This window comes from Micromonospora sp. NPDC005979, from assembly GCF_040614415.1.
Taxonomy (GTDB): Bacteria; Actinomycetota; Actinomycetes; order Mycobacteriales; family Micromonosporaceae; genus Micromonospora.
Genome location: NZ_JBEXUR010000025.1, coordinates 1 through 88,089 on the forward strand (window position 1 = coordinate 1; position 88,089 = coordinate 88,089).

The window sequence follows — 88,089 nt, forward strand, 5'->3', positions numbered from 1 at the left end:
CGGTAACGGGTTCAGTTGACCGGTACTAATAGGCCGAGGACTTGACTACTAAGCTGCTACGCGTCCACTGTGCAACTCTGAACAAACACCCACCCATTGTGGTGATGGTTGATATGTTCATAGAGTTACGGCGGTCATGGCGGAGGGGAAACGCCCGGTCACATTCCGAACCCGGAAGCTAAGCCCTCCAGCGCCGATGGTACTGCACTCGTGAGGGTGTGGGAGAGTAGGACACCGCCGGACAATCTTCCAGAAATGGCCACCCCCGATCGGGGGTGGCCATTTCTGCATTCCCCACCAAAACCCCGGCGCGCGCTCGGTGCCTCCGGCCTCGGCCCTTGTCCCGCCAAGCGCCGGTGATCATGAAGTTATTGCCTCGACACGCCGATGACAGTGGCAACAACTTCATGATCAACGCACCGAGGGCGGGGCGAGGGGGAGTCTGGCGGGGAGCTGGAGGGGTCAGGTTCGGGATTGCATTTCGTTGCGGAGATCGCCCAGGAGGGCGCCCGCGTCGGTCACCGACCTGCCGGGGAACATCGCCATCACGACGCTGCCGTGGTCGGCCCAACCGCAGACCGCGAAGTCGCCGCCCTCACCGCTCGTGCTGCCGCACTTCATGACGCCACCCAGCTTGCCCGCGGGCACCTCGCGCAGCCCTGTCACCGCCCCGGTCTCGTCGGACATCAGGCCGAAGAGGCTGTCCAGGTCGCGCTCGGGTTGCCAGAGCAGCGTCGTGCCGCCGAAGATCAGGACCGCGCGCTTGTCGTCGGCGGGGTCGCGGTAGACGGTGCCGAAGCTCCGGTCCAGGTCGATGTCGGCGGCCAGGCCGCTGCGCAGGTAGTCCGCCGTGCTCTTGGCGCGTTCGCTGTCGTCCCGCGTCAACCCCGCCGCCCGCTCGGGAGAGGTCAGCCGGGTGTCCTTCTGCTGCGCCACACGCCACCCACCGACCCCCAGCACACCCGCGCCCGCGAGACCGACGACCAGGGCGACCGTCCAGCCGATCTTGCGGCGGCGGGACCAGCCACCGGACCGCTCGTCGGGATCGCCGCCGGTGTCCCGAGTGCTCAGCTGGATCGGCTCCTCGGTCAGTTCGACCGGCTCGCGGCCGTGGTCGAGCGACCGGTCGGTGAGATGTGCGTCGGACATAGCCGACACCGTACGCGAACGAGAGGTGGCGCACGTCAGGTCCGCGGAAGCCCTTCGTAGACTTGTCGGGTGACCGAGAGACTGGATGCCCGACGCCCCGACGCCCCGACGCTTGCCGGCCAGTACCAGCCCGGCGAGGTAGAGCAGCGGCGGTACGAGCAGTGGGTAGCCGCTGGGCACTTCCGGGCCTCTGCCGACAGTGACAAGCCCCCCTTCACCATCGTCATCCCGCCGCCGAACGTCACCGGCTCGCTACACATGGGCCACGCGTTCGAGCACACGCTCATGGACGCCCTGACGCGGCGCAAGCGGATGCAGGGCTTCGAGGCGCTGTGGCTGCCCGGCATGGACCACGCCGGCATCGCCACCCAGAACCTGGTCGAGCGCCAGCTCGCCGCCGAGGGGCTGTCGCGGCACGACCTCGGCCGGGAGAAGTTCGTCGAGCGGGTCTGGCAGTGGAAGGCCGAGTCCGGTGGCAAGATCCTCGGCCAGATGCGCCGCCTCGGCGACTCCGTCGACTGGGAGCGGGAGCGCTTCACCATGGACGCCGGCCTGAGCCGCGCGGTCCAGACGATCTTCAAGAAGCTCTTCGACGACGGCCTCATCTACCGGGCCAACCGGATCATCAACTGGTGTCCGCGCTGCCTGACCGCACTGTCGGACATCGAGGTCGAGCACACCGACGACGACGGTGAGCTGATCTCGATCCGCTACAGCGACGAGGTCGTGGTGGCCACCACGCGGGCCGAGACGATGCTCGGCGACACCGCCGTGGCGGTGCACCCCGACGACGAGCGCTACCAGCACCTGATCGGCACCGAGGTCGAGCTGCCGCTCACCGGCCGACGGATCCCGATCGTCGCCGACGCGCACGTCGACCCGTCCTTCGGCACCGGCATGGTCAAGGTGACCCCCGCACACGACCCGAACGACTTCGAGATCGGCCAGCGGCACGACCTGCCCTCGCTGACCGTCATGGACGAGCGCGGCGTGATCACCGTGCCCGGCCCGTTCGAGGGGCTGGACCGGTTCGAGGCGCGGCCGGCGATCGTGGCCGCGCTGCGCGAGCAGGGCCGGATCGTCGCCGAGAAGCGCCCGTACGTGCACGCCGTCGGTCACTGTTCGCGTTGCAAGACGACCGTCGAGCCGCGGCTGTCGCTGCAGTGGTTCGTCAACACCGCCCCGCTGGCGCAGGCCGCCGGAGACGCGGTGCGCGACGGTCGGGTCCGTATCGAGCCGGCCGAGCTGGCGAAGCGCTACTTCGCCTGGGTCGACAACATGCACGACTGGTGTATCTCCCGCCAACTCTGGTGGGGGCACCGCATCCCGGTCTGGTACGGCCCGGCCGGCGAGATCGTGTGCGTCGGCCCGGACGAGACGCCGCCGACCGGCGAGGGTTGGCACCAGGACGAGGACGTCCTGGACACCTGGTTCTCCAGCGGCCTGTGGCCGTTCTCGACCCTGGGCTGGCCGGAAGAGACCCCGGACCTGGCGAAGTTCTATCCGACCAGCGTGCTGGTCACCGGGTACGACATCCTGTTCTTCTGGGTCGCCCGGATGATGATGTTCGGCCTCTACGCGATGGACGGCCGGCCTCCCTTCGACGTGGTCGCGTTGCACGGGATGGTGCGTGACCAGTTCGGCAAGAAGATGTCGAAGTCGTTCGGCAACGTGGTCGACCCGCTGGACTGGATCGACAGGTACGGCGCCGACGCCACCCGGTTCACGCTGGCCCGGGGCGCGAACCCCGGCCAGGACGTGCCGGTCAGCGAGGAGTGGTGCCAGGGCTCGCGGAACTTCTGCAACAAGCTCTGGAACGCCACCCGGTTCGCGTTGATGAACGGCGCGCACACGACCGGCGACCTGCCGCCCGTCGAGCAGCTCTCCACCGTCGACCGGTGGGTCCTGTCCCGGCTGGCGCACGTCACCGCCGAGGTCGACGAGCAGTTCGAGGCGTACGAGTTCGCCAAGGTCTGTGACCTGCTCTACCACTTCGCCTGGGACGACGTCTGCGACTGGTACGTCGAGCTGAGCAAGCCGGTGCTCGCCGAGGGCGGTGAGCGGGCCGACGTGACCCGCCGGGTTCTCGGCCACGTCCTGGACCAGCTGCTGCGGCTGCTGCACCCGGTCATCCCGTTCGTCACCGAGGAGTTGTGGCTCGCGTTGACCGGCGGCGAGACGGTGCAGGCCGCCGCCTGGCCGGTGGCCGACCGGTCGCTTGTCGACGACGCCGCCGAGGTCGAGCTGGCCGCCGTGCAGCGGGTCGTCACCGAGATCCGCCGGTTCCGTTCCGACCAGGGGCTACGCCCGACGCAGCGGGTCGCGGCCCGCCTGGACGGGCTGGCCGGGGCCGGCATCGCGGCCCACGAGCCGCTGATCCGGTCGCTGGTCCGCCTCGACCCGGCCGGTGACGACTTCCAGGCCAGCGCGACGTTGGCCATGCCCGGCGCGGTGGGTGTCGCGTTGGACACCCGGGGGTCGATCGACGTGGCCGCCGAGCGGGCCCGGCTGACCAAGGACCGCGCGGCCGCCCAGAAGGAGGTCGCGCAGGCCCGGGCGAAGCTCGACAACCCGGCCTTCATCGGCAAGGCCCCCGAGCCGGTCGTCGCGAAGATCCGCGACCGGCTCGCCACCGCCGAGGCCGACCTGGTCCGGATCGACGCCGCTCTGGAGACGCTTACCTCGTGACCGACCGCACCGATTTCGCCGCCGCCGAAGCCGAGCTGAACGCCCGCGGTTTCACCCGCATGGTGTTCGAGCTGGACCGCATCGAGTCGCTGCTCGACCTGCTCGGGAGTCCGCAGCGGGCGTACCCGTCGATCCACCTCACCGGCACCAACGGCAAGACGTCCACCGCACGGATGATCGACTCGCTGCTGCGGGCGTTCGGGCTGCACACCGGCAGGTACACGAGTCCGCACCTGGAGACCGTCCGGGAGCGGATCAGCCTGGACGGCGAACCGGTGAGCGAGGAGCGCTTCGCCGCGGTGTACGGGGAGATCAAGCCGCTTGCGGAGCTGGTCGACGCGCGCTCGGACGAGCCGCTGACGTACTTCGACATGACGACCGCGTTGGCGTTCGCGACGTTCGCCGACGCGCCCGTCGACATCGCCGTGGTCGAGGTGGGTCTCGGTGGCGCCGAGGATGCCACGAACGTCATCCAGGCCGGCGTCTGCGTGATCACTCCGATCGGCCTGGACCACACCGAGTGGCTCGGCGACACGCTCCAGGACATCGCGCTGGCCAAGGCCGGCATCATCCACCCGGGCGCCACCGTGATCTCGGCGGCGCAGGAGGAGGAGGCCGCGCGTCCCCTCCTCGAACGCTGCTCGGAGGTGGGCGCCACCATCGCCCGCGAGGGCGCCGAGTTCGGCGTGCTGAGCCGGGCGGTCGCCGTCGGTGGGCAGGTGCTCAAGCTGCAGGGCCTCGGCGGCGTCTACGACGACGTGTTCATCCCCCTGCACGGCGCGCACCAGGCACAGAACGCCGCGGTGGCGCTCGCCGCCGTGGAGGCGTTCCTCGGTGCCGGGGCCCGCCGGCAGTTGGACGTCGAAGCCGTCCGGGAGGGGTTCGCCACGGCCAGCTCTCCGGGTCGGCTGGAGCGGGTCCGCAGCGCCCCGACCGTCCTGCTGGACGGTGCGCACAACCCGCACGGCATGGCCGCGACCGTGACCGCGCTCCAGGAGGAGTTCGCGTTCAGCAAGCTGGTGGCGCTCGTGGGTGTTCTCGCCGACAAGGACGCGAGCAGCCTGCTGGAGCTGCTGGAACCGGTGGCCGACGTCGTGGTGGTCACCCGCAACAGCTCGCCACGGGCGATGCCGACGAAGGAGCTGGCCGCGCTCGCCGTCGAGATCTTCGGCGAGGAACGCGTCGAGGTGGCCGAGGAGGTGCCGGACGCGATCGAACTGGCGGTCGCGCTGGCCGAGGAGGACGTACCCGGTGAGCTCAGCGGCGTCGGTGTCCTGGTGACGGGTTCGGTGGTCACGGTCGCCGACGCCCGCCGGCTGCTGAAGCGATGACCGGCCCCGAGCGCGATCCCCGCGCCACCGACGCGACCGACCTGGACCGCGACCCGCGCGCTACCGACGAGGCGACCGGTCCGGACCGCGATCGGAGCGCTCTGGACCAGGACACGGCCGCATCGACGGCGGGGGAGCCGGAAGCCGGGCAGGTACGGCGCTCCGGCCTGCGGAACCCGCAGGCGGCCGTACGGGGTCTCGGCGCGGGAACGCTCGGCCTGGAGGCGCTGGTGCTGCTGCTGGCCATCCAACCGATCCGGGTGGTCGGCGGTGACCTGGGCGGCGCGGCGATCGCCGTGGTGGTGGCCCTGGCGGTGGCCGCCATCCTGCTGGCCGGCATGATGCGGCGTCCCTGGGCCTGGCACGCCGGCACCGTGTTGCAGGGCCTGCTGATGCTGGCCGGGCTGCTGCACTGGTCGCTGCTCGTGCTGGGCATCATCTTCGCGCTGGTCTGGGCGTACGCGCTGCACGTCCGCCGGGTCATCCTCGGCTGACGCCCGAGGGTCCGGTCAGGCGTCGGCGCGTTCGCGCCACTGGGTCAGGGCGATGCCGTGGCCGTCCGGGTCCCGGAAGGCCGCCGCCCACACCTCCAGCCTGCTGCCCCGGTTGACCACGCGTGGGGCGTACGTGAAGCGGACACCGGATCCGCGCAGCCGTCCGTACGCCGCCTCGATGTCGTCCACCTCGAGGTTGACGTGCACGAGCCGGCGACTGATGGGCGCCGCCCCGGTCACCTCGCGCAGCACCAGCCGGGTCGAGCCGAAGGCGAGCACCGCGTTGCCGGTGCCCTGGTCGACCTCGGTGAAGCCGAGCATGTCCCGGTAGAAACCGAGCGACCGGGCCAGATCGGTGACCAGCAGGGTCAGGCCGACGCCGCTGATGGGACCGGCCGGATCAGCCGCCGACGCTCCGTCGTACCCGAAGATCGCCTCGTCCAGGGCCTCGGCGGTGACGGTCTCGCGGACCGCTCCCGCCGGGGTCGGGTCGTCAAGCGGCAGGTCCAGCGGGTCCAGCGGGTCGGTAGCGAGTGGGCCGGTCCGCTGCGCCGGCGGGGCGTCGGCCGGCCGGTCCGCGCTCGGCGCGGACCGGGCCTGCGCTCCCGCGTCCACGCGGTCGTCGTCGGACTCGGCGGCACGGACGTCGTCCGGGTCGGCCGGGTCGACGTCGGGCTGGTCGAAGTGCTCCTCGGCCGGAGGCCGGGGTGCGGGAGTGGCCCGGCGGGGCAGTCCCGCACCGGGCTGCTGCTCGACGACGACGCCTTCGAGGACCACCGGGCCGCCCGGGGTCTGGCTCACCACCACCGGCTCGCGCTCGTCGGATACGACGGACCGGTCGTCGCGCAGGGGGTCGGGACCGCGCTGGTCGCGGAACGGGTCGGGACCGCCGCGCTGGTCGCGGAACGGATCGGGGCCGCGCGGGTCGCCGAACGGGTCAGGGCCGAACGGGTCGCCGCCGCGCGCGTCCCGGAAGTCGTCGTCGGGCGCGCGGTCCGCCCACGGCGGGGCGTCCTGCTCGATCAGCACCTCGTCCACGGGGTCGATGTCGCCGAACTCGGGCGGCAGGTCCGCGACGGCCGCAGCGGTCTCGGCGTGGGTCGGCACCTCGTCCCAGAGAACCTTGACGTGCCGCTGGTCGTCGAGCGCGACCCGGATGGGCAGGGTCTGGCCCAACGACGGCCACTTGGAGACCGGCACCCGCGGCTCGATGATCTTCTTGGATCGGGGCGGCAGGCCGGGCGCGTCGATGACCAGTTGCAGCTCGCACCGGCCGAACGCGTACTGGGTGGGTGGTTCGGAGGCGCTGTGCACGTGCGCCACGCCGACCACCCAGGTGCGTCCGCCGCCCTTCACGGTGGCCAGCGCGATCGCCAGCACCAGCAGGGCGACGCCGAGCGCGACGATGGCCCAGCTCGTCATGCCCAGCCCGAAGAGGACGACGAAGGTGGCCACGGTGCCGAGCACCGTGCCGATCAGCTTGCGTACCGGCGCGATGGGCCGGTTCCCGCCATTCGCCACAGTGGACCTCCCGGGGGTCAGGGCCAGGCTAGGCCGGATCGGCCACCGGAGGAAAGACCGGCCGCCGCGCCGGCGCCGGGACCGGGTCGCTAGGCTGACCGTACCGAGCCCAAGCGTTCTGCGCGTACAGGAGGAACCCAGCGTGTCCAACGACAGCCCGGAAGAGCGCAGCCTCGTGCTGATCAAGCCCGACGCGGTCCGCCGCGGCCTGGTCGGCGAGGTCCTCTCCCGCTTCGAGCGCAAAGGGCTGCGGATCGACGCGATGGTGCACCGGACCATGGACGCCGCGCTCGCGGACGCGCACTACGCCGAGCACGTCGACAAGGCGTTCTACCCGCCGCTGAAGGACTTCATGACCGGCGGGCCGCTGGTCGCCCTGGTCCTCTCCGGCGACCAGGTCATCGACGTGGTCCGTGGGCTGGTCGGCGCGACCGACGGCCGCAAGGCCGCCGCCGGCACCATCCGGGGTGACCTGTCGCTCTCCAACCGGGAGAACCTGGTGCACGCCTCGGACTCGCCGGACAGCGCCAAGCGCGAGATCGCGCTCTGGTTCCCCGAGCTGGGCTGACGGCCTCGCGGTTCAGTCGGCCGGGGGCAGCTTCTCCGGGTTGCCCACCACGAAGACCTCGGTGATCCGGCCGGCTGCCGCGGCGACGGTCAGCGTGTACCGGCCGCCGTCGGCGCGGGTGAGCAGGATGCCCGGTTCGCCGTTCAACTCCAGCCGACGCGCCGTCCACCCACGGCGTGGGCCCCAGATCCCGGCGTAGAAGCGGGCGACCCGGTCCGCGCCCTGCACCGGGTTGCGCGCGGAGCGGACGTGACCGCCGCCGTCGTTCCACGCCGTGACGTCCGCGGCCATCAGGTGCGTGAGCGTCGTCAGGTCCCCGTTCCGGGCGGCGGCGAGGAACGCCTCCAGCAACCGCTCACGCTCGGACCGGCTGGTCGTGAAGCGGCGGTCGTCCTGACGTACGCGCTTGGTCGCCCGGTGGTACAGCTGACGGCAGTCCTGCGGGGTCCGGTCCAGGATCTCCGCGATCTCGGCGTACGGCAGGTCGAACGCGCTGCGCAGGACGTACACGGCGCGCTCCGGCGGCGTCAGCCGTTCCAGCACGTGCAGCAGCGCGGTGGACAGCGAGTCCCGCAGCTCCGCTCGGTCCAGCGGGCCGAACGGCGAGGGTTCGGTCGGCACGGGCTCGGGCAGCCACGGTCCGACGTACGTCTCGCGGGCCGCCTGCCGGGCCCGCAGCCGGTCCAGCGCGAGCCGGGTCACCACCCGGGACAGGTAGCGGCGGGGCTCGGCCACCGTCGAGCGTTCGACGCCCAACCAGCGCAGGTACGTCTCCTGGAGCACGTCCTCGGCGTCGTGTCGACTGCCGAGCAGGCGGTAGGCGAGCCCGAGCAGCATCGGCCGGTGCGCCTGGAGCGCACCGGCCGCCTCTGCCGCCTCGGTCGTCACACCTGCGCCGGGGGCTCCGTGTGCGTCGTCACGGCGATGCGATTCCACACGTTGATTGTGGCGATCGCGAGGACCAGATCGGCCAACTCCTTCTCCGACCAGATTTTCGCGGCGGCGTCCCACACCTCGTCCGACACCCCGTGCTCGCCGAGCCGGGTCACCGCGTCGGTGAGCGCCAGCGCGGTCTGCTCCCGCTCGTCGAAGAACGACAGCGCCTCCCGCCAGGCGGCCACCGCGAACAGCCGCCGGCTCGACTCGCCGGAGGCGAGGGCGTCGCGGCTGTGCATGTCCACGCAGTAAGCGCAGCCGTTCAGTATCGACGCCCGCAGCTTGACCAGCTCCAGCACGGTGTGGTCGACGTTCGCCTGGACGTACTTCTCCAGACCTGACACGGCCTGGTATCCCTGCGGCGCGACCTCGAAAAGCTTCATCCGTTGCACGGCAACCTCCTTGATCGGTTCGACACCGCTACGACGGTCCGACCGGTCGCGCTGTGACAACCGGGGCTATGAGCCCGGTCACGTCGAGGGGGTCAGCCGCGGGTCGCGGGGACGGTGTCCGGGAGCACCTCGCGGGGGCGGGGGATCCGGACGACCTCGTCGTCGGCGTCGCCGGACGGGCGGTCCCGGTCGCCGGGTGCGGGTCGCGAAACCCGTGCCGCCAGGTCACGACCCACCTTGATCATCGGTAGCTCCACCCAGCGGTAGAGCACGTCCGCGAGGACCAACGCCACCACCACGGCGGCCACGAAGATGGTGGTGTTGTGCTGCCCCACCGCGGGCAGCAGCCCGACCGCCGCCCGCGCCGCGATGGCCTGGACCAGGTACATCGAGTACGACCGTTCGCCCACGAACACCAGCGGCCGCAGCCCCAGCACACGGGCCAGGACGCTGCGCGACAGCAGCGCCGGCAGCAGCAGCGCGGCCGCCGCCGCGTAGCAGCCGATCAGCGCCTCCTGGCCGAAGCGGGCCGGCCAGTACCGCACCGCCACCTGCACCGCGGCGAAGGCCACGATCACCACGCTGGCGGTGACCGGGTGGGTCAGCGGCCGGAACAGGGCGAAGCCACGCGGGTGGTGCATGAGCACGGCCGTCAGGCAGCCGAGCAGGATCGCCACGTAGTGGATGGGCCAGCTCAGCCAGCCGATCTCCGGGGGGATCAGCGCGACGAGGAGCACGAGGAGCCCGAGGGTCACGGCGAGCCGGCGACGGAAGGCGACGGTCACCAGCACGAAGGCGATCGCCGGCCAGAGCAGGTAGAACTTCTGCTCGATCCCGATCGTCCAGGAGTGCAGGTACGGGGCGTTGGCCGGCAGGAAGTCGTTGAGCAGCAGCAGGTAGTAGCGCAGCGAGCGTTCGACCGCGTCGGCGGTGCCGTTGAGCCGGGCCAGGCCCCAGGTCAGGAACAGCACGAGCAGGTACACCGGCATGATCCGGAAGAACCGCCGCAGGTAGAAGGCGCGCAGCGAGACCCGACCGTAGCGGTGTTCCTCCCGCAACAGCAGCGTCGTGATCAGAAAGCCGGAGAGCACGAAGAACAGATGTACCCCGATCCAGCCGGTCAACCAGGCCCAGGACGGGCCGCCGAAGTGGAAGGCGAAGACCATCACGGCCGCGACGGCCCGCAGGCCGTCCAGAGCGGGGAATCGACGCATGGCCTGGAACTCGTCGTGGTTGAGCGGACGCACCGGCGAAGTCTGCGCGAGCCCGTGACCGGGGTCAAGCCGCGCTGGTCGCCCGCTCGCGCCCTTCGGACAGCAGGCGTTCCGGCGCCCGTCACCGGGATCGCTGGCCGCGGTCATCTGCGCCCGGTACACCCACGGGGTCAACCCATGACCGGGAGGAAGCATGACCGAGCTTGATCGACGTACCCTGCTGCGGGCCGGCCTCGTGGCCGGAGCCGGAGTCGCCGGCGGCGCGCTGCTGGGCGGCGCCGGCGCGAACGCCGCTCCGGCCTGGCGTCCGGCGGGACGCCCCGTGCTCACCCACGGGGTGCAGAGCGGCGACGTGACCGCGGACTCGGCGCTGGTCTGGACGCGGGCCGACCGCCCGGGCCGGATGCTCGTCGAACTGAGCCGCCGCCCCGACTTCCGGGGCGCGCGGCAGCTCCGTGGCCCGGTGCTGGGCCCGAACGCGGACTTCACCGGCAAGGTCCGGCTGCGGGGCCTGCCGGACGCCGAGCGGCTGCACTACCGGGTCCGGGTGGAGAGCCTGGACCGGCACGGGGTGGTCAGCGAGCCGCTGACCGGCTCGTTCACCACCGCGCCGGGCCGGCACCGCCGCCGGGACGTGCGGTTCGTCTGGACCGGGGACATCGTCGGGCAGGGCTGGGGGATCGATCCCAACTTCGGCGGGCTGTCGATCTTCCGGGCGATGCGCGCGACCCGTCCGGACTTCTACCTGTGCAGCGGCGACACCGTGTACGCGGACGGCCCGCTCGTGGAGTCGGTGACGCTGCCCGACGGGCGGATCTGGCGCAACCTCGTCACCCCGGAGAAGAGCAAGGTCGCCGAGACGCTGACCGAGTACCGGGGACAGTTCGCCTACAACCTGCTCGACGAGCACCTGCGCGAGTTCGCGGCGGCGGTGCCGCAGATCAACCAGTGGGACGACCACGAGGTGCTCAACAACTGGTATCCGGGGGAGATCCTGGACGACCCGCGCTACACCGAGCAGCGGGTCGACGTGCTCGCCGCGCGGGCCAGCCAGGCGTTCCACGAGTGGTTGCCGGTGCCGGACAACGGGCCGCTGTACCGGCGGATCTCGTACGGGCCGCTGCTGGACGTCTTCGTGCTGGACATGCGGACGCACAAGGACCCCAACGACGGCAACACGTACGCCGACCCGAAGCGCGGTCTGCTCGGCCGCGAGCAGCGGGAGTGGCTGATCCGGGAGCTGAAGCGCTCCACGGCGACCTGGAAGGTGATCGCCAACGACCTGCCGATCGGCGTCGTGGTGCCGGACGGTCCGGGGGCGCAGGAGGGCGTGGCGCAGGGCGACCCGGGCGCTCCGCTCGGGCGTGAGCTGGAGTTCGCCGAGGTGCTGCGGGCGACCCACCGGGCCGGGGTGACCGGCATGGTCTTCCTCACCGCCGACGTGCACTACTCCGCCGCGCACCACTACGACCCGTCCCGCGCGGCGGTCGGTGACTTCACGCCGTTCTGGGAGTTCGTCTCCGGCCCGGCGCACGCCGGCGCGTTCGGCCCGAACGCCCTCGACGGCACGTTCGGACCGCAGGCGGTCTTCGTGCACGCCCCGCCGCGCGCGAACACCTCCCCGGCGGAGGGTTTCCAGCACTTCGGCGAGGTCCAGATCGACGGCGAATCCGGGGCCCTGACGGTGCACCTACGCGACCGCGACGGCGCGTCCCTCTGGACCACCACCCTCCCAACCCCCTGACCCTTGACCCCAGTCCCTGGTTGATCATGAGGTTATTGCCGCGACACGCCGGGTGACGGGCAATAACTTCATGATCACCAGGGCTGGGGGTGGGGTGGGGTTAGAGGGTTTCCAGGGAGGCCCGGCGGCGGGATTCGGCTTCGAAGACCTTGAGCAGGGCGGCGGCCAGGACCGCGTACGCGACGGCGATGGCCAGCTCGGCGGCGAGTTGGGGTGCGACGGCGGAGAAGCCCTCGCCGGCGACCAATCGGCGGGCCCCCTCGGCCGCGTGGGTGATCGGCAGCAGCTCACCGGTGACCCGCATCCAGGACGGCAACCCGGCGGCGGGCACGTTCACCCCGGTGAGCAGGAGCAGCAGGGCCACCGACACGTTGGAGACCAGCCAGACGTCGCGGAACCGCAGCCCGATCGCACCCAGCGTCAGGCCGAAGAACCCGCAGGCCAACGCCGCCACCGCCAGGGTGAGCAGCAACCCCGGCAGGGCGTCGGCCGGTACCCGCAGGCCCAGCAGCAGCGACGCCGCGGTCACCGTGGTCACCGCGATCAGCAGCCCGTTGCCGGCGTACGGCAGGACCCGACCGAGGAACACCGCAGTGCGGCTGCGGGGGGAGAGCAGCACGTGCCCGAGGGTGCCGAAGCGCCGCTCGTTGGAGACGGCCATGGTGCCGCCGAACACGCAGGCCAGTGAGGCCGCCAGCACGGCGTTGCCGGTGATGTAGAAGCCGTCGTCGGCGACGCCGAGCTGCCGTCCCAGGTAGGCGAAGAAGAGCAGTTGGAACAGCGGGCCGACGAGCAGCGTGCCGACGAACATCGCCGGGGTGGTCCAGTTGAACAGGGCCCGGTAGGCGATCACGCCACCGGTGCCGATCAGGCGCAGCAGTGCGGTCATCTTCGCCTCCTCAGGCCAGGGCGAGGGTGGCCGCCGCGCGGGCCCGCCGCTCGACGTGGGTCATCATCAGCGCACCGAGGGCCAGGCAGGCCAGGCTGATCGCCAGGCAGATGCCGAGCGAGGGCCAGACCGGTCCGTTGCCGGTGGCCGCCTCACGGACCGCCCGCGCTCCCCACGTGGTCGGCAGCACGGCGCCGATCGGGCCGGTCCAGCCCGGCAGGGCGGTGATCGGGATGAGCATCCCGGAGACCAGCCAGATCGGGTACTCCAGGGTGTTGGTGAGCGCGTTGGCGTTGCGCAGCAACACGAACGTCGAGGCGAGCAGCAGACCGAACATGCCGAGTCCGATGATGCAGCCGGGCACCGCCACCGCGAACGCCAGCGGGTCGGCGAAGGTCAGCGGGATGCCGTACAGCAGGCGACCCCAGGCCAGGGTGGCGAGCATGGCGTACGTACCGGTGAGCGCGGTCGCGAGGGTGATCGGCAGCACCACCAGGGCCGGCGGTCGGGGCGCCAACATGATCATTTCCAGGGTGCCCTGCCACCGCTGGTTCTGGATGGCCCCACCCGAGCCGAACAACACCGACGACCAGATGCCCATCAGCCCCGCACCGACCGCGGCCTCCAGCAGCCGACCCGGCTCACCACCGGCCCGGAACAGGTAGACGGCCAGCGTCGCCTGCACCACCGGAATGATCAACGCGGTGGCGATCTCGAACGGCGAGCGGCTGAGCTGCTTGGCGTGCAGCAGCGCGCCCACGGCGATCATCCGCAGCGTCCTCACACCCGCACCGCCTCGGCCGGACGGTCCTGCGCGTCGACTCGGTTCACGATCGCCACGTACGCGTCCTCAAGGGTGGGCCGTCGGGCCGTCACCCGACCCAGTCGCACCCCGTCCAGTGCCCGCAGCACGTCCGCCTGCACGTCCACCCCCGCGTCGGACTGCACGGTCAGCACCTGCGCCGCGCCCGTGACGACCACGCTCGCCTCGCGCACCCCGGTCAGGGCGTGGATGCGCGCGAGCTGCGCGTCACTCACCCCGTACGCCTCGACCTCCAGCACCTGCCGGCCGTCGGCGTGGTGCCGTAACTCCGCCGGGGTGCCGAGGGCCTGGATCGCCCCGTTCGCGATCACGGCGATGCGGCCGCACAGCTCGTCGGCCTCGGCCATGTAGTGGGTGGTGAGCAGCACTGTGGTGCCGGTGGCGGCGAGGTCGGCGACTGTCTGCCGCAGTTCCCGGGCGGCCACCGGGTCCACCCCGATCGACGGCTCGTCGAGGAAGAGGACACGCGGCCGGTGCAGCAGGCCCCGGGCGATGTGCAGCCGCTGCCGCATGCCCCGCGAGTAGCCCTCCACCCGGTCGTTCTCCCGGCCGGTCAGCCGGACCAGCTCGAACAGCTCGGCGATCCGCCGCTTCTGCTCGCGCCCCGGCACGCCGTACAGCTCGGCGAAGTAGCGCAGGTTGTCCCGCGCGGAGAGCCTGTCGTACAGGCCGCGGTCGCCGCCGAAGACGTACCCGATCCGTCGGCGTACCTCCCGGGTCTGCCGGACCACGTCGAACCCGCAGATCCGGGCCTCACCGGCGGTCGGGATGAGCAGCGTGTTCAGCAGCTTGATGGTCGTGGTCTTCCCAGCGCCGTTCGGCCCGAGCAGGCCGAACAGCTCCCCGTTGCCGACCGTCAGGTCGACGCCGCGGACCGCCTGGACCTCCCGGCGCTGGGGTCGTAACCACCCGGTGCGGCTGCGGTACGTGCGCCGCAACCCGACCGCCTCGATCGCGTGTTCGCTCATGTCGGGAGGTTAGGAGTGGCCGGGGTGGGTGGGAAACGAATTCGGACCGGGCCGAATCCTCAGGCCGAGGCGGTCGTCGGTTCGTCGCCGACGAGCTGCACCAGGGCCACGCCGGCCGGCTCCAGGCCGTACAGCACCCGACGGCCGACCCGGCGGCGGTGCACCACCCCGGCGGCGAGCAGCGCCGAGAGCTGCTCCGAGACGGTGCTCGGGGCCAGCCCCAGGGTCGCGGCGAGACCGGCTGTGGTCGCCGGCCGGGTCAACGCCCGCAGCACCTGTGCCCGACCCCGACCGACCAGCACCGCCAGCCGGTCGGTGGTCGGTGCGGCACCCGGCGCCGGTACCGGCCCGCCCTCGGCGAGCAGCACCGCCCCGCGCGCCTGGTAGGAGACGGCGACGATCTCGGGATGATCGGTGGAGCAGGTGAGCGCACCCCGCGAAAAGATCAACGGAACCAGCAGCAGGCGCTGGTTCACGGCCTCGAAGCGCTGCTCCAACGGCTTTACGAGCGTCAGCACCGGCTTGTCCCAACGCACCCGTTCGTGCAGGTCGGCCAGCAGCGCGTCCGGGCCGTCGGCGGCGAGCGCCCGCGCCCGGTGCAGCACCTCCTCGTCCAGCGCCGCCCGCATCGCCGGCCACCAGGGCGCGATCGCCGCGTTCCAGTACGCCTCGATGCCGTCGGCGAGCCGGTCCAGGGCGGCCTGCCGGTCCGTCACGAACGGGCTCAGCCACCCGGGCAGGTCGTCGAGGCGGTGGTAGCGGGGGATCTGCTCGGCGATCACCTCCGCCGGCGTCGCGCGCAGTTCGGCGAGCTGCTCGGCCAGCGTCGGCGCGGCGGACGAGGGGACGGGCGTGAGGAAGTCCGGCGCACGTGAACCGATGGTCAGCACCCGGACCGGCGCCGTCGCCGGCACCTCGGCGAGCACCCGCCGCGCGTGCCGCGCCCACCCCGTGTACGGCCAGGGCGCCTCGCCCGGATTGCGGTGCAGCACGTACAGGCTGGTCAGCACCTCCCAGAGAGGGCTGGTCGCGATCCGGGTGCGGGCCAGCGTCGGCTCGTCCAACTCGATCCGGATCACCCGGCCAGCCTAGGGTGCCCGCGCGCGCCATTACTCGGCGGCGCGGCGGTGGGCCTGTCGAGTATCGTTGTGCACCGTAAGGCGATGACCCGGCTATCACCGGTGAGCCTCCGGAAGAACAGCCGGGTGACCGGCCCAGTAGAACCGGACGGGTCCGGCCCGTCACAGCCGGCCAATGAGCGGGCGGTCGATCCTGACCGCCAAGCGGGGTGGTACCGCGGGCCACCCGGGAGCGCCGTTTCAGGCGTACCCCGGAAGGTTCGTCCTCGCAGACCCACGTTGAGTGAGCTGCGCGAGGAGAGCGACACCCCATGGCCTATCCGTTGCACGACCCGACCGCCGCAGGTGTCCCGGCGAGCCCGGACCTGCCCGCGGTCGAGCGCCGGGTGCTGGAGCACTGGACGGCCGACAAGACCTTCGAGGCGTCCGTCGAGGCCCGACCGGCCGGCAACGACGGCAAGAACGAGTACGTCTTCTACGACGGCCCGCCGTTCGCCAACGGCCTGCCGCACTACGGCCACCTCTTCACCGGGTACGTCAAGGACGTGGTGCCGCGCTACCAGACCATGCGCGGCCGGCACGTCGAGCGGCGCTTCGGCTGGGACTGCCACGGCCTGCCCGCCGAGGTGGTGGCGGAGAAGCAGCTCGGCATCACCAGCAAGGCCGAGATCATCGACTTGGGCGTGGCCCGGTTCAACGAGGCCTGCCGCACGTCGGTGCTGGAGTTCACCCAGGACTGGGAGCGGTACATCAACCGGCAGGCCCGCTGGGTCGACTTCACCAACGACTACAAGACCCTCGACCTGGACTACATGGAAAGCGTCATGTGGGCCTTCAAGACCCTGCACGACAAGGGTCTGATCTACGAGGGTTTCCGGGTGCTGGCGTACTGCTGGCGCTGTGAGACGCCGCTGTCGAACACCGAGACCCGGATGGACGACGTCTACCGGGACCGGCACGACCCGACGCTGACCGTGTGGTTCGGGCTGACCGCCGACGAGTCCGCCCCGGAGTTGCTGCGCGGGCCGGTCAAGCTGGGCGTCTGGACCACCACGCCGTGGACCCTGCCGTCGAACCTGGCGCTCGCCGTCGGCCCGGACATCGAGTACGCGGTGCTCGACCGGGACGGGGAGCGGTTCGTCGTCGGCGCCGCCCGGCTGGCCGCGTACGCCAAGGAGCTGGACGGCTACGAGCAGGTCGGCACGGTGTACGGCCGGGACCTGGTCGGACGCCGTTACACGCCGCTGTTCGACTTCCTCGTCGAGCGGGCGGGCGACAACGCGTACCAGGTGCTCGGCGCGGAGTTCGTCACCACCGAGGACGGCACCGGGATCGTGCACCTCGCCCCGGCGTTCGGTGAGGACGACCAGAACGTCTGCAACGCCGCCGGCATCCCCACCATCGTCACCGTGGACGACCACACGCGGTTCACCGCGCTGGTTCCGCCGTACCAGGGTGAGCAGGTCTTCGACGTCAACAAGCCGGTGATCCGGGAGCTGAAGGAGCGGGGGGTGGTGCTGCGGCAGGACACCTACACCCACTCGTACCCGCACTGCTGGCGCTGCGACACCCCGCTGGTCTACAAGGCGGTGTCGTCGTGGTTCGTGGCGGTGACCCAGTTCCGGGACCGGATGGTCGAGCTGAACCAGGAGATCAACTGGACGCCCGGCCACATCAAGGACGGCTCGTTCGGCAAGTGGCTGGCCAACGCCCGGGACTGGTCGATCAGCCGGAACCGGTTCTGGGGCTCGCCCATCCCGGTGTGGAAGTCCGACGACCCGAACTACCCGCGCCTGGACGTCTACGGATCGCTCGCCGACATCGAGCGGGACTTCGGCGTACGCCTGAGCGACCTGCACCGGCCGGCGGTGGACGACCTGGTCCGCCCCAACCCGGACGACCCGACCGGTCAGTCGATGATGCGCCGGGTGCCCGAGGTGCTGGACTGCTGGTTCGAGTCCGGGTCGATGCCGTTCGCCCAGGTGCACTACCCGTTCGAGAACGCGGACTGGTTCGAGCACCACTACCCGGGTGACTTCATCGTCGAGTACATCGGGCAGACCCGCGGCTGGTTCTACACCATGCACGTGCTGGCCACCGCGCTGTTCGACCGGCCGGCGTTCCGCAACTGCCTGAGCCACGGCATCCTGCTCGGCTCGGACGGGCGCAAGATGTCCAAGAGCCTGCGCAACTACCCGGACGTCTACCACGTATTCGACTCGTACGGGTCGGACGCGATGCGCTGGATGCTGATGTCGTCGCCGGTGCTGCGCGGCGGTGACATGGCGGTCACCGAGACGCTGATCCGCGACGCGGTACGCCAGGTGCTGCTGCCGCTGTGGAACGTCTGGTACTTCTTCTCGCTGTACGCCAACGCGGACGGGTACCAGGCGCGGCGGCGCACCGACTCGACGCACCTGCTCGACCGGTACATCCTGGCGAAGACCAACGAGCTGGTCTCGGCGGTCTCCGCGCAGATGGACGCGTACGACATCTCGGGCGCGTGCGCCACCGTGCGGTCCTACCTGGACGCGCTGACCAACTGGTACGTGCGCCGGTCCCGGGACCGGTTCTGGTCCGGTGACGCCAACGCCTTCGACACGCTGTCGACGGTGCTGGAGACGCTCTGCCGGGTGGTGGCGCCGCTCGCGCCGCTGACCGCGGAGGAGATCTGGCGTGGCCTGACGGGCGAGCGGTCGGTGCACCTGACCGACTGGCCGTCCGCCGAGGAGTTCCCGGCCGACCACGACCTCGTCGCGGCGATGGACAACGTGCGGGCGGTCGCCTCGGCGGCGCTGTCGTTGCGCAAGGCCAAGGGGCTGCGGGTACGGCTGCCGCTGTCGACGTTGACCGTGGCGTCCCCGGCGGCGGAGCAACTGCGTCCGTTCGCCGACCTGATCGCCGACGAGGTCAACGTGAAGGCGGTGGAGTTCAGCGCCGAGCTGGCCGCGTACTGCGAGCAGGTGTTGACCGTGGTGCCGCGGGCGCTCGGCCCGCGCGTCGGCAAGCAGGTCCAGCAGGTGATCAAGGCGGTCAAGGCGGGCGACTGGGAGCTTGTCGAGGGCGCTCCGGTGGCGGCCGGCATCACCCTGGCCGAGGGCGAGTACGAGCTGCGTCTCGTGGCCGCCGACGCCGAGCACTCCGCGCCGCTGCCCGGTGGCGAGGGCGTGGTGGTGCTCGACACCGAGGTCACCCCGGAGCTGGCCGCCGAGGGCCTGGCCCGCGACGTGGTGCGGGTGGTGCAGCAGGCCCGCCGCGACGCCGACCTGGACGTCTCGGACCGCATCGTGGTGTCGGTGGCGGCGTCCGACGAGGTGCGGGCCGCCGTGGCCGGGTACCTGGAGTTCGTGTCGGGTGAGGTGCTGGCCGACTCGGTCGACTTCGCCGAGGGCCTCGACGGTTTCGCCGGTGAGGTGGGCGAGGGTGAGCGGGTGACGGTCACCGTCCGTCGGTCGTAGAACACGCACGCGGACGCCTCCCACCTCCGTCGGCGGGGTGTGGGGGCGTCCGCTACCGTGACACCGCCTGTTCGCACCTCATCTGCCGGAGGACCAGTGCCCCTGCTCTACACCATCGGCAAGCTCACCGTGGCGCCCGCGCTGCGGTTGGCGTTCCGCCCGACCGTGGAGGGTCTGGAACACGTGCCGGAGACCGGCGGCGCGATCTTCGCCGGCAACCACCTCTCGGTGGCGGACGAGCTGTTCCTCGGCACGGTGGTGCCCCGGCATCTGGCGTTCTGGGCCAAGTCCGAGTACTTCACCGGCACCGGCGCGAAGGGTGCGTTCTCGAAGTTCGTCCTCACCGGTCTGGGCGCCATCCCGGTCGAACGGGCCGGTGGGCGTGCCGCGCTGTCCGCGTTCGACGCGGCGATTCCGGCGTTGCGGGGCGGTGATCTGGTGGTGGTCTACCCGGAGGGCACCCGCTCCCCGGACGGCAAGCTCTACCGGGGCCGGACCGGGGCGGCCCGGCTCGCGATCGCCGCCGGTGTGCCGATCATTCCGGTGGGCACGATCGGCACGGACAAGGCGCAGCCGATCGGGGCCCGCGTACCCCGCCCCGGCACTGCCAAGATCACCGTGAAGTTCGGAAAGCCGCTGGACTTCACCGGCCGCCCGGACGATCGCACCTCGCTGCGGCAGATGACCGACGAGGTGATGAGCGAGATCCAGAAGCTCACGGGCCAGGAGTACATCCCCCGTTACGCCCCGAAGCGCGCCGAAACCGACTCGGCCAGCGAGGTCTGACCTCTGCCCCGCCCCACGTCGTCCGCGTGACCTCACCCAGCGTCACGGATGCGGCTCAGCCCTGCTTGGGCTGGACGATCTGCGTGCGCAGGGTGTCCAGCAACGTCGCGCTGTCCGAGACGGAGAGCCGGGTGAACACCCCGGTGGCGATGCTGCCGTGGTCGACCGAGGTGCACACCACCACCTCACCCTCGGCTGGCCGACCGATCGCGCAGCGCTCGTACCGACCCCGTACGCCGGTTCGCACCGTCTCGGGGGCCTCCAGCGCGTAGCGCTCACCGAGCCGCGTGATCTCCTCGTCCGCGTCCGCCTCCGGGGTCAGCCGGAAGCCGGTGCCGCCGAAGACCGTCACCTGCTTGCCGTCCGCCGTCCGGTAGACGCCCGCGAAGGTGTCCTCGGCCAACAGGTGCTCCTGGCGTACCTCCTTCTCCAACTGCTTGGCCGTCTCGGAGCTGCTGTCGTCCTGCCGCAGGCTCAGGTCGGCGACCTGCTCGGGCAGCGCGGCGCTGGCCGGGTACTGGGCCGAGATCGGCAGGCCGTAGTAGGCGGGGCAACCACAGCAGCAGGCCAGGCTGAGCAGCAGCAGCCACGGCCAGCGACGCCGGCGGCGGCGTGGTCGAGGAGGCGCATACCCCTGGGGGTTCTGCCCGCCCGGCGGCGGCGTGGCCGGACCCCGCCCCCGGCGCTGTTTCGGCACCCGGGCGGGCGGCGCCGGCCGGACCGGCGCGGCGGGCCGGGCGGCGGTGGGTGGAGGCGGCGGGGCAGGTCGGGCGTGCGGTGGCGGGTAGGCGACCGGCGGCAGATAGGCCGGCGGTGGCGGGTGGGCGGCGGGTTGGTGGTGGGGCGGTGGTGAGACGGGGTGCGTCCCGACCGGCGGTGGTGAGACGGGATGCGCGCCGACCGGTGGCCCGGGCCACTGCCGGGTGGCCGGCGGGACCGGGTAGCCGAGCGTCGGCGGCAGCGGAGGCAGTTCGGCGGACGGCAGGTCCCAGCCGCCGGTGTCCACCCCGGCCCACGGGTCGACCGGGGTGCGGTGCTCCAGCGGCTGCTCCGGCAACGGCGGTGGCGGGGTCGGCTCGGCCGACTCCCCCCAGGCGCGCCGACGCGGCAGCGGAGGCGGAACCGGCGCGGACCCGCTCCACCGGGGCGCGGGCGGCGCGGCGGGGGAGTCGGGGCCGTCACCCACGCGCTCGCGGGCGGTGGGCTCGGGCCCGGCAGCCGGCCTGGTCTCGGCCGCGGGCTCCGGGGCAGTCGGGTACGGCTCGGGCTTGTCGGCCGGGTCGGGCTCGGCTGCCGGCTCCTTCGCCGTCGGGTCCGGCTTCGCCGCGGGCTCGGGTGTCGCCGCCTCCGCCGGGGCGGCGGCGGTCGGTTCGACCGGGGGCTCCGGGCCGTCGGGGAAACCAGGCTGATCCGGGGGTACGGGTGGGGAGGTCGACTCGTCGGCGACCGCCGGCGCGTCGTCCGGCTTCGGGCCAGGGGTGCGCCCGTCGGCCGGCCGTGCTCCCGGCTGGGGCTCCGGCATCGCGGCAATCTCCTCTCGCGCCGGTCCGAGGTTAGTACCGTGCCGCCACCACCGCCGCCCGGGCACCGGGGCGCGGGCCCGGGGCGGCCAGTCGGCCGGCATCGTGGCGTGCGCGCGGTCACCGTCGGGCGGGCGCGTACCCTTGGGCATCATGAGTGCCCCGTCCACGACGCCGCGCGCGGCCACGACCAATTCGGGCGACAACTCCAGCTCGGAGCCGTCGATCTGGCCCCGGCTCGAGCCGTTGCTCCCGCAGATCTCCAAGCCGATCCAGTACGTCGGCGGTGAACTGGGCGCGGTCGTCAAGGACTGGGACGCGGCGACGGTGCGCTGGGCGCTGATGTATCCCGACGCGTACGAGGTGGGCCTGCCCAACCAGGGTGTGCAGATCCTCTACGAGGTGCTCAACGAGCTGCCCGACACCCTCGCCGAGCGGACGTACGCGGTCTGGCCCGACCTGGAGAGCCTGATGCGCACGCACGGCGTGCCGCAGTTCACCGTCGACGCGCACCGGCCGGTGCGCAAGTTCGACGTGTTCGGCATCTCCTTCTCCACCGAGCTGGGCTACACCAACATGCTCACGGCGATCGACCTGGCCGGCATTCCGCTGCTGGCCGCCGACCGTACCGACGCCGACCCGGTGATCGTGGCCGGTGGGCACGCCGCGTTCAACCCGGAGCCGATCGCCGACTTCATCGACGCTGCGGTGCTCGGCGACGGCGAGGAGGCCGTCCTGGAGATCACCGCGATCGTCCGGGAGTGGAAGGCCGAGGGCTCCCCGGGTGGCCGCGACGAGCTGCTGCTGCGGCTGGCCCGCACCGAGAGCGTCTACGTGCCGCGCTTCTACGACGTCGACTACCTGCCGGACGGGCGGATCCAGCGGGTCGTGCCGAACCGGGCGGACGTGCCGTTCCGGGTGCACAAGCGCACGACGATGGACCTGGACGCGTGGCCGTACCCGAAGAAGCCCCTCGTGCCGCTCGCCGAGACGGTGCACGAGCGGTACGCCGTGGAGATCTTCCGGGGCTGCACCCGGGGCTGCCGCTTCTGCCAGGCCGGCATGATCACCCGCCCGGTGCGGGAGCGGTCGATCACCACCGTGGGGCAGATGGTGCGTGAGGGCCTGGAGTTCTCCGGTTTCAACGAGGTGGGCCTGCTGTCGCTCTCCTCGGCCGACCACTCCGAGATCGGCGACATGTGCTCGGGCCTGGCCCAGCAGTACGAGGGCACGAACGTCTCGCTGTCGCTGCCGTCGACCCGGGTGGACGCCTTCAACATCGACCTGGCGCAGGAGCTGTCCCGCAACGGGCGGCGTACCGGTCTGACCTTCGCCCCGGAGGGCGGGTCGGAGCGGATCCGCAAGGTCATCAACAAGATGGTGTCGAAGGAAGACCTGATCCGCACGGTCGTCACCGCGTACAGCAACGGTTGGCGGCAGGTGAAGCTCTACTTCATGTGCGGCCTGCCCACCGAGACCGACGAGGACGTCCTCGAGATCGCGGAGATGGCCCACGAGGTGATCCGGGCTGGTCGGGCCGCCACCGGCTCCAAGGACATCCGCTGCACGGTCTCCATCGGCGGGTTCGTGCCGAAGCCGCACACCCCGTTCCAGTGGGCCGCGATGGAGCGTCCGGAGGTCATCGACCACCGACTCAAGATTCTCAAGCAGGCCATCAACGCGGACCGCTCGCTGGGCCGGGCCATCGGCTACCGCTACCACGACGGCGAGCCCTCGCTCATCGAAGGGCTGCTCTCCCGGGGTGACCGCCGCGTCGGCGCGGTGATCCGCCGGGTCTGGGAGAACGGCGGCCGGTTCGACGGGTGGAGCGAGCACTTCTCGTACCAGCGTTGGGTGGACGCGGCGGCCGAGACGCTGCCCGCGTTCGGGGTGGACCTCGACTGGTACACCACCCGCCAGCGCGACGAGCTGGAGGTCCTGCCCTGGGACCACCTGGACTCGGGCCTGGACAAGGACTGGCTCTGGCAGGACTGGCAGGATTCGGTCAGTGGGTTCGAGCAGGACGACTGCCGGTGGACCCCGTGCTTCGACTGCGGTGTCTGCCCCTCCATGGACACCGAGATCCAGATCGGCCCGACGGGCAAGAAACTCCTCCCCCTGACGCCGATCACCCCCCTGAAGACCCCCGCCCCCTGACCGACCCCAACGGGTCGCTCGCGTCGATCATGAAGTTGTTGCCCGCGCCACGGCGTGTCGTCGACAATAACTTCATGATCAACGAGGTGCTGAGTTTCGAGGAGCGAGACGATCAGTAAGAGAAACCAGCCGGAGGGTGGGCAGGCGCCGGTCGTCCAGCGCGCCCGCATCCGGTACGCCAAGCGTGGGCCGCTGCGGTTCACCTCGCACCGGGACTTCGCCCGGGCCTTCGAGCGCGCGCTGCGCCGGGCCGCCGTACCGATCGCGTTCTCCCAGGGCTTCACCCCGCACCCGAAGATCTCCTACGCCAGTGCCGCCCCGACCGGGGTGGCCAGCGAGGCGGAGTACCTGGAGATCGGCCTTCAGGCCCCGGTCGACCCGGAGGCGCTGCGCGCCGCGCTCGACGCCGCGCTCTCGCCCGGGCTGGACGTGCTGGAGGTGGTGATCGCCGAGGGTGGCAGCCTGGCCGACCGGATCGAGGCGTCGCACTGGCACATCGAGCTGCCCGAGGTCGACACGGAGACGCTGCGCGCCGCCGTGGACGCGTTCACCGCCGCCGAGGAGGTTCTGGTCGAGCGGATGACCAAGCAGGGGCGACGCACCTTCGACGCCCGCGCGGCAGTCATATCGATCGATGCCATCCCTCCGACGCAGACGCCTTCCGGGGTGCCGGCCGTACCGTGTGCGATACTCGAACTGGTCGTACGGCAGGTCACTCCGTCCGTACGACCCGATGACGTCCTTTCCGGCCTCCGCGTGGTGGCCGACCTGGAGCCGCCGGTCTCGCCGAGGGTGACCCGGCTGGCTCAGGGCACGCTGACCGCGCAGGGTGCGATCGTGGATCCGTTGGATGCGGACCGCGGCGGGGCAGCCATCGTTGGGCACTGACCGACGGTCAGCGCTCTTGCAGGCAGACTTCGGCGGTCGCGCACCACGCGCGCCCGGCGGAAACACTTTTGCGGCGACCCTGCGTGGCAGCGCTCACCCGCGCCCGGGGCAGCCAGAACTGGAGAACGTCCATGCTCGAGAACGAGCCCGAGGGCGGCGAACGGACCGGTTCACAGCCGGCCGGGGAGACCGCTGAGCAGAGCAGCACCGACAGCACCGCCGGCACCGAGCAGGCCACCGGCGCGGACCAGGCCGGGGCGGAGAGCGCCGAGCCCGCCGCGAAGCCGCGACGGGCGCGGGCCACCCGGCGTCGGGCCGCCCCGCTCAACCAGCCGGAACAGGCCGAGGCGCCCGTCGAGGCGTCCACCGGTGGGGTCGGCGCCGTCGAGTCGCCGCAGGCGGAGGTCTTCGCCCCGATCTCCGGTGACCTGGACGTCCCGCCGAAGACCCCCCGCCGCCGTCGCAAGGCCGCTCCGGTCGAGACGACCGCCGAGGAGCCGCTGGTCGCGGCCAGCGCGGAGCTGTCGTCCCCCGAGGTGGTTCCCCCGGTCAAGGTGACCCGCACCCGGCGCAAGAAGGCCACGCCTGCGGTCACCGAGCCGGAGCCCGCCGCCGTCGAGTCGGAGCCGGCCGCCGAGGAGCCGGCCGCCGTCACCGAGCCCGAGCCCGTCCCGGCCGACGAGACGCCGGCCGAGTCCGACCTGCGGGAGGCCGAAGCCGAGCTGGACGAGGCGCAGACCCCGCCGAGCGCGGCCGAGCAGGCGTTCGGGGATGTCGCGCCCGGTGTCGCCGTGGCGAACGTGACCGACGAGCCGATCGAGCCGGCCGAGGTCATCGAGGCCGAGCCGCCGAAGACCCGCCGTCGTCGCGCCGCGCTCTCCGCGCCCACCGTGCTGTTCATGGCACCCCAGCCGGACGCCGTGCCGGTGACCCGCCCGGCCGAGCCCGAGCCGGTCGCCGAGGAGCCGGCCGTCGAGGCCGAGCCCTCCCGTCGTCGGCGGCGTGGCCGCCGCGACGCGGAGCCAGTCGAGCCGGTGGAGCCGATCGAGGCCGTCGAGGCCGAGGAGGAGCCGACCGAGGAGGCCGACGAGGCCACCGAGGCGGACGAGGACGACGAGGACAGCGCCGCCGCGCGCCGTCGCCGTCGCCGTGGTCGCCGTGGTCGGGGCCGGGGCAAGGGTGGCGCCGACGACGCCGAGGACGAGGATTCCGACGAGGCGGCGCAGGCCGACGAGGAGACCGCCGAGGCCGAGTCCGAGGGCGAGGGCGACGAGGACGAGGAGTCCGAGGGCGGGGACGGGATGACCCGTCGTCGCCGTCGGCGTCGTCGCCGGGGCGCGGGTGACACCGAGGGGGCCGCCGACGACGGTGTGCCGACCGTGGTCAAGATCCGCGAACCGCGTCGTACGGTCGACGAGGTCCAGGGCGTGTCCGGCTCGACCCGGCTGGAGGCCAAGCGCCAGCGTCGCCGGGACGGCCGGGAGCAGCGCCGTACGCGGCCGCCGATCCTCAGCGAGTCGGAGTTCCTGGCCCGCCGGGAGGCGGTGGACCGGGTGATGGCGGTCCGGCAGCGCGGCGACCGTACCCAGATCGCCGTCCTGGAGGACGGGGTGCTGGTCGAGCACTACGTCACCCGCAACTCCTCCGGCACCATGGCCGGCAACGTCTACCTGGGCAAGGTCCAGAACGTGCTGCCCAGCATGGAGGCGGCGTTCGTCGACGTCGGCCGGGGCCGCAACGCGGTGCTCTACGCGGGCGAGGTCAACTGGGACACCTCCGGGCTGGAGGGGCGGGCCCGCTCGATCGAGCAGGCGCTGCGCTCCGGCGACTCGGTGCTGGTCCAGGTCACCAAGGACCCGATCGGGCACAAGGGCGCGCGGCTGACCAGCCACATCGCGCTCTCCGGTCGACACCTGGTCTACGTGCCCAACGGCAACGCGTCCGGGATCAGCCGCAAGCTGCCGGACACCGAGCGCAAGCGGCTGCGGGACGTGCTCAAGAAGCTGGTTCCGGACGGCGCCGGCGTGATCGTCCGGACGGCCGCCGAGGGCGCCAGCGAGGACGAGCTGGCCCGCGACGTCAAGCGGTTGCAGGCGCAGTGGGAGGACATCCAGGCCAAGGCCGCCGAGGGTGGCGCCCCGGTGCTGCTCTACGAGGAGCCCGACCTGGTCATCCGGGTGGTCCGGGACCTGTTCAACGAGGACTTCCGCGAGCTGGTCATCGAGGGCGAGCAGTCGTACGGCATGGTCGAGTCGTACCTGTCGCACGTCTCCCCGGACCTGGTCGACCGGGTCCGCCGGCACGTCGGCACGAACGACGTGTTCGCCGAGTACCGGATCGACGAGCAGATCATCAAGGGTCTGGACCGCAAGGTGTTCCTGCCGTCCGGTGGTTCGCTGGTGATCGACAAGACCGAGGCCATGACGGTCGTCGACGTGAACACCGGCAAGTACACCGGCTCCGGCGGCAACCTGGAGGAGACGGTCACCCGCAACAACCTGGAGGCGGCGGAGGAGATCGTCCGCCAGCTCCGGCTGCGGGACATCGGCGGCATCGTGGTGATCGACTTCATCGACATGGTGCTCGAGTCGAACCGGGAGCTGGTGCTGCGCCGGCTCACCGAGTGCCTGGGCCGAGACCGCACCAAGCACCAGGTCACCGAGATCACCTCGCTCGGTCTGGTGCAGATGACCCGCAAGCGGATCGGCGCGGGCCTGCTGGAGGCGTTCAGCGAGACCTGCGACTGCTGCAAGGGCCGGGGCGTCATCATCCACACCGAGCCGGTGCCGGAGAAGCCGCGCAGCGGCGGGGCCGCGGAGAAGGTCAAGGCCGTCGCGTCGTCGGCGCCGGCCGCCCCGTCCGCCCCGGCCGCGGAGAACGGCACGCCGTCCTCCCGCCGCCGGGCGCGCAAGAGCGCCCCGGCCGAGCGCGCCGTGGTCGAGGTCGTCGACACCGACAACCGCGCCGAACCGGACGCCGACTACCAGGACACCATGGGGTACGACCTGTCCCGGTACGAGACGGAGACGGAGGCCGCTCCGGCGGTGTCCGACAGTCAGCGGGGTGAGTCGGCCCGGCTGGCCGCGGCGGACGACCCGGACGCTCTCGCCGACGCCGACGGCGACGAGGAGGCCGCCGAGGGTGGCACCGGACGTCGTCGTTCCCGCCGGGGTGGCGCCCGCCGACGGACCCGCCCCTGACGGCTGACCGGCCCGCCGTCCCTGACGGCTGACCGGCCCGGTGTTTGACGAGGTCCCTTTCCCGGCAATGTGACTCCGGGAGGGACCTCGCCGCTCGGGTCACCGCGACGCGGGAACGCTCGGCCCCGGTCAGGAGAAGAAGATGCGCCGCCTGCTCGCTCGTACCCTGCTGGTAGCCGTACTCCTGGCTTCGGCGGCCTGCTCCGACGGCCGCCCGGGTGGTGCGGACCCGACCGGGGGTCCCGCGCCGACGGGTCCGGCCGCTACGCCGCTGGGCGGTGGCGCGGCGGGCGGTGACGCCCGGGTCTGTGCCGAGGCGCGGCGGGCCGGGACCACCGCCGTCCGGGAATATGTCGAGGGGCTGGGCCAGATGGTCGCTGCGGTGGGCGCGGGTGACACCGTGACGGCCGACGTGGCTCGGAGCCGGGCGCAGGCGGCCCTGGCCGACTGGCGGGCGGCGCTGCGGGAGCAGGGCGCTCAGGCCACCGACGCGCAGCTCAGGACGTTGCTCAGTGACCTCGGCACGGAGGTCGCCGCCCTCGGGGGCGACGTCGAGTCGATCGACGAGACCGAACTGGATCGGCTCCAGCAGCGCCTCGATCAGCTCTGCGGCCGGTGACCAGGGCGGGCCGGTTTGGGGTCCGCGCCCGCCATGCCGTACTCTTGCCTACGGCCCACCTTTGGTGTGCCGAGTTCCCGCGTGCCCGCGCCGCCGTGCACTGCTACCCGGCGAGCCGCCGCGGGGACGACCAGTCAGCAGCCTCAACGACAGGGAGTCCGCCTCCGATGTACGCGATCGTCAAGACCGGCGGCAAGCAGTACAAGGTCGCCGAGGGCGACGTGATCGAGGTCGAGAAGCTCACCGGTGCCCCCGGTGACGCGGTGAAGCTCACCGCGGTGCTCCTCGTCGACGGTGACGACCTGGTGACCGACGCGGCGAAGCTTGCCGAGGTCGCGGTGTCCGGCGAGATCGCCGCGCACACCAAGGGCCCGAAGATCCGGATCCACAAGTTCAAGAACAAGACCGGCTACCACAAGCGCCAGGGTCACCGCCAGCCGTTGACCCAGGTCAAGGTGACCGGCATCTCCAGCGGGAAGTAGGTCGTCCTCCAATGGCTCACAAAAAGGGTGCGTCCAGCTCGCGTAACGGTCGCGATTCCGCGGCCCAGCGACTCGGCGTGAAGCGCTTCGGTGGTCAGGTCGTCAGCGCCGGTGAGATCCTCATCCGGCAGCGTGGCACCAAGTTCCACCCCGGTGACCTGGTCGGCCGTGGCGGCGACGACACGCTGTTCGCCTTGGCCGCCGGCTCGGTTCTGTTCGGCACCAAGCGCGGTCGCAAGACCGTCAGCATTGTTCCGCAGCAGTAGTTCTCTTCGCTGAGCGGGCCGCGGACCTCCGGGTCCCGGCCCGCTTGGTTTTTTCGAAGTGCGGGGACGACCCTCGCTGGAAGGATTGACGCCGTGGCGACGTTCGTTGACCGGGTCGTCCTGCATCTGCAGGCCGGCGATGGTGGGCACGGTTGTGTCTCGATCCACCGCGAGAAGTTCAAGCCCTTCGGTGGGCCGGACGGCGGCAACGGCGGCCACGGCGGCAGCGTGTCGCTGGTGGTCGACCCGCAGGTGACCACGCTGCTCGACTTCCACTTCCACCCGCACGTCAAGGCCGACAACGGCAAGGGCGGCGCCGGGTCGAACCGGGACGGGGCCAACGGCCACAACCTGGTGCTCAAGGTGCCCAACGGCACGGTCGTGCAGACCACCGACGGCACCGTGCTGGCCGACATGGTCGGCGCCGGCACCACCTTCGAGGTGGCCCGGGGCGGGCGCGGTGGGCGCGGCAACGCCTCGCTGGCCAACGCCAAGCGCAAGGCGCCCGGCTTCGCCGAACTGGGGGAGCCCGGCGACCAGCTCGACATCGTGCTGGAGTTGAAGAGCGTCGCCGACGTGGGCCTGGTGGGTTTCCCGTCGGCCGGCAAGTCGTCGCTGATCTCGGTGATCTCCGCCGCGAAGCCGAAGATCGCCGACTACCCGTTCACCACCCTCGTGCCCAACCTCGGCGTGGTCCGGCTGGACAACCACACCTTCACCGTCGCCGACGTGCCGGGCCTGATCCCCGGCGCGGCCACCGGCAAGGGCCTGGGCCTGGAGTTCCTGCGGCACATCGAGCGCTGCGCGGTCCTGGTGCACGTGATCGACTCGGCGACGCTGGAGCCGGGTCGCGACCCGGTCGCCGACATCGACGCGATCGAGGCCGAGCTGAGCCAGTACGGCGGGCTGACCGACCGCCCCCGACTGGTGGCCGTGAACAAGGTCGACGTGCCGGACGGCCGGGACCTCGCCGAGATCGTCCGCCCCGACCTCGAGGAGCGCGGCTACCGGGTGTTCGAGGTCTCAGCGGCCACCCGGGAAGGGCTCAAGGAGCTGACGTACGCGATGGCCGAGCTGGTCGAGGCCGAGCGTAAGGCCGCCCCGCCGGCCGAGCCGACCCGGATCGTGATCCGGCCGATGGCCGTGGACGACGCCGGCTTCACCATCACGGCGGAGGCCGACGGGTCGTTCACCGTGCGCGGCGTACGCCCGGAGCGGTGGGTCAAGCAGACCAACTTCGACAACGACGAGGCGGTCGGCTACCTCGCCGACCGGCTGGCCCGCCTCGGTGTCGAGGACAAGCTGGCCAAGGCCGGCGCCGAGCCCGGTGACCTGGTCCGGATCGGCGAGCGCGAGTTCGACTGGCAGCCGACGCTCTACGCGGGCGTGGAGTTCGTGCCCGGTAACCGGGGCACCGACGTACGCCTGGAGGAGAAGTCGAGCCGGGCGTCGGCGGCGGATCGGCTCGCCGCGCGCAAGGCCCGCCGGGTGCGCCCGGAGGACGAGGCCGGCGCGGACGAGATCGGCGCGGACGTGGGCGACGACGACATCGAGGATGACGCCGAGTAGCCGGTTGCGCTCCGTGATCGGGTTGATTGCCGGAAACCTCCGCGAAATCCATCCCGCTTAGCGTCGGGTGATGCTGATCGAGTCGCGGCCCGCCATCGATCCCGAAGTCGCCGCCCTGGTCGTCGCCCAGCAGCGTGAGCTGCGCGACGCTGACGGCGGGTTGGACGGGCAGGTCACCGTCACCCACGACGACATCCGCTACCTGGCCGTGGTGGTGCGCGGTCGGGCCGTCGCCTGTGGCGGGCTCCAGTCGCTCGACGCCGTCACCGGCGAGGTCAAGCGGATGTACGTGCGGCCGGCGTACCGGGGCCGGGGCATCGCCCGGCAACTGCTCGCCGCCCTGGAGGAGTGCGCGTTCCAGCAGGGGCACACCGTGGTCTGCCTGGAGACCGGCACGTACCTGCCGGCGGCCGTCGGGTTGTACACGTCGTGCGGCTACGAACCGATCCCGGTGTACGGCGAGTACGTCGGCAACCCGTACAGCGTCTGCTTCGCCAAACGGCTCCCGGTCGCGGCCTGCTGAAGGAAGGGCACCTTTCTAACGCCTCAGGTATCAGGGGCGGTCGATCGGGGTGTCGAGGCGTCCGCCGGTCCCGGCTTCGTTCGACAGCAGCAGGCCGAGGGCCAGCATGCCGAAGCCGAGGGCGAGGTGCAGCCAGTTGTCCGCGCCGTTGACGGGCAGGATGTTCGCGCCGCCCTCCTCGTCGATCGCCTCGATCGCCAGGCCGTACAGCCAGAGGGCGAGGTAGATCGCGCCGCCCCCGGCCAGGAAGACCCGCGCGCCGGCGACGCTGCGGGCCAACACCAGACCCACCAGCCCGAAGAGCAGGTGTACGGCGTTGTGCAGGATCGAGACCTGGAACACGCCGAGCAGTTTGGCGTCCGAGTGGTGCCCGGCGAAGGCGAGATCGCCGTAGTCGGTGGTGATGCCGGGGATGTAGCCGAGGACACCGATCAGCAGGAAGACCCCGGCCACGACCAGCGCGGCGACCTGCACCCGCGGTCGGGGCGCGGCCGGTCGGCCACCCCGCGCGTCTCGTGCCATCGGTGCCCCTTTCGTGGATCTGCCCGGTCCCGCGAACGTCGCCGTCCGCAGCGGCGACGTGACGCAGCCCGACGATCCTCCATTTTGAAGTCCCTCCGGACCCTCGCGCAGAGAAATGCACGAACAGGTATGGAAGCCAAAACGCCGGGTAGGTGAGTTGTCAGCGGCCACGGCGACACGGCCGCATCCCCCAGAACAACCGCGACGACACTTCCGAGCGGAAGGGAAATCATGACTTACGATCTGTCACCCACCTCCTCCACCTACGGCCAGGAGTCCACCAACGGCGGCGGCGTCCGCGAGCAGGCCCGGCACGTCGGGTCCGAGGCGGCGCACGCCGGTGGCGCGGTCGCCCAGACCGCCAAGGAGCAGGGCACCGAGGTCGGCCGTGAAGCCGTCCGGCAGGCCCGCAACCTCTACGGCGAAGCCCGCACCCAGCTCGCCAGCCAGACCGGTGAGCAGCAGCGCCGCGCGGCCGGCGGACTGCGGTCGATCGCCGACGAGATGCGCACGATGGCCGAGCAGGGCGGCCAGGCCGGTCCGGTGAGCGAGCTCGCCCGCCAGGCCGCCGACCGGGTGCACGGCGTGGCCGGCTGGCTCGAGGAGCGCCAGCCCGGCGACCTGATCAACGAGGTACGCGACTACGCGCGACGTAACCCGGGCACCTTCCTGGTCGGCGCGGCGGTGCTGGGTGTGCTGGCCGGTCGACTGACCAAGGGCATCTCGGCCTCCGGTGACGACTCCGGCAACGGTTCCGCGGGTTACCGCGGCGCGGGCGCGTACGACCCGGAGCAGACCGCCGTGATCCCCACCCCGCCGCCGGCGCCCCGTACGGCCGCGGACGCCACCCCGGCGGGCGGCTACCTCGACCCGACCCCGGGCACCTACACCGACCCGACCTCCGGCGGTTACGCCGACCCGACGCCGGGCGGCTACACCGACCCGGCCCGCCAGGGCGGCTACACCGAGCCGGCGAGCACCGGTCAGCCGCTGCCGCCGGTGACCCAGACCGACCCGCTGCCGGGCGTGCCGTCCAGCGGCAGCCCCCGCCCGTGAGGCGCCGAGTCATCCGAAGGGAGGCGGCGGCATGAGCATGCCGACGCAGGGGTCCGGACTGGACTCCGGTTACCACCCCGACGCGGGTGCCCCACACACCGCGGCCGAGGTGAAGGGCAGTTCGCTCGGTGACCTGATGCGTCAGGTCACCACCGACCTGTCGACGCTGATGCGCCAGGAGGTCGAGCTGGCCAAGGCCGAGATCCGCCAGGAGGGCAAGAAGGCCGGCAAGGCCGCGGGCCTCTTCGGCGGTGCCGGCTTCGGCGGCTACATGGTGGCCCTCTTCGTGTCGATCGCCATCTGGCAGTTCCTGGACAACGTCATGGACTCCGGCCTCGCCGCGCTGATCGTGGCCGTGGTCTGGGCCGTGGTCGCCGCCGTCCTCTACTCGGCGGCCAAGAAGAACGCCCAGCACGTACGCGGGCTCAAGCAGACCAACGACAGCGTGCAGCGGATCCCCGACGCGCTCAAGCCCCACCCGCAGGGAGTCACCCGATGAGCACCGACCCCGACCAGATCCGCCGGGAGATCGAAGCCACCCGCAACAGCCTCAGCTCCGATGTGGACGCGTTGGCGTACAAGGTCAGCCCCAGCCGCATCGTCGACGACCGTAAGCAGCGGGCCCGCTCCGCGCTGCAGAATGTGAGGGACAAGGTCATGGGAACCGCTTCCGACCTCGGCCACGGCACCGGCCACGCCGCCCACTCGGTGGGCGACCGCGCGTCGTCGGCGGCGTCCAACGTCAGCGACGCCGCGCACTCGGCGGCCTCCTCCGTGAGCGACGCCGCCCACAGCGCGCCCCGCGTGATCCGGGAGAAGTCGCAGGGCAACCCGCTCGCCGCCGGCCTGATCGCCTTCGGCGTGGGCTGGCTGGCATCCTCGCTGATCCCCGCCTCCCGCCGGGAGCAGCAGGCGGCCGCCCAGGTCAAGGAGAAGGTCGGCGAGCACAGCGGAGTCGTCAAGGAGAAGCTGGGCGAGTTTGCCAGCGAACTCAGGGACGAGCTGCGCGAGCCGGCCCAGCACGCCGCCGAGTCGGTGAAGTCCACCGCCCAGGACGCCGTGCACGCGGTCAAGGACGACGGCCGTTCGGCCGCCCAGGACGTCAAGGACCAGGCACAGCAGGCCCGCCAGCAGGTCAGTTCCTGAAACCACCGACGTCGACGACGGCTCGCGACCACCACGGTGGCTGCGAGCCGTCGCCGTATCTCCCCGCGATCTTGCACTTCCGGTTGCCGCTCTGTCGGCTAACGGGGCTTCTGTCCCAGCAGAAAGCGCAAGATCGCGGGGACTTCGTGGTGGTGGGCTGGGGTGCGGATTCTGGTGTCGCCGTAGCGGACTCCGCCTTTCAGCAGGCGCTGGGTTACCGCGAGCCAGCTGCAGATGCCGCGTTCGAGCAGCCAGAGCGGGGCGGCCAGCGTGGTGGTCGGTGGGAAGACGGTGGCACCGGCCGCGCGGCGGCGACCCGCCTCGGCCAGGGCGACGACGCTGGCCGTCACGCCGAGCAGCAGCCCCGGCCGGCGGGTCGCGACCGCCGTGGCCAGCGCGGGCAGGACCGCGAGCGCGGTCAGCAGGCGGGCCGGCTGGGCCAGGTCGTCGTACGCCTGGCGGACCCGCTGGCCCCGGAAGTGCGCCGCGTCCGGCGGCAGCCGCCGTACGTACAGCCAGGGTGGCGCGGCCTCGACGCCGCCGTGGGCGCGGACGGTACGGATCAGCTCCAGGTTCTCGAAGAGCACGTCGGGGTCGTACCCGCCCATGGCGAGGAACGTGCTGCGGCGTACCGCGAGGGTGCCGGGGTAGTCGTTTCCGAGGGCTCGGTTGAGCAGCGTCCGTCCGGTGTCCCACCAGGCGTGCCAGGGCAGGGGATCGAAGTAGTTCTGCGGCCGGACCAGGTCGACCCGGCTTAACAGTCGGTGCACCGCGTGGAGCCCGGCCTCGTCGTACCGGACGTCGTCGTCGGCGATCACCACGTGCTCGTGGCGTGCCACGCCCACGCCGGTGTGCACCCCCACCACCTTGCCGTTGAGCCCTCGCCGGGCGGGGTCGGGCGGCAGGTGCCGCACCAGCGGGCGCCAGGTCGCCGCGTGCCGGGCGAACAACTCCGGAGGTGACCCGTCGACCACGATCACGTCGACGAGACCGCTGAGCCGGCGCAGGTAGCCGGTCAGCTCGTCCAGGCCGGCGTCGGTGTGCCAGCGCAGCGGCAGGACGTACGCCATCGGCAGAGGCGTTCGGCCGGTGTCGTGACGCGCGGTGCGGGGGGCCGGAGAGAGCATCGCGCCTCCTGGGCAGGTGGGTACGGTGCGCGGTCGCCCGCTGCACCTGCCCGCACGGCGGACGTCCAAACCGGCGCGAAGCACCGACACCGAACAACGCCGGTGGGACGACCTCAGGCGCGGCGTACGTTGGTGACGGTCATGCGGCCGGGCGGCAGGACGGGCATCCGGTGCAGGTCCAGGCGCAGATCCTGCGGCGGCACGTCGTAGCGCATTCCGCCGGTCAGGTGGGTGACCGCCCGCTTCATGAGGTCGATGGTGATCCACTCGCCGGCGCAGCGGTGCCCGGTGCTGTGGTCGCCGCCGCCCTGCGCGATCAGCGCGAACGGGTCCACGAGCCGGTCGGCGAACCGCTCGGGGCGAAACAGTTCCGGTTCGGGCCAGAGCGCCGGGTGGTGGTTCGTGCCGTAGAGGTCGAGCAGCACCCGCCGCCCCTGCGGGAAGTGGTGGCCCTGCCAGTCGAAGGGGCGCCGGACCCGGGCCGCGGCCATCGGAAAGAACGGGTAGTAGCGGCGTACCTCCTGGACGAACTGCTCGGTGGCCCCGTCGTCGCCGTGGACCCGCTGTCGCCAGGCGGGGTGGTCGTGCAGAGCGAGCGCGGCGAAGACGATGTACCGGTCCACGGCGACCGTGGGACGCAGCAGGTTGAGCAGTTCGACGGCGGCGATCCGGCGGGGGAGCAGCGCCCCGCGCGTGTCGCGGTGCTCGGCGACGACCCGGAGCGGGCTGTCGGCCGGGGCCGGGTGGATGCCGACACGGGTCCGCTCGACGAGGTCGCCGATCCAGCGTTCGGCGCGGCGGCGGGCGAGCAGGCCCCGCCAGTGCCGTGCACCGACGACCGCCGGGCCCTCGATCATGGCGTGCAGGTCGACGGCGCGGCGGTCGACCTGTGACGTGGCCAGCGGCACGCCGGCCCAGGCGCAGACCACCCGGGTCAGCAGCCGGCCCAACTCGTCGTAGAGCGGCACCGCGCCGGCCGCCTCCCAGGCGGGAATCCGTGCCCGCCACTCGGCGTCGAAGAGGTGCCCGAGTCGCCCGATCGCCGCCGGCGTCATGATCGACATGAACATGGCCTTGCGGTCGGTGTGCGCGGCGCCGTCCAGCCCCTGCACGCCGCCCCGGCCGGTGAGGGTCCGCTGGATCCGCAGCGGCATGGCGCTCTCGCGCTGGAAGCGCTCGTTGTCGTAGAACAGGGTGGCGGCCGGCCGACCCCGCAGGCAGATGGTCGGCGCGAGCAGGATCCGGGTCGAGAAGACGTCGCTGCCCAGGCGGTCGCAGCGTTCTCCGATGAATCGGTAGCCGGCGCGCAGCAGAGCGAGGGTGCTGTCCGGGCTGCGGTCGGCCGGCATGGTCGCCATCGGGCCTCCTCGAGGTTCCGGCGGCGGCCCGCGTCGCCGCCGGGGCACGTCTACCCTCGTGGCCGCCGTGCAATCCCCGCGTCGACAGCGCGTCCGCTGGCCCCTCCCACGGGCGGCGGAACCTGGTTGGCTTGCCGGTGGGGCCGTCGCCGGCTCGGCATCGTCGGACGACGGTGGCGACCCCCGTCGGGCCGAGGTGTCCACGACCACGGGGAGGACGCATGAACGACAACAGGCCGCCGCGCTGGCGGCAGCGCCGGGCGGTCGAGACGCCGGGTGCGGGCCGGGCCGGGCGGCCGCTGATCGGTCCGCCGGGCCGGCCGGCCCGACCGCGCCGGTTCTTCACCGTGCACCTGGGCTTCACCGCGCCGGGCGCGGCCGACGCGCGTGAACAGGCGGTGGCGTACGCGGAGGCGCTGAGCCTGCTCCGCCCGGAGCTGGCGCTCGGTGCGGCGGCCCTGTCGCCCGCCGATGCCTGGCACCGGGCCGAGCGGCTGTTCTGCGGCGCGGTCGGCCCGGACGGGGAGCGCTGCGTCGACGTCGCCGACCATCCCGGCTTCCACCACGCGCCGGGCCTGGGCGGTCTGGGCTGGGGCGACGGCGACTAGGGCGGGTGCCACAGTCCCCGGCCAGGGGCTTTGACACCGCCATACCCCTGCTGAAAAGCCCCACCGCGACCGGTGCCGGTGTCCCCCTCGAAGAGGACACCGGCACGTGCCACGGCCGATCAGTCGAGGTCGAACTCGCCGTCCTGCGCGCCGGCCACGAACGCGTCCCACTCGGCCTGGGTGAAGACCAGCACCGGGCCCTGTGGCTCGGCGGAGTTGCGCATCCCGATCAGGTCGTCGACGAAGGCGACCTCGACAGCGCTCTCGGAGGTGTCCCCCTCGGCCCGTTGCCAGACCGCGCGGGAGAGGTCGAAATCGCCCTTGGGGTGCTGCGCCATGGTTCTTTCCTCCACTGCAGGGGGCCAGGTGGGGACCGCCAGCCGATCCCCATCGGGCAGGATAAGCGGATGCCGAGCCTGACCCGTGTAGAGGCGACCGCGCGTGGCGCGGCGATTACTGTCGAGTCCTATCAGGTGGACCTCGACCTGACCGGCGACGGCGATCTGTTCCGGTCCCGCGTCGAGATCCGCTTCCGGGCGACCGCCGGGGCAGCCACCTTCGTCGAGGTCAGGCCGACAAACCTCCTCGCGGTACGCCTCAACGACCGGGCCGTCGACCCCGCCACGCTGACCGACAACCGGCTGCCGCTGGTCGATCTCGACACGACGAACACCCTCGTCGTCGAGGCGGAGATGACGTACTCCAACGCCGGGGAGGGGCTGCACCGCTTCGTCGATCCGGCGGACGGCGAGACCTACCTGTACGCGATGTCGTTCCTCGACAACGCCCAGCGCATCTTCGCCGCGTTCGACCAGCCCGACCTCAAGGCCCCGTTCACCCTCACGGTCACCGCGCCGCCGCAGTGGACGGTCTCCGGCAACGCCGAGGTGGTCGCCACCCCGGCCCCGGGGCGCTGGGAGTTCGCCCCGACCGCGCCGCTGGCGACGTACTTCTTCTCGCTGATCGCCGGGCCGTACCACGTCCGCCACGCCGAGCACGACGGCATACCGCTGGCGATCTACTGTCGACGGTCGCTCGCCGAGCACCTGGACGCCGACGCCGAGGAGATCTTCGACATCACCGGGCGGTGCCTGGACCGGTTCCACCAGCTCTTCGCCGAGCGCTACCCGTTCGGCAAGTACGACCAGGCGTTCGTGCCCGAGTTCAACGCCGGCGCGATGGAGAACCCGGGCATCGTCACCTTCCGCGACGACTACGTGTTCCGCTCGGCGGTCACCGACACCCAGCGCGAGGTGCGGGCCACCACCATCGCCCACGAGATGGCGCACATGTGGTTCGGTGACCTGGTCACCATGCGCTGGTGGGACGACCTGTGGCTCAACGAGTCCTTCGCCGAGTACCTGGGCACCCGGGTCACCGCCGAGGCCACCCGCTTCGACCAGGCGTGGACGACGTTCGCCATGCGCCGCAAGGCCTGGGGGTACGCGGCCGACCAGCGTCCCTCCACCCACCCGGTCGCGCCGCCGGAGGTGGCCGACGCCGACGAGGGCCTGCTCAACTTCGACGGCATCTCGTACGCCAAGGGCGCCGCCGTGCTGCGGCAACTGGTCGCGTGGCTCGGCGACGAGGCCTTCCTCGCCGGCCTGAACGCGCACTTCGCCGCGCACCGCTTCGGCAACGCCACCCTGGCCGACCTGCTGACCAGCCTCTCCGCCGCCAGCGGCCGGGACCTGTCCGGTTGGGCCGAGCTGTGGTTGCGCCGGCCGCAGGTCAACACGTTGCGCGCCGAGGTCGACGTCGACGCCGACGGGCGCTACACCGAGGTCGCCGTGGTGCAGACCGCCCCGGCGTCGCACCCGGTGCTGCGTCCGCACCGCATCGGGGTGGGTCGGTACGCGGCGAACGGCGCCGTCCAGCGCACGGAGGTGGATCTCGATCCGGCCGTCGACGGCGGTCGTACCGTGCTCGGCGCGTTGACGGGCGAGCCGGCGGCCGAGGTGCTGCTGCTCAACGACGGTGACCTGACCTTCGCCAAGGTACGCCTCGACGCGGCGTCGGCGGACGCGGTCGCGGTGGTGCTGCCTTCTCTGACCGATCCGCTCGCCCGGGCGGTGCTCTGGGGCGAGGCGCTGGACGCGGTGACCGACGGCGAACGGCCCGTCGTCGGCCTGGTCGACCTGATGGTCGCGGCGCTGCCCGCCGAGACCGAGGTGATCATCGCGGAGGACGTGCTCGTCCTCAGCCGGTCGCTGGTGGACCGTTACCTCGACCCGCTGGCCCGTTCGGCGGCGCTGGCCCGGGTCGCCGAGGCGTGCCGGCGTCTGCTCGACGGCGCGCCGGCGGGGGAGTCGTTGCAGCTCGCCGCCGCCCGGGGCTGGATCGCCGCGACCACCGACAGCGACCTGCTCGTCGGCTGGCTCGCCGGCCGGGACGTACCGGCCGGGCTGGCCGTAGACGCGGAGCTGCGGTGGGCGGTGCTGCGCCGGCTCGTGGTGCTGGGCGCGGCGGGCGAGGCGGAGATCGCCGAAGAGGCGCGGGCCGACGTCAGCTCCGCCGGCGCGGAACAGGCCGCGTACTGCCGGGCCGCCCGGCCCGACCCGGCCGCGAAGCAGGCGGCATGGGAGATCCTCATGCGGGACACCGAGCTGTCCAACCGGCTGCTCGAGGCCACGGCGGAGGGGTTCTGGCAGCCCGAGCAGCCCGAGCAGCCCGAGCAGCCCGAGCTGACCGCCGCGTACGTCGGGCGGTACTTCGCCGAGATGCCGGCCGCCGCTCGTCGTCGTACCCCCTGGACGGCCGACCGGGTGGCGAAGCTGGCGTTTCCCCGCTACGCCGTGGCGCAGCCGACCCGGGAGGCGGCCGCGGCGTTGCTGGCCCGCGACGACCTGACGGCGGGTCTGCGGCGGGTCGTCACCGACGCCGACGACGACCTGCGGCGGGCGCTCGTGGCGCGCACGGCGGTGGCCGCCGCCTCGGCCTGAGGTCGGCCGGCCGCCGTGGTGGGCGGCCCGGCTTGCGATGGTCGGAGCGCGGGGTGGCCCGAGCGGCCACCCCGCGTCCGTGCTCAGCGCAGGGCGGGTTCCGCCGTGACCGGGGCGTCGAAGTCGATGACGTAGCGCTGCTCGTGGGCGATCGTGCGTTCCGGGTCCATCGCCGTGCGCATCAGCAGCGGCATGAGCAGCGGCATCAGCGTCCGGGCGACCGGCCCGGGCGCCTTGGTGTGGTTGATCCGCGCGGCGCGGGCGGCGACCTTCTCGACCCGGGTACGACGCAGCCGCACGTACGCCTCGAAGGCCGACGTCACGTCGGGTAGGTCCCGCAGGCAGCGGGCGAGCTGCACCGCGCTCTCGATGGCGAGCGAGGCGCCCTGCCCGGAGCTGTTCGACGGCGCGTGCGCGGCGTCGCCGACCAGCACCAGGCGACCCCGGTGCCAGTGCGGCACGGGCGGCATGATCTGCAACGCGCCGGCCACCTGGAGGTCGTCGGCGGAGCTGGTGGCCATCAGCTGCCGGCCCGGGTCGTCGTCGCCGTAGGTGGCGCGCAACGTGTCCAGCCACTGCCGCGCGGGCACCGTACGGGCCTCGACGAGGCTCATCGGCCGCTGCCCCGGCAGGTTGGCCCCCCAGCGGGTGCCGCCGCCCGGCTCCGGCCAGTACAGGTAGTAGCCACGCCGTCCGAAGGCGAACGTCATCGTGCCCTCCTCGGCGTCCACCTCGTGCCGGGCGACCGCCTCGAAGCCGAGCAGTCCGGTGAACCGGGGGCCGGGCGCGGCCGGGTCGATGAGGCCACGGACCGTGGAGCGGATGCCGTCCGCGCCGACCAGGACGTCGGCGGTCGCCGTGCTGCCGTCCTCGAAACGCGCCGTCACGCCGTCGTCGGTCTGCGTGACGTCGACCAGTCGCTTGCCGTACGCGAAGGTGATGCCCTCGGCGACGGCCCGGTCGTGCAGCACCCGGTGCAGCTCGGCCCGGTGCACCACGCGCAGCGGCGGTACTCCGGCCAGCATCGGCAGGTCGATCCGTCGGGCGCCGACGGCCATGACGCTGCGGTGGATCCCGGTGGCGATCGCCGTCACCGCCTCGTCGGCGCCGACGGTCCGCAGGGCTGCCACGCCGTTGGGCGCGAGCGCGAGGGTGCCACCGATGCCGCCGGCTCCGCCGGCGGTCGCCGGGTACGCCTCGGCGACGGTGGCGGTGATGCCGGCGCGGTGCAGCGCGAGGGCCGCCACGGGCCCCGCGATGCCGCCGCCGATGACGAGTGCGGTTCGTACCGTTGTCATGCTCTTTCTCCCTGGTGTCGTCGCGTGGGTGCGGACGAACCGTCCTGGGAGGGAACCCGGTTATCCTCGTGGTTGCCGCTTCGGGCCGGGTGCCTGCTCAGGTGTCGGTTCGGGGTAGGGCTCCGGCGGGGTGTTGGCGCACCCCGCCGGAGCTGTCTTCTCAGTCGGCGGTGTCGGGGTCGCTGCTGGTCCTCGCGGCCAGCTCGGCCAGCTCGGCCGGCATCTCGCCGGTCTCGTGAAAGGCCCGCCAGGTGTCCAGCCCCGGGTAGCTTCCCGAAGTCAGCTCCGCCAGTAGGGCCCGCAGCCAGGTGGCCTCGGCGTCCCGGATGGCGAGGTCGTACTCGTTCTCGACCAGGAACAGTCGCGGGACGTCCCGCAGGTGGGCGTCGAGCGTCTCGCGGTCCCGGCGGAGCGCGTCGTCCAGGCGGTCGAGCCGCTGCCGGAGCAGGTCGGTCGCCTCGTCGGGGTGCAGGGCGGCGAGCACGGAGAGGCCGGCCCGGAAGCGGGGATGCTCCGCCATGGGCATGCTGACCAGCTCCCGCGCCCAGTCGACCAGCTCGGCGCGGCCCGCGTCGGTGATCCGGTAGACGGTGCGTTCCGGGCGTCGGCCCTCGCGGACGCTCTCCACGGCGGCGATCAACTGGTGTTTGTCCAGGTTGCGGATCACCGTGTAGAAGGAGCCCCATTTGAACTCCATGTCCTGGTCCTTGCCCCAGGCGCGCAGTGTGCTGGCCATCTCGTAGGGATGCATGGGCCGCTGGACGAGGGCGGAGAGCACGGCCAGCGCCAGCAGGTTGCCGACCTTGCGCCGCTTCGGCATGACGCACCTCCCATATACTCGTGAACGAGTATATGCATACGAGTATTCGTGTCACCAGCCCTCGGGCTGGTACGACCGGCTCGGACGTCCGGCCTACGATCAACGGGTGGAGGAAGATATCCGGCGGGTCGGGATCATGGGTGGCACCTTCGACCCGATCCACCACGGGCACCTCGTCGCGGCCAGCGAGGTGGCGGACCGGTTCGGCCTGGACGAGGTGGTCTTCGTCCCCACCGGGCAGCCGTGGCAGAAGGCCGACGAGCCGGTCAGCCCCGCCGAGGACCGGTACCTCATGACGGTCATCGCCACCGCCTCCAACCCCCGCTTCCAGGTCAGTCGCGTCGACATCGACCGCAGCGGCCCGACCTACACGGTCGACACGTTGCGCGACCTCCAGGCCGAGTACGGCTCCAAGGTCCAGCTCTTCTTCATCACCGGAGCGGACGCGCTGCAACGCATCCTGTCCTGGAAGGACCTGGACGAGATCTTCGAGCTGGCCCACTTCATCGGTGTGACCCGTCCCGGTTTCGCGCTGACCGACAAGCACCTCCCGGCGGACACGGTCAGCCTGATCCAGGTGCCCGCGATGTCCATCTCGTCGACCGACTGCCGTGCCCGGGTGGCCCGGGGTGAGCCGGTCTGGTACCTGGTGCCTGACGGTGTGGTGCAGTACATCGCCAAGCGACGCCTCTATCAGTCCTGATCACGTCCGGTGTGTGCCGGTTGGTGCGTCTAACCGACCAGAACTGACGGGTCGGGACCTCGCCGGGTGTGAGACGCTTGGAGGATCGCACGCCTGATCGAAGGAGAACGGTGACAGTTTCCGAACGCGCGCACGAGCTGGCGATCGCCGCCGCCCAGGCAGCCGCCGACAAGAAGGCGCAGGACATCGCGATCATCGACGTCGGCGACCAGCTCGCCATCACGGACGCGTTCCTGCTCGCCGCCGCCCCCAACGAGCGCCAGGTGCTCGCCATCGTCGACGCCATCGAGGAGCGCCTGCTGGAGCTTCCGGAGAAGGCCAAGCCGATCCGGCGCGAAGGCGAGCGGGGTGGCCGTTGGGTGCTGCTCGACTACGTCGATATCGTGGTGCACGTCCAGCACACCGAGGAGCGCGAGTTCTACGGGCTCGACCGCCTCTGGAAGGACTGCCCCACCATCCCGTTCGTCGACCGCGACCTGGTCGAGGCCGACGCCAGCGGGTCCGCCGCGGCCGAATGACCCGACTGATCGTCTGGCGGCACGGCAACACCGACTGGAACGCCGCCAACCGCGTCCAGGGGCAGACCGACGTACCCCTCAACGAGCTGGGCCGCGACCAGGCCCGCGCCGCCGCGCCGCTGCTCGCGTCGCTGCGACCGGACGCCATCGTCTCCAGCGACCTGGGCCGCGCCGCGGAGACCGCCGCGGCGCTGGCCGCGCTCACCGGGCTCGGGGTACGCACCGACGCCCGGCTGCGCGAGCGGCACTTCGGCCAGTGGCAGGGCCTGCACCTCACCGAGGTCGCCGAGCGGTTCCCCGGCGAGTACGCGCGCTGGCGGGCCGGCGACCCGGCGCCGGGGGCGGATCTGGAGCCGCTGCACGAGCTCGGTGAGCGGGTCGCCGCCGCGTTCCTGACGGCGGCCGACGCGACGCCCGGCGGGACGGTGGTCCTCGCCACCCACGGCGGCGCCTCCCGCCAGGGCGTCGGCCACCTGCTCGGCTGGCCTCCCGACGTGCTGCGCACCATCGGCTCCCTGGCCAACTGCCACTGGACCGAGTTGCGACACGACGACGTCCGGGGCTGGCAGCTCCGTGGCCACAACGTCGGCCTCGTCACCGCCCCGGCCGTCGTCGACGCGGTCTGAGCGTCGATCGGGCCCGGGTCCGCGCTCGCACCTCGGCGCGGCGGGTCGTGATCGGCTAGCGTGCCGGGCATGCCCGTCGCGGTCGTCATCGACTCCACCGCCTACCTCCCACCCGAGCTGGTGCTGCGGCACCGGCTGACCGTCGTCCCGTTGACCGTCGTGCTCAACGGCGCGGAGGGATTGGAGGGGGTGGAGACCCAACCCGCCGACGCCACCCGCGCGCTGGGTGAGCGGCGGGTGTCGGCCAGCACGTCCCGCCCGGCGCCCGAACAGTTCGCCCGGACGTACCGGCGTCTCCTCGACGACGGCGCCGACGGCGTCGTCTCGGTGCACATCTCCGCCGGCCTGTCCGGCACCGTCGAGGCCGCCCGCCTGGCCGCCGTCGACCTCGGCGGTCGGGTCGAGGTCGTCGACAGCCGCTCCGCCGGCATGGGCCTCGGCTTCCCGGCCATCGCCGCCGCCACCGCCGCCGAGGCCGGGGCGGACCTGGCCGGCGTACGCGACGCGGCGCTCGCCGCGGTCGCCCGGACCACCGTCTGGTTCTACGTCGACACGTTGGAGTTCCTCCGCCGGGGCGGCCGGATCAACGCCGCCGAGGCGCTGCTCGGCACCGCCCTGTCGGTCAAGCCGATCATGCACATGCCGGACGGCGCGATCGTGCTACGGGAGAAGGTGCGTACCGCCAGTCGGGGAGTCGCCCGGCTCGTCGACCTGGCCGTCGAGGCGGCCGGCGACGACGACGTCGACCTGGGCGTACACCACCTGGCCGCGCCGCAGCGCGCCGAGGCGCTGCTCGCCGCGCTCACCGCGCGCCTGGGCGAACGGGTGCACGACACGTACGTCTCCGAGGCCGGCGCGGTGGTCGCCGCACACGCCGGGCCGGGTCTGGCCTGTGTCGTCGTGCACCGTCGGCCCAGGAGCTGAGATCGTGGCCGGCACGTGCGTGGTGACCGGTGGTGGCCGTGGCGTCGGCCGGGCCGTGACGCAACGGCTGGTGACGAACGGCGTCACCGTCGTCGTCGTGGAGCGCGACGCCGAGGCCATGGACTGGCTCGCCGGGCATCCGGCCGCCGATCGCCTGCTCGCGGTGGTCGGCGACGCCGGTGACGAGCGGGTGGCCGAACACGCCGCCGAGGCGGCCGAACGCGTCGCCCCGCTGACCGGCTGGGTGAACAACGCGGCGATCTTCCGGGACGCGGCCCTGCACACGGCGCTGGCCGACACCGTGCTGGACCTGATCGGGCTGAACCTGCGCCCGGCCGTGGTGGGCGCCGCTGTGGCGGTGCGCCGCTTCCTGGCCGCCGGCACGGGCGGCGCCATCGTGAACGTCTCGTCGCACCAGGCCCGCCGGCCGGTGCCGGGCGCCCTGCCGTACGCCACGGCGAAGGCCGCCGTGGAGGGGCTGACCCGGGCGCTGGCCGTCGACTACGGACGGCACGGCATCCGCGCCAACGCCGTCGCGCTCGGCTCGATCGCCACCGAGCGGCACGCCGAGTTCCTCGCGGCGCAGGAACCCTCCCGGGCCGAGTGGATCGACGCCGAGCTGACCCGGCTGCACCCGGTGGGCCGGATCGGGCGTGCCGACGAGGTGGCGGAGGCGGTCGCGTACCTGCTGTCGCCGGCCGCGAGCTTCGTCAACGGGGTGACCCTGCCGGTGGACGGGGGACGGGCGGTGCTCGGCCTCGACCCGGAGGCCCGCTGACCCGGTGCTGTCGGGCCGCCTCCCTCCGGAGACGGCCCGACTGCTGTCCGCTCAGCTCCGCAGGGACCACTGCTGATTCTGTCCACCGTTGCAGGCCCAGAGGATCAGTTTGGTGCCGTTGGCGGTGGCGGCGCCGTTGGCGTCCAGGCAGAGCCCGGACTGGACGCCGGTGAGGGTGCCGTTGGCGTTGACGTTCCACTGTTGGTTCGCGCCGCCGTGGCAGTCCCAGATGATCACCTGGGTGCCGTTCGCGGTGCCCTGGCCGTTGGCGTCGAGGCACTTGTTGCCGTACACCTGGATCTGCTTGCCGGCCGTGTAGGTCCAGCGTTGCGCGGTGCTGTTGCTGATGCAGTCCCACAGTTGCACCTGGGTGCCGTTGGTGCTGGTGCCGTTCGGCACGTCGACGCAGCGACCGGACTGCGCGCCCACGATCTGGGCGTTCTGCTGCGGGTTGCCGCCGCTCGCGGGGGTGTAGGCGGCAGCGGCGATGTTCGCCTGCACGGCGTCCTCGGTGGCGGCCGTCGGATAGCCGGAGGTCAGCACGCCCTCGAAGAAGGTGCCGCGGCCGGTGATGCTGTTGTCACCCCCGATGCCCAGCAGGATGGCCCCCTCCTTCTTCATCGGGTTGTAGCCGTTGGGCCGCCGACCGTCGAAGTAGGTGGTCAGGCCCCCCGACTGCGAGTTCCCGCCGCGGATCGCCCAGTGGTTCGGCTCGCCCTTGACCATGGCCGTCACGAAGCGGTGGTTGATGGACGCGATGTTGTTGTAGCCCGCGTTCACCCCGGAGAACAGGCCCCACTCCAGGTCGGCCATGATCCAGGGACCCGCGCCCGCTCCGTAGCCCCACTGCTTGTTCGCGCCGAAGTAGACCGTCTCCATGATCGCGCGCTCGTCGGCCTGGACGTTTGTCTGCGCGTTGCCGTAGTCGAAGCAGCACCACTGGTTGTAGTGCGTGCCGTCGACGACGGCGTAGATGCCCTCGGGCTGGTCGCCGGTCGCGACGCCGTTGGTGTTGTTGTTGCGGTAGCCGGTGCCGGGGGCGATGTAGACGCCGTACGCCTTCTGACCGCCGATGGTGACCGGTGCCGCCTTCGCGTCGGCGAGGTTGTCGTACCCGCCGGCCGCCGGGCCGCTGAAGCCACCGGGAGGGGCCTGGGTGAGCCGGTTGTTGCGGCCGGACTGGTCGTAGATGATCGTGATGACGCAGCTCGTGTTGGCGCAGAACGTGTCCTGGGTGGCGGCGTTGGCGACACCACCGGCGCTGAGCACGCCAACGTCACGGGTGGTGTTGTCCGATGATCTGCGGACCTGGTAGAGCGGTCCGTTGTACGCGCCGTACAGGGCCCGGGTGGTGCTGTGCGCGGCGACGCACGGCGTCCCGCCGGAGGCGTAGATGTCGCACGGGCCGGTGCCGGCCGCCCGGGCGACGCCGGGCGTCTCCGTGAGCAGGTAGCCGCCGGCCCCGGCGACGAGGACCAGCAGGGTCCCCGCTGCGGCCAGCAGGCGGTGCAGCCTTCTCTTCATGTCCATGGATCCCCTCAGGTGGCGGTGGTGTTGGGGGGTGATGATAGCGTTAACATTAATCCTCATCCATGAATGCGCGCTACCTCCGGGCGGCCGGTGTCCCGTGCTCCCGTAGCAGAAGCGAGCATGATCAGGGCGTTGTCCACAGAGGCCTCGGCTGTCCACAGGCCGGGCCAGCGAGGCGGCCGTCGTGGCGTCCGGCGTCCTAGCGTCGCGGCGTGGCAGAGGACGAGGAGACAGCGGTACGTCAGCGTCTGCGCCGGTTGACCGCCGCGACGGGCGGCACGGCGCCGCCTCCCTCGGGGGCCGACGCGTCGGCAGCGGACGTGCCCGCCGATCCCGGCGGTACGGCACGGCTGCCCGGCCCCGGAGCATTCGACCCGGGCAGACGCGGGGTACGGGCGCTGGCCGCCGTGGCCCTCGTGGTGGTGCTGGCCGCGGCCGGTTGGGCCTGGCGGTCCCGACCGCACGCGGAACCGGTCACCCCACCGGTCGGCGAGGCCACCTCGGCCGTCGTGACCGGGCAGGCCAGCGCGTCGGCGTCCGGTGAGCTGGTGGTGACGGTCGCGGGCAAGGTGCGCAGACCGGGGCTGGTGCGCGTACCGGCCGGGGCCCGACTCGCCGACGCCCTTTCCGAGGCCGGTGGCCCGCTGCCCGGCGTCGACGTGGCGCTGCTCAATCCCGCTCGCAAGCTCGCCGACGGTGAGTTGATCGTCGTCGGGGTGACGCCCCCGCCGGCACCCGGACCCGCCGCCGGTCCGGCCCCCGCCGGTGCGCCGGCCCCCGGCGCGGCGCTGAACCTCAACACCGCGACGCTTGCCCAGCTCGACGCGCTGCCCGGGGTGGGACCGGTGCTCGCCCAGCGCATCCTCGCCTACCGGGACCAGCACGGCGGGTTCACGGCCGTCGGCGACCTGCGCCAGGTCGAGGGCATCGGCGACGCGCGCTATGAGCAGCTCAAGGACCTGGTGACGGTGTGAAGGTCCCACCCGTCGTCGGCGACCCGCCACCACCGGACCTCCGGCTCGCCGGGCTGGCCGTGGCCGCCTGGCTCACCGCGCTCGCCGGCCTACACCTCGGCCCCCGACCACTGCTGCTGGTGGCCGGCGGAACAGCCGTGGCGACCACGCTGAGCACCCTGCACCTGCTCGGTCGGCTCGGTCGCCCAGGGGCTCTCGCCCGCCGTTTCGGCTGGATCGTCGTCGCGGTCGGTCTCGGCGTCCTCTGCGGCGCGGCGGCGACCTCGGCCCGGCTGCTCGTGCGGGACGCCCCGCCGGTCCGCGCCCTGGCCGAAAAGCACGCACCGGTCACCGCCGACCTCGTCGTGCGGGACGATCCGCGCCCGATCCGCTCCGCCGGGCGTCCCGGCATGCTGCTGGTGTCGGGCGAGCTGATCCGGCTGACCGGCCCGGACGGGCAGCCGCTCCGGGCGTCGGTGCGGGTGCTGGTCCTCGCCACCGACCCCGGCTGGCGAGGGCTGTTGCCGGGGCAGCGGCTGACCGCCGAGGGGCGGCTCGGCGTGCCGCGCGGCGGTGACCTCACCGCGGCGGTCCTCGCGACCACCGGTCCACCCCAGCGGCGCGGTACACCGTCGTGGGCGCAGCGTGCCGCCGGCACCCTGCGTGCGGGTCTGCAACGGGCCTGCGCGCCGCTGCCCGACGACCCGGGTGGTCTGCTGCCGGGACTGGTGGTGGGGGACACCAGCCGCCTGCCGCCCGCCGTCGAGGAGGACTTCCGGGCGACCGGCATGACGCACCTCAATGCCGTCTCGGGCAGCAACGTCGCGATCGTGGTGGGTGCGGTGCTGCTGGCGGCGCGCTGGGCACGCGCCGGCCCGTGGCTCGCCGGTGTGCTCTGCGGGGTGGCGCTGGTGGGCTTCGTCATCCTGGTGCGTCCGTCACCGAGCGTCGTACGGGCCGCCACGATGGGGGCGATCGGCCTCGTCGCGCTGGCCGCCGGTCGACCCCGGGCCGCGCTGCCCGCGCTGGCCGCCGCCGTCACCGTGCTGGTGCTCGTCGACCCCGAGTTGGCGGGCGACGCCGGGTTCGCGCTGTCCGTCCTGGCCACCGGGGGTCTGCTGCTGCTCGCGCCGCGTTGGCGCGACGGGCTGCGCCGTCGGGGCGTACCGGCCGGGTTGGCCGAGGCGTTGGCGGTACCGGCGGCCGCCCAGGTGGCCTGCGGGCCGGTCGTCGCCGGGATCTCCGGCACGGTCAGCCTGGTGGCGGTGCCGGCCAACCTGCTGGCGGTGCCGGCCATCGCACCGGCGACGGTGCTGGGCGTGACGGCTGCCGTGCTGTCGCCGTTCTGGCCGGCCGGGGCCGGGTTCGTCGCGTGGCTGGCGAGCTGGCCGGCCTGGTGGCTGGTCGTCATCGCCCGCCACGGCGCCCGCCTCCCGGCCGGCACCCTGGCGTGGCCGGGCGGGGTCTGGGGCGCCCTGCTGCTGGCCGGGTTGACCGTGGCGCTGCTGGTGGCCGCGCGCCGCCCGCTGGTGCGCCGGTTGGTGGCGGTGGTCGCGGTCGCCGTACTGGTGGGCGCTGTCGGGGTCCGGTTGGTCGCCAGCGGCTGGCCGCCGCCCGGCTGGGTGGTGGTGGCCTGCGCCGTGGGCCAGGGGGACGCCCTCGTGCTGCCCGTCGCGCCCGGACGGGCGGTGCTGATCGACACCGGGCCGGAGCCGGGCGCGGTGGACGCCTGTCTGCGACGGCTCGGCATCCGGGAGGTGTCGCTGCTGGTGGTCAGCCACTTCCATCTCGACCACGTGGGCGGGGTGGCCGGGGTGTTCCGGGGGCGACGGGTGGCCGCCGTGCTGACCCCGCCGTCGCCGGACCCGGCGAGCGGTCGGGCGGCCATCCGCGTGGCGGCGACCGACGGCCGGGCCACGATGCGGGACACCACCGCCGGGGCACGTCACCGGGTCGGCGGTGTCGAGCTGCTGGTGCTCGGACCGCCGTATCCGCTCGCCGGCACCCGCTCGGACCCGAACAACAACTCGCTGGTGCTGCGCGCCACGGTCGCCGGCGTCACGGTCCTGCTGCCCGGCGACGCCGAGACCGAGGAGCAGCACGCCGTCCTGGTCCGGACGCCGCCCGACCAGCTACGGGCGGACGTGCTGAAGGTCGCGCACCACGGCTCGGCGTACCAGGACGAGAGCTTCCTCGCCGCCGTGCGGCCGGCCGTGGCGCTGGTGCCGGTCGGCACGGGCAACACCTACGGGCATCCGAACCCGGCGCTCCTGTCCCGGTTGAGCCGGCACGGCACCCGGGTCCTGCGGACCGACACCGACGGCGACGTGGCGGCGATCCGGACCGACGACGGACTGGCGGTGGCCCGTCGAGGGCTACCGCCGGGACGGCCACCACCGTGAGAGGGGCGTGGAAATTGCGCGCACTCGACCCGGAATCCCGAGTATTTGCGGATTAGGTGGTGAACCGAGATAAATGTCTGGATTTGCGCTAAGTGCGGGCTGCGCCGACCGGGCGGCGAATGACCAGGCCCGTACCCGCCACGGGCCGTGCGAATATGGGCGACGTGACCCCCGCCAGCCTCGCCCCCATTGTGCTCGTCCTCGGCGACGAGGAGCTGCTCGCCACGCGCGCGGTCTCCGAAGCTGTCGAACGGGCCCGCGCCACCGACCCCGAGGTGGACGTCCGCGAGTACCAGGCGGCCGCGCTCACCGTCGGCGAGATAGCCGAGATGCTCAGTCCGTCGCTGTTCGGCGGCCGGCGGCTGCTCATCCTGCGCTCCGGCCAGGACGCCCGCAAGGACCTGGTCGCCGCGCTGCTGGCGTACGCGAAGAATCCCGACCCGGAGGTGCAGCTCCTGGTGCTGCACCTGGGCGGCGCCAAGGGCAAGGCGTTCGCCGACGGGCTGCGGTCGGCCGGCGCGACGGTGGTTCCGGCGGCCAAGCTCAAGGGCCACCGCGACCGGGTCGCCTTCGTCCGCGACGAGATCCGCCGGGCCGGCGGCCGGTGCCCCGAGGACGCCGCCGAGGCGCTGATCGCGGCGGTCGGCAACGACCTACGCGAACTGGCCGCCGCCTGTTCGCAGCTCATGGCCGACACCGATGGGCGGATCAGCGCCGAGACGGTGTCCCGTTACTACCGGGGGCGGGTCGAGGTGACCGGCTTCACCGTGGCGGACGCCACCATGGTCGGCGACGTGCCGGCCGCCCTGGATGCGCTGCGGTGGGCTCTGCACGTCGGCGTCGACCCGGTGCCCATCGCCGACGCCCTGGCCGACGGGGTGCGGACGGTGGCCCGGGTGGCGTCGGCCGGACGGGGCAACGCGTACCAGCTGGCCAGCAGCCTCGGCATGCCGGCGTGGAAGATCGAACGGGCGCAGCGACAGGGGCGCGGCTGGACCCCGGAAGGACTGGTCCGCGCCATGCAGGTCGCCGCGGAGTGCAACGCGGCCGTCAAGGGCGGCTCGGACGACCGGGCGTACGCCCTGGAACGGGCGGTCTTCTCGGTGGCGGCGGCCCGGCAGGGCGGCAGCCGGTGACGGGGTCGAACCGTACGGCGTGGGCCACCGTGTCCGCCGACGAGGAGCGGTACCGGCCGCTCTACGCCCGGCTCCTCGGCCTGCGGTTCGTCAACCCCGGCGGGGTGCTGTGCTTCCTCTTTTTCGAGGGCACCATCGCCCTGGCGGTGCTGCTGGCCCTCGCCGAGCTGGTGAGCTGGTGGGCGGTGCTGGTGCTGCCCCTCGTGGTGGCGGCGATGGTCAAGCTCAACGACATGGTGGCCGCTGTCGTGGTCCGCTCCGCCGCGCTCGTGCCCGAGCAGGAGCGGGATCGCTTCCGCCAGCAGATGGAGCCGGTGGTCGGCCGGGCCCGGGTCGAGTGGAGCGCCGTGACCCCGGTGGCGGTCCGGCCCGACCCGGTGCGGCCCAGGCGCAGAGACCCGCTGGACTGACGGCCGCCAAAGCCGGTCGGGCGGCGGTTCGTGGACACACGGAAGCCCCGGACCGAGGTCCGGGGCTTTCCGAATCAGTCTGACGATGAAGCGTCAGGCGGAGAGCGTCACCACGCGCTTCGCGATCGCCGACTTGCGGTTCGCGGCCTGGTTGGCGTGGATCACGCCCTTGCTGACGGCCTTGTCCAGCTTGCGCGAGGCATCCTGCATGAGAGCGGTGGCCTTCTCGACGTCACCGGCCTCGGCGGCCTCGTGGAACTTCCGGACGGCGGTCTTCAGCGACGACTTGACCGACTTGTTGCGCAGCCGGGCCTTCTCGTTCTGCCGGTTGCGCTTGATCTGGGACTTGATGTTCGCCACGCGACAGCCTCGTCTTGATAGCTCGGGTTGGTCAGCTTGCGCACGACATGACGACATGAGTCATCGCCGCGCGAAAAGCCAGGTTACCAGGTCGCCCCGGACGAGCCAAAACGGCTCCACCCCAGCGCGTGTGCTCGTCTGCCGCGCCCCAGGTGGGCGCTCGAGCCATGATCCACCCCGGCTTCCTGGAAACCAGGGTATCCGCCGGCCGCTGACGCCCGATTTCCGGAAAGCCGGGGTGGTCACGGGACGGCCCGCGCGGCCGGGTGCGCGCTGCCGCCGGGCGGCGGCGAGGACGCCACCGCCGGCGCGGTCACCGCCAGCCCTGCCGGCGGGTGAGCCAGCCGAGGGCCTGTCCGCCGCTGGACCGCTGGTGCGCCGACCGGTGCGGCGAGGCCGTCACGGATGTCGCGTCCGCCCCGGTGAGGTAGTAGCCGGCCAACGCGGCGAGGGTGGCGTCCAGCGCGTCCGGGGGAGCGCCCGCGTTCGCCGGGTGCGCGGCGAAGATCCGATCGACGTCCAGGCCGCTGTCGTACGCGGTGAGCAGCAGCGTGACCAGGTCGAACCAGGCCGGCCCGGTGCAGGCCCACGTCCAGTCGCAGATCCAGGCCCGGCCGTCCGGACCGATGAGCACGTTGTCCAGCCGCAGGTCGCCGTGGATCACGCCGGTCGCCCCGTCGGCGTACGCGGGGAGGCGGGACTCCAGCGCCACCAGCTCGGGGAGTCTGCCCCGGGCGGCGGCGGGCAGCGCCGGGAGCGGCTCCCGGCCCGCGGCGACCTCCTCCCACCAGAGGATGTCCGAGCGGGCCAGGTCGGCCAGGCGGGGGAGGCCGAGCGCGGTCAGGCCGGCCGGTGGATCGGCGAGCGCGGCGGCCACCTCGGCGTACGCCGCGAGCGTGGCGTCCAGCTCGGCCCGCGCCCAGGGCAGGCGTGGCAGCTGGCCGTCGACCGCGTCGGCGCAGAGCGCGAACCAGCCGGCCTCGTCCAGCGTCCACCGCAGGCGGGGCGCGGGCAGACCGGCCGGCAGCCGGTCGAGGATCGCGGCCTCCCGGGCGTACCCCTGAACCAGGCGCGGTTGCGCGACGGTGGGTGCCGCCTTGACGAAAGCCCGGCCGCCGTCGGCGCTGTGCAGCACGGCGGCGAAGCCCCGGGTGAAGCCGGCGGTGGCGACCTGGACGGTGACCACCGGCGCGCCGAGCCGGTCGGCGATCGCGGCCCGCAGCGTCGCCGGCAGCTCCGGCCACGACGGGCGTGACGCGCTCGCGTGGTACGGCACCGGCGGCAGCGGGGAGGACACCCCACCATGCTGCCCCGGGGTACGTGCGCGGCGCGCGGCGACACTGCCAGACTGCCAAGCCATGAGGACCGAGGACTTCTGGCAGCTGATCGACCAGGCCCGCGCCGGGGGCGGGGGTGAGCCCGGGCCGGTCGCCGCGCGGGCCGTGGCGCTGCTCGCCGAGCGCGATCCGGAGGACATCGTCGGGTACGCCCAGCACCAGGTCAGAGTGCTGGCCGCCTCGCACAAGGCGGACCTGTGGGGCGCGGCGTACCTGATCAACGGTGGGGCGTCGGCGGAGGGTTTCGAGCACTTCCGGGGCTGGCTGATGACCCAGGGTCGGGCGGTGTTCGCCCGCGCGGTCGGCGACCCCGACTCGCTGGCCGAGCTGCCCCAGGTGCGGGCCGCGTCGCTCAGCGGGGAGGAGTTCTCCGCCGAGCAGATGCTCGCGGTGCCGTGGGACGCGTACCGCAGGGCCACCGCGTCGGAGCTGCCGACGGACCGCGAGCCGGTCCGGACGCCGGACCTCAACGACTTCTGGGACTTCGACGACGAGTCCGAGGCCCGCCGCCGGCTGCCCCGGCTGGCCGCGCTCTTCGTGGAGCCGCCGATGGAGTGAGGCGTCCCGGGGACCGATCCGTCGCCCGCGCAGTGGGCGTACGCCGGCGGCGTGGGAACATGGAGGGGGTCGGCGGCGCGCCGGCCTGTTCACGTCAGCCGACCAGAACGGACCGCTGTGCCACCGAAGCTCGATCCCGGCGCGAACGCCCCTGGTGCCACCGACCCCGGTCGCATCCGGAACTTCGGCATCATCGCCCACATCGACCACGGGAAGTCGACCCTGGCCGACCGGATGTTGCAGCTCACCGGCGTGGTCGACCCCCGGCAGATGCGCGCGCAGTACCTGGACCGGATGGACATCGAGCGCGAACGCGGCATCACCATCAAGAGCCAGGCCGTTCGCATGCCGTGGACGATCCGCGAGGGCGAGCGGGCCGGTGAGCACGCGGTGCTCAACATGATCGACACCCCGGGGCACGTCGACTTCACGTACGAGGTGTCCCGATCGCTGGCCGCCTGCGAGGGCGCCGTGCTGCTGGTCGACGCCGCCCAGGGCATCGAGGCGCAGACCCTGGCCAACCTCTACCTGGCCCTCGAGAACGACCTGCGCATCATCCCGGTGCTCAACAAGATCGACCTGCCGGCCGCCCAGCCGGAGAAGTACGCCGAGGAGTTGGCCCACCTCATCGGCGGCGATCCCGCCGACTGCATCCGGGTCTCCGGCAAGACCGGCGAGGGCGTGCCGCACCTGCTCGACGAGATTGTCCGGCAGTTCATCCCACCGGTCGGCGACGCCGAGGCGCCCGCCCGGGCGATGATCTTCGACTCGGTGTACGACGTCTACCGTGGCGTCGTCACGTACGTCCGGGTCATCGACGGCCGGATCAGCGCCCGCGACCGGATCAAGATGATGTCCACCGGTGCCGTACACGAGCTGCTGGAGATCGGCGTCATCTCACCCGAGATGGTCAAGGCCGAGGCGCTCGGCGTCGGCGAGGTCGGTTACCTGATCACCGGTGTGAAGGACGTCCGGCAGTCCCGGGTCGGTGACACGGTCACCATCAACGCCCGGCCGGCGGCCGAGCCGTTGGGTGGCTACAAGGATCCGAAGCCGATGGTCTACTCCGGCCTCTACCCGATCGACGGGTCCGACTACCCGAACCTGCGCGAGGCCCTGGACAAGCTCAAGCTCAACGACGCCGCGCTGGACTACGAGCCGGAGACCTCCGGCGCGCTCGGCTTCGGCTTCCGCTGCGGCTTCCTCGGCCTGCTCCACCTGGAGATCATCCGGGAGCGGTTGGAGCGCGAGTACAACCTCGACCTGATCTCCACCGCGCCCAACGTGGTGTACCGGGCGATCACCGACGACGGCGTCGAGATCGTGGTGACCAACCCGAGCGAGTACCCGACCGGCAAGATCGCCGAGGTGTACGAGCCGGTGGTACGGGCCACCGTGCTGACGCCCAACGACTACGTGGGCGCGGTCATGGAGCTGTGCCAGGGCCGGCGCGGCAGCCTGCTCGGCATGGACTACCTCTCCGCCGACCGGGTGGAGCTGCGCTACACGCTGCCCCTCGCCGAGATCATCTACGACTTCTTCGACCAGTTGAAGAGCCGTACCAAGGGGTACGCCTCGTTGGATTACGAGCCCTCCGGCGAGCAGGCGTCCGACCTGGTGAAGGTGGACATCCTGCTGCACGGCGAGCCGGTGGACGCGTTCAGCGCCATCGTGCACAAGGACAAGGCGTACAACTACGGCGTCACGATCGCCGCGAAGCTCCGTACGCTGATCCCGCGCCAGCAGTTCGAGGTGCCCATCCAGGCGGCCATCGGCAGCCGGGTGATCGCCCGGGAGACCATCCGCGCCATCCGCAAGGACGTGCTCGCCAAGTGCTACGGCGGTGACATCAGCCGTAAGCGCAAGCTGCTGGAGAAGCAGAAGGAAGGCAAGAAGCGGATGAAGATGGTCGGCCGCGTGGAGGTGCCCCAGGAGGCCTTCATCGCCGCCCTGTCCTCCGACTCCGGTGACGCCAAACCCACCGGCAAAAAGTAACCCCCGTCCCGCCTCCGCCCCCCACCCCTCCACCGCGGTGATCAAGAGGTTCGCGTCATCCGAAGCCCGGATTCTGACGCGAACCTCTTGATCACCGGCCGGTGGTCGGGGGTTGGGGGTTGGGGCGGATTTTTTTTGGGGTTGGGGTCTGGGGTTGTCGCCCTGGGCAACATGTTGTCTGAGCTGTGTGGACGTGTCTCCGTGTCAACCGACGCAGCCGATCGGCATCGACACCGGCAACTTCTTGTGCGGGTGAGTCGGTTTGGTTTTTTGGTGGGTCGGGAACTTAGCGGTCACGACAGGAAGCACACGTTGTGTGTCAGACATTCTTAGAAGGAGGGCGACCGTGGAGCTCACCGTGTGGGGCATCATCACTGCCATCGTTGTTGGTCTCATCGTCGGGGCGCTCGGCCGCCTGGTTGTTCCGGGTCGCCAGAACATGCCGATCTGGCTGCACCTGCTGATCGGTGTCGGCGCGGCTCTGCTGGGTACGGTGCTGGCGCGGGCGATGGGTATCGCGACCGAGACCGCTGGTATCGACTGGACGGAGCTGCTGGTGCAGGTCGTGGTGGCCGCTATCGCGGTCGCGCTGGTGGCCGGTGTGGGTGGCCGCCGCCGCGTCACCCGGTAACACCGCACACCCGTAGTACCGCAACACCTTCGAGGGGCGCCCGGCCGTCAGGCCGAGCGCCCCTCGCGGTCATGTCCAGACGGGATCGTCGGCTCCCGCGAGCCGTCGTCCCCGCGCTCGGCCACGATGCCCGCGCCGATCTTGCACTTTCTGCTGCGACATCCCGGGCATCCCACCCCTATCGACGACCGAAACTGCAAGATCGCGGGGCGCGGGGTGGGGCGTGGGGCGCGGGGTGTGGGGTGTGGGAGGTCCTGGTGGTCCGTGCCTGTGTTCACCAAGTCGTGACCGTCTGGCCGATCAAGTCGGTTTGGTTTTTTGGTGGGTCGGGAACTTAGCGGTCACGACAGGAAGCACACCTTGTGTGTCAGACATTCTTAGAAGGAGGGCGACCGTGGAGCTCACCGTGTGGGGCATCATCACCGCCATCGTTGTTGGTCTCATCGTCGGGGCGCTCGGCCGCCTGGTTGTTCCGGGTCGCCAGAACATGCCGATCTGGCTGCACCTGCTGATCGGTGTCGGCGCGGCTCTGCTGGGTACGGTGCTGGCGCGGGCGATGGGTATCGCGACCGAGACCGCTGGTATCGACTGGACGGAGCTGCTGGTGCAGGTCGTGGTGGCCGCTATCGCGGTCGCGCTGGTGGCCGGTGTGGGTGGCCGCCGCCGCGTCACCCGGTAACAACCTGGCATCACCGCACCACTAGAAAGAGCGCCCGGCCAAACGGCTGGGCGCTCTTTCGTGACGTCAATGCCCGGGTTCGGCCCGGTTCCACGAGCAGCGGCACCATCCACCTGCGGTACGGTCGCCACGCTTCGGCCTGCCCGCCCACTGTCGTAAAGGATTTCTTCGTACTAAGGTGCGGCGGAGAAGGTTAGTGCCAGGCGACGCGAGGGGAGAAGTGGCGTGAACAGGTGGAAGCGGTTGGCCCCGGTCACTGCCGTGGTGGCCTCGGTCGCCATGGTGTTGGGCGGCTGTGGGGGCTCCGGCGAGGAAGCGACCGACGACAGCAAGCTCACGGTCTGGATGATGGGCGAGGGCGGCGACGCCCAGAACGCCTTCCTCGACGGCGTGGAGACCGAGTTCCGGCAGAAGCACCCCGACACCGATGTGGTGGTGCAGTACATCCCCTGGCTGGAGGCGCCGAAGAAGTTCCAGGCCGCGCTCGCCGGCGGTGAGGGCCCGGACATCACCGAACTGGGCAACACCGAGACCCAGGGCTGGGCCGCGCAGGAGGCGCTCGCCGACGTCAGCGGTCGGATGGGTGGCTGGGCGGACGGCAAGGACCTGCTGCCCGACCTGGTGCGCAACGCGCAGCTCGACGGCAAGCAGTACGGCGTCCCCTGGTACGCGGGCGTGCGGGCCATCTACTACCGCACCGACTGGTTCGCCGAGGCGGGCGTGCAGCCGCCGAAGACGTGGGACGAGCTGGTGACCGTCGCCAAGGCCGTGCAGGCCAAGAAGAAGGGCACCTACGGCATCGCGCTGCCGGGCAATTCCGAACTGCCCTTCTACTCCTTCCTCTGGGGCGCGGGCGCGGAGATCGCCACCAACCAGGGTGGCGCGTGGAAGTCGGGCTACTCGACGCCGGAGGCGCAGCGGGCCGTCAAGTACTGGACCGACCTGGTCACCGTCCACAAGGTCGCCCCACCGGCCGCCGCCGGTTGGAACGAGATCGACGCGCGGACGCAGTTCGCCACCGGCAAGGCCGCGATGGCGTTCGCCGGTAGCTGGCAGCAGGCCGCCATCAAGAAGGACAACCCCGAGATCGAGAAGGTCTGGGGTACGTTCCCGATCCCCGGCCCGGACGGCAAGGCCGCGCCTGGTTTCGCCGGTGGCTCCGACGTGGCGATCTGGAAGGACAGCGAGCGGCAGGACCTCGCCTGGGACTACCTGACCGTGCTGCTGAACAAGAAGAACGCGCAGAGCTTCGCGAGCAGCCTCGGGTTCTTCCCCGTCTACAAGGACCTGGTCGCCAGCGACACGTACGCCAACGACAAGGTGATGGCGGCGTTCGCCACCACCATGCAGAACACGAAGCTTACGCCGCTCACCCCGAAGTGGGTGGAGGTCAGCCGGACGAAGACGGTGACCCAGGCGATGAACAGCTCGGTCATGAAGGGTCAGAAGACGGTCGAGAAGGCTACCGCCGACGCGGCCGGTGAGATGGAAAGCATCCTCAACTCCAAGTGACCACGCTGACCGAGGTGCCGGAGACGTCCGCCGCGCGGGAGAACCCCGCGCGGCGGCGTCGCCGGGTCGACCGCCTGCCCTACCTGCTGCTCCTGCCCGCACTCGTCATCATCGGAGTGCTGCTGCTCTGGCCGCTCGGCCAGGTGGTGGCGATGTCCTTCTACCGGCTCAACAGCGTCCGGCAGTTGCGGGGCGACCGGGAGTGGCCGTGGGTGGGGCTCGGCAACTACACCGACATCCTCTCGGACCCGTTCTTCCTGACCGTCCTGCGCAACACCGTGCTGTTCGCCGCGGCGAACGTGTTGCTCACGATGGTGCTGGGCACCCTGGTCGGACTGCTGCTCAACCGGCTCGGTCGCAAGATGGCGACCTTCGTGGCCAGTTGCGTGATGCTCGCCTGGGCCACCCCCGCGCTCACCGGCACGATCGTCTGGAAGTGGATCTTCGACGACACGAGCGGCCTGGTCACCTGGCTGTTCAACGCTCTGCCCGACGGATTCTCGAACGCCCTGTTCGGTCGCAGCGACTGGACCGGTTACGGCTGGTTCAACTCGCCGCTGCTGTTCTTCGCGATCCTCACGCTGGTGGTCGTGTGGCACTCGTTCCCGTTCATCGCGGTGAGCGTCCTCGCCGGCCTCAAGAGCGTGCCGAGTGAGCTGCACGAGGCGGCCCGGGTGGACGGCGCGAGCCCGTGGCGGGTCTTCTGGAAGATCACGTTCCCGCTGTTGCGACCGGTCTTCGGAATCCTGATCGTGCTCTCCACCATCTGGGACTTCAAGGTCTTCACCCAGCAGTTCGTGCTGGCCGGCGGCACCCAGGACCGGCCGACGTTCATGCTGTCGATCTACTCGTACGCCGAGGCCTTCTCGCCGCCGCCGAAGTACGGGCTGGGCGCGGCCATCGCGGTGATCCTCACGCTGATCCTGCTCGTGGTCACCGGCTTCTACGTGCGGATGGTGCTCAAGCAGGAGGACGAGTCGTGAAGAAGGTCGCCCTCAACGCCGCCGGGCTGCTGGTCGCGCTCTTCGCGGCCTTCCCGGTCTACTGGATGATCTCGACGTCACTGAAGCCCAGCAACGAGATCTTCTCGGCCACCCCGCAGCCGGTGCCGACCCATCCGACGCTGGCGCACTACCGGGAGATCCTCACCGGCAACCTGATCCCCGGGGTGACCTTCCTCGACTTCTTCGTGAACAGCGCGATCGTCGCGGTGTCCACGGTGGTGCTCAGTGGGCTCGTCGCCCTGCTCGCCGCGACGGCGGTGGCCCGGTTCCGCTTCAAGCTCCGGACCAGCTTCCTGATCATGCTGCTGATCGTGCAGATGATCCCGTTGGAGGCGCTGGTCATCCCGCTGTTCCTGATGATCCAGCGGCTCGGGCTCTACAACACGTTGCCCAGCCTGATCCTCACGTACCTCGGCTTCTCGCTGCCGTTCGCCGTGTGGATGCTGCGCGGTTTCGTCGCGGCCGTGCCCAAGGAACTGGAGGAGGCGGCAGCCATCGACGGCGCGAGCCGGGCCCAGACGTTCCGGCGGGTGCTGTTCCCGCTCGTCGCACCCGGCCTGGTGGCGACCAGCATCTTCTCGTTCATCACGGCGTGGAACGAGCTGATCTTCGCGTTGACGTTCGTCAACGACCAGGGGCGCTACACCCTGCCGGTGGCGATGACCTTCTTCTTCGGCCGTGACGACACCAACTGGGGGCCGGTCATGGCCGCCTCCACGCTGTTCACCCTGCCGGTCATCATCTTCTTCCTGCTGGTGCAGCGGAAGATGGTCTCCGGCCTCGTGGCCGGAGCGGTCAAGGGCTGAGCGCGCGGCGGGGGACCGGTCGGGGCCCGCGCCGCCGCTAGGCTGGCCGACATGACGGGCAGGGTGGCAGCGGTGAACCTCGGCATCGTGACCGAGGCGGAGTGGGCGGGCGACGCGAGCGGTCGCAGCGGCATCGACAAGCGTCCGGTCGACGGGCCGGTGTCGCTGCTGACCGAGGGCCTGGCCGGTGACTTCATCGGCGAGCGGGCCCACCACGGCGGGCCGGACAAGGCCGTCTACGCGTACGCCGAGGAGGACGCCGCGTGGTGGTCGGCCGAGATCGGCCGGTCGATCCGCCCGGGCGGCTTCGGGGAGAACTTGACCACCTACGCGGTCGACGTGACCGGCGCGGTCATCGGCGAACAGTGGGCGGTGGGCACGGCGGTGCTCCAGGTGACCATGCCGCGCACCCCGTGCACCACGTTCGCCGGCTTCTGGGGCGTACCGGATCTGATCAAGCGGTTCACGGTCCGGGCCAGCCCGGGGGCGTACCTGCGGGTGCTGCGCGAGGGCGAGGTAGGTGCCGGCGACCCGGTCGAGGTGGTGGACCGGCCCGCGCACGGGGTGACCATCGGCGAGGTGTTCCGGGCGACCAGCCTGGAACCCGAGTTGCTGCCCCGCCTGCTGGAGGCGGACGACCTGCCGGCGTCGATCCGGGAGAAGGCCCGCCGCCGCCTCGCCGGTCGCTCCTGACCCGCGCTTGACGCGCGAGAGCCCCGGGCATCGAAAGACGCCCGGGGCTCTCGACTAACGGCTCAGCGCAGCCAGGGGATGTTGCGGTCGAGCAGACCGCGCTCCTTGAGCTCCTTGCGCAGCGGGATCTCGTCGTCGACGTACCCGTCCCAGTTGATGCCCCAGTAGTTGGCGGTGTGGGTGCCCTCACCGATCAGCTGGCGCTGCACGGGCGTGCGGTTGCGGTACCACTCGCCGTTCACGTCGGGGTGCAGCTCGTCCAGCGGCCGGATCCACCGGTAGGTGTAGCCGACGAACAGCATCTTGCGGGTGATGGTCGACAGGTTCGTCGAGCGCGAGTGCCACTGCCGGCGGTCGAAGATGAACGCGTCGCCCGGGTTCGCGGTGATCTCCACCGTGCCCTCCGGGTCCGGGTTGTGCACGCTGAGGTCCTTGGGACGGTCCAGCGAGTTCCACAGGTGGCTGCCCGGGATGACCTTGGTCGCGCCACGGCCGGTCTCCGAAAGGTCGGAGAGCACGTACCCGACCTTCAGCGAGAACATCGGCCGGGGCAGGTTCGGGTCCATCGTCTCCGGGTCGGAGTTCTGGCGGTACCCGTCCTGGTGCCAACCCCAGTACGGCTTCTCCGGCTCGGCGGCCGGCGGAGTGACGTCCAGGTGGTTGTGGTGGGTGTAGATGTTCCAGCCGGCCAGCCCCCACATGTACGGGAAGGCGATCGGGTGGGTGAGCAGCTCGCCGAAGAGCTCGTCGCGCTCCAGGAAGCCCAGCAGGTGCAGGGTGCCGTCCTTCTTGGTGGTGCCCTTGGCCTGCTCCTCCGCGTAGACGCGGTCGACAGCCGCCTCCAGCGCCGCCCGGTGGTCCTCCGTCAGGACGTTGCGCAGCAGGAGGAAGCCCTGCTCGTGGAACTCCTTGCGGTCAGTGTCGCTGATCGGTTCGTAGCCGGTCCGGTCGCCGTAATCGAACACCGCGTCGTACCCCTCCCCATGAGGTGAAACCATTTCTGGCACAGGCCGCCGATCGTAACGCGAGTGCCGGGGCGGTGGGAGGGCGAGCGGCGACGGTACGGCCCGGGGTCGGACCGCGCGCAGCGGAACCAGTGCGGGGAGTCACATTTACGTGATCACCGGCCAGGTCTGTCGGTCTTTGTCCGATTGTGCGGTCACTGCCGGTTAAGAGATCCGGGCTCGGTCAGCCTTCGGCGAAGACCTCGGCCACCACCTGGCCGGCGGGGCCCTGCTCGCCGGCCACCTGGCCCCAGGTGCCGTTGCGGGCGGTCCACTCCAGGTCGCCGAAGCGGACCCGCTTCACCCCGTGGTCCTGGGCGTGCGAGACCAGCCAGTGCGCGTACCGCCAGCCGTCGCGCTGGTCCTGCGCGGTCACCGCCAGCCCTGTCTGGCTGGCCTTTTCGGCGCTCGACACACCCCAGTCCAGCGCCAGGTTGCGGGTCAGCTGCGCGGCCGCCGCCGCGCCGTGCATCACCGGGGTACGCCCCACCGTGCAGGCCACCGCCTCGGTGGCGTCGCCGAGCAGGGCCTTGGTGAGCACCTCGGAGTCGTCGGCCCACTTCTGGTACGCCTCGGGGAACGCCGAGCGCTGCACCCGCTGGGCGGCATCGGTGACCCGCATCTTCTCCCAGCCGCGCACCTTCTTGAGCGCCTTGTAGAACCTGTTCGCCGCGTACCGGGGGTCGCGGATCTGCTCCGGCGTGCCCCACCCCTTGCTCGGACGCTGCTGGAACAGTCCGAGCGAGTCGCGGTCACCGTGGTCGAGGTTGCGCAGCCCCGACTCCTGGTACGCGGTGGCCAGCGCGACCACCACGGCGCGCTCGGGCATGCCGCGCTGGACGCCGATCGCCGCGATGGTGGCCGCGTTCGCCATCTGCTCCACGTCCAGGACCACCCGGCCGTCGGCCTGGACCGTGCAGGTGCGTCCGGCCAGCGGCAGCCGCAGTCCGTCCCCGACCCGCCGGGCGACGAGCCAGATCGCGATCACGGCGACGAGGATGAGCACCACTCCGCCCGCCACGGCTGCCCGAGTTCGCACCCACACCTCCTGATCGACAGTTCGACAAGCGTACGTCCCCGCCGGCGTCATCCGGGCCGTTCGACCGGTTCGGGCTTCGCTCAGCCGTCACGTGCCGATCGGGACGTTCCCGCTGGCGCGCGGAACTCACCTGCGGATGGAGATCGTGTCTGCAGCGTCACCCGTCGTCAACAGCGGGAAGAGAATGCCTAATCAAGGACCTTTCCCGGTTGACACGTCAATCGGACGTGCCGGAGCCGAGGAGGAATTCGATGGGAACGCTGGACGGCAAGGTGGTACTCGTGACCGGCACGGGCGGTGGTCTGGGGCGCGTCGCGGCGCTGACCTTCGCCCGCGAGGGCGCGAAGGTCGTCGGGGCCGACATCCAGGTCGACGGCAACAACGAGACGGTCGACCTCGTCCGGGCCGCCGGTGGAGAGATGACGAGCATCGCGCCCGTCGACCTGACCGACCCCGAACAGGTCCGTCAGCTCGTCGAGGACGCCGTGGCCGCGTACGGAGGGCTCGACGTCGTCTACAACAACGCGGCCGCGCTGCGCTTCGGCCCCCTGCCGGACTTCTCGGTCGACGACTGGCGGTACACGATCGCCGGTGAACTCGACATTCCGTACCTGGTGTCGAAGTTCGCCTGGCCGTACCTCGTCCGGCGCGGTGGCGGCGTCATCATCAACGCGGCCTCGATGGCCGGGATGATCGCAGGTCACGTCCCGCCGATGGTCGGGCACACGGCGGCGAACGCCGGCGTCATCGGCATGACCCGCCAGCTCGCGCTCGAAGGCGCTCCGCACGGCATCCGGGCGGTGGCGGTCAGCCCCGGGCCCATCCTCACCCCGGCCAGTGAACGCGACCTGGGGGACGACCAGGAGGCCCGGGACGCGATCACGGCGAAGACGCTGCTCAAGCGCTTCGCCCGCCCCGAGGAGGTCGCCGAGCTGGTGGTCTTCCTCGCCTCGGACCGGGCGTCGTACATCACCGGCGCCAACTACGCGGTCGACGGTGGCGCGACGGCGTGGTGACCCTTCGGGGCGCCGCCGCTTCCAGGCGGGGCCCCGACCCCCATCGAGGGGCCTTTGCTCTGCTTCATTGGAGGCAACACTCGGAGCCCTCGGGTGTTGCCTCTGGTGAAGCAGAGCAAAGGACGTGGGGAGGGCATGGGCACCCGCCGCCACCGCAGCCGGCCGACGTCCCCGGTCCTACCCGGCCTGGTCACCGCGTTCGGCGTCCAGAGCGGCCACCCATCGCGGCGACCTCTTCTCCCGGAACGCCATGACCCCCTCGCGGCCCTCCTCGGACAGGAAGTAGCCGGTCGAGAGCGCGGCGAGACGGGCCAGGTCGCCACGCAGCTCGGCGGTGCCCGGCCGGCGCAGCAGATCCTTCGTGCCGGCCAGCGCCCCGGGCGCGCCACGGACCAGGGAGTCGCAGTAGCCCCGCACCACGTCGTCCAGCTCCTGGGCCGGCACCGAGGCCGTCACCAGTCCGACCTCGACGGCCCGCCGCCCGTCGAAGGTGTTCCCGGTCAGGTACAGCTCGGCGGCTGCGCGGGGGTGCAGCCGGGGCAGCACGGTCGCCGAGATCACCGCCGGGATCACCCCGATGCGGACCTCGGTGAACGCGAACGTCGCCTCGTCGGCGCAGACCGCGAGATCGGCGGCCGCGATGAGGCCCAGTCCGCCGGCCCGCGCGGGCCCGGCGACCCGGGCCAGGATCGGCTTCGGGCACTCCCAGAGCGCCGCCAGCACGTCGCCCAGCATGCCGGCGGGCACGGTTCCGCTGGCGTACGCCGCGGCGGTCTCCTTCAGGTCCGCGCCGGAGCAGAAGACCGGCCCGGTGTGGTCGAGCACGATCACGCGGACCGCGTCGTCGGCCACCGCGTCCGTCAGCCCGGCCAGCAACTGGGTCATCAGGGCGGTGGAGAGCGCGTTGCGGTTGTGCGGGCTGTCCAGGGTGAGGGTGGTCACCCCACGGGCCGTGGCGACCCGCACGAGCACGTCGGGAGAGGTCATGCCGGGCACACTAGTTGCCATGCCCGGCGTCCTTCCAGATGGTGAGACCGTCCCCGTCGACGGATCGTTGCCCGCCACCGCCACCACGGCGGTCGGCGCGCGCGGCTTCGGCGTGTACGTCCACGTCCCGTTCTGCGCCAGTCGCTGCGGCTACTGCGACTTCAACACGTACACGGCCGCCGAGCTGGGTGGGGGCGCGAGCCGTGAGGCGTACGCCGACACCGTGCTGGCCGAGCTGGCGCTCGCCGCCCGGGTGCTCGGCGAGAACCCGCCACCCCGCGTCGACACCGTCTTCGTCGGTGGCGGCACGCCCACCCTGCTCCCCGCCGACGACCTGGCCCGCATCCTCGAGGGCATCGACCGCACCTGGGGGCTCGCCGCCGACGCCGAGGTGACCACCGAGGCGAATCCGGAGTCGGTCACCCCGGAGTCGTTGAAGCTGCTGCGGACGGCCGGCTACACCCGGATCTCGCTGGGCATGCAGTCCGCGTCGCCCGGTGTGCTGGCGATCCTCGACCGCAAGCACAGCGCCGGCCGGGCCACCGCCGCCGCCCGGGAGGCGCGCGAGGCCGGGTTCGACCACGTCAACCTGGACCTGATCTACGGCACGCCGGGGGAACGGGCCGAGGACTTCGCCGCCACCTTGGCGCAGGTCGTGGCCGCCGGGGTCGACCACGTCAGCGCGTACGCCCTCATCGTGGAGGACGGCACCCGGCTCGCCGCGCGGATGAAGCGCGGCGAGTTGCCGTACCCCAGTGACGACGTGGCGGCGGACCGCTACCTGGCGGCGGAGGCCGCCCTCGACGCGGCGGGCCTCTCCTGGTACGAGGTGTCCAACTGGGCGCGCACCGACGAGGCCCGGTGCCGGCACAACCTGCTCTACTGGACCGGCGCCGACTGGTGGGGCCTCGGCCCGGGCGCGCACAGCCACGTCGGCGGGGTGCGCTGGTGGAACGTGAAGCACCCCACCACGTACGCCCAGCGGCTGGCGGCCGGCGCGTCACCCGGCCTGGCCCGCGAGGTGCTGACCACGGACGAGGCGCACATGGAGGACGTGATGCTCCGGCTGCGGCTCGCCAGCGGACTGCCGCTGCGGGTGCTCGACGCCGCCGGTCGGGCCGGTGCCGCGCGGGCCCTCGCCGACGGTCTGCTGGACGCCGAGGGGTACGCCGCCGGACGGGCGGTCCTCACCCTGCGCGGCCGGCTGCTCGCCGACGCGGTCGTGCGGGACCTGCTGCCCTGAGCCGGACGCCCCGCCCGGCCGGCGGCGGTGTGCCGGACCGGCCGGGGGAGCGGCCGGCCCGGATCACTTGATGAAGTTGGCGGAGAGCGGGTAGCGGTAGAGCTGCCCCTCGTTGGCCTTGATGCCGGCGAGGATGCCGCACACGGCCCCGAGCACGACGGCCGCCACGACACCGATGAAGCCGATGACGATGCAGGACAGCACCCAGCCGACCAGGCCGACGATCGACCAGATGAGCTGGAAGTTGAGCGCCGACACGGCGTGCGCCCGTACGGTCGGGGACTGGCTGCCCCGGGCCAGCAACGCCACCAGCGGGGCGATCCAGCCGAGCACGCCAGCGCTGATGATCATCCCGGCCGCGCCGCCGAAGTGGGCGACGAGCGCCCAGGTCTTGTCCTCGTTGTTGGCGTAACCGCCGCCGGGGCCGCCGTACGCGCCGCCGGTCGGATACGCGCCAGTCGGGCCGCCCGGCGGGGGGTAACCGCCGGGCGGGGGGTAACCACCAGGTGGGGGATAGCCGCCCGGCGGAGGGTAGCCGCCCGACGGCGGTTGGTCACCGGTGGGCGGCGGATAGTCACCGGCTGGGGGATAGCCGCCCGGGCCGGGCGCCCCGGACAGTGGTGCGGTGGGCGGCTCGGCCGACGAGGACGAGCCGGGGAGATTCGGCTCCGGCGGGTAGTTGCCGGGGTCTCCCGCGCCGGGAGGGCGAGGTGGTTCAGTCATGGTTGTCACGGTAGGTGCCGTTGGCAACGTCGCACCAGAGCGACATCGCCCTACCGTCCGGGCCGATCGACCCGCGCGGGATGTCACGGGCGGTCGTTGATCATCGCGTCGGCGGGCACGCCGACGTAGACTGGCACTCGTTACAGTCGAGTGCCAGGACGGTCCGTCGGCCCGCGTGGGCCGGCGGCCGACGTGCGACAGGAGGTGCGGAGGATGGGTCTGGACGACCGGAAACTCGCCGTGCTCCGCGCCATCGTCGAGGACTACGTCTCGACCCAGGAGCCGGTCGGCAGCAAGGCGCTGGTCGAGCGGCACCAGCTCGGGGTCTCCCCGGCGACGGTCCGCAACGACATGGCCGTGCTGGAGGAGGAGGGCTACATCCGGCAGCCGCACACCAGCGCCGGCCGAGTGCCCACCGACCGTGGCTACCGGCTCTTCGTCGACCGGCTGTCCCGGGTCAAGCCGCTCAGCCCGGCCGAACGCCGGGCCATCGAGCGCTTCCTCGTCGGGGCCGTCGACCTCGACGACGTGGTCCACCGCACCGTGCGGCTGCTCGCCCAGTTGACCCGGCAGGTGGCCGTGGTGCAGTACCCGAGCCTCGCCCGCTCCTCGGTGCGCCACCTGGAGCTGGTGCCGATCTCCACCACCCGGCTGATGCTCGTCATGATCGCCGACACCGGCCGGGTCGAGCAGCGGCTGGTGGAGCTGCCCGGGCCGGTGCCCGCCGACGACGTCACCGACCTGCGTCGCCTGGTCAACGAGAAGCTCGCCGGCGAGCGCATGTCGGACACCCCGCCGCTGGTGCAGGCGCTGGTGGAAGAGGCGCCGGTGCAGTTACGCCCGGCCATGACCACGCTCTCCACCGTCCTGCTGGAGACGCTCGTCGAGCGGCACGAGGAACGCATCGCCCTGGCCGGCACCGCCAACCTGACCCGGGGCGGTCTGCTCGACTTCCAGGGTTCGCTGCGGCCCATCCTGGAGGCGTTGGAGGAGGAGGTCGTGCTCCTCAAGCTCATCGGCGAGACCGAGCCCAGCACGACCCGGGTGCTGATCGGCGACGAGAACGAGTTCGACAACCTGCGTGCCGCCTCGGTGGTCAGCACCGGGTACGGCCCGGGGGCCACCATCGTGGGCGGCCTGGGAGTGCTGGGGCCGACCCGGATGGACTACCCCGGCAATATCGCCATGGTGCGCGCCGTGGCACGCTACGTGGGCGAGCTGCTGGCCCAGAACTGACCAGTCAGGGCCGACGGCCGGCTGCGGCCGCCGGTCGGCGCAACGCGAGACGAACATGAGGATACGGAACGCAGTGGCCAGGGACTACTACGGCATCCTCGGTGTCAGCCGGGAAGCCTCCGATGACGAGATCAAGCGCGCCTACCGCAAGCTGGCACGCCAGTTCCACCCGGACGTCAATCCGGACCCGGAGGCCCAGGAGAAGTTCAAGGACATCAACGCCGCGTACGAGGTCCTCTCGGACGACCGGAAGCGGCAGATCGTCGACCTGGGTGGCGACCCGCTCGCCCCCGGCGGCGGGGGCGCGGGCGGCCCGGGTGGTCCGGGGGGAGCCGGCCCGTTCGTCGGTTTCCAGGACATCATGGACGCGTTCTTCGGTGGCGCCGCGGGCGGCGCCGGCCGTGGGCCGCGTCCACGGACCCGACCGGGCGCGGACGCGATCCTGCGCCTCGAACTGGACCTGCACGAGACGGCGTTCGGCGTCGAGGCCCCGATCACCGTCGACACCGCCGTGCTCTGCACCACCTGCTCGGGCGCTGGCACCGCGGCCGGTACCCACCTGGCCACCTGTGAGGCGTGCGCCGGCCGGGGCGAGGTGCAGTCGGTGCAGCGCACCTTCCTCGGCCAGGTGGTCTCGGCCCGACCGTGCACCGTCTGCCAGGGCTACGGCACCACCATCCCGCACCCCTGCCCGACCTGCGCCGGCGACGGCCGGGTACGCACCCGCCGATCGCTCACCGTCAAGATCCCGGCCGGCGTCGAGGACGGCATGCGGATCCGGCTGGCCCAGCAGGGTGAGGTGGGCCCGGGCGGTGGCACCGCCGGCGACCTCTACGTGGAGATCCACGAGCGTCCGCACGACGTCTACTCCCGCAAGGGTGACGACCTGCACTGCCGCGTCACCGTGCCGATGACCGCCGCCGCGCTGGGCACCCGGCTCACCATCAAGACGCTGGACAGCGAGGAGACCGTCGACGTCAAGGCCGGCACCCAGCCGGCCAGCACGTTGCGACTGCGCGCCCGGGGCGTACCGCACCTGCGCGGCACCGGCCGGGGCGACCTCTACGTGCACCTGGACGTCCGGACGCCCACCAAGCTCGACCCCGACCAGGAGAAGATGCTGCGCGACTTCGCCAAGACCCGGGGCGAGGAGGTCGCCGAGCTGACCAAGCAGGGCGGCTTCTTCTCCCGGATGCGCGACGCGTTCAACGGGCACGCCTGAGGTGTCGGCGCCGCTGTTCCTGGTGGACGCGCTGCCCACCGGTGACGCGCTGACCCTGGACGGCCCGGAGGGGCACCACGCCGCCACCGTACAGCGACTGCGCGTCGGCGAGGAGCTGCTGCTCGCCGACGGTCGGGGCGGCACGGCCGCCGCCGTGGTCACCGCCGTCGGCCGGGGCAGCCTGGAGGTCGCCGTCACCTCCCGGGGGTACGCGGACGCGCCCGTACCCCGGATCGTCACCGTGCAGGGCATCGCCAAGGGCGACCGGGGTGAGCTGGCCGTGCAGGCGATGACCGAGGTCGGGGTGGACGAGATCGTGCCCTGGGCGGCGTCGCGCTCGGTGGCCCAGTGGCGCGGCGACCGGGGCGTACGCGCACGCGAGAAGTGGGTCGCCACCGCCCGCGAGGCGGCGAAACAGGCCCGCCGGCCCTGGCTGCCCGTCGTGGCCGGCGCGCCGGACGAATCCACCGCCACGGTCGCCCGCCGGATCGCCGGGGCCGCCGCCGGGTTCGTCCTGCACGAGGAGGCCGAGGAGCCGCTGACCGGCGTCGACCTGCCGTCGGGCGGGGAGATCGTCCTCGTGGTCGGCCCGGAGGGCGGCATCGACCGGGCCGAGCTGACGGCCTTCCGTGAGGCCGGCGGCCGGCCGGTACGCCTCGGGCCGGAGGTGCTGCGTACCTCCACGGCCGGCGTGGCCGCGCTCAGCGTGCTCGCCACCCGTCTCGGCCGCTGGTAGACCCACCCCCATCCTCGCCCCCACCCTCGCCCTCCGGCGCGATGGGTCGTGCCCGGCCCCGACGACCCCGTCCGCGTGCGTCCTTTGCTCTGCTTCAGCGGACGCAACACTTTCAGCGCCTGACTGTTGCCGTGCTTGAAGCAGAGCAAAGGACGCGATCAGGGTGTGGGGAGGGCGCTGGCCGGGCGTCGGTGGGGGCCAGCTCGTGACCGGACCGGAGGTCAGCTGCGTAGGTAGGACGCGCCGTTGAGGTCGACGATCGTGCCGGAGGCCCACTCGGCCTCGGGGGAGGCCAGCCAGTGCACCGCGGCGGCGATCTCCTCCGGGCGGGCCACCCGGTCGAACGGGCTCTGCGCCCGGATCGCCGCGCCCCGCTCACCGCGCAGGTGCTCGGTCGTCATGTCGGTCGCCACGAAACCCGGCGCCACCGTGGCGACCGTGATGCCGTACGGCGCGAGCGCCACGGCGAGGGACTGACCGAGCGCGTTCAGCCCCGCCTTGCTGGCGCCGTACGCCGGCTGCTCCGGCTCGCCCCGGAAGGCGCCCCGAGAGGACACGTTGACAATCCGGCCACCCCGCTCGCGCAGGTGCTGGGCGGCGCACCAGATCACGTTCCCCGCACCGGTCAGGTTGGTCTCCAGCACCTGCCGCCAGCGAGCCTGCCACTCCTCGTACGAGGTACCGAAGATCGGGTGCGGGACGTCCCGGTCGCCGTACGTGCCGGCGTTGTTGACCAGCACGTCCAGGCCACCGAGCTGCTCGGCCGCCCGGTCGACCATGGTGCGGACCGCGTCCGGGTCGGTGAGGTCGGCGCGGACCACGACGTGCCCCGACCCGGGCAGCCCGGCGCGTAGTGCCTCGGCCGCCTCGGCGGAGTCGCGGTGGTGGATCGCCACCCGGTCCCCACTGACGGCGAACGCCTCCACCACCGCCCGGCCGATGCCGCGCGAGGACCCCGTCACCAGAACCGCCCGATCCGTCATGCCGGCCATCCTGCCCCAGCACGCCCAGTTGTAAGGAAGGGCCCCTTCCTATGCCTCAGGCGTTAGCAAGGTGCCCTTCCTTACACTGCCCCGATGGGATCCGACTGCCTGTTCTGCCGCATCGTCGCCGGGGAGATCCCGGCCACCGTGGTCCGCGAGACCGACACCACGCTCGCCTTCCGCGACATCGACCCGAAGGCCCCGGTGCACGTCCTGGTCATTCCGAAGGAGCACTACGCCGACGTGGCCACCCTCGCCGAGGGTGACCCGGCGTTGGCCGGGGCGGTGCTGGCCACGGCCGCCGCGGTGGCCGAGGACGAGGGGCTGCTCGGCGACGGGTTCCGGCTGATGTTCAACACCGGGGCGTACGGCGGGCAGGAGGTGTTCCACGTGCACGCCCACCTGCTCGGCGGCGCGCCACTCGGCCCGATGCTCGCCCGAGATCTGACGTGACGGCCGGCTCCGACGCCATGGCCCTGGTCGTCGATCTCGGTGGTCGGTACACCGGCGAGCGGCACGACTACGACGAGGGCGTGGTTGTCGTCATGGCTGACCCGGAGGACCACGAGTTCTACCTGGTCCAGTACTACCGCTGACGGCCCGTCACGCCCTGTTGACGCTTCGATGTCCGACACAGTAACGTCCGAGCCCATCGATTCGATTTCCGAAGCATTCGGGGGAGTCGTGAGGGGATTGCGCACCACCCTGTGCGAACGGCTGGGCATCGGGCTGCCGATCATCCAGGCACCGGTGGGTTCGGCTGCGGGACCGGACCTGGCCGCAGCCGTATCCGAGGCCGGCGGCCTCGGCATGTTGGCGTTGACCTGGCAGAGCCCCGAGCAGGCGCGCCGCACCATCCGGCGAACTCGGGAGCTCACCACGAGACCGTTCGGCGTGAACCTGGTTCTCGATTTTCCGGTGGACGACCTGCTGGCGGTCTGCCTGGAAGAGGGAGTGCCGATCATCTCCACCTTCTGGGGAGACCCGTCGCCGGTGAATGGCCGCATCCGCGAGGCGGCCGCGCTGCATCTGCACACGGTCGGCGAGGTCGCCGAAGCGGTCCACGCGGTCGCCGGCGGCGTGCACGTCGTCGTGGCACAGGGCTGGGAGGCCGGCGGTCATGTCCGCGGCAGCACGTCCACGATGGCCCTGGTGCCCGCCGTCGTCGACGCGGTCGGCCCCGTACCCGTGGTTGCCGCCGGTGGGATCGCGGACGGCCGGGGGGTCGCGGCGGCGCTGGCGCTCGGCGCCCAGGGCGTCATGCTGGGCACCCGTTTCCTGGCTGCCGCTGAGGCTGCCACGCATGAGGTGTATCGGCGGCAGCTGATCACCGCCGCCGGCGTGGACGCCGTGTACACCCGGTGCTTCGACGGCGGCTGGCCGCATGCGCCGCACCGCGCGTTGCGCAACGCGACCCTCCGCCGGTGGGAGGCCGCCGGCTCGCCGCAGGCACCGCATCGGCCCGGCGAGGGCGATGTCGTGGCGGTGGACGCGGCCGATCAGAGCCACTATCGGTACGGGGATCTGATGCCACTGCCCGACATGACGGGCGACCTGGACGACATGGCGCTGTACGCGGGTCAGTCGGTGCACCTCGTCCACGAGGTCCTCCCCGCCGCCCGGCTGGTCCACGACATGGCCGTACAGGCGGCCACCACGGTCGGCGTTCTGCACGACCTGGCGGTGTGATGGCTCAAGGGCCACATCAGCTGCACGACATCGGCACGAGCGTTGCCGACAAGGCAGTGTTGTTCGACGTCGACGGTGTGCTCGTCGATTCGTACCCTGCCTACCGCCGGATCTGGAGCCGATGGGCGACGCAACGCAACCTCGACCCTGACCTGGTCTGGTCACACACCCATGGCCGCCGGCCCGTCGACACCATCGCGGTCGTTGCACCGCAGCTCGATGCCGAAGCGGAATACCGGCTGGTCCGCGACATCATGGCCGATGAGGGCGACGCCTTTCCCGTGTATCCCGATGCCGCTGCGGTGTTGCGGCTGCTGACGGGCCGGCGGTGGGGCGTCGTCACCTCCGGCCGAGCTCCGACGGTGCTGCACCGCCTGCTCGTAGGCGGCTTACCCAATCCTCCCGTGCTGGTCGACAGCGGCCACGTCCGGCTCGGCAAACCCGATCCAGAGGGCTACCTGCGAGCGGCGCGGTTACTGCACCTCCCGGCGTCCGACTGCTTGGTGATCGAGGACGCCCCCGCAGGCATCGAAGCAGCCCGAGCCGCAGGCATGACAGTGATCGCCGTACGCACCACCCATCCCGACGACGAACTCGCCGGCGCACACCACCGCGTCGACACCCTCGGCGACACCATCCCCCTCATCACCGACTGGCTGGACAGGGCGCACCCGTGAACGACGTAGTCTGGCCGGAGATCACGGTTGTCGATGCGTGTGTGCGGCGCGACGGTCGGGGTGGCAGCCCCACTGCCGTCACCGACGACGACCCGGCGGCGACGGACCCCGACCGGTGCGCGGTGGCTGCTGCGGCCGGCACCTCGCACGCGGCGATCGTCGGCCCGGGGCGGACGCGGGACGGTGCCTGGCCGGTCCGGTTCTTCACCGCCGCCGGTGAGCTGTCCGGCTGCGGCCATGGCACCGTTGCCGCGCAGGCCGTCCGGTTGACCCGCACCGGGGGCGCTGAGCTCACCGATCGCCAACGCACCGGCGGGCGTACTTTCGACACCGTCGCGATCCGCCGCCCCGGCGGCATCGAGGTGTGGTTCGACCAGGGACTCGTCGTACTGCGTCACCCGGCACCGAACGAGCGGGCCGCGATCGTGGACGCGCTCGGGCTCAGGACGGACGATCCGCATCCGGACGACGTGCCACGGATCGCTGCGCCCGGCGCACCGCGCATGCTGGTACCGGTCCGCGACCGGTCGGCGCTGGTCCGAGTCCGCCCACACCTCGGCAGGCTGGCTGCGGCGTGCCGGCGGCACGGGCTCCTCGGCTGTTTCGTCTACGTCCCGCCGATGGGCGAACAACCGGGTGCGGCGCGGATGTTCGCGCCGGCCATCGGTGTCGACGAGGACGTCGCCAACGCCAACAGCACCGGCTGCCTCGCCGCCCACCTGCTCGACTCGACCGGGGCGCAGACGGTGGCGATCGAGGTGGAGCAGGGTGACACCCTAGGTCGACCGGCCAGCGTGCTCGCCTCGGCCCGACGTGGGCTGGCGGGCATCACGACGCGGGTCGGCGGGTTGGCGGTCGTCCGCGACGGAGACTGAGGCGACGAATCGACGCACTGGACGCTGCTGTATCGGACATCCAGCATCAAGAGGGGCGCAAAGGCGATGACGGTACCCAGGCCCGGCCAGCCGGTACGCGGATCAAGTACCGGGCGACCCCTCATGGCCGCCCTCGACCTGTTCGGCCGCCGGTGGAACCTGCGCATCGTCTGGGAGTTGCAGCACGGGCCGCTCGGGTTCCGCGCGCTGCAGCAGCGCTGCGACAACATGTCCTCGAGCGTCCTGCGGCAGCGGCTGACCGAACTGCTTGACGCCCACCTCGTCGCCCAGCAGCCGGACACGGCCTACCTGCTCACCGACCTGGGGCGCGGCGCCTACCAGGCGTTGCGCCCGCTCGTCCGCTGGTCCCACGCGTGGGCTTCGGCTTTGAGCGAGGACGCGGAAACCGAACCCCGAATCACCGCCCCTGACGCTTCTCCACCGCAGGTCGCGAGTTGATCGCGGCCAGCGGAAATGGGCGCGATGCGGCCCGCGTTGACCCGATACGATGGGTGTAACGTCCGCACGCCGTGCCAGCTGGGCCGGCGCCGAGATTGAGAGCAGGTGCGCAGGGCCCCTCGGCCCGACCTATGACTGGCACCCCACCTCCCGGCCCGCCCCGGGTGCAGACCAGGATCACCGTGCCCGACCCCAAGATCATGGTCAATCTGCTCGGCGCTGGTGACGAGATCCTGCGCCTCGTCGAACGCTCGGTCGCCAGTGACGTGCACGTCCGCGGCAACGAGATCACCATCACCGGCGCTCCCGCCGACAACGCCCTCGCCGAGCGGGTCTTCAGTGAGCTGCTCGAACTCATCGAGAAAGGCGAGACCCTGACCACTGACGCCGTCCGGCGTACCGTCGGCATGCTCGAGCAGGGCAGCGCCGAGCGGCCCGCCGAGGTCCTGACCCTCGACATCCTCTCCCGCCGTGGGCGCACCATCCGCCCGAAGACGCTCGGGCAGAAGCGGTATGTCGACGCGATCGACTCGCACACCATCGTCTTCGGCATCGGCCCGGCTGGTACCGGCAAGACGTACCTGGCCATGGCGAAGGCCGTCCAGGCGTTGCAGGCGAAGCAGGTCAACCGGATCATCCTGACCCGGCCGGCGGTCGAGGCCGGCGAGCGGCTGGGCTTCCTGCCCGGCACGCTCAACGAGAAGATCGACCCGTACCTGCGGCCGCTCTACGACGCGCTGCACGACATGATCGACCCGGAGTCGATCCCGAAGCTGATGGCCGCCGGCACGATCGAGGTCGCCCCGCTGGCGTACATGCGCGGTAGGACCCTCAACGACGCGTTCATCATTCTGGACGAGGCGCAGAACACCACGCCCGAGCAGATGAAGATGTTCCTCACCCGGCTCGGCTTCAACTCCAAGATCGTCGTGACGGGTGACATCACCCAGGTGGACCTTCCCGGCGGGACGAGCAGCGGGCTGCGGGTCGTCCGGGAGATCCTGGGAAACGTCGACGACGTGCACTTCGCCCAGTTGTCCAGCTCCGACGTGGTGCGTCACCGGCTGGTCGGGGAGATCGTCGACGCGTACGCCCGCTGGGACGCCGAACGGGAGAACCAGCAGGCGCAGGGCGTCCATGCCGTACCCGGGCGACCCGCCCAGGGCGGCCGGGCCGGCCGCCGCCGCTAAAGCAGAGGAAAGCAGTTGTCCATCGAGATCGCCAACGAGTCCGGTGTCGACGTCGACACCGACGCCGTGCTCGCCGTCGCCCGGCACGCCCTCGACGAGATGGGGGTCAACCCCCTCGCCGAGCTGTCCGTGCTGCTGGTCGACATCGACTACATGACCGAGCTGAACCACCGCTGGATGGGCGGGGACGGCCCCACCGACGTCCTCGCCTTCCCGATGGACGAGGGGAGCGTCGACCACGGTCCGGGCGAGAGCGCCCCGGCCGGCGGCGAACCGGCCCTGCTCGGCGACATCGTGCTCTGCCCCGAGGTGGCGGCCAAGCAGGCCGCGACCGCCGGGCACGCCCCGGCCGACGAGCTGCACCTGCTCACCGTGCACGGGGTGCTGCACCTGCTCGGGTACGACCACGCGGAGCCGGAGGAGGAACGGGAGATGTTCGGCCTCCAGGCGCGACTGCTGGCGAGCTGGCGGTCGACCCGTACCCCGTGATGTCCACTTCTGTGTTACTCGCGGTCGGCCCCACGGCCGGCCTTCCCGACCTGCAACTGATCGTCTTCGCGGCCGGCCTGGTAGTGCTGGCCGGTGTGATCGCGATGACCGAGGCGGCGCTGGCCGCGGTCTCGCCGGCCCGGGCCGCCGAACTGGCCCGGGACGGCGTGCGCGGCGCCCGTACCCTCCAGGTCGTGGCCGGGGACGTCGTCCGGCACCTCAACCTGCTGCTGTTGTTGCGGCTGCTCGCCGAGCTGACCGCCACCACGCTGGTGGCGCTGGTCGCGGTGGACAGCTTCGGCGCGGGCTGGCGGGCCGCGCTGGTCACCGCGGGCGCGATGACAGTGGTCAGCTTCGTGGTGGTCGGTGTCGCCCCGCGCACCATCGGCCGGCAGCACGCGTACGCCGTGGGCCGGGCGGTCGCGCCGCTGGTCCGCTGGCTGGGTCGCGCGCTCAACCCGCTCGCGTCGCTGCTCATCCTGATCGGCAACGCGGTCACCCCGGGGCGCGGCTTCCGGGAGGGGCCGTTCGCCAGCCAGGTGGAGCTGCGTGAGCTGGTCGACCTGGCCGAGCAGCGTGGCGTCGTGGAGCACGGCGAGCGCCAGATGATCCACTCGGTCTTCGCGCTCGGCGACACCATCGCCCGCGAGGTGATGGTGCCGCGCACCGAGATGGTGTGGATCGAGGAGGGCAAGACCCTGGCCCAGGCGCTGGTGCTCTTCCTGCGCTCGGGTTTCTCCCGCATCCCGGTCATCGGCGAGAGCGTCGACGACGTACTCGGGGTGCTCTACCTCAAGGACCTGATCCGCCGGTCGCGCGGCGGCGATCCGGGTGCCGAGCAGGTGCCGGTGGCCGAGCTGATGCGCCCGGCGACCTTCGTGCCGGAGTCCAAGCCGGTCGACGACCTGCTGTCGGAGATGCAGGCGGCACGCAACCACCTGGTCATCGTGGTCGACGAGTACGGCGGCACCGGTGGCCTCGTCACCATCGAGGACATCCTGGAGGAGATCGTCGGTGAGATCACCGACGAGTACGATGTCGAACGCCCGCCGGTCGAGCGCCTCGCGGACTCCTCGGTGCGGGTCACGGCCCGCCTGCCGGTGGAGAACCTGGGCGAGCTGTTCGACACCGACCTGCCCACCGACGAGGTGGAGACGGTCGGTGGTCTGCTCGCCCAGTCGCTGGGGCGGGTGCCGATCCCCGGAGCGGAGGTCGAGGTGGCCGGTCTCCGGCTGGTCGCCGAGGGCACCACCGGTCGACGCAACCGGATCGACACCGTCCTGGTGAGCAGGGTGGAGTCGGGCGACACGCAGGACGCCACCGGGCGCGGCGACCACGCCGGCCCCGGCAGCGACCCGAACCACTACCGAGACGACGAGAGGCAAGCCGCCGATGCCTGAGACACCCGCCGCGCCCACCGCCCGGCCCACCCCCGGCGCGTCGGCGCCGCTGAGCGCCGAGGACGGCAAGCTCGTCGTCCTGGCCCGGGGCGCCCGTGCGCGGATCGGTGCCGTGGAGGGCGCCGCGGTCCGGGATCAGGACGGTCGGACGTACGCGGCGGCGAGCGTGACGCTGCCCTCGCTGACCCTCACCGCGCTGCAGTTGGCGGTGGCCTCGGCGGTCGCCGCCGGGGCGAGTCGGCTGGAGGCGGCGGCGGTGGTGACCGAGGCGTCGACGCTGGACGGCGCGGGGCACGCGGTGGTGCGTGACCTCGCCCCGGACGCGCCGATCCACGTCGCCGCTCCGGACGGCACGGTCCTCGGCACGGTGACCGAGTGAGCCCGGTGCGCGACCCGGAGGCCCGCCCGTACCGGGCCGGGTTCGGCTGTTTCGTCGGCCGACCCAACGCGGGGAAGTCCACCCTGACCAATGCGATCGTCGGCACCAAGATCGCGATCACGTCGAACAAGCCGCAGACCACCCGGCACGTCATCCGGGCGGTGCTGCACCGCCCGGAGTCGCAGCTGGTCCTGGTGGACACGCCGGGCCTGCACCGACCCCGTACGCTGCTCGGCGAGCGCCTCAACGACCTGGTCCGCTCCACCTGGACCGAGGTCGACGTCATCGGCCTGTGCATCCCGGCGGACGAGCCGGTCGGGCGCGGTGACCGGTTCATCACGGGCGAGCTGGCCGAGCTGAAGGCGACCGTGCTGGCGGTTGTCACCAAGACCGACCTGGTGGACAAGCGTCGGTTGGCCGAGCAGTTGCTCGCGGTCAGCGAGCTGGGGGAGTTCGCCGAGATCGTGCCGGTGAGCGCGGTCTCCGGGCACCAGGTGGACACCCTCGTCGACGTGATGACGAAGTACCTGCCGCCGTCGCCGCAGCTCTACCCCGACGACATGCTGACCGACGACCCGGAGCAGGTGCTGGTCGCGGAGCTGATCCGGGAGGCGGCCCTGGAGGGGGTCCGCGACGAGCTGCCGCACTCCATCGCCGTGGTGGTGGAGGAGATGATCCCCGAGGGTCAGCTCATGAAGATCTACGCCGACGTGTACGTGGAGCGTCCCAGCCAAAAGGCGATCGTGCTCGGCCACCGGGCCAGCCGGCTCAAGGAGGTCGGCACCACCGCCCGTCGGCAGATCGAGGAGCTGCTCGGCTCGCGGGTCTACCTGGACCTGCACGTCCGGGTCGCGAAGGACTGGCAGCGCGACCCACGGCAGTTGCGCAAGCTGGGTTTCTGAGGCTTCGTTTGGCTCGTGGGTCGGGCCGGGTAGGGGAGAGGGCAACCCCCGCGCCCCCGATCCAGATGCAGGCTGATGCGCAACAGATATCTCGATCTGCTCCGTTTCCTGGCCATCGTCCGAGTCGTCGTCTACCACGTCACCGGGTGGGCGACCCTCACCCTGGTGTTCCCCGCCATGTCGGTGATGTTCGCGCTGGCCGGCTCGCTGATGGCCGCCTCGCTGGCCCGGTCCGGCCCGGCGGCGGTCGGCCGTCGGCTGCGTCGCCTGCTGCCGTCGCTGTGGGTGGTGGCGGTGGTCTTCGTGCCGGCCATGCTGTTCACCGGGTTGCCGCTGTCCCCACGGGTGCTGCTGTGGCTGTTCCCGATCGCCGACCCGCCGGCCAACAACTGGGGCGCCCTAGCGCTGAGCGTCATCTGGTACCTGCGCGACTACCTCTGGTTCGTGCTCGCCTCACCGGTCGCGTTCTGGCTGTTCCGGCGAGCCCCGCTGCCCACCCTGCTCGCCCCGTACCTGCTGCTGGTGACCATCGAGGTGGGCATCTACCCGGCGCCGGCGGTCGTGCGTGAGTTCGGGCTGTACTTCGGCGCGTGGGTGCTGGGCTTCGCCCACCACGCCGGGATGCTGCGCCGCCTCACCGGCCGGGTGCTGTACCCGCTCGCGCTGGCCCTCGCCGTCGTCGGCGGGGCCTGGATCGTCACGCATCCCGGTCCACGGGGGTACGACCTCAACGACAACCACCTGGGCAACGCCCTCTGGTCGGCCGCGTTCATCCTGGTCGTCCTGGGCCGGGCGCCGGCCGGGGTGGCCTGGCTGTCGCGCAGCCGGTTGGCCGACCAGGCGCTGACCGTGGTCAACCGGCGGGCGCTCACCATCTACCTCTGGCACATGCCGTTCGTGGTGGCGCTCACCCCGCTCGTCGACGTGGTCGGCTGGTCCCACCAGGATCCGGTGGGGCTGGCGGTACGGGTGCTGCTGGTCTTCGCGCTGGTCGGTCTGGTCACCCTGGCCGTCGGTTGGGTCGAGGACGTCGCCGCCCGCCGCCGCCCGGAACTGGTTCCCGTCGGCTCGTCGGGCGTCTCCGGCAACGGTGGGACGGATCGGCGTGCGGTCGGCGAGACCGTGGGGCCGGCCACCGTGCCGGCGCAGCGGCTGCCCACCGAGGCGGTGACGGTCGAGATCAACGCTGGCTGATGGTGACGTCGCCGCTGCCGGCCGAGCCGTCGAGCACCAGGGACGCCGCCGGGTCGTCCGTCACGGTGATCCGCGCGTCGCCGGAGCCGGTGCTGGAGCGGACCCGGTAGCTGCCCGCCGGTACGAGCAGGCTGACGTCTCCGCTGGAGGCGTGCGCCCGCGCCGAGGTCGGCGTCTCCAACTCGATGGTCACGTTGCCCGAGCCGGCCTCGGCGTCCGTCGCGCCGGCCACCCGGCGGGCGCTGACGTCGCCGGAGCCGGCCCGCAGCCGTACCGTCGAATCGGCCTCGCTCAGGTCGATGTTGCCCGAGCCGGTCTCCACGTCGAGCGACCCCGTGACCTCGGTGATCCGCACGTCACCCGAGCCCAGCCGCAGCTTCACCGCGCCCACCTTGGTCAGCTCGACGTCGCCCGAGCCGCTGTCGCCCTGCACGCTCACGCCCGCCGGCACGGTCACCTCGTACGAGACGCTGCACCGGTCACCGCAGTCGGTGTTCAACACCAACTCGCTGTCCTTGATCTCGTACCGCGCCTTGGGCTCGCCGCCCTGGTAGCGGACCACCCGCTTGATCCGCGCCTCGCCCGCCGGGCCGGTGCCTCGAATGATCACGTCCCCGGAGCCCCCGTCCACCCGGATGGTGGTGATCTTCACCGGCTCGGTGTCGTCGTAGTCGAGCCGACGGAACGACAGGTTGTCGCACCCGGCCAGCAGGATGAGGGCAGTGGACAACGCCAACGCGACGGGCGCGGCGGCGCGGCGACGACGGACGGCGGTGCTCTGGTGCGGTGCCATGGCCAGCACGCTACGGGCGGTCGCCGGCCCGGCACATCGGGGTTCATCCTCGCGTCCACCCCGAAGCGACCCTGATTTCACACCCCGAGGGAGAATGGTCCGATGGCCGGGTACCGCCGACAGCTCTACCGCGACGACGCGGTGGTGCTGCGCGTGCAGAAGCTCGGCGAGTCCGATCGGATCATCACCCTGCTGACCCGCCGGCACGGCCGACTGCGGGCGGTCGCCCGGGGGGTCCGGCGCACCATGAGCAAGTTCGGCGCCCGCCTGGAGCCGTTCGGTCACATCGACCTGCAACTCGCCGGTGACCCCAAGGGCAACCACGGCAGCTCGCTGCACACGGTCAGCCAGGTCGAGGGCATCGACCTGTACGGCAAGCGGTTCCTCGGCGACTACCCCCGCTACACGGCGGCCAGCGCGATCGCCGAGACCGCCGAGCGGCTGACACCCGTCGAGCGGGAACCATCGCTGCGGCTGTTCCAGCTCACCGTGGGGGCGTTGAAGGCGCTGTCCCGGGGCGAGCACGACACCACCCTCGTGCTCGACGCGTACCTGCTGCGGGGGATGGCCCTCGCCGGCTGGGCGCCGGCGCTGACCGCCTGTGCCGTCTGCGGCACCCCCGGGCGGCACCGCGCGTTCTCCGTGCCGGCCGGCGGCGCGGTCTGCCCGGACTGCCGGCCGCCGGGCGCGGCCCACCCCGCGCCGGCCACCATCGACCTGATGTCCGCGCTGACCACCGGCGACTGGGTGGTCGCCGATGCCACCGACACCGGGGTACGACGGGAGTGCAGCGGCCTGGTGGCGGCGCACCTCCAGTGGCACCTGGAACGCGCGTTACGCTCGCTGCCGCTGGTCGACCGGAGCACCACCCCGGTCGCCGGTACGGTCCCGCCGCCGGGCGGCGGTGGGGCGGGGATGCTCCGCCCACGCGGTGACGTCGGGTCCGGGGCTGCGATGCTCCGGCCGGGCGGTGACGCCGGTTCCGGAGCGGACGGCACGAGCAAGGAGAGAGCCGAGTGATCCGATCGACGAGGTCCGGTCGGCGCGAGCCGACGCCACCGACGCCCCACCCGTCCGGCGCCCGGCCGCCGGCGCTGCCCGCGGGGGCGGTGCCCAAGCACGTGGCCATCGTGATGGACGGCAACGGTCGGTGGGCCAAGGACCGCGGGCTGCCCCGCACCAAGGGGCACGAGGCGGGGGAGCACAGCCTCTTCGACACGATCGAGGGCGCCATCGAGATGGGCATCCCCTACCTGTCGGCGTACGCCTTCTCCACCGAGAACTGGCGGCGCTCGCCCGACGAGGTCCGGTTCCTCATGGGGTTCAACCGGGACGTCATCCGTCGACGCCGCGACCAGTTGGTCGACCTGGGCGTCCGGGTGGTCTGGTCGGGGCGTCCGGGGCGGTTGTGGAAGAGCGTCATCTCCGAGCTGCAGACCGCCGAGGAGATGTCCCGCGACAACTCGACGCTCACCCTGCAGTTCTGCGTCAACTACGGCGGGCACGCCGAGATCGGTGACGCCGCCGCGGCGATCGCCCGGGACGTCGCGGCCGGTCGACTGGACCCGGCGAAGGTCACCGAGAAGACCATCGCGAAGTACCTCTACCACCCGGAGATCCCGGACGTGGACCTGTTCCTGCGTCCCTCCGGCGAGGAGCGGATCTCCAACTTCCTGCTCTGGCAGACCGCGTACGCCGAGTTGGTCTTCCTCGACACGCTCTGGCCGGACTTCGACCGCCGCCACCTCTGGTACGCGTGCGAGCTGTACGCCCAGCGGGACCGGCGCTTCGGGGGCGCGCTGCCCAATCCGGTGGCTCCGACGGCCTGAGCGAGGCTTACCCACACGTCACGCTGGGTATCAGGAACGTCAGGAGCCACTGACGGAGGTGAACCCACATGATCCAGAAGCGCATTGCCCAGTGGGCGGTGATGGCCGTCGCGGCGCCATTGGCCGCGGCCGGCGCGCGTCGACTCAGCCACAACCTGGAGGCCCGCCGTGGTCCCTCCGGGGCGACCCGGCTGCTGACGAGGGGCGCGGACCTGATCCGCCCGCAGAAAGCCAAGCGTCGCCGGTTCTGGTAACACCCACCCACCCATCTGACGCCGCCCCGCACAACGTGCGAGGCGGCGTCGGGCGTCTCACCCCGTCGCTCGTCTCACCCTGCCGCTCGTCTCACCCCGCCGATCATGGAGTTGTGGTGGTGGGTTTGACCGTATTCACGACTTTCGTTCAGCACCACAACTCCATGATCGACGAGGTCGGGTCGGGTCGGGGTGGGGGTTTGGTGGGTTGTGGGTTTTGGGGCTTGGAGGGGTGGGGGTCGGTAGGGTTCGGAAGGGGGAGCGGGAACTATCGGGTGGGGGTGGGTGTGCGGGATCTGCGGTACAAGATGATCATGGCGTTGAACGCGGCCGACCTGGGCGACCCGATCTGCGAGCAGGTCGCCGATATCTGTGCCGAGATCGCCGAGCAGCACTGCGCCGAGTTCGGTCACACGCCCGCGCTGCGCACCGGTGAGATCGCCGAACTGGCCACCGGAGAGCCGGCCCTGACCTGGGCGCCGTCGATCCCCGACGCCGGGCAGCGTGCCTGGTGACCGCACCCGCCCCGACGGTCGACGTACGCCGCGCCGACGACCGCTTCGCCACCCGGATCTCCTGGCTGGACTCGAAGCACTCCTTCTCGTTCTCCCGGCACTACGACCCGGCCAACACCCACCACGGGCTGCTGCTGGTCAACAACGACGACGTGGTCCGACCGGGTGCCGGCTTCGAGACCCACCCGCACCAGGACATGGAGATCGTCACCTGGGTGCTGCGGGGTTCACTCGTACACCAGGACTCCACCGGCCACTCCGGGGTGATCTATCCGGGCCTGGCGCAGCGGATGAGCGCCGGCACCGGCATCCTGCACTCGGAGAAGAACGACGCCTGGCGCCTGGACAACCAGCAGCCGCACAGCGACCCCGTGCACTTCGTGCAGATGTGGGTGCTCCCCGACGAGCAGGGTGTCGACCCCGGCTACGAACAGTTGGAGATCGAGGACGAGTTGTTGCGCGGCGGCCTGGTGCCGATCGCCTCCGGAATGGACCGCTACGACGGCGCGTCCGCCATCCGGATCCGCAACCGGTACGCGACCCTGCACGCCGCCCGCCTCCGCCCCGGCGACGAGGTCACCATCCCGGACGCGCCCTTCGTGCACGTGTACGTGCCCGACGGCACGGTCACCCTGGAGGGCAGCGGTCCACTCGGCACCGGCGACGCGGCGAGGCTCACCATGACCGGCGGTCGACGGGTCACCGCCGACGAGCCGGCGGAGATCCTCGTCTGGGAGATGCACGCCACCGTCGCCTGAGCGCTCGCGATGCCTCGCATGATCGCGCCCGAACATGGATGTAGTGGCCTCCCGGCGGCGGAAGGCCACTACATCATGGTTGGAGCGCGATCATGCCCGCGTCGTCAGGCCGGGGACTCCGTCTTGTCGCCGGCCCAGGTGGTGTGGAACGAGCCCTCGCGGTCCACGCGCTGGTAGGTGTGCGCGCCGAAGTTGTCCCGCAGGCCCTGGATCAGCGCGGCGGGGAGCCGCTCGGCCCGCAGCGCGTCGAAGTACGCGAGCGACGACGAGAACGCCGGCGTCGGCACACCCGCGTGCGTCGCGTCGGCCACCACCCGCCGCCAGCTCGGCACGCCGGCGCTGACCGCCTCGGCGAAGTACGGCGCCACCAGCAGCGTCGGCAGGTCGGGCTGCTCGTCGTACGCCTCGCGGATCCGGTTCAGGAAGCGGGCCCGGATGATGCAGCCACCCCGCCAGATGGTCGCCGTACCGCCCAGGTCGATGTCCCAGTTGAACTCGCTGCTGCCGGCCCGGATGTGGTCGAAGCCCTGGGCGTACGCGACGATCTTGGAAGCGAGCAGCGCCCGGCGGACGTCCTCGACGAACGCGTCCCGGTCGGCCACCTGCCACTTCTCGCCGGCGTCCGGGAAGGCCCGGCGGGCCGCCTCGCGCTGGTCGACGTGCCCGGACAGCGAGCGCGCGAACGTCGCCTCGGCGATCCCGGTGATCGGAATGCCCAGGTCCAGGGCGCTCTGCACGGTCCACCGGCCGGTGCCCTTCTGCTCGGCCCGGTCCTGCACGATGTCGACGAACGCACGGCCGGTCGCCGCGTCGGTGTGCGCCAACACGTCGGCGGTGATCTCGATGAGGAACGACTCCAGCTCGCCGCTGTTCCACTCCCGGAAGATCTCGGCGATCTCCGCCGGGGTCACGTCCAGCCCGGCCCGCAGCAGGTCGTACGCCTCGGCGATGAGCTGCATGTCGGCGTACTCGATGCCGTTGTGCACCATCTTGACGAAGTGCCCGGCGCCGTCCGGCCCGACGTGCGTGCAGCACGGCACACCGTCCACCTGGGCGGCGATCTTCTCGAACATCGGCCCGAGCTTCGCGTACGACTCGGTCGAGCCACCCGGCATGATGCTCGGGCCGAGCAGCGCGCCCTCCTCGCCGCCGGAGACGCCGGTGCCGCTGAAGTGCAGCCCCTGCGCGCGCAGCGACTCCTCGCGCCGGCGGGTGTCGGCGAAGTGGGCGTTGCCACAGTCGACGATGATGTCGCCCTCGTCCAGCAGCGGCACCAACTCGTCGATGACCGCGTCGGTGGGCGCACCGGCCTTGACCATCACGATCACCGCGCGGGGTCGTTCCAGCGACGCCACGAAGTCGGCCATCGACTCACCGGGCACGAAGGTGCCCTCGTCGCCGTGCTCCGCGACGAGGCTGCGGGTGCGTTCCGGGGACCGGTTGTGCACCGCCACGGTGAAGCCGTTGCGGGCCAGGTTGCGGGCCAGGTTCCGGCCCATCACCGCCAGCCCGGTCACGCCGATCTGCGCTGTCGCCTGCTGAGCCATTCGTGCCGCCACCTCTCGCCGTCGAACTGTCCCTGCGACGGTATCGCGGCATCCGGCCTCACGGGCAGGTCGTCCCACGGCGGGTCACTACCTGGTCGCGGCCCGTCCGTCCACCGCGTCCACCGGCGGACCGAGGTACCCGCTCACCCCTGGGCCAGTCGTTCCTCCACCCGCGCCACCTTCCCGGTGAGCGCGTCGGTGACTCCGGGCCGGACGTCGGCCTTGAGGACGACGCTCACCCGGGGCGCCTGCGCGGCCACCACGTCGACGGCCCGCTTGACCACCGCCATCACCTCGTCCCACTCGCCCTCGACGGTGGTGAACATGGCGTCGGTCCGGTTCGGCAGCCCGGACTCGCGGACCACCCGTACCGCCTCTGCCACGAGGTCGCCCACGGAGTCGCCGCCGCCCAGCGGGGTGATCGAGAACGCGATCAGCATCTGCCGATCGTGCCAGTAAATTCGGATGCGCGTCCGCCCGGCCGGTGGTTAGGGTTCCGGCATGCGTAACTGACGCCCCACTTCCGAGCCGGTCCGCCGCCCCGCGTCGCGGTCCGTGCGCTCCCGGGCGTCGCGCGTCTCCCTCCCCGCCGTTCGACGGCGTCGAGCCTGCCTGATCCCCGGTGAGCCGTCCCTTCCCACCCAACCGTCGCGCCGCGACGGTCACCAGCCGACCCGACCGACCGCCGGAGCGCGGGAACGGCCGGAACGGTCGGCACCGAAGGAGGCCCGGATGCCCGCCAGGCGTAACCCGAGAAAGTCCCGTACCCCGAAGACGACGCCGCCCGGAAAGATCCCGACGGCCGACCACGGCCCGGCGGCTGGTCGCGGCCCGATCCTGCCGACCCGCCCCGATGTCGCGGTCGAACCGGCGCTGCCGGCGGCCCTGGTCGAGCCCGTGCCACTGGCGGCGTTGGTCGACCCGGCGGCGACCGTCGAGCCCGTGCCACTGGCGGCGTTGGTCGACCCGGCGGCGACCGTCGAGCCGCTCCGGCCGGGAGCTGTCCCGGCCGACGCGGCGCTTCCTGTCGACGTGCCGGCGGCTGTCGACGCGCCAGCGGTGGAGGATCTGCGCACGCCGGCCAGCCGACCCTCGGCACCGACGGCCGGGCCGCCCACGGGCGGGGGCAACCGCTCGGCCGGCGGCCGAAGCCAGCCGGCCGGGCAGACCCGCCGCTACGCCTTCCGGCGTAGCTGACCGAGCCGTGGGGCGCCCCCGGGGCGGCCCGTGGGGGGGGGGCCAAGAAAGGGGGGT

87 protein-coding genes and 1 rRNA gene are annotated in these 88,089 nt (G+C 71.9%); 61 read left to right on the forward strand and 27 right to left on the reverse strand.

What is annotated here, in order from left to right; genetic code table 11:
- Nucleotides 1–126: 126 nt before the first annotated feature.
- A 5S ribosomal RNA gene (rrf, locus tag ABZ272_RS29205) occupies nt 127–243 on the forward strand.
- 219 nt (nt 244–462) lie between these two features.
- On the opposite strand, the gene ABZ272_RS29210 is transcribed toward rrf, so the two are convergent.
- A complete protein-coding gene (locus ABZ272_RS29210) occupies nt 463–1,149 on the reverse strand; it encodes a hypothetical protein (RefSeq protein WP_355053150.1) in 687 nt (228 codons plus the stop codon).
- A gap of 69 nt (nt 1,150–1,218) precedes the next feature.
- Between ABZ272_RS29210 and ABZ272_RS29215 the strand changes: the two genes are divergently transcribed.
- From ABZ272_RS29215 to ABZ272_RS29225, 3 genes are read left to right on the forward strand one after another with little or no spacing between them, the layout of a single operon-like run.
- The gene (locus ABZ272_RS29215; RefSeq protein WP_355053151.1) at nt 1,219–3,837 is read left to right on the forward strand and encodes a valine--tRNA ligase; all 2,619 of its coding nucleotides are present in this window, start codon (nt 1,219–1,221) and stop codon (nt 3,835–3,837) included.
- Nucleotides 3,834–5,168: a folylpolyglutamate synthase/dihydrofolate synthase family protein gene (locus tag ABZ272_RS29220; protein ID WP_355053152.1), complete on the forward strand. Its 1,335-nt coding sequence runs from the start codon at nt 3,834–3,836 to the stop codon at nt 5,166–5,168. Before ABZ272_RS29215 ends, ABZ272_RS29220 begins: the two co-directional genes overlap by 4 nt.
- Nucleotides 5,165–5,662, forward strand: a complete 498-nt coding sequence (locus tag ABZ272_RS29225; protein ID WP_355053153.1) for a DUF4233 domain-containing protein — start codon at nt 5,165–5,167, stop codon at nt 5,660–5,662. The genes ABZ272_RS29220 and ABZ272_RS29225 overlap by 4 nt, the downstream gene beginning before the upstream one ends.
- A 15-nt stretch (nt 5,663–5,677) precedes the next feature.
- On the opposite strand, the gene ABZ272_RS29230 is transcribed toward ABZ272_RS29225, so the two are convergent.
- On the reverse strand, nt 5,678–7,183 hold the full coding sequence (locus ABZ272_RS29230; protein ID WP_355053154.1) for a VOC family protein: 1,506 nt from the start codon (nt 7,181–7,183) through the stop codon (nt 5,678–5,680).
- Nucleotides 7,184–7,325: 142 nt separating this feature from the next.
- Between ABZ272_RS29230 and ndk the strand changes: the two genes are divergently transcribed.
- Nucleotides 7,326–7,751, forward strand: a complete 426-nt coding sequence (gene ndk / locus ABZ272_RS29235) for a nucleoside-diphosphate kinase (RefSeq protein WP_355053155.1) — start codon at nt 7,326–7,328, stop codon at nt 7,749–7,751.
- Nucleotides 7,752–7,763: 12 nt separating this feature from the next.
- Here the strand turns inward: ndk and sigJ are convergent, their stop codons facing one another.
- The 3 genes from sigJ to ABZ272_RS29250 form a co-directional block, all read right to left on the reverse strand.
- The gene (gene sigJ, locus ABZ272_RS29240) at nt 7,764–8,639 is read right to left on the reverse strand and encodes an RNA polymerase sigma factor SigJ (protein WP_355053156.1); all 876 of its coding nucleotides are present in this window, start codon (nt 8,637–8,639) and stop codon (nt 7,764–7,766) included.
- Nucleotides 8,636–9,079, reverse strand: a complete 444-nt coding sequence (locus ABZ272_RS29245; protein ID WP_355053157.1) for a carboxymuconolactone decarboxylase family protein — start codon at nt 9,077–9,079, stop codon at nt 8,636–8,638. Before ABZ272_RS29245 ends, sigJ begins: the two co-directional genes overlap by 4 nt.
- Before the next feature lie 92 nt (nt 9,080–9,171).
- On the reverse strand, nt 9,172–10,326 hold the full coding sequence (locus ABZ272_RS29250) for an acyltransferase (RefSeq protein ID WP_355053158.1): 1,155 nt from the start codon (nt 10,324–10,326) through the stop codon (nt 9,172–9,174).
- Nucleotides 10,327–10,486: 160 nt separating this feature from the next.
- On the opposite strand from ABZ272_RS29250, the gene ABZ272_RS29255 reads away from it, so the two are divergent.
- Nucleotides 10,487–12,037 (forward strand): alkaline phosphatase D family protein, encoded by a 1,551-nt coding sequence (locus ABZ272_RS29255; protein ID WP_355053159.1) that lies wholly within the window; start codon nt 10,487–10,489, stop codon nt 12,035–12,037.
- A gap of 100 nt (nt 12,038–12,137) precedes the next feature.
- On the opposite strand, the gene ABZ272_RS29260 is transcribed toward ABZ272_RS29255, so the two are convergent.
- From ABZ272_RS29260 to ABZ272_RS29275, 4 genes are read right to left on the reverse strand one after another with little or no spacing between them, the layout of a single operon-like run.
- Complete coding sequence (locus ABZ272_RS29260; protein WP_355053160.1) at nt 12,138–12,926, reverse strand: ABC transporter permease; 789 nt, start codon at nt 12,924–12,926, stop codon at nt 12,138–12,140.
- A gap of 10 nt (nt 12,927–12,936) precedes the next feature.
- Nucleotides 12,937–13,710, reverse strand: coding sequence for an ABC transporter permease (locus ABZ272_RS29265; protein ID WP_355053161.1), 774 nt, complete (start codon nt 13,708–13,710; stop codon nt 12,937–12,939).
- Nucleotides 13,707–14,717, reverse strand: a complete 1,011-nt coding sequence (locus ABZ272_RS29270; RefSeq protein WP_355053162.1) for an ABC transporter ATP-binding protein — start codon at nt 14,715–14,717, stop codon at nt 13,707–13,709. Before ABZ272_RS29270 ends, ABZ272_RS29265 begins: the two co-directional genes overlap by 4 nt.
- Before the next feature lie 59 nt (nt 14,718–14,776).
- Nucleotides 14,777–15,796, reverse strand: coding sequence for an ArsR family transcriptional regulator (locus tag ABZ272_RS29275; protein WP_355053163.1), 1,020 nt, complete (start codon nt 15,794–15,796; stop codon nt 14,777–14,779).
- Between the two features lie 311 nt (nt 15,797–16,107).
- Here ABZ272_RS29275 and ileS point away from each other — a divergent pair, with 311 nt between their 5' ends.
- Nucleotides 16,108–19,254: an isoleucine--tRNA ligase gene (gene ileS / locus ABZ272_RS29280; RefSeq protein WP_355053164.1), complete on the forward strand. Its 3,147-nt coding sequence runs from the start codon at nt 16,108–16,110 to the stop codon at nt 19,252–19,254.
- 96 nt (nt 19,255–19,350) lie between these two features.
- Nucleotides 19,351–20,040, forward strand: coding sequence for a lysophospholipid acyltransferase family protein (locus ABZ272_RS29285; RefSeq protein ID WP_355053165.1), 690 nt, complete (start codon nt 19,351–19,353; stop codon nt 20,038–20,040).
- 55 nt (nt 20,041–20,095) lie between these two features.
- Here ABZ272_RS29285 and ABZ272_RS29290 read toward each other — a convergent pair whose 3' ends face one another.
- A complete protein-coding gene (locus ABZ272_RS29290; protein WP_355053166.1) occupies nt 20,096–21,562 on the reverse strand; it encodes a hypothetical protein in 1,467 nt (488 codons plus the stop codon).
- A gap of 151 nt (nt 21,563–21,713) precedes the next feature.
- On the opposite strand from ABZ272_RS29290, the gene ABZ272_RS29295 reads away from it, so the two are divergent.
- The 8 genes from ABZ272_RS29295 to ABZ272_RS29330 all read left to right on the forward strand — a co-directional run bounded on the left by ABZ272_RS29295 (nt 21,714) and on the right by ABZ272_RS29330 (nt 31,264).
- On the forward strand, nt 21,714–23,717 hold the full coding sequence (locus ABZ272_RS29295; RefSeq protein WP_355053167.1) for a TIGR03960 family B12-binding radical SAM protein: 2,004 nt from the start codon (nt 21,714–21,716) through the stop codon (nt 23,715–23,717).
- A gap of 168 nt (nt 23,718–23,885) precedes the next feature.
- Nucleotides 23,886–24,605 carry a TIGR03936 family radical SAM-associated protein gene (locus ABZ272_RS29300; RefSeq protein WP_355053228.1) on the forward strand — a complete coding sequence of 240 codons (720 nt, stop codon included), beginning with the start codon at nt 23,886–23,888 and terminating at the stop codon, nt 24,603–24,605.
- Nucleotides 24,606–24,736: 131 nt separating this feature from the next.
- Nucleotides 24,737–27,805, forward strand: a complete 3,069-nt coding sequence (locus ABZ272_RS29305; RefSeq protein ID WP_355053168.1) for an Rne/Rng family ribonuclease — start codon at nt 24,737–24,739, stop codon at nt 27,803–27,805.
- Nucleotides 27,806–27,947: 142 nt separating this feature from the next.
- Nucleotides 27,948–28,424, forward strand: a complete 477-nt coding sequence (locus tag ABZ272_RS29310; RefSeq protein ID WP_355053169.1) for a hypothetical protein — start codon at nt 27,948–27,950, stop codon at nt 28,422–28,424.
- 167 nt (nt 28,425–28,591) lie between these two features.
- A complete protein-coding gene (rplU, locus tag ABZ272_RS29315; protein WP_007464063.1) occupies nt 28,592–28,906 on the forward strand; it encodes a 50S ribosomal protein L21 in 315 nt (104 codons plus the stop codon).
- Nucleotides 28,907–28,917: 11 nt separating this feature from the next.
- Entirely contained in the window at nt 28,918–29,172 is a 255-nt protein-coding gene (rpmA, locus tag ABZ272_RS29320) for a 50S ribosomal protein L27 (RefSeq protein WP_043966727.1), read from the forward strand.
- 93 nt (nt 29,173–29,265) lie between these two features.
- Complete coding sequence (obgE, locus tag ABZ272_RS29325) at nt 29,266–30,741, forward strand: GTPase ObgE (RefSeq protein WP_355053170.1); 1,476 nt, start codon at nt 29,266–29,268, stop codon at nt 30,739–30,741.
- Nucleotides 30,742–30,811: 70 nt separating this feature from the next.
- A complete protein-coding gene (locus ABZ272_RS29330) occupies nt 30,812–31,264 on the forward strand; it encodes a GNAT family N-acetyltransferase (RefSeq protein ID WP_355053171.1) in 453 nt (150 codons plus the stop codon).
- A 30-nt stretch (nt 31,265–31,294) separates the two neighbouring features.
- Here ABZ272_RS29330 and ABZ272_RS29335 read toward each other — a convergent pair whose 3' ends face one another.
- Nucleotides 31,295–31,786 (reverse strand): DUF4383 domain-containing protein, encoded by a 492-nt coding sequence (locus ABZ272_RS29335; protein WP_355053172.1) that lies wholly within the window; start codon nt 31,784–31,786, stop codon nt 31,295–31,297.
- Nucleotides 31,787–32,017: 231 nt separating this feature from the next.
- Here ABZ272_RS29335 and ABZ272_RS29340 point away from each other — a divergent pair, with 231 nt between their 5' ends.
- Genes ABZ272_RS29340 through ABZ272_RS29350 form a run of 3 tightly spaced genes read left to right on the forward strand, consistent with a single transcriptional unit; the run spans nt 32,018 to nt 33,988 of the window.
- A complete protein-coding gene (locus tag ABZ272_RS29340) occupies nt 32,018–32,842 on the forward strand; it encodes a hypothetical protein (RefSeq protein ID WP_355053173.1) in 825 nt (274 codons plus the stop codon).
- A 31-nt stretch (nt 32,843–32,873) separates the two neighbouring features.
- Nucleotides 32,874–33,341, forward strand: a complete 468-nt coding sequence (locus ABZ272_RS29345) for a phage holin family protein (protein WP_355053174.1) — start codon at nt 32,874–32,876, stop codon at nt 33,339–33,341.
- Entirely contained in the window at nt 33,338–33,988 is a 651-nt protein-coding gene (locus ABZ272_RS29350) for a DUF3618 domain-containing protein (RefSeq protein ID WP_355053175.1), read from the forward strand. Before ABZ272_RS29345 ends, ABZ272_RS29350 begins: the two co-directional genes overlap by 4 nt.
- A gap of 98 nt (nt 33,989–34,086) precedes the next feature.
- On the opposite strand, the gene ABZ272_RS29355 is transcribed toward ABZ272_RS29350, so the two are convergent.
- Entirely contained in the window at nt 34,087–35,115 is a 1,029-nt protein-coding gene (locus ABZ272_RS29355) for a glycosyltransferase (RefSeq protein ID WP_355053176.1), read from the reverse strand.
- 113 nt (nt 35,116–35,228) lie between these two features.
- The gene (locus ABZ272_RS29360; protein ID WP_355053177.1) at nt 35,229–36,473 is read right to left on the reverse strand and encodes a cytochrome P450; all 1,245 of its coding nucleotides are present in this window, start codon (nt 36,471–36,473) and stop codon (nt 35,229–35,231) included.
- A gap of 221 nt (nt 36,474–36,694) precedes the next feature.
- On the opposite strand from ABZ272_RS29360, the gene ABZ272_RS29365 reads away from it, so the two are divergent.
- Nucleotides 36,695–37,081 (forward strand): hypothetical protein, encoded by a 387-nt coding sequence (locus ABZ272_RS29365; protein ID WP_355053178.1) that lies wholly within the window; start codon nt 36,695–36,697, stop codon nt 37,079–37,081.
- Between the two features lie 119 nt (nt 37,082–37,200).
- Here the strand turns inward: ABZ272_RS29365 and ABZ272_RS29370 are convergent, their stop codons facing one another.
- Entirely contained in the window at nt 37,201–37,419 is a 219-nt protein-coding gene (locus ABZ272_RS29370) for a DUF397 domain-containing protein (protein ID WP_355053179.1), read from the reverse strand.
- Nucleotides 37,420–37,488: 69 nt separating this feature from the next.
- On the opposite strand from ABZ272_RS29370, the gene pepN reads away from it, so the two are divergent.
- Nucleotides 37,489–40,023, forward strand: coding sequence for an aminopeptidase N (pepN, locus tag ABZ272_RS29375; protein WP_355053180.1), 2,535 nt, complete (start codon nt 37,489–37,491; stop codon nt 40,021–40,023).
- A gap of 83 nt (nt 40,024–40,106) precedes the next feature.
- On the opposite strand, the gene ABZ272_RS29380 is transcribed toward pepN, so the two are convergent.
- Both ABZ272_RS29380 and ABZ272_RS29385 read right to left on the reverse strand, forming a co-directional pair.
- Nucleotides 40,107–41,321: an FAD-dependent monooxygenase gene (locus ABZ272_RS29380; protein WP_355053181.1), complete on the reverse strand. Its 1,215-nt coding sequence runs from the start codon at nt 41,319–41,321 to the stop codon at nt 40,107–40,109.
- Nucleotides 41,322–41,481: 160 nt separating this feature from the next.
- Nucleotides 41,482–42,141 carry a PadR family transcriptional regulator gene (locus ABZ272_RS29385; protein WP_355053182.1) on the reverse strand — a complete coding sequence of 220 codons (660 nt, stop codon included), beginning with the start codon at nt 42,139–42,141 and terminating at the stop codon, nt 41,482–41,484.
- A 106-nt stretch (nt 42,142–42,247) separates the two neighbouring features.
- Between ABZ272_RS29385 and nadD the strand changes: the two genes are divergently transcribed.
- The 5 genes from nadD to ABZ272_RS29410 all read left to right on the forward strand — a co-directional run bounded on the left by nadD (nt 42,248) and on the right by ABZ272_RS29410 (nt 45,690).
- Entirely contained in the window at nt 42,248–42,844 is a 597-nt protein-coding gene (gene nadD, locus ABZ272_RS29390) for a nicotinate-nucleotide adenylyltransferase (protein ID WP_355053183.1), read from the forward strand.
- Between the two features lie 110 nt (nt 42,845–42,954).
- On the forward strand, nt 42,955–43,362 hold the full coding sequence (gene rsfS, locus ABZ272_RS29395; protein ID WP_355053184.1) for a ribosome silencing factor: 408 nt from the start codon (nt 42,955–42,957) through the stop codon (nt 43,360–43,362).
- Complete coding sequence (locus tag ABZ272_RS29400; protein WP_355053185.1) at nt 43,359–43,988, forward strand: histidine phosphatase family protein; 630 nt, start codon at nt 43,359–43,361, stop codon at nt 43,986–43,988. The genes rsfS and ABZ272_RS29400 overlap by 4 nt, the downstream gene beginning before the upstream one ends.
- Before the next feature lie 69 nt (nt 43,989–44,057).
- Nucleotides 44,058–44,912, forward strand: coding sequence for a DegV family protein (locus ABZ272_RS29405; protein WP_355053186.1), 855 nt, complete (start codon nt 44,058–44,060; stop codon nt 44,910–44,912).
- 1 nt (nt 44,913) lies between these two features.
- Nucleotides 44,914–45,690 carry an SDR family oxidoreductase gene (locus tag ABZ272_RS29410; protein ID WP_355053229.1) on the forward strand — a complete coding sequence of 259 codons (777 nt, stop codon included), beginning with the start codon at nt 44,914–44,916 and terminating at the stop codon, nt 45,688–45,690.
- Nucleotides 45,691–45,741: 51 nt separating this feature from the next.
- Here the strand turns inward: ABZ272_RS29410 and ABZ272_RS29415 are convergent, their stop codons facing one another.
- A complete protein-coding gene (locus ABZ272_RS29415) occupies nt 45,742–47,220 on the reverse strand; it encodes an arabinofuranosidase catalytic domain-containing protein (RefSeq protein WP_355053187.1) in 1,479 nt (492 codons plus the stop codon).
- A gap of 212 nt (nt 47,221–47,432) precedes the next feature.
- Here ABZ272_RS29415 and ABZ272_RS29420 point away from each other — a divergent pair, with 212 nt between their 5' ends.
- From ABZ272_RS29420 to ABZ272_RS29435, 4 genes are all read left to right on the forward strand, one after another.
- Nucleotides 47,433–48,194 carry a ComEA family DNA-binding protein gene (locus tag ABZ272_RS29420; RefSeq protein ID WP_355053188.1) on the forward strand — a complete coding sequence of 254 codons (762 nt, stop codon included), beginning with the start codon at nt 47,433–47,435 and terminating at the stop codon, nt 48,192–48,194.
- On the forward strand, nt 48,191–50,575 hold the full coding sequence (locus ABZ272_RS29425; protein ID WP_355053189.1) for a ComEC/Rec2 family competence protein: 2,385 nt from the start codon (nt 48,191–48,193) through the stop codon (nt 50,573–50,575). Before ABZ272_RS29420 ends, ABZ272_RS29425 begins: the two co-directional genes overlap by 4 nt.
- Nucleotides 50,576–50,730: 155 nt before the next feature.
- Complete coding sequence (gene holA, locus ABZ272_RS29430; RefSeq protein ID WP_355053190.1) at nt 50,731–51,711, forward strand: DNA polymerase III subunit delta; 981 nt, start codon at nt 50,731–50,733, stop codon at nt 51,709–51,711.
- Nucleotides 51,708–52,121, forward strand: a complete 414-nt coding sequence (locus ABZ272_RS29435; protein WP_355053191.1) for a hypothetical protein — start codon at nt 51,708–51,710, stop codon at nt 52,119–52,121. The genes holA and ABZ272_RS29435 overlap by 4 nt, the downstream gene beginning before the upstream one ends.
- Nucleotides 52,122–52,214: 93 nt before the next feature.
- On the opposite strand, the gene rpsT is transcribed toward ABZ272_RS29435, so the two are convergent.
- A complete protein-coding gene (gene rpsT / locus ABZ272_RS29440; RefSeq protein ID WP_355053192.1) occupies nt 52,215–52,481 on the reverse strand; it encodes a 30S ribosomal protein S20 in 267 nt (88 codons plus the stop codon).
- Nucleotides 52,482–52,794: 313 nt separating this feature from the next.
- Nucleotides 52,795–53,778 carry a phosphotransferase gene (locus tag ABZ272_RS29445; protein ID WP_355053193.1) on the reverse strand — a complete coding sequence of 328 codons (984 nt, stop codon included), beginning with the start codon at nt 53,776–53,778 and terminating at the stop codon, nt 52,795–52,797.
- A gap of 61 nt (nt 53,779–53,839) precedes the next feature.
- On the opposite strand from ABZ272_RS29445, the gene ABZ272_RS29450 reads away from it, so the two are divergent.
- The 8 genes from ABZ272_RS29450 to ABZ272_RS29485 all read left to right on the forward strand — a co-directional run bounded on the left by ABZ272_RS29450 (nt 53,840) and on the right by ABZ272_RS29485 (nt 61,696).
- Nucleotides 53,840–54,376: a DUF4240 domain-containing protein gene (locus ABZ272_RS29450; protein WP_355053194.1), complete on the forward strand. Its 537-nt coding sequence runs from the start codon at nt 53,840–53,842 to the stop codon at nt 54,374–54,376.
- 117 nt (nt 54,377–54,493) lie between these two features.
- Complete coding sequence (lepA, locus tag ABZ272_RS29455) at nt 54,494–56,371, forward strand: translation elongation factor 4 (RefSeq protein ID WP_355053195.1); 1,878 nt, start codon at nt 54,494–54,496, stop codon at nt 56,369–56,371.
- 346 nt (nt 56,372–56,717) lie between these two features.
- Nucleotides 56,718–57,002 (forward strand): transglycosylase, encoded by a 285-nt coding sequence (locus ABZ272_RS29460; protein WP_053656080.1) that lies wholly within the window; start codon nt 56,718–56,720, stop codon nt 57,000–57,002.
- A 394-nt stretch (nt 57,003–57,396) separates the two neighbouring features.
- Entirely contained in the window at nt 57,397–57,681 is a 285-nt protein-coding gene (locus tag ABZ272_RS29465; protein ID WP_053656080.1) for a transglycosylase, read from the forward strand.
- A gap of 225 nt (nt 57,682–57,906) precedes the next feature.
- Nucleotides 57,907–59,193: a sugar ABC transporter substrate-binding protein gene (locus ABZ272_RS29470; RefSeq protein ID WP_355053196.1), complete on the forward strand. Its 1,287-nt coding sequence runs from the start codon at nt 57,907–57,909 to the stop codon at nt 59,191–59,193.
- Nucleotides 59,190–60,176 (forward strand): sugar ABC transporter permease, encoded by a 987-nt coding sequence (locus tag ABZ272_RS29475; protein WP_355053197.1) that lies wholly within the window; start codon nt 59,190–59,192, stop codon nt 60,174–60,176. Before ABZ272_RS29470 ends, ABZ272_RS29475 begins: the two co-directional genes overlap by 4 nt.
- Nucleotides 60,173–61,003, forward strand: coding sequence for a carbohydrate ABC transporter permease (locus ABZ272_RS29480; protein WP_355053198.1), 831 nt, complete (start codon nt 60,173–60,175; stop codon nt 61,001–61,003). Before ABZ272_RS29475 ends, ABZ272_RS29480 begins: the two co-directional genes overlap by 4 nt.
- 51 nt (nt 61,004–61,054) lie before the next feature.
- Nucleotides 61,055–61,696 carry an MOSC domain-containing protein gene (locus ABZ272_RS29485; protein ID WP_355053199.1) on the forward strand — a complete coding sequence of 214 codons (642 nt, stop codon included), beginning with the start codon at nt 61,055–61,057 and terminating at the stop codon, nt 61,694–61,696.
- A 62-nt stretch (nt 61,697–61,758) separates the two neighbouring features.
- Here the strand turns inward: ABZ272_RS29485 and ABZ272_RS29490 are convergent, their stop codons facing one another.
- Both ABZ272_RS29490 and ABZ272_RS29495 read right to left on the reverse strand, forming a co-directional pair.
- Nucleotides 61,759–62,661, reverse strand: a complete 903-nt coding sequence (locus ABZ272_RS29490; protein ID WP_355053200.1) for a phytanoyl-CoA dioxygenase family protein — start codon at nt 62,659–62,661, stop codon at nt 61,759–61,761.
- A 223-nt stretch (nt 62,662–62,884) separates the two neighbouring features.
- Nucleotides 62,885–63,745 (reverse strand): hypothetical protein, encoded by an 861-nt coding sequence (locus tag ABZ272_RS29495; RefSeq protein ID WP_355053201.1) that lies wholly within the window; start codon nt 63,743–63,745, stop codon nt 62,885–62,887.
- 245 nt (nt 63,746–63,990) lie between these two features.
- On the opposite strand from ABZ272_RS29495, the gene ABZ272_RS29500 reads away from it, so the two are divergent.
- Nucleotides 63,991–64,755, forward strand: coding sequence for an SDR family NAD(P)-dependent oxidoreductase (locus ABZ272_RS29500; RefSeq protein ID WP_355053202.1), 765 nt, complete (start codon nt 63,991–63,993; stop codon nt 64,753–64,755).
- Between the two features lie 177 nt (nt 64,756–64,932).
- Here ABZ272_RS29500 and ABZ272_RS29505 read toward each other — a convergent pair whose 3' ends face one another.
- Nucleotides 64,933–65,742 (reverse strand): enoyl-CoA hydratase-related protein, encoded by an 810-nt coding sequence (locus ABZ272_RS29505; RefSeq protein WP_355053203.1) that lies wholly within the window; start codon nt 65,740–65,742, stop codon nt 64,933–64,935.
- A 19-nt stretch (nt 65,743–65,761) separates the two neighbouring features.
- On the opposite strand from ABZ272_RS29505, the gene hemW reads away from it, so the two are divergent.
- Nucleotides 65,762–66,985, forward strand: coding sequence for a radical SAM family heme chaperone HemW (gene hemW, locus ABZ272_RS29510; protein WP_355053204.1), 1,224 nt, complete (start codon nt 65,762–65,764; stop codon nt 66,983–66,985).
- A 63-nt stretch (nt 66,986–67,048) separates the two neighbouring features.
- On the opposite strand, the gene ABZ272_RS29515 is transcribed toward hemW, so the two are convergent.
- Complete coding sequence (locus tag ABZ272_RS29515; protein WP_355053205.1) at nt 67,049–67,708, reverse strand: DUF4870 domain-containing protein; 660 nt, start codon at nt 67,706–67,708, stop codon at nt 67,049–67,051.
- A 213-nt stretch (nt 67,709–67,921) separates the two neighbouring features.
- On the opposite strand from ABZ272_RS29515, the gene hrcA reads away from it, so the two are divergent.
- From hrcA to ABZ272_RS29530, 3 genes are all read left to right on the forward strand, one after another.
- Entirely contained in the window at nt 67,922–68,944 is a 1,023-nt protein-coding gene (gene hrcA / locus ABZ272_RS29520; protein WP_355053206.1) for a heat-inducible transcriptional repressor HrcA, read from the forward strand.
- A 73-nt stretch (nt 68,945–69,017) separates the two neighbouring features.
- Entirely contained in the window at nt 69,018–70,166 is a 1,149-nt protein-coding gene (gene dnaJ / locus ABZ272_RS29525; protein WP_355053230.1) for a molecular chaperone DnaJ, read from the forward strand.
- Nucleotide 70,167: 1 nt separating this feature from the next.
- Complete coding sequence (locus ABZ272_RS29530; RefSeq protein ID WP_355053207.1) at nt 70,168–70,902, forward strand: 16S rRNA (uracil(1498)-N(3))-methyltransferase; 735 nt, start codon at nt 70,168–70,170, stop codon at nt 70,900–70,902.
- Nucleotides 70,903–71,123: 221 nt separating this feature from the next.
- Here the strand turns inward: ABZ272_RS29530 and ABZ272_RS29535 are convergent, their stop codons facing one another.
- Nucleotides 71,124–71,885: an SDR family oxidoreductase gene (locus ABZ272_RS29535; protein WP_355053208.1), complete on the reverse strand. Its 762-nt coding sequence runs from the start codon at nt 71,883–71,885 to the stop codon at nt 71,124–71,126.
- A 93-nt stretch (nt 71,886–71,978) separates the two neighbouring features.
- On the opposite strand from ABZ272_RS29535, the gene ABZ272_RS29540 reads away from it, so the two are divergent.
- From ABZ272_RS29540 to ABZ272_RS29595, 12 genes are all read left to right on the forward strand, one after another.
- The gene (locus tag ABZ272_RS29540) at nt 71,979–72,338 is read left to right on the forward strand and encodes a histidine triad nucleotide-binding protein (protein WP_355053209.1); all 360 of its coding nucleotides are present in this window, start codon (nt 71,979–71,981) and stop codon (nt 72,336–72,338) included.
- The gene (locus ABZ272_RS29545; RefSeq protein ID WP_355053210.1) at nt 72,335–72,481 is read left to right on the forward strand and encodes a VOC family protein; all 147 of its coding nucleotides are present in this window, start codon (nt 72,335–72,337) and stop codon (nt 72,479–72,481) included. The genes ABZ272_RS29540 and ABZ272_RS29545 overlap by 4 nt, the downstream gene beginning before the upstream one ends.
- 97 nt (nt 72,482–72,578) lie before the next feature.
- Nucleotides 72,579–73,574, forward strand: coding sequence for a nitronate monooxygenase (locus ABZ272_RS29550; RefSeq protein WP_355053211.1), 996 nt, complete (start codon nt 72,579–72,581; stop codon nt 73,572–73,574).
- Entirely contained in the window at nt 73,574–74,251 is a 678-nt protein-coding gene (locus ABZ272_RS29555) for an HAD-IA family hydrolase (RefSeq protein WP_355053231.1), read from the forward strand. Before ABZ272_RS29550 ends, ABZ272_RS29555 begins: the two co-directional genes overlap by 1 nt.
- A complete protein-coding gene (locus tag ABZ272_RS29560; RefSeq protein WP_355053212.1) occupies nt 74,248–75,126 on the forward strand; it encodes a PhzF family phenazine biosynthesis isomerase in 879 nt (292 codons plus the stop codon). Before ABZ272_RS29555 ends, ABZ272_RS29560 begins: the two co-directional genes overlap by 4 nt.
- Nucleotides 75,127–75,249: 123 nt before the next feature.
- The gene (locus ABZ272_RS29565) at nt 75,250–75,585 is read left to right on the forward strand and encodes a helix-turn-helix domain-containing protein (protein ID WP_355053213.1); all 336 of its coding nucleotides are present in this window, start codon (nt 75,250–75,252) and stop codon (nt 75,583–75,585) included.
- Between the two features lie 131 nt (nt 75,586–75,716).
- The gene (locus ABZ272_RS29570; RefSeq protein ID WP_355053214.1) at nt 75,717–76,775 is read left to right on the forward strand and encodes a PhoH family protein; all 1,059 of its coding nucleotides are present in this window, start codon (nt 75,717–75,719) and stop codon (nt 76,773–76,775) included.
- Nucleotides 76,776–76,790: 15 nt separating this feature from the next.
- Entirely contained in the window at nt 76,791–77,264 is a 474-nt protein-coding gene (ybeY, locus tag ABZ272_RS29575; protein WP_355053215.1) for an rRNA maturation RNase YbeY, read from the forward strand.
- The gene (locus ABZ272_RS29580) at nt 77,240–78,664 is read left to right on the forward strand and encodes a hemolysin family protein (RefSeq protein ID WP_355053232.1); all 1,425 of its coding nucleotides are present in this window, start codon (nt 77,240–77,242) and stop codon (nt 78,662–78,664) included. The genes ybeY and ABZ272_RS29580 overlap by 25 nt, the downstream gene beginning before the upstream one ends.
- A complete protein-coding gene (locus ABZ272_RS29585) occupies nt 78,657–79,043 on the forward strand; it encodes a cytidine deaminase (protein ID WP_355053216.1) in 387 nt (128 codons plus the stop codon). The genes ABZ272_RS29580 and ABZ272_RS29585 overlap by 8 nt, the downstream gene beginning before the upstream one ends.
- Nucleotides 79,040–79,945: a GTPase Era gene (gene era / locus ABZ272_RS29590; protein WP_355053217.1), complete on the forward strand. Its 906-nt coding sequence runs from the start codon at nt 79,040–79,042 to the stop codon at nt 79,943–79,945. The genes ABZ272_RS29585 and era overlap by 4 nt, the downstream gene beginning before the upstream one ends.
- 75 nt (nt 79,946–80,020) lie before the next feature.
- A complete protein-coding gene (locus ABZ272_RS29595; RefSeq protein WP_355053218.1) occupies nt 80,021–81,139 on the forward strand; it encodes an acyltransferase in 1,119 nt (372 codons plus the stop codon).
- On the opposite strand, the gene ABZ272_RS29600 is transcribed toward ABZ272_RS29595, so the two are convergent.
- Nucleotides 81,126–81,932: a DUF4097 family beta strand repeat-containing protein gene (locus tag ABZ272_RS29600; RefSeq protein WP_355053219.1), complete on the reverse strand. Its 807-nt coding sequence runs from the start codon at nt 81,930–81,932 to the stop codon at nt 81,126–81,128. The genes ABZ272_RS29595 and ABZ272_RS29600 overlap by 14 nt on opposite strands.
- A gap of 102 nt (nt 81,933–82,034) precedes the next feature.
- On the opposite strand from ABZ272_RS29600, the gene recO reads away from it, so the two are divergent.
- The 5 genes from recO (at nt 82,035) to ABZ272_RS29625 (ending at nt 85,288) form a co-directional block, all read left to right on the forward strand.
- Nucleotides 82,035–82,952 carry a DNA repair protein RecO gene (gene recO, locus ABZ272_RS29605; protein WP_355053220.1) on the forward strand — a complete coding sequence of 306 codons (918 nt, stop codon included), beginning with the start codon at nt 82,035–82,037 and terminating at the stop codon, nt 82,950–82,952.
- The gene (locus ABZ272_RS29610; RefSeq protein ID WP_355053221.1) at nt 82,949–83,761 is read left to right on the forward strand and encodes an isoprenyl transferase; all 813 of its coding nucleotides are present in this window, start codon (nt 82,949–82,951) and stop codon (nt 83,759–83,761) included. The genes recO and ABZ272_RS29610 overlap by 4 nt, the downstream gene beginning before the upstream one ends.
- A gap of 68 nt (nt 83,762–83,829) precedes the next feature.
- Complete coding sequence (locus ABZ272_RS29615) at nt 83,830–84,015, forward strand: hypothetical protein (protein ID WP_355053222.1); 186 nt, start codon at nt 83,830–83,832, stop codon at nt 84,013–84,015.
- A gap of 281 nt (nt 84,016–84,296) precedes the next feature.
- Complete coding sequence (locus ABZ272_RS29620) at nt 84,297–84,530, forward strand: thioredoxin reductase (RefSeq protein ID WP_355053223.1); 234 nt, start codon at nt 84,297–84,299, stop codon at nt 84,528–84,530.
- A complete protein-coding gene (locus ABZ272_RS29625; RefSeq protein WP_355053224.1) occupies nt 84,527–85,288 on the forward strand; it encodes a pirin family protein in 762 nt (253 codons plus the stop codon). Before ABZ272_RS29620 ends, ABZ272_RS29625 begins: the two co-directional genes overlap by 4 nt.
- A 104-nt stretch (nt 85,289–85,392) precedes the next feature.
- Here ABZ272_RS29625 and gndA read toward each other — a convergent pair whose 3' ends face one another.
- Together gndA and ABZ272_RS29635 are read right to left on the reverse strand one after the other, a co-directional pair.
- Complete coding sequence (gene gndA, locus ABZ272_RS29630) at nt 85,393–86,835, reverse strand: NADP-dependent phosphogluconate dehydrogenase (protein ID WP_355053225.1); 1,443 nt, start codon at nt 86,833–86,835, stop codon at nt 85,393–85,395.
- A gap of 143 nt (nt 86,836–86,978) precedes the next feature.
- Entirely contained in the window at nt 86,979–87,275 is a 297-nt protein-coding gene (locus ABZ272_RS29635) for an MTH1187 family thiamine-binding protein (RefSeq protein WP_355053226.1), read from the reverse strand.
- Nucleotides 87,276–87,567: 292 nt separating this feature from the next.
- On the opposite strand from ABZ272_RS29635, the gene ABZ272_RS29640 reads away from it, so the two are divergent.
- A complete protein-coding gene (locus ABZ272_RS29640; RefSeq protein WP_355053227.1) occupies nt 87,568–88,032 on the forward strand; it encodes a hypothetical protein in 465 nt (154 codons plus the stop codon).
- Nucleotides 88,033–88,089 lie beyond the last annotated feature (57 nt).

What these genes read in the sequence shown, in the direction of transcription:
- ABZ272_RS29210 (WP_355053150.1), bottom strand. Translation starts at nt 1,149, where the DNA reads ATGTCCGACGCACATCTCACCGACCGGTCGCTCGACCACGGCCGCGAG.
- ABZ272_RS29225 (WP_355053153.1), top strand. Translation starts at nt 5,165, where the DNA reads ATGACCGGCCCCGAGCGCGATCCCCGCGCCACCGACGCGACCGACCTG.
- ABZ272_RS29255 (WP_355053159.1), top strand. Translation starts at nt 10,487, where the DNA reads ATGACCGAGCTTGATCGACGTACCCTGCTGCGGGCCGGCCTCGTGGCC.
- ABZ272_RS29260 (WP_355053160.1), bottom strand. Translation starts at nt 12,926, where the DNA reads ATGACCGCACTGCTGCGCCTGATCGGCACCGGTGGCGTGATCGCCTAC.
- ABZ272_RS29270 (WP_355053162.1), bottom strand. Translation starts at nt 14,717, where the DNA reads ATGAGCGAACACGCGATCGAGGCGGTCGGGTTGCGGCGCACGTACCGC.
- ileS (WP_355053164.1), top strand. Translation starts at nt 16,108, where the DNA reads ATGGCCTATCCGTTGCACGACCCGACCGCCGCAGGTGTCCCGGCGAGC.
- ABZ272_RS29290 (WP_355053166.1), bottom strand. Translation starts at nt 21,562, where the DNA reads ATGCCGGAGCCCCAGCCGGGAGCACGGCCGGCCGACGGGCGCACCCCT.
- ABZ272_RS29295 (WP_355053167.1), top strand. Translation starts at nt 21,714, where the DNA reads ATGAGTGCCCCGTCCACGACGCCGCGCGCGGCCACGACCAATTCGGGC.
- ABZ272_RS29305 (WP_355053168.1), top strand. Translation starts at nt 24,737, where the DNA reads ATGCTCGAGAACGAGCCCGAGGGCGGCGAACGGACCGGTTCACAGCCG.
- ABZ272_RS29310 (WP_355053169.1), top strand. Translation starts at nt 27,948, where the DNA reads ATGCGCCGCCTGCTCGCTCGTACCCTGCTGGTAGCCGTACTCCTGGCT.
- rplU (WP_007464063.1), top strand. Translation starts at nt 28,592, where the DNA reads ATGTACGCGATCGTCAAGACCGGCGGCAAGCAGTACAAGGTCGCCGAG.
- rpmA (WP_043966727.1), top strand. Translation starts at nt 28,918, where the DNA reads ATGGCTCACAAAAAGGGTGCGTCCAGCTCGCGTAACGGTCGCGATTCC.
- ABZ272_RS29330 (WP_355053171.1), top strand. Translation starts at nt 30,812, where the DNA reads ATGCTGATCGAGTCGCGGCCCGCCATCGATCCCGAAGTCGCCGCCCTG.
- ABZ272_RS29335 (WP_355053172.1), bottom strand. Translation starts at nt 31,786, where the DNA reads ATGGCACGAGACGCGCGGGGTGGCCGACCGGCCGCGCCCCGACCGCGG.
- ABZ272_RS29340 (WP_355053173.1), top strand. Translation starts at nt 32,018, where the DNA reads ATGACTTACGATCTGTCACCCACCTCCTCCACCTACGGCCAGGAGTCC.
- ABZ272_RS29345 (WP_355053174.1), top strand. Translation starts at nt 32,874, where the DNA reads ATGAGCATGCCGACGCAGGGGTCCGGACTGGACTCCGGTTACCACCCC.
- ABZ272_RS29350 (WP_355053175.1), top strand. Translation starts at nt 33,338, where the DNA reads ATGAGCACCGACCCCGACCAGATCCGCCGGGAGATCGAAGCCACCCGC.
- ABZ272_RS29355 (WP_355053176.1), bottom strand. Translation starts at nt 35,115, where the DNA reads ATGCTCTCTCCGGCCCCCCGCACCGCGCGTCACGACACCGGCCGAACG.
- ABZ272_RS29360 (WP_355053177.1), bottom strand. Translation starts at nt 36,473, where the DNA reads ATGGCGACCATGCCGGCCGACCGCAGCCCGGACAGCACCCTCGCTCTG.
- ABZ272_RS29365 (WP_355053178.1), top strand. Translation starts at nt 36,695, where the DNA reads ATGAACGACAACAGGCCGCCGCGCTGGCGGCAGCGCCGGGCGGTCGAG.
- ABZ272_RS29370 (WP_355053179.1), bottom strand. Translation starts at nt 37,419, where the DNA reads ATGGCGCAGCACCCCAAGGGCGATTTCGACCTCTCCCGCGCGGTCTGG.
- pepN (WP_355053180.1), top strand. Translation starts at nt 37,489, where the DNA reads ATGCCGAGCCTGACCCGTGTAGAGGCGACCGCGCGTGGCGCGGCGATT.
- ABZ272_RS29380 (WP_355053181.1), bottom strand. Translation starts at nt 41,321, where the DNA reads ATGACAACGGTACGAACCGCACTCGTCATCGGCGGCGGCATCGCGGGG.
- ABZ272_RS29385 (WP_355053182.1), bottom strand. Translation starts at nt 42,141, where the DNA reads ATGCCGAAGCGGCGCAAGGTCGGCAACCTGCTGGCGCTGGCCGTGCTC.
- ABZ272_RS29400 (WP_355053185.1), top strand. Translation starts at nt 43,359, where the DNA reads ATGACCCGACTGATCGTCTGGCGGCACGGCAACACCGACTGGAACGCC.
- ABZ272_RS29405 (WP_355053186.1), top strand. Translation starts at nt 44,058, where the DNA reads ATGCCCGTCGCGGTCGTCATCGACTCCACCGCCTACCTCCCACCCGAG.
- ABZ272_RS29415 (WP_355053187.1), bottom strand. Translation starts at nt 47,220, where the DNA reads ATGGACATGAAGAGAAGGCTGCACCGCCTGCTGGCCGCAGCGGGGACC.
- holA (WP_355053190.1), top strand. Translation starts at nt 50,731, where the DNA reads ATGGGCGACGTGACCCCCGCCAGCCTCGCCCCCATTGTGCTCGTCCTC.
- ABZ272_RS29450 (WP_355053194.1), top strand. Translation starts at nt 53,840, where the DNA reads ATGAGGACCGAGGACTTCTGGCAGCTGATCGACCAGGCCCGCGCCGGG.
- ABZ272_RS29485 (WP_355053199.1), top strand. Translation starts at nt 61,055, where the DNA reads ATGACGGGCAGGGTGGCAGCGGTGAACCTCGGCATCGTGACCGAGGCG.
- ABZ272_RS29500 (WP_355053202.1), top strand. Translation starts at nt 63,991, where the DNA reads ATGGGAACGCTGGACGGCAAGGTGGTACTCGTGACCGGCACGGGCGGT.
- ABZ272_RS29505 (WP_355053203.1), bottom strand. Translation starts at nt 65,742, where the DNA reads ATGACCTCTCCCGACGTGCTCGTGCGGGTCGCCACGGCCCGTGGGGTG.
- hemW (WP_355053204.1), top strand. Translation starts at nt 65,762, where the DNA reads ATGCCCGGCGTCCTTCCAGATGGTGAGACCGTCCCCGTCGACGGATCG.
- ABZ272_RS29515 (WP_355053205.1), bottom strand. Translation starts at nt 67,708, where the DNA reads ATGACTGAACCACCTCGCCCTCCCGGCGCGGGAGACCCCGGCAACTAC.
- hrcA (WP_355053206.1), top strand. Translation starts at nt 67,922, where the DNA reads ATGGGTCTGGACGACCGGAAACTCGCCGTGCTCCGCGCCATCGTCGAG.
- ABZ272_RS29535 (WP_355053208.1), bottom strand. Translation starts at nt 71,885, where the DNA reads ATGACGGATCGGGCGGTTCTGGTGACGGGGTCCTCGCGCGGCATCGGC.
- ABZ272_RS29540 (WP_355053209.1), top strand. Translation starts at nt 71,979, where the DNA reads ATGGGATCCGACTGCCTGTTCTGCCGCATCGTCGCCGGGGAGATCCCG.
- ABZ272_RS29555 (WP_355053231.1), top strand. Translation starts at nt 73,574, where the DNA reads ATGGCTCAAGGGCCACATCAGCTGCACGACATCGGCACGAGCGTTGCC.
- ABZ272_RS29565 (WP_355053213.1), top strand. Translation starts at nt 75,250, where the DNA reads ATGGCCGCCCTCGACCTGTTCGGCCGCCGGTGGAACCTGCGCATCGTC.
- ABZ272_RS29570 (WP_355053214.1), top strand. Translation starts at nt 75,717, where the DNA reads ATGACTGGCACCCCACCTCCCGGCCCGCCCCGGGTGCAGACCAGGATC.
- ABZ272_RS29585 (WP_355053216.1), top strand. Translation starts at nt 78,657, where the DNA reads ATGCCTGAGACACCCGCCGCGCCCACCGCCCGGCCCACCCCCGGCGCG.
- ABZ272_RS29595 (WP_355053218.1), top strand. Translation starts at nt 80,021, where the DNA reads ATGCGCAACAGATATCTCGATCTGCTCCGTTTCCTGGCCATCGTCCGA.
- ABZ272_RS29600 (WP_355053219.1), bottom strand. Translation starts at nt 81,932, where the DNA reads ATGGCACCGCACCAGAGCACCGCCGTCCGTCGTCGCCGCGCCGCCGCG.
- recO (WP_355053220.1), top strand. Translation starts at nt 82,035, where the DNA reads ATGGCCGGGTACCGCCGACAGCTCTACCGCGACGACGCGGTGGTGCTG.
- ABZ272_RS29615 (WP_355053222.1), top strand. Translation starts at nt 83,830, where the DNA reads ATGATCCAGAAGCGCATTGCCCAGTGGGCGGTGATGGCCGTCGCGGCG.
- gndA (WP_355053225.1), bottom strand. Translation starts at nt 86,835, where the DNA reads ATGGCTCAGCAGGCGACAGCGCAGATCGGCGTGACCGGGCTGGCGGTG.
- ABZ272_RS29635 (WP_355053226.1), bottom strand. Translation starts at nt 87,275, where the DNA reads ATGCTGATCGCGTTCTCGATCACCCCGCTGGGCGGCGGCGACTCCGTG.
- ABZ272_RS29640 (WP_355053227.1), top strand. Translation starts at nt 87,568, where the DNA reads ATGCCCGCCAGGCGTAACCCGAGAAAGTCCCGTACCCCGAAGACGACG.